Consider the following 114341-nt stretch of genomic DNA (forward strand, 5'->3'; position numbering starts at 1 on the left):
GACGCAGAACCGCTACATGCAGACCGAGCCCATGGCCGAACTCATGGCCACCGGCACCAAGCCAGAGACAATACGGATTTCCACCGCAGCCGCCTAAAACCGAGCCGCTTCAGTTACACCCGAACTTCCAACACGTTGACGGAGACGTCCCCGGGACACGACCATCGTCGGTTCTCTCGACGGCTGGACAAGAGGGACTCGTCTTGTCATGAAACGGGCGAAGCTGTATCGGATCGCGCTCCAGACGAAGCGCCCTTGCCGGTGTGGTCGGTGGGAGGGCGGCAGACGACGCTGAGCACATCGGGAGATTTCCCGTAATCGGGGGCGCGTCGGCAACAGCTTCGAAAACTGGCTGTGCGGTCTGTAGGAGGCGGCTTCTTGGCGGACAAATTTCTTGCCACGGCTGGTACTGGCTCGGCGAACCCGCGTCGCGTGTTATAGCACTGGAACCGTCTGTGGCTTCTTCGGTGGCCGATGACTTACCTAGTTGCGACGAAAAGGCAGGCCCTAGGGCCGGATTGTGACATTGGCTGATCCCAAGCTGCGACGGAGTGCTGTTCCTTCGAAGAGCCTGGGGCATTTGCTTCGCAACCCGAACGCCAGGTTCGTGACAGGATTTCTGCTCGCTGTCGTCCTGCCAGTCCTGGTGCGGTACGGCGGTGAGCCGGGAACCCCCGCCTTCGGGAGCGCTTGGAATACAATAGCCGGTACCGCCTTTGCGCTCGTTCTTGGCAACACGCTTCTGAGGGAAGTGACGCGGTTCCCCGGGATCAGGGCGGCCGGCTACGTCATGCCCTGCTTCGCCGCGACCTATGGCTTCGTGCTCGTCGCCTTCTTCATCTTCCGGCTCGACTACGCGCGGTCGCTTTTCGTCCTCAGCTTCGCGATCTGCATCGTCTGGTTCTTCGCGGGAATGGCATCTGCCAGGCAGACGGCGCGCCCGGCCTTTGCCGTGGTGCCGATCGGGGACGTTCGCCGCCTCCTCAGCCTTCCGGCTCGGGAAATCGTCGTGCTGGAGGAGCCGGCGCCTCCGCGGTCGCCCGTTGACGGGCTTGTCGCCGACTTCCGGGCCGACCTGCCGCCGGCGTGGGAGAGCTTCATCGCGGACTGGGTGCTGCAGGGGCGTCCGGCCTATCACGTCAAGCACGCAGCGGAGATGCTGACGGGCCGCGTTGAGATCGAGCACCTGTCCGAAAACAGCTTCGGGTCGCTGGATCCTGGTGGCGGCTATCGCAAGGTCAAAGCGGTGGTGGATGTTCTCGCCGCCGCAGCGCTCATGCCATTCTTTTTGGTCCTCGCGGCCGTGGTTGGTATCGCTATCCGGCTCGATTCGAAGGGGCCGGTCTTTTTCCGCCAGCAGCGCGTCGGCTATCGCGGCCGTGTCTTCACCGTCTTCAAGTTCCGCACGATGATCGACGGAAAGACGATGGCGGAGCAAGCTTCGCCGGACGGTGCCCGGACGGCGGCGATGACGACGAATGCTGATCCGAGGATCACCCGGCTCGGACGGCTTTTGCGCCGCTCGCGGATCGACGAGATCCCGCAGCTGCTCAATGTCCTGCGCGGGGAGATGAGCTGGATCGGCCCCCGGCCGGAGGCCCTGCCTCTGTCGCGATGGTACGAGGGCGAACTTCCCTTCTACCGCTATCGGCACGTCGTGCGACCGGGCATCACAGGCTGGGCGCAGGTGAATCAGGGACATGTGGTGGAGATGCACGATGTGCTCGGCAAGCTCCACTACGACTTCTACTATATCAAGTATTTTTCGCCCTGGCTCGACATGTTCATCTCGTTGCGTACGATCTGGATCATGATGCGGGGCAGAGGAGCGCGGTGAAGCCGTGCCGGGCACTCTCATGCCCGTCTGCCCGACGTGCACGCTGGCGTTTGTCCGGATCTGACGCAGCTGGACACCTCGAAGAACCCGGCTTTCCGGCCCGAGTAGGACGGATACTGCTGCCGTGCGCCGCCGAGGTGCCGGTCGAGGTGATTTTTGGAGCACCGAGGCTGCCGGGGCGTTCTCTCGAGGCAGATTCCGCCGTCAGGCGGGCGCACGTCGCCCCTGTTGCCAGACCAGGCGCGTGAGGTTGTAGGCAAGGTTCGCCATGCCGATCTTCATCTCGGCGCGCACGATGCCGATGGTGCGGACGAACCGCGCCATCGGGCCCTTCTGGCGGGCGAAGACATGCTCGATCGCCGAGCGGATCCGCGAGCGTCGGCCATTGGCCCGTGACGTCCTCTCGCTCATCGGTCGCCCGTTCGGCTTCCGGCGGTGGATGTCCGAGACGTAGCCGTTCTTCTCCAGCCATTCCTCGTTCTTCGCCGACCGATAAGCGTTCGACCGTCACGGGCCTGTCTCACCTGCCCAGACCTGGAGCCGGTGTTGGAGCGGTCGAGGACGTGCGAGAGCTGCGCTCCGTCATAGGCGGCGGCGTTCGTGACCATGAAGCCGCGGATGGCGGCTACAAGACGCTCGCCAAAAGGGGCAGGTGCGGCTTGCCTTCTGCTGGGCGCATGTCCGTCGCCGGTTCTCCCCGCCATCGCGGTTTCAGCACGCCCCGCTCGCGTGTCCTGCATCAGGCGATGACGCGCAGCGAGCTGCGCCGGCGCGTTGTCGAGGGCCTTGAGCCGCGAGGCGTGATCTGGACGCCGGGCGACCCTGAAAGCCCTGAGTGCTGGATGGTGTTCGCGCCGGAGCCGACGTGGCGCGGGCCGACGCCGATCGGGAGGGACTCCGAATGAACCCCTTCGTTTCAGCCCACGCCGTCTGTCGCTGGCTTGAGCGTGACCATGGACGCGATCCGCACCGAGATCCTGCCCGACCGGCTCCGGGCGGTCTTGCCGCCGGTCGGGGCGCTGAAAATCAAGCGGGATCGGCACGTCCTGGTCATCGAAAACGGAATCGTGGTGACGATCAACAACCGCGGCACCGAGCGGCCGGGCTTTAAGCGATCCGTCCCGCAGTTCGTCCCCGGAAGATGCCGGCGAACGCGCCGCATGCGGGAAGATTGGGCGGCGACCGAATGAGCGCCCTTACCACCCTCAGCCTCGGCGCTCGCACCCTCGAACTGTGCTTCGCCGGCAAGGACCCGCCGGAGATCGCCCGGATCCTGACGGCCGAGCACGGCAAGCACGGCCAGCCGATCACGCCCGACGAGGCGCGCGAGCTGTACCAGACCGAATTTCGCAATCGGAGGATCGCCCGATGACGAAGCCCGGAACGCAAACCGCCGCCCGGAGACGGAGCTCCCCGAGCGGCGGCGGCGAGGAAAGCGTGGAGGTCGGCATTCCCGAAGCGAATTCCTACGGCAACGGCCGGCCGGCATCAAGCAAGGCAGGAGGGCCCGAACGCACGCGCCTCGCGCTGCCGGAGCGGCGCATGCTGAACGCCCACCAGGCGGCGGAATATCTCGGCGTGTCCCTTTCTTGGTTCAAACGCCAGATGCCCGTCGCGCCGATCAAGCTCGGCGACATGATCCGGTGGGATCGTAAGGCTCTCGACCAGTGGGTTGACGGACAGACCAAGAGCACCGCCAATATGACCGGTGACGAATGGCTTGGAGTGATGGACTGATGAAGAATCGCGGCCCCAGCACCGTCACGGTCAAAGGCTCAAGCGGTACACCTCCAAGGGCGAGACATACTGCTATCGCCGGGCAACCGGCACGCGCCTGATGGCGCCGTTCGGATCGGCCGAGTTCTTCGAGGAGCTGCGCGTCGCCGAGGAGAAGGCGAAGGGGCGCCCGGCCGTCATGGACGGCACGCTCGGCGCGGCGATCGAGCTCTACAAGTCGCATCACCGTTGGACGCAGCTCGCCCCGCGCACGCGATCGGATTACGAGAAGATCCTCGCCTATCTCGAGCCGCTCGGTCGCATGCCGCTGGCGACGATCGACAGCGCCTTCATCGCGGGGCTGCGCGACAAGACCTATGCGAAGAAGAAGCGGACCTTCGCGAACCGGGTGATTGTGGTGCTCTCGGTCGTGCTCGCCGGCGCGGCCGAGCGCGGCAAGATCAAGCAGAACCCCGCCAAGGGCGTCCGGCTGATCCCCCGCATAAAGGGCGCGCCGAAGGTGAACCGCGCCTGGAAGCCGCACGAACGCGAAGCCGTTATGGCGGCGGCAACGCCTGAGCTGCGGCTGCCGATCGCGCTCGCCATGTTTGCCGGCCTGCGCGAGGGCGACGTGATGGTGCTGCCGCGCAATGCCGTTCAGGACGGCTGGCTGGTCGCGCGCACGAACAAGGCCGACGTCGAGGTCGCCTGGCCGCTGCACTCGGAGCTGGCGCGGATCATCGACGAGACGACGGAAGTCTTCCGCCAAAGGCGCGAGGCGCGAGCCAAGAAGGGCGAGCCGGCGCCGGAGCCGATGACGCTGTGCGTCACGTCCCGCGGCACGCCATGGACGGCGAACGGCTTCCGCGCCTCGTTCTTCAAGATGATCGGCAAGCTGAAGGACGAGGGGAAGGTCGGCTCCGGCCTGACCTTCCACGGACTGCGGCACACCGTCGGCGCGCTCCTGAAAGAGGACGGGGCGAGCGACGAGGACATCGCGATCGCGCTGGGCCAGAAGACGGTGACGATGGCGCGGCACTACTCGGCCGAGGCGAACAAGCGCACGCGGATGACGGCCGCGACGCTCAAGTTCGACCCGCTGAAGCGGAGCAAGCCGGGACCATAATTGTCTAACTCGGCTGCTTCGCGTCGTCTCGCGACAACCAAGCGTCTGAAAGCCCTGCGGTATAAGGGGTTCGATGGTAGCGGAGGAGGGACTTGAACCCCCGACACGCGGATTATGATTCCGCTGCTCTAACCAACTGAGCTACTCCGCCCCGGCCCGCTCGTGGCGGGAAGGACGGGCGCGATATAGGACCGGGCGGTAAGGCCTGTCAATGCTTTCCGGCCGCTCGACGGTGGCGGTTCATCCGCCTCGTCCACAGCCGCGCGAAGGCCTCCGGCATGGCCGGTGGCGAGCGGCCGCTCGGTTCCCGTCGTTCCGCACGAAACGCGGGTACTGCCGGCCGCATCAGCGTCGGCCGAGGCTGCCGCCCGACCGGGCTGCAGGGCCTCGGCTCGCTTCGCGGGGATTCGGGGCGTCGGGGCAGAACGCTCGGCAGGGCGCGCTGTAGACGCCGTTTACCCTGCCGATCATCCCGAAGATTGGCCTCGCTTGTGGGAAACGGTGCGCTTGGCTAAAGCTCGGCGGTCATTTACGAAATATCAATCCGACGGAAGCGGCGCCGTCCCTGTCGAGTCGATCCATGCCACGCAGAGCCCTCGCTGTCGTCCTGTCCTGTCTGTTCGTGCTGGTGGCGATCGCCGCCGGCTATTGGGACATGCTGAGCAGCGAAAAGCTCCGGATCGCCCGGAACGACGCAGGCGGGGCCGACGTGACGCAGCTGTCGACCCCGACCGACGGTCCGGCGCGACCGGCCGGCACGGGCGCATCGGGGCAGGGCGCTGACGCCGGCGCGGTGGCTTCCGGCAAGGGGAATCGCGCCGGTCAGGAGTCCGGCCACGCCGCCGCGACCGGGGCGGGCGAGGGCGCCGCGGTGCCGGGCGTCGCCGCCCCGCAAGGCGGTGCGGCCGCGGATGCGGGCACGGCGGAAACGAAGGCCGGGTCTGCCGACGGGACGCCGACTGTGGGGGCTCCGTCGGGGCAGGCGGCGGCTTCTTCCGGGACGGATGCTGCCGGCAAGCCGGGGGCAGTCGCGGCTTCCGGCGGGAAGGCCTCGGAGGCACCTCGAAACTCTGCCGCCTCGGCTGACGCATCCAGGACAGACACCGGGGCTTCGGAAGGCGCGGGCGCGCGCGGGCGGGAAACGGCGCGGGCCGTCGACGCCCTGCCGCCGACGCCGGCGCCTCGCTCGGTCGCGTCCGACGGACAGGCCGAGCCTTCGACTCAGCAGACGAATGCAGGAAATCCCGCCGTACCCGCCACCGGAGCGGCGCCCGCGGTCGCGGATCTGCCGCGTGCGGCGTCCGAAGAGCCGTCGGTTTCGAAGCCCAAAGACGTCGCGGCCCTTCCGGCTGCCCCGGACCGGCACGACCGCGGGGCGGCCTCCGCAGGGGCGTCGTCGCTGCCTGCGACGGAACGGACGGACGGCGGCGCAGCCGGAAAGACCGCGGCCGCCGCGGCAGGCCCTGCCTCGGCTTCGCTGCCGGCTGCCGCCGGCCCGAACGCCGCCGACAAGCCGCACTTCGATCTCTTGCGGGTAGAGCCGGATGGCTCCACCGTCATCGCCGGCCGCTCGGCGCCGGGCGCCTCGGTGATGCTGCGCGACGGCGCCGGGGGCGAGACGCTGGGCAGCGATCGGGCGAATGCCGACGGCGATTTCGCCATTGTGCTGGACCAGCCGCTGAAGCCAGGCGATCACGAGATCCGGATCCACTCCGACGATCACGGCAAGACCGCTGTCTCCGACGAAGCCGCGATCGTGAGCGTGCCGAAGGCGGGTGATCCGGGCGACCTCCTGGCGATGATCGACCGCCCGAACGCGGCGCCGACGCTGGTCGAAGTGCCGAAGGCGCGCGAGACCGGCGCGGCGTCCGGCGCGAGCGCCAAGACGGCTGCGCAGGCGCTCGACCTGCCGACGACCAAGTCTCCCGCGGCGCAGACGACGACGGCCGAGGTGCCGGCAGCATCGGGCCCTGCCAGGTCTTCATCGGCACCGGCAACGGCCGGCGATGGAACGGTGATGCTGCCCCGCGACGCCTCCGGTGCCGCTTCGGCCGGAAAGCCGGCGACGGAGGCCACCGTGCCGCTGCTGCGGGTCGAGGCGGTGGAGATCGACGCCGGCCGCGTCTATGTCGCCGGCGCCGCCGACCCCGGCTCGACCGTGCGCGTCTATGTCGACAACGCCTTCCTCGCCGCCAGCAAGGCCAGTGCCGACAAGCGCTTCCTCGTGTCCTCGGACGACCGGATGACGGTCGGCGACCATCTCGTGCGCGCCGACCAGATGAAGCCGGACGGTGGCGTTGCCGCGCGCGTCGAGGTGCCGTTTCATCGGCCGGAGGGTGCCGAGGTGGCCGCGATCGCGCCGCCGTCGAAGCCCGCCGGGGGACGGACGTTGGCCGCACCCGGCCCCGCCACTGCTTCCGAAGAGCCGGGTACCGGCGGCGGCGCCGCGTCCCCGCCGCGAGCAGCGGACGAGGCCTCGGGCGCGCGCGATCGGGTGGTGAAAGGATCGCCGCCGTCGATCCGCCCCGGTGCTGAGCAGCCTCCGCGCGCCGACGCTCGGCCGGGAGCCGAGACATCATCGCCGTCCGCCGCGCCGACCGGGGCCGCGGGCCCGGCACAGCCAGCCGGTGCGGTGCAGGCCGAGAGAGGGACGGATGGTCAAGCGGCGACGGGCGTTGCGGCGTCTCCTGCGGTTTCCTCGCAGCGGGCGTCTGCCGGTGCGGCCGGGCAGGAGCAGCGGAATGCTCAGCCGTCGACCGTCGCTGTCGCCGATCCCTCGGCCGCCGGCCCCGCGGCAACGCAGGACCCTGCCGCCGCTGCGGCCCCTTCCGGCGCCAACGGCGCCGGTGCGGAGGAGGGCGTGCCAACCCGGATGCAGGCGCCGCTGGCGACCGCAAAAGGGCGGGTGATCATCCGCAAGGGCGACACGCTGTGGCGGATCTCCCGCGATACGTATGGCGATGGCCGCCGCTACACGGTGATCTACCTTGCCAATGGCGACCAGATCCGCAACCCGGATCTGATCTATCCGGGCCAGGTGTTCCGCATGCCGGACGACCAGCCGGCAGGTTCGGCGGCCTCCGGTGACGGCAGGCCGACGGCCGCAGACTGACGGCAGACCCGCCGCATGGACAGGCGGCGACCGAGCACCTCGATGAGGCGAGGCCGCGACAGCGCGGCCTTCGTCGTTTAAACGACGGACGAACGAGACGATGGAGACGGTGCCCCGAGAGCGGCGCCGCCTCGAGGGAAGGAAGAGCTTGGCCAAATCCAAGACCAGTCGTGTCTCGGGCGACAGCGGTGCGACGCTGTCGACCCTGGCGAATCTCTGGCCCTATATGTGGCCGTCCGATCGGCCGGACCTTCGATGGCGCGTGACCTACGCGACCGTGTTCCTGGTGTTGGCGAAGCTGCTCACCGTCGGCGTCCCGTACTTCTACAAGTGGGCGACGAACGCGCTGACGGGCGAAGGCAATGCGACGAGCTGGCTGCCGCTGATCCTCACCGGCGCGATCACGCTGGTGATCGCCTACAACTTCGCCCGCGTCGTCTCGGTCGGTCTCAACCAGCTGCGCGACGCGCTGTTCGCAAGCGTTGGCCAGCATGCGGTGCGCAAGCTGGCCTACCGCACCTTCACCCATATGCACCGCCTGTCGCTGCGCTTCCATCTGGAGCGGCGCACCGGCGGGCTGTCGCGCATCATCGAGCGCGGCGTGAAGGGCATCGAGGCGATCGTCCGCTTCACGCTGCTCAACACGCTGCCGACGATCCTCGAATTCGCGCTGGTGGCGGTGATCTTCGGCGTCACCTATGGGCTTCTCTATCTCCTGGTGATCGCCGCCACGGTCTGGCTCTACGGCTGGTTCACCATCAAGGCGAGCGACTGGCGCATCGGCATCCGCCGCGAGATGAACTCCTCCGACACCGACGCCAACACCAAGGCGATCGACTCGCTGCTGAACTTCGAGACCGTGAAATACTTCGGTAACGAGTCGATGGAGGCCGAGCGCTTCGATCGCTCGATGGCACGATACGAGGTCGCCGCGACCAAGATCTGGACCTCGCTCGGCTGGCTGAACTTCGGCCAGGGCGTGATCTTCGGCGCCGGCATGGCGATCACCATGGTGATGTCGGCGCTCGAAGTGCGCGCCGGCACGCAGACGCTCGGCGACTTCGTCTTCATCAACGCCATGCTGATGCAGCTTTCCGTGCCGCTGAACTTCATCGGCTTCGTCTATCGCGAGATCCGCCAGGGCCTCACCGACATCGAGGAGATGTTCTCGCTGCTCGATGTGGAGGCGGAGGTGAAGGACCGGCCGGGCGCGCCGGCGCTGATCGTCACCGACGGCGCGATCCGCTTCGAGGACGTGCGCTTCGGCTATGATGCGAACCGGCAGATCCTCAAGGGCGTCTCCTTCGAGGTGCCGCCGGGCAAGTCGGTGGCGATCGTCGGCCCGTCCGGCGCCGGCAAGTCGACCATCTCGCGCCTGCTATTCCGCTTCTACGACGTGCAGGGCGGCCGCATTCTGATCGACGACCAGGACATCTCCGGCGTGCGGCAGGAATCGGTGCGCGCGGCCATCGGCATCGTCCCGCAGGACACTGTCCTGTTCAACGACACCATCGCCTACAACATCCGCTACGGCCGCCCCGACGCCAGCGACGCGGAGGTGGAGCGGGCGGCCGAACTCGCCCAGATCGCCGGCTTTATCCGCGACCTGCCGGACGGCTTCTCCGCCATGGTCGGCGAGCGCGGGCTGAAGCTGTCCGGCGGCGAGAAGCAGCGCGTCGCGATCGCCCGCACCATCCTCAAGGCGCCGCCGATCCTCGTCCTCGACGAGGCGACCTCGGCGCTCGACACCCATACCGAGCAGGACATCCAGTCGGCACTCGACCTCGTCTCGCGCGAGCGCACGACGCTGACCATCGCGCACCGGCTGTCGACCATCATCAGCGCCGACGAGATCCTGGTCCTGAAGGCCGGCGAGATCGTCGAGCGCGGCTCGCATCGCGAGCTGCTCGAGGCGAACGGCCTCTATGCCGAGATGTGGGCGATGCAGCGCGAGGCGACCGAGGCGGAGGAGGCGCTGCGCCGCGCCCGGGAGGCCGACGAGATGGGCGTCATCGAGCGGCGGCGACCGCAGGAGGCCTGAGTTCGGCCTCCCGCCCGCCTCTCGCCACAAGTTGCGCAGACAGAGGCGGGGCCGCGGCCGGGGCGGCCTTTCGCCCTGCCGCATTGCCTGTCACAGTCGGCGTAACGACATAGGGCTCCGGCCGCTTTGGCGAGTGGACCAGAGACAGCAGTTCGAGGAAACCGACCAAAGTGCATATCTTCGCCTCCATCCGGAACGTCCTGGCGCCCGTGCACCGCGCCGGTTACCCCTTCATCGCCGCCTTCTTCGTCATCGCGGTCGTGCTCGGCTTCTTCTGGCAGCCGCTGTTCTGGATCGGCCTCATCCTGACCGCATGGTGCGCCTATTTCTTCCGCGACCCGGAGCGGGTGACGCCGGTGGCCGATCATCTCGTGGTCAGTCCCGCGGACGGGCGGGTGTCGCTCGTCGGCCATGTCGTGCCGCCGCCGGAATTGGAGCTCGGAACCGATCCGATGCTGCGGATTTCGGTCTTCATGACCGTCTTCGACTGCCACATCAATCGCGCCCCGATGCGCGGCCGCATCGCCCGGATCGTCTACCGCGAGGGCGAGTTCAAGAACGCCGAACTCGACAAGGCGAGCGAGGTCAACGAGCGCAATGCCCTCGTCATCGACGGGCCGCAGGGCGAGATCGGCGTGGTGCAGATCGCCGGCCTCGTCGCGCGCCGGATCATCTGCTGGAACCGGGCGGAAGACCGGGTCGAGGCGGGCGAGCGTTTCGGCCTGATCCGCTTCGGCTCGCGGCTCGATGTCTACCTGCCGGATGGGGCGCGCCCGCGCGTCGCCGAGGGTCAGACGGCGATCGCCGGCGAGACGGTCATCGCCGAGTTCGGCGACCATCTCGCCACCTGGCCTTCGAGGCGCGACTGATGGGCCTCGAATCGCCGTTTCCGCCGTTCGAGCCGGAGGGGTCGGACACGCCCCATCAGCGGCGCATCCCGTTCCGGCGGATCGTCCCCAACCTCATCACCATCCTGGCGATCTGCGCCGGCATGACCGGCGTCCGCCTCGCCTTCGAGGGACGCTTCGAACTCGCCGTGATGATGGTGCTGGGGGCAGCCGTCCTCGACGGCATAGACGGGCGTGTCGCCCGGATGCTCAAGGGCCAGAGCCGCTTCGGCGCGGAGATGGACTCCCTCGCCGACATCGTCAATTTCGGCATCGCGCCGGGGCTCGTCCTCTACGCCTATTCGCTGCACGAGGCGGGCTCCTTCGGCTGGATCGCCGCGCTGCTCTACGCGACCGGCTGCGCGCTGCGCCTTGCGCGGTTCAACACCATGCTGGACGATCCGAACCGGCCGAAATGGCATACCGCCTTCTTCGTCGGCGTCCCCGCGCCGGCCGGCGCGGCGCTCGCCCTGTTTCCGACCTATCTCAGTTTTTCGGGCCTCGACGTGGGCCTGCCGGAGATCACCGCGGGGGTCACCAGCGTCTACCTCGTGCTGGTCGGACTGCTGATGGCGAGCCGGCTGCCGACCTGGTCCGGCAAGGGGATCGGCATCCGCGTGCCGCGCGACACGGCGATCCCGATCATCATGGCGCTGGTGCTCTATGTCGCGGTGCTGCTCAGCTTCTTCTGGGTGACGCTGACCTTCACCATGATCGCCTACCTCGTCTCGATCGTCTTTTCGGTGCGGGCCTTCCGGCGCCGGGCCGCGCGGGATCGAGTGAGCGAGTCGCCCCAGACCCTCTGAGGCCGCTTGCGGCGACTCGGCGCGGCCGTCAGGATGGCGGCGGATCCTCACCGGAAGCGGAAGCGATGGCCAAGCAGTATGCCGAGATCGACGATGCCCGTCGCGCCTTCATCGCCCGGCAGCACATCTTCTTCACCGCCTCGGCGGCCGCCGGGACACGCATCAACCTCTCGCCCCGGCCGACGACCCATTTCCACATCCTTGGCCCGAACGCCGTCGCCTATTGCGACCTCACCGGCAGCGGCAGCGAGACCGCGGCGCACCTTCTGGCCGACGGCCGGCTGACCATCATGTTCTGCGCCTTCGAGGGCGCGCCCTCGATCCTGAGGCTCTACGGCCGCGGGCGGTCGGCCGTCCTTGGCACGCGCGAATTCGACGACTTCATCCGTCAGCACTACGGCGCGGCGGCGCCGACCGGCGCGCGGCAGATCGTCTTTCTCGACATCGACCTCGTCCAGACCTCCTGCGGCTTCGGCGTGCCGCTGTTCGAGCATGTCGGCGAGCGCGATACGCTGGACCGCTGGGCGGCGTCGAAGGGGGAGGAGGGGCTCGCTGACTACCGACGCGAGAAGAACGCCCTCAGCATGGACGGGCTGCCGACCGGCATCCCCGGCTGACGCGGCCGGCACTCAGGCTCAGGCCGGGTCGCGGTAGTCCAGGAAGCGGTTCTGCCGCACGTCGAAGAGCTTGCCCGTCTCGGTGACGTCGGAAAAGGCGAGTGGCACGATCTTCGCCGCGACCTCGCGGGCGGTCGGCAGCGTCTTCGGATCCTCGCCCGGCATGGCCAGCTTGCGCATCGCGGTCCGCGTGGCGCCGGGGTTCACCGAGTTCACCCGCAGCGGCGTGTTCATCGTCTCGTTGGCCCAAGAGCGCACCAGCGCCTCGCAGGCGGCCTTGGTCGCGGCGTAGAGGCCCCAATAGGCCTTGGCCGAATGGGCGGCGCCCGACGACATGACGATGCCGCGGCCGGCCTCGGATTTGCGCAGCAGCGGGTCGACCGAGCGGATCAGCCGCCAGGTGGCGTTGACGTTGACTTCCATCGTCAGCGCGAAGGTCTTCGCCTCGATATGGCCGATCGGCGATAGGACGCCGAGCATGCCGGCATTGGCGACGAAGACGTCGAGCCGGCCCCAGCGCTCGTGGATCGCGCCGCCCAGCCGGTCGATGCCGCTGCCGTCGGTGAGGTCGAGCGGGACGAGCGTCGCCGAGCCGCCGGCCGACTTGATCTCGTCGTCGAGCTCTTCCAGGCCGCCGACGGTGCGGGCGAGGGCGATGACATGTGCGCCTTCGGCCGCCAGCTGCTTGGCGATCTGATAGCCGATGCCGCGCGACGCGCCCGTCACCAGGGCGATCTTGTCCTTCAGGCGCTGCGTCATCCGTCCCACCCAACCCGTTGGAGATGCAATTCGATCCGCGGCTTTCCGCTCAGCCGGCGCCGCCGAGCAGCGACAGCTGCCGGACGTTGTCGGCGCCTGCGCCTTCCTGGTCGGTCAGCGAGGTCGGATAGTCGCCGGTGAAGCAGGCATCGCAGAACTGCGGCATCATCTTGTTGCGCGAGGGCTCGTCGACGGCGCGGTAGAGCCCGTCGATCGACAGGAACGCGAGCGAATTCACCTGGATGAAGTCGGCCATCTCCTCGACCGTCATTCGGGACGCGAGCAGCTTGGCTTTCTCCGGCGTGTCGACGCCGTAGAAACAGCTCGCCCGGGTCGGGGGCGAGGCGATGCGCATGTGCACTTCGGCGGCGCCGGCCTCGCGCACCATCTGCACGATCTTCTGGCTGGTGGTGCCGCGCACGATCGAATCGTCGACGAGGACGACACGCTTGCCTTCCAGCGCCTTGCGATTGGCGTTGTGCTTCAGCTTCACGCCCATGTGGCGGATCGCGTCGGTCGGCTGGATGAAGGTGCGCCCGACATAGTGGTTGCGGATGATGCCGAGCTCGAAGGGAAGCCGGGCCTCCTGCGCATACCCGATCGCCGCCGGCACGCCGGAATCGGGCACCGGCACGACGATGTCGGCCTCGGTATGGCTCTCGCGGGCGAGCTCCATGCCGATCTTCTTGCGGATGTCGTAGACGTTGCGGCCCTCGACGGTGGAGTCCGGCCGGGCGAAATAGACATATTCGAAGATGCAGAAACGCGGACGCCGGGCCTGGAACGGGAAGATCGATTCGATCCCGTCCGCCGTCACGATCACCATCTCCCCCGGCTCGATGTCGCGCACGAAGTCGGCACCGATGATGTCGAGCGCGCAGGTCTCCGAGGCGAGGATCGGCGAGCCCTCGAGCTCGCCGAGCACCAGCGGCCGGATGCCGAGCGGGTCGCGCACGCCGATCATCGACGTCGCGGAGAGGCCGACCAGCGAGAAGGCGCCTTCCAGCCGCGACAGAGCGTCGACCACCTTGTCGACGAACAGCCGTGCGGCGCTGGTCGCGACGAGATGCAGGATCGTCTCGGTGTCTGAGGTCGAGGAGAAGATCGAGCCGCGGCGCTGCAGCTCGCGCTGGACGGTCAAGGCATTGGTGATGTTGCCGTTGTGCGCGACGGCGAAGCCGCCGGCGGACAGTTCGGCGAAGAACGGCTGGACGTTTCTCAGGCCGCCGCCGCCGGTCGTGGCGTAGCGCGTGTGGCCGATCGCCGACCCGCCGGGCAGGCGCTCCAGCACCGCCTGGCGGGTGAAGGTGTCGCCGATCAGGCCGGCATGGCGCTCGACGTGGAACTGCGTGCCGTCATAGGAGACGATGCCCGCCGCCTCCTGGCCGCGGTGCTGCAGCGCATGCAGGCCGAGCGTGACGAGGGCCGCCGCGTCGGTGCGATTGAAAATGCCGAAAACGCCGCATTCCTCATGCAGCGTATCGTCGTCGCCGAAAGGCGTCTCATCCATGATCGTGTCCGCCGTCACGCGGCCCTGAATTGTCAGAAGTGCAGCTCATATAGGCGATAACAGGCAATTTCGCGAGCCGCTTTCGGATCCGCGAAGCCTGCCGCACGCCGTCAGTTGGCCGGGGCCGGAGCGGCCGTGCCGTTGCCCGACTTGATCGCGTCCTCGACCGTTCCCGGCTCGGCGGTCCCCGGTTCGTCCGAGGGCGGCGCGGCCGTCGCGTCGGCCGGCGTGCCGTCCGGGTTGGTGCCGTTCTTCAGACTGTCGACCTTGTCGAGGATCAGGCGTTCCGGATTTTCCGGCAGGGCGGCGACGAGCTTCTGCCCGAGGTCGTCGAGGAACGGCTTCGAACGCGCATTGGCGATCCAGGTCGGCTGGTTCTGCGGGGCGAGCCAGTTGAAGAACAGCATGGCGACGACGACGAGGAGCAGGCCCCGGACGGCGCCGAAGATGAAGCCGAGCACACGGTCGAGCGCGCCGATCCGGCTGTCGATGATGAAGTCCGCGATCCGCAGCGTGATGAAGGAGACGATGATCAGCGTCACCAGGAAGACCACGGCGGCGGCCGCCACCATCGCCACCGTATGGGACGAGATGTACTGCGCGGCATAGGGCGTCAGCGGCTTGTAGAAGAAGTAGGCCGCCGCCGCCGCCACCAGCCAGGAGACCACCGACAGCACCTCGCGGGAGAAGCCGCGCACCATGGCCAGCAGCGCCGACACCAGCATGATGGCGAAGAGGATCGCGTCGAGAAGGGTAACGGTCATTCAGATCGGTTCCGTGATCGTGCAGTCTGCCCGGCGGCGCGCCTCGGCGCGCATTCGGTCCGGACAACGCCATAGCGTCTTGCCGGCCAATTATCACTAACAGATTCGGCGAAAATCAAGCATCGCCATGGTTCTGCGCACCAGCGGCCACGTTTGCCACCAAATCCGGCAGGGCTTCCACCTCGCCGACGCCCATCTCGCGCGAGCGCGGCAGGTCGGCGCTGGCCGCCGGCAGCACGGCTTGGCGGAAGCCGAGCTTCTCGGCTTCCTTCAGCCGCTGCGCGGCGTGCGCAACCGGCCGGACCGCCCCGGACAGGCTGACCTCGCCGAAATAGACGCAGTCCGGCGGCAGCGCCGCGCCGGAGAGCGAGGAAACCAGCGCGGCGGCAACGGCAAGATCCGCCGCCGGCTCGGAGATGCGGAAGCCGCCGGCGACATTGAGATAGACGTCGTGCTGGCCGAGCCTGACGCCGCAATGGGCGTCGAGCACGGCGAGCACCATGGCGAGCCGCGGCTGGTCCCAGCCGACGACCGCGCGGCGCGGCGTGCCGAGCGCCGATGGCGCCACCAGCGCCTGGATCTCGACCAGCACCGGCCGCGTGCCCTCCATGCCGGCGAAGACCGCGGCGCCGGGCGCCTTTGCGTTGCGCTCGCCGAGGAACAGCTCGGACGGATTCTGCACTTCGCGCAGGCCGATGTCGCTCATCTCGAAGACGCCGATCTCGTCGGTCGGGCCGAAGCGGTTCTTCACCGTCCGCAGGATGCGGAAATGGTGGCCGCCTTCGCCCTCGAAATAGAGGACGGCGTCGACCATGTGCTCGACGACCCGCGGCCCGGCGATCTGTCCGTCCTTGGTGACATGGCCGACGAGGATGACGGCCGAGCCGCTCGACTTGGCGTATTTCACCAGCGCCTGCACGCCGGCCCGCACCTGCGTCACCGTGCCCGGCGCCGATTCGGCGAGGTCCGACCACAGCGTCTGGATCGAGTCGATGATCAGAAGGTCCGGCCGCTTGTCCTCGGCGAGCGTCGCCAGGATGTCTTCCACGTTCGTCTCGGCCATCAGCAGGACGCCTGTATCGGCAGCCTGCAGCCGCTGGGCGCGCAGGCGCACCTGCGCCACCGCCTCCTCGCCGGAGACGTAGACGACCGACGAGCCGCGCCGCGAGAGAGCGGCGGCGGTCTGCATCAGGAGGGTGGACTTGCCGATGCCGGGATCGCCGCCGATGAGGATCGCCGAGCCGCGCACGATGCCGCCGCCCGTGGCGCGGTCCAGCTCGGCGATGCCGGAGACGATGCGCGGGGCCTCCTCGATCTCGCCGGAGAGGGGGAGGAGGGCGGACGGCCGCCCCTTGCGCCGCGATCCCCGCGCCGGCCCGCCGCCGATGCCGCCGGAGGCGTTCTCCTCGACGATGGTGTTCCACTCGCCGCAGGCGTCGCACTTGCCCTGCCAGCGCGTATAGACCGCCCCGCAGTTCTGGCAGATGAAGGTGAGCTTGGGTTTAGCCATGATTATGTGTTGAATATCAAAATCATTGCGAGAGGGACGATAAACCCGAAAACCGATACTACTTGATCAAATTTTTCTCTTGTTACATACAGGGATCCAAATAATTCGTGCCGTGAAATCGCACCAAGTACAAAGTAAGAGAATATCATCAAAAATATTATAGCATATGTTATAATCCTAGAATCGAAACCGAACATTTCCACACTTGGTAAAAATAACATCAATAAAAAGCATGATAGCAACGATGGAATTGAAACTATAAAGGCCTCAACAAGGTTTTCTATTGATTTCAGACCAAAAACAGCACAAATAAAAGATATTAATAGAGCAGAAAATTCCGGCCATCCTCCAATTTTTTCTGAATGAAAATAAACAAGGACAACAGCAAGGGGGAAAATACAAACACTTGCCGCCAATGAATTCGGAAGGTATTTTTTTCTTGCCATAAACAGCAATTCCTCTTGTTCGCCACAGGTGCAACGCAGAAGATGCCTCCCCGGCGATCGGTTTGGCGCACCAGCGTGTATAACCCGCACCATAGGCCGCGGGGATGAAAGTAAGATGGGATTAGCGGATGGCGGCCGGGGCCGGAAGGGCGAAGACAGAGCCTTTGTCGGCCCGATCGTTATCGGCGGTCGTCGCCGTCGAGAGCGAGCCACTGCCGCAACGCCGCGTTCATCCGGGTCTGCCAGCCCCTGCCCGATTCCCGCAAAGCCAAAGCGACGTCCTGGTCAAGCCGCACCGTGACGCGCTGCTTCGGACGCTCGAGGGGCGGACGCCCCGGCCCGCGTGTCAGCGTTCCCTTCGCCGGTTCGATGACGACGCCATTCTCGGCGACTTCAGCGCGGGCAAACTGCTCTTCGGCCCATTCCGGAGCATCATCGGGATCGATCCATGCGGGCGATGGCTTCGCGGGATTCACGCTCATGACAATACCTCATGGATATGAACGTGCCGGGCCTCGCCTCGCGACGTCCAGACGATCAAGACGACGCGTGCCCCAAGGAAGCCGTAGGTCTGGAAGCGGACCTCGCCATAATCGGCACGGTCATCCGTTAGCGTCGCCGTTCGACCACCAAACACCTTCGCAGCGTCGAGAAAATCAAGTCCGCGCTCGGTGCGCGTCTTCTCCCGCTTCGCTGGATCGAAAGTGATCTTCACCAACGCATCGACCCGACGGCTGCTGTTTAGACAATTAGTGCCACGACAAAAATAGCGATGTCACGCTGCGATGTCGATGGACATCATCACCACAGTCGCTCCACCCGTCTCCCCAGCCCGGTCAGCAACTCATAAGCGATCGTCCCTGCCGCATCGGCGACGTCGTCGAGCGCGACGTTCGGGCCGAAGAACTCCGCCCGCATCCCCGGCCGGACAGCGTCCTGCGGCACGTCGGTGACGTCGAGCAGCGTCATATCCATGGATATGCGGCCGAGCACCGGGACGCGCTGCCCGGCGAGGAAGGCTTCGGCGCCCGGCCGCTCGGCGCGCAGCGGCACGCCGGCGCCGGAGGCGGCGCGCGGATAGCCGTCGGCATAGCCGAGGCCGACCGTGGCGATGCGCGTGTCGCGGGAAAGCCGCGCCGCCGCGCCGTAGCCCGCGGCCTCGCCGGCTCGGGCGGTGCGGACCTGCAGGACGGCGGCGGTCAGCGTTGCGACGGGGCGGACCGTGCCGGTCGAGGCGGGGCCGCAGCTCCCGCCGTAGAGCGCGATGCCGGGCCGCGTGAGGTCGAAGGCGTAATCGGGACCGAGGAAGCAGCCGGCGGAATTCGCAATCGAGCGCGGGACCCCCGGAAACAGCGCCGCGATCTCTTGGAATCTTGCGAGCTGGTCCGCACTCTGGCCGCTCTCCTCGTCGCCGGAGGCGAGGTGACTCATCACCAGGCAGAGGTCGAGGGCGCCGGACCGCGCGAGGTTTGCGGCGGCCTCGGCGTCCGCCCGGTCGAGACCGAGCCTATTCATGCCGGTCTCGACCTGCAGAGCCGCGGGTGCGCGGCGGCCGGCCTGTTGCAAACCCGCGCGCCAGACGGCCAGGTCGTCCGGCGTCGAGAGGATCGGGATCAGCCGGTGCGACAGATGCAGCTGGACGGCGCCGGGCTCGAGCCCCTGCAGAACGAAGATTCGCGCCTGGTCATCCAAGGCCGGGGCGGGGAGAACCCCGGCGTGTCGGGTGGCCGGCATTCCCCGCGCCATCCCTCCTTGCTCGCCGCCGGTCCCGAGACCCGCCGCGTCCAGCGCCTCCCGCAGCGCCGCGCCTTCCGCGGCCCAGGCGACGAAGAAGTCGCGGCAGCCGGCCTCGTGCAGCGCGACCGACACCTCCGCCGTGCCGAGCCCGTAGCCGTTCGCCTTGACCGCCGCGCCGGTGCGCGCGGCCGGATCGCGGGCCGCGAGCATCCGCCAATTGGCCTGCAGCGCCGCGCGGTCGATCTCGACCCGCGGCAGGCGGTCTCGGGCAGCGGGAGCGGGGAAGGCGGGCGCCATCGGGCCGCCTACTCGAAGCGCTCGGGCAGATAGGCCTCTTCGGCGAGGTCGGTGAAGCGGGTGTATTCGGCCTGGAAGGCGAGGGGGATGGTCGCGGTCGGTCCGTGGCGCTGCTTGGCGATGATCACCTCGGCCTTGCCGCGCGCCTCATTCAGCGCCTGCTCCCATTTCAGGTGCTCGTCCGTGCCCTGCTTCGGTTCGCGGTTGGCGAGGTAGTACTCGTCGCGATAGACGAACATGACCACGTCGGCGTCCTGCTCGATCGAGCCGGATTCGCGCAAGTCCGAGAGCTGCGGCCGTTTGTCGTCACGCGCCTCGACCTGGCGCGAAAGCTGCGACAGGGCGATGATCGGCACCTGCAACTCCTTCGCCAGCGCCTTGAGGCCCGTGGTGATCTCGGTGATCTCCTGCACGCGGTTCTGCGCCGAGGCCTTGGACGAGCCCTGCATCAGCTGGACGTAGTCGATCACCATCACGTCGAGGCCCCGCTGGCGCTTCAGCCGCCGTGCGCGCGCGGCGAGCTGGGCGATCGAGATGCCGCCGGTCTGGTCGATGTAGAGCGGCAGGCGCTGCATCATTTCGGAACAGGCGATCAGCTTGGTCAGTTCCTGATCGTTGATCTGGCCGCGGCGGATCTTCGAGGAGGAGATCTCGGTCTGCTCGGAGATGATGCGGGTCGCCAGCTGCTCGGCCGACATTTCGAGCGAGAAGAAGCCGACGACGCCGCCGTTCTTGGCCTTGAAGGAGCCGTCGGCCTGCTCGGCCGGCTCGTAGGCCGCCGCGATGTTGAAGGCGATGTTGGTGGCGAGCGAGGTCTTGCCCATGGCCGGGCGCCCCGCGAGGATGATGAGGTCGGAGGGCTGCAGCCCGCCCATCTTGCGGTCCATCGCCATGATACCGGTCGAGACGCCGGACAGTCCGCCGTCGCGATCCTTCGCCGCCGTCGCCATCTGCACCGCGAGGGTCACGGCGTCCGTGAAGGACTGGAAGCCGCCGTCGTAGCGGCCGGTCTCGGCGAGTTCGAACAGCCGCCGCTCGGCGTCCTCGATCTGGAGCTTCGGCTCCATGTCGAGCGGCGCGTCGAAGGCGACGTTGACCATGTCCTCGCCGATGCGGATGAGGTTCCGCCGCAGCGCCAGGTCGTAGACCGCGCGCCCGTAGTCGAGCGTGTTGATGATCGTCGTCGCTTCCGCCGCCAGCCGCGCAAGATATTGCGCGACGGTCAGCTCGCCCACCTTGTCGTTTGCCGGCAGGAAGGTCTTGGCGGTGACCGGATTGGCGATCTTGCCCATCCGGATCATCTCGCTCGTCTTGGCGAAGATCTCCCGGTGCAGCGGCTCGAAGAAGTGGTCCGGCTTCAGGAAGTCGTGCACGACGTAATAGGCGTCGTTGTTCACGAGGATCGCGCCGAGAAGCGCCTGCTCGGCCTCGATGTTCGCCGGGGCCTCGCGATAGAGTGCCTGCTCCTCCTCGTATTTGCGGGCCGCATCCGCCATGCCGCCGATCTCCATCCGCCGCGATTCAAGATCGCGACTGACTACACCAGGCGGACCGGCCGGCCTAGGACTTCCTCATCCCGATCGGGCCGGGTCACCTGCCGCGCCGTCCCCGCCTGTGGATCGCTGTGCGGCCTGTGGATAGCTATGGGGACCTTCGTCGCCCGCGCTTGCGCGCGGCGCCGCTGCCGGATCGCGGAACGAGCGACTCAGGCCGGCTTCTTCTCGCGCTTCACCCGCAGCACCAGGATCAGCGGCAGGACGGCGATCACCGCCCACATCAGGAGGTGGAACACCTCGTCGTAGGACAGCATCGCGGCCTGGCGCTGCATCTGCTGGTAGAGCGTCGCCAACGCGGCCTGCTTGTCGCCGTTCTCGGCCTGCGTCAGCGCGCCGACCGCGTGCGCATAGTTCGGATTGAGACCGCTCAGCGTTTCGGTCATGCGCGACTGGTGGAACTGCTCGCGGCGCGCCAGCAGCGTCTGGACGATCGAGATCCCGAAAGCGCCGCCGAGATTGCGGAAGAAGTTCAGCATCGCCGAGGCCTTGTCGGCTTCGCCGGGCTTCAGGCCGACATAGGCGACGGTCGAGATCGGGATGAACAGGAAGGGCAGGCCGACCGAGATGAAGAAGCGGCCCCAGGCGGCGTCGGCGAAGGTGCTCTGGACGCTGAAGCCGGAGAACAGCCAGAACGCATAGGCCTGCACGGCGAAGGCCGGGAGCAGGAGCATGCGGGTGTCGACCTTGCCGATCAGCTGGCCGGAGATCGGCATGCCGACGATGGCGATCGCCCCGCCATAGGTCAGCGCCAGCCCGGCATCGTAGGCAGTGTAGCCGTAGATCTGCTGCAGCATCTGCGGCACCAGCTGGATCGTCCCGAACACCAAGAGGCCGAGCACCAGCATCAACAGGACGGTGATCGCGAAGTTGCGGTTGGCGAGCAGCGGCAGCGGCACGATCGGGTCGTCGTGGTTGAGTTCCCAGACCGTCATGCCGCCGAGGCCCGCCACGGCGAGGATCGCCGTGACGATGATCAGGTTGCTCGAGAACCAGTCCTCGGTCTGGCCGCGGTCGAGCATGATCAGGAGGCCGGCGAGCCCGATCGCCGTCAGCAGGAAGCCGACCCAGTCGATCTTCAGGCCGCGCGCGCGCATCTGCCGCGTCTCCTCCACCATGCCCTTCGGCTCGCGCACGATGAAGATCGTCGCGAAGAACGCGCCGATGCCGACCGGCACGTTGATCAGGAAGATCCAGTGCCAGGAGATGACGTCGGTGATGTAGCCGCCGATCGTCGGACCGATGATCGGTGCGACCACCACCACCATGCCGAAGGCAGCGAAGGCGGGGCCGCGCTTTTCCGGTGGAAAGCTGTCGGCGATCATCGACTGCTCGACCGGCGCGAGGCCGCCGCCGCCCATGCCCTGGAAGACGCGGGCGATGATCAGGAAGCCGAGGCTCGGCGCGAAGGCGCACATCATCGAGGAGAGGGTGAACAGCGCGACCGAGATCAGGAAGTAGCGCTTGCGCCCGAGCGCCTTCGAGAGGAAGCCGGTGATCGGGATGATGATGGCGTTGGCGACGAGATAGCTGGTGACGAGCCAGGTGCCCTGGTCGGTGGAGACGCCGAGATTGCCGGAGATGTTGTCGAGCGCGACGTTGGCGATCGAGGTGTCGAGGATCTCCATGAAGGTGGCGATCGAGACCACCGCCGTCATCACCCAGGGACCGCCGACGCCGGCGGCCGACCGCGGAAGCTCCGCCGATTGTGCTTGCCGGGCCATGTCAGTCGATATGCACGGTCGGCACGACCGACATGCCGGGGCCGAGCGGATACTTGTCCGGCGAGGGGCTGTCGATCGAGATGCGCACGGGCACGCGCTGCACAACCTTCACGAAGTTGCCGGTGGCGTTCTGCGCCGGCAGCACTTGGAAGGCCTGACCGGCGCCGCGCTGGATCGAGCGGACCGTGCCGTGGAACTTCACGTCCGGCAAGGCGTCGACGGAAATGTCGACCGTCTGCCCGACCTTGATGTCGGAGAGCTGGGTCTCCTTGAAGTTCGCCGTCACGTAGAGGTCGCGCGGCACGATCGCCATCATCTGCGATCCCGGCGAGACATAGGAGCCGACATTGACGTTCTTCTGGACGACCTGTCCGGCGATGGACGCCTTGACGGTCAGATTGTCCACCGTCACCTGGGCCGCGTCGACATTCGCCTGTGCCGCCCCGACCTTCGCCTTGGCCGACTGGAGCGAGGCCTCGGCCGCCGTGACGCCGGCCTGGTCCGAGGCCACCGTCGTCTTGGCGGCCCGGGCCGAGGCCTCGTACTGGCGGGCCTGCGCTTCGGCATCGTCGAGCTGCTGCGTCGAGATCGCCGCATTGCCGGCCTTGTTCGCCAGTTCCTTGTAGCGCTCGGCCTGCTGGCGGGCGTTGTCGGCCTGGACCTGCGCCGCCTGATAGGCGCTCTGATCGTGCGCGACGGCCGCCTTCGCCTTCTGCAGCTGCGCCTGTGCCTCGCCGACCGAGGCCTGCGCCTCGGAGAGCTGCGCTTTCTGGACCGCGAGCTGCGCCATCGGACCGGCGGGGTCGATCTTCGCCAGGACGTCGCCCGGCTTCACCACGGCATTGTCGGCGACCGGCACGGCGACGAGCTGGCCGGAGACCTGCGGCGAGACGCGCACGATGTCGCCGTCGATGAAGGCGTCATCGGTCGATTCGTACTGGCTGGCGTAGAAGAAGTAGTAGTAGGCGGCGCCGGCCGCGACCACCAGGAACACGACCCCGAGAAAGAGGAACAGGTAGAGCCGCCGCTTGCGGCCGCGCTTGGCCTTGCCCTCGGCCGCCTCGTCCGCTCCCGGCTGGGCGCTGCCGGCGTCCTTTCCGGATCCCCGATCGTCCGCGCCGCTCCTGGCCTGCGGTGCCTGCGAAGGGGCGGGCGGGGTCCAATCCGCCGCCGACTCGCCGGGGGAGGCGGTGCGCTCGCCCTCCGTGTCGTCGTCGGGTACCTGTTCGTGCCGATCCATCGGTGAACTCGCTTGGCGCTGCAAAATCGTTGTCGATCGAAACCATCAATCCGTTGCGCGAGACCCAAGTTCCCGCGCTGCAGCACGCCGATCTTGAACGCACTGTTGCCGTCTACATGGCGCAGGCGCCCCGGCTGGGCGACTCCCGCGGCGGTTCGCCGCTGCGCCATGTTGCGGTGCGGCCGCGAGTCGGCCGGGGCCGCCTCGTTCCGCCGTTGCAAATCCATGAGGGCCGCCCGTGCACGGGCGGCGCTGATCGTATAGACAGCGCAGGCGGGCCTTCGCGCGCTCGATCCCGAGCGTTCCGCCCCGACGACCGGAAGGAGCCAGCATGATCGCCGACGGCAAGCGCCTCTATATCCTCAACGGTCCGAACCTGAACCTTCTCGGCAAGCGCCAGCCGGAGATCTACGGCCGCGAGACGCTCGCCGACGTCGAGGCCGCCTGCCGCGCGATCGCCGAGCCGGCGGGGCTTACGATCCGCTTCGAGCAGAGCAATGCCGAGCACCAGATCATCGACTGGATCCACGAGGCGCGCGAGGACGGCTGCGGCATCGTCATCAATCCCGGCGCCTTCACCCATACGTCGGTGGCGATCCTCGATGCGTTGAACGCCTTCGAGGCGCCGGTCTTCGAAGTGCACATCTCCAACGTCCACAAGCGCGAGAGCTTCCGCCACCATTCCTTCGTCTCGCTGCGGGCGGACGGCGTCATCGCGGGCTTCGGCACGCAGGGCTACGCTCTGGCAGTGGAGCGGATGCTGACGCTTCTGAAGGGCTGATGCGGAAGGAGTCTTTCGGGAGCCGGCTGCAGCTCGCCCGCCGGCTGCCCGTCAGTAGGCGCTCTGGGCCCTCAACAGGCTGATCGGCGTCATCAGGACGATGTAGATGTCGAGCAGCAGCGACCAGTTCTCGATATAATAGAGATCGTGCTCGAAGCGCTTCTTCAGCTTCTCCGGCTCGTCGATCTCGCCGCGCCAGCCATGGATCTGCGCCCAGCCGGTGATGCCGGGCTTGACCTTGTGGCGGCCGAAATAGCCGTCGACGATCTCGACGAAGGTCTCGTTTCGGCTGGACTTGGCGACGACGGCGTGCGGCCGCGGACCGACCAGCGAAAGCTCGCCGCGCAGGACGTTGACGAGCTGCGGGAGCTCGTCGATCGAGGACTTGCGGATGAACCGCCCGACCCGCGTCACCCGCTTGTCGTCCTTGGTGACGATCGTCTTGGCGTCGGGATCGCTCATGGCGTGGTGCAAGGAGCGGAACTTCCAGACGTCGACGATCTGGTTGTTGAAGCCGTGCCGCTTCTGCCGGAAGATGATCGGGCCCGGCGAATCCAGCTTGATCGCCAGCGCCGTCGCCAGGAACACCGGCGAGAGCACGACCAGCGCGGCCGCTGCGACGACGACGTCGAACACCCGCTTGACGATGCCGTCCCAGTCCGCGAGCGGGCGGTCGAAGACGTCGATCAGCGGCACCTGCCCGACGAAGGAGTAGGTGCGCGGGCGGAACTTCAGCTCCGCCGAATGCGCCGAGAGGCGGATGTCGAGCGGGAGCACCCAGAGGTGCTTCAAAAGTGACAGGAGCCGCTCCTCGGCCGACAGCGGCAGTGTGACGATCAGCATGTCGATGCGGGTCAGCCGGGCGAATTCGACCAGTTCCGGGATCGTGCCGAGCTTGGGATAGCCGGCGACGATCGGCGGCGAGCGGCGGTCGTCGCGGTCGTCGAAGATGCCGCAGATGCGGATGTCGTTGTCCGGCTGCATTTCCAGGCTGCGGATCAGCGCCTCGGCGTTGCCGCCGCCGCCGACGATCAGGGCGCGGCGCTCCATCCGGCCGTTGCGGGCCCAGCGCTTGATGTTGGCCCGCAGGAGAATGCGCCCGAGGCAGAGCGTGCCGGCGCCGCCGGCATACCAGCCGAACAGCCAGCCATGCCCGTCGACGCCGTCGCTCGACAGAGCGAACAGCGCGATCGCGACGAGACAGACGGCGAGGCCCCAGCCGGCGGCGACGCGCCACAACAGCGTCAGACGGCCCCGCAGGAAGGCGAGGTCGTAGCCGTGGGCGAAGGCGAGGGCCGTGACCCCGACCGCCGCGCCGGCGATGAGCAGGCCCGCATCCTCGACCAGACCGTCGTCGGCAGCGCCACTCAGGATGAGCCAGGAGAGCGCGCCGACGCCGACGAGCAGCAGGAATTCGAAGCCGCGCCACAGTCCGGAGAGCATGCGCGGCGTGATGAAGTCTTCCTTCAGCTGCTCGGCGGTGCGGCGTGCGAGGGCGGAGAGTTCGACCGGCTCGCTGGAGCCCCGGACCGGAGCCTGGAAGCGGCGGACGGCGTCGCGGGTGAAGGGCAGAGTGTCGTCGATATTCGCCATCTCAGCTGTCGCCCGCCCGTTCCGCAGCTCCTGCATGGCGGGCACGCGCCGGCCCGGCTCACGCAGGAGGGCACCTTCGTTCGGCGGACAATGGCTGAAACAGGCTAAGATTCGGTTGCGGGAAAGCCGACGACTCGATGCATTCGGGGCAGACTGCCGTCACAGCGCCGTCAAAAAAGGCCCGCGGCGACGCGGAGCGGGCGGACGAGGTGCGTCAGAACCAGCGCTCGCGGACATAGACCGTGTCGCCGGGCTGCAGCGGGTCGGAGGTCAGCACCCGGCCGGTGACGATCCGGCCGCCCACCTGGCGGGTGACGTCGACATTGTCCTGCTCGGCGCGGGGCGTGAAGCCGCCGGCGATCGCCACCGCCTTCTGCACGGTCATGCCCGGAACGTAGCTGTACTGGCCGCCGGTGTTGACCTCGCCCATGATGAAGAACGGCCGATACTGCTCGACTTCCACGGTCACGTTGGGATCGGTCAGGTAGCCGTCGCGCAGCCGCTCGGCGATCTCGGTTTCCAGCTGCTTTGCCGTCCGCCCGCGCGCCGGGACGGTGCCGACCAGCGGCATGGCGATGTAGCCGGCCTTGTCGACGGGATAGGTCTTGGACAGGCCGTCCTGTTCGAAGACGGTCACGCGCAGCACGTCGCCGCTGTCGAAGTGGTAGGGCTCGTTCAGGACGGCATGAAAGGCGGGCGGAACCGGCTGATAGGAGGCACAGCCGGCAAGCCCGGTCATGACCGCCACGAAAAGAGCCAGCGTCGCCTTGTGCATCGCCTTCATCCTGTCAGGATCGCCTGTCCCGGGTTCCGGGGATCGATGGCTCTTCTTGTAGTTTTATTAGGGTTAACCGACCGTAAAGACGGCCCCGCCGGCGGTCCGGCCACGCGGCTTAACCCCGCCGTTACTCCTCCTGGGGCATTGTGGACGGGAAGCTGTCGCATGAGGTGACGATGACCTGTTTTCGCAATGCCGCCCGAGCCTTCCGGCATCACGGCGGCCGTCGCTCGCTTCCCGACGCGGCGTCTCATGCAAAAGCGGCGAAGGAGTGCATGTGATGTTTGGAGAGGCACTTGCCGGGCTCGGCAACCGTCTGGGACGGCCGAAGGAGGCTGCGGCCGGGGAGATGGCCGACGCGGAACGGCTCGATGCGCCGGCACCGGCGCCGGCCGCCGAGCCGGATGCCGCCACCGGAGGCGACACCGCTGGCGCAGAGCAGATCGCGAGCGCCAACGAACTGGCGCTCGCCGTCCAGGCGAGCGTGGTGCGCCGGCTGGTCGTCCTGTCGGTGAACGCCGATCGCGACCAATATGGGAGCGTCGAACTTGCGCGCCGGATGGCCTCCGCGGGTCTGGCGACGGTGCTGATCGACCTGACGCCGGAAGACCGGATCGCAAGCAAGCTCGGCATCGACGGCGATTGCGACGGCTATGCGGAGCTTGCCGCCGGCCTCGCGACGCTCGCCGACGCGATCCATCGCGATCACTATACGCGCCTTCACGTCGTGCCCTCGCACGGCTACGAGCTCGGCGAGGCGAACGGCGCCGACATCGTCCAGCTGAAGACCTTTCTCGGCGCCTTCGCGGAAGCCTACGACTACACCGTCCTCGAAGTCGCGCTGCTCGACATCGAGCGCCTGCCGGAGATCCTCGACGAGGAGACGGCGCTGGTCGTCGCCGGCCACCCGCAGCTCGACGATCTCTCCGCCGACCTCGCCGCGGCGCTGCGCGCGCTCGGCCTCACCGACATCATCTACATGCCGAGCGCCCGGCGCGGCCGGCCGGAGGCCGCGGCCCGCTAGATCAGCCATCCTTGACAGGGTCGGTGACGTGGTCGAAGAGCGTCGGCAAATGCCGAGCGGCCGCCGGGTCTCTCCCTGTCTCTCCCGGTGAAGCCATTCCGGGACGCGGCGGGTGAGGGTGTCGGACGGCCGATCCGTCGTCCCACCCCGGCCGTCGCGCCGACCCTTCCCGTGTGCGGGAGGGGGCGAGGAAATGCCGAGCCATGCCCGATCTGCTTCTCGAACTTCGCTCCGAGGAAATCCCGGCCTCGCCGCGCTCCCGCAGCGCCGCAGGCGCGAGGAAGTGCACCGGAAAAGGCGGCATGCGGATGGAGAGCCACTGATGCCCGACCTTCTGCTGGAACTGCGCTCCGAGGAAATCCCGGCCCGCATGCAGCGAAAGGCTGCGGGCGAGCTGAAGGCGCGCGTCACCGGCGCGCTGGTCGAGGCGGGGCTGACTTATGAGGGCGCGCGCGAATACTGGACGCCGCGGCGCCTGACACTCGACGTGCGCGGGGTCGACAAGCGCTCCAAGGACGTGGTCGAGGAGCGGAAGGGCCCGCGCACCGACGCGCCGCAAAAGGCGATCGAGGGCTTTCTGCGCGGGGCGGGCTTGTCTTCCATCGACGAGGCGAGCGTCCAGTCCGATCCGAAGAAGGGCGACTTCTACGTGGCGACGATCCGCAAGGCCGGCCGCCCGGCCGAGGAGATCGTCGCCGAGGTGATGCCCGGCATCATCCGCGACTTCCCCTGGCCGAAGTCGATGCGCTGGGGCCCGGCCTCGGCGAAGCCTGGATCCCTGCGCTGGGTGCGCCCGCTGCAGTCGATCCTGTGCACCTTCGGTCCGGAGACCGAGGAGCCGGTGGTCGTGGACTTTTCCGTCGACGGCATCGTGGCCGGCAACACGACCGTCGGTCACCGTTTCCATGCGCCCGGCGAGATCCGCGTGCGCCGCTTCGACGACTATGCCGCGAGCCTCGAAAAGGCCTTCGTCGTGCTCGACGCCGAGCGCCGCAAGGACATGATCCGCCACGACGCGGAGAACCTCGCCTTCGCCCGGGGCCTCGAAGTGGTGCCGGACGAGGGGCTGCTGGAGGAAGTCTCCGGTCTCGTCGAATGGCCGGTCGCGCTGATGGGCAGCTTCGACGAGGCATTCCTGCAGATCCCGCCCGAGGTGATCCAGCTCACCATCAAGGCCAACCAGAAGTGCTTCGTGACACGGCCGCAGGGGCAGGGCGGCCCGGTCGAGTCGTCCGCACGGCAGGCCGGATCGAGCGGGAAGGCCACGCTCTCCAACGACTTCATCCTCGTCTCGAACATTGCGGCCAGGGACGGCGGCGTCGAGATCGCCCGCGGCAATGGCAAGGTCGTGCGCGCGCGGCTGTCGGATGCTTTGTATTTCTGGGAGACCGACCAGGCCGACCTGCCGGACCTTGCGGGCCTCGAGGCTTCCGCCGACAAGTTCGGACTCGACCTGTCGAAGCCGCTCGACCAGCGCATGGCGAAGCTCGACGCGCTGGGCGTCACCTTCCACGCCAAGCTCGGCACGCAAGGCGAGCGGGTGCAGCGCATCGCGGCGCTGGCGGCGGAAATTTCCGGCACGCTTTATCCGGACGGCGCGGCGCTCGGCCGCGAACAGGTCTCCTCGGAGGCGCTGACGGCGCTGGTGAAGCGCGCTGCGGTGCTCGCCAAGGCCGACCTCACCACCGAGGCGGTCGGCGAATTCCCCGAGCTGCAGGGGCTGATGGGCCGCTACTACGCCGCGCTGCAGGGCGAGCACCCGTCGGTGCAGGCGGCGATCGAGGAGCACTACAAGCCGCTCGGGCCAACCGATTCCGTACCGAGCGATCCGGTCGCGGTCTGCGTCGCGCTCGCCGACAAGCTCGACATGCTCGTCGGCTTCTGGGCGATCGACGAGAAGCCGACGGGGTCGAAGGACCCGTACGCGCTGCGGCGCGCGGCGCTCGGCGTGATCCGGCTGGTGCTGGAGAACGAGCTCGTCCTGCCGCTAAGGGCGATCGCTTTCCTTGGCTTCGGAATGACGTTCACTGGTCTTTATTTCTCGGCGAAAGCCAAAGATGTCAAAGCGATCGAGAAATTAGCTGATCAGGCTGTCCCGGAGAATTTTGTTACCCAATGGGTGGAGCAATTCGAGGGAAGCATCAAGGCTGTCTCTGCCTTTGATGATGGCGGAATCCTGCAATTCCAGCCAGCGCTGTTTACCGACCATTTCGCTTCGCTCCTCGTCTTCTTCCACGACCGTTTGAAGGTGCAGCTTCGCGATGCGGGCGCCCGGCACGATCTCGTCGACGCCGTCCTCTCCAGCGGGCAGGGCGCCGACGCTGCGATCTCCCCCCCTGCGGGGGAGATGGGCGGCAGCCCAGAGGGGGGCGCGAAGAGCGCGACTTCTGCGGCGACGCCAGCGGCCGGGGCGCCCCCCTCTGCCTTGGCAGGCATCTCCCCCACAGGGGGGGAGATCGCCCGAACAGGACCCGCCTCGCGCAACGATGACCTTCTCGACGTCACCCGCCGTGTCGAGGCGCTGGGGGCGTTCCTCGCGACCGAGGACGGAACCAACCTTCTCGCCGGCACGCGCCGCGCCGCGAACATCCTTGCCGCCGAGGAGAAGAAGGGCACGCGCGTCGCCGCGGCGGTCGACCTAGACCTCCTTGCCGAGCATGAGGAGAAGGGGCTCGCGGGCGCGATCGACCGGGCCGAACTCGAGCTCGACGAGGCGTTGAAGATCGAGAACTACGCCCATGCCATGCGTGCGCTCGCGGAACTCCGGGCGCCGGTCGACGCCTTCTTCGAGAAGGTGCTGGTCAACGCCGAGGACGAGGCGGTGCGGGCCAACCGCCTGGCGCTCCTCGCCCGCATCCGGTCCGCGACCGAGCGGGTGGCGGACTTCTCCAAGATCGCCGGGTGAGGCGGGGCCTCCTGCGGCCTTTAAGTCAGTCGTTCGTGTCCGATTGTGGCGAAGCGGCGATCGTTAGCCAGCAAGGCTCGCCGCAGTGGCGCCGGGGGCGCATGCGCCGCGGCGCGCGGGCACTCCACCGGGCTTCGCCGGATTAACCATCCCGCAAGTCTTCGCTGGGAAATCTGTGCAAATCGCCTAAATATCGAAGCATCCGTTAAGAGACGGGTAAGAACAGCCTCGATTGAAATAATTCGTGATCGCGCCGCCCGGAACCTGCCAGATTGTGAGGCGACAGTGCCACACAAGCCGCTTGGGGGTATGGAGCTTCGGCTCTGGGGACAGCCCGGCAAAGACTGAGACTGCGAGCGACTTCGAGGGGATACATCCGAATGACGAAGCCGAGCACCGCTGCCGCGGTTGCGCTGAATCTTGCCTGCGCCCTCATCCTGTCGATTACGCTGGCGCATGCCGATCCGGCGAAGGCGAACTGGGACGAGCCGTGGAAGGCGAGCGACAAGGCTCTCGTCGTCGATGCCTATGAATTCAACCCGATCGACTGGGCGGCGCTCACCTCCGACAAGCGAATTGCCGGCTTCATCAACAAGGCCTCCGACGGCCTGCCGCCGGACTGGAAGTGCAGCGGCGATTCCAGCAGCGAAGACTATAAGCTCTGCAAGAACCGCTGGTGGAAATACACGGTCACCAAGGAACTGTACCAGACCCGCCGGCAGATGGCGAAGATGAAGGGGCTGCTCTGGGGTGCCTATCACCTCGGCCGGCCCGGCAATCCGCGCGAACAGGCCGACCACTTCGTCGACTTCGCCGACCCGCAGCCGGACGACCTCCTGGCCCTCGACATCGAGGATCGCGGCGACGAGTGGATGAGCCTGTCGGACGCGGAGATCTTCGCCAACCAGGTGAAGATCCGCACCGGCCGCTATCCCGTCCTCTACACCAACGGCTCCACCGCCAAATACATCTCCGAGCACAAGGCGGACCTGCCGCTCCTGTCGCGCCTGCCGATCTGGTACGCCCGCTATCGCGACGACATCACCGACAAGTTCCCGACCGACACCTGGCCGACCTATGCGCTGTGGCAGTTCTCCTCGATGCACAACTGCACCGACCGCTCCTGCCCGTACCGGGTGAAGGGCGCCAAGAACGACATCGACGTCAACGTCTCGACCTACAACGTCGCTGACCTGCGCAAGGCCTGGCCCTTCGACAAGCTGATCGACGCGAAGCCGGACGAGACCGATCCGGCGGCCCTGGTCGCATCCGTCGCCGCCTCGACCAAGACCGACGTTGCAAAGGCGGCGACGGTCGAGGTCGCCAGGGCGGAGACCGCCGGCAAGCCGGCCGCGGCGAATGCGGCTGGCGAGCCGATGCTCGCGGCCTATGGTCCGGCCGAGCATCATCCGACGCTCGATCCCCTGAAGATGCTGACCGGCCTTGCCCGCGAAGAGCATGACGGGGCCGTCCCGTCCGCCGCTGAGGCGCAGGCGGGCCACGCGCTCCGGACAGCCGCCTCGGCCTCGCCGGCCAAGCCGGTGCCGTCGACCCTGTCGGGCGAGGCGGTCCGTTCGGTGCAGGCCCATGTCGGCGATCTCAGCCAGGCGATCTCGGTGGCAGCCCGTGACCTCGACCGCATGCTCGCCAACCGGACCGAAGCGGCGACACGCGCCAAGCGCGAGGCGGACCGCAAGGCCGAGCAGCGCTCGCGGATCCTGAAGGTGATCGCTGCCGCCGAGGCGGAGAAGGAAGCGAATGCCTTGCCGATGCCGGCGCGGGTGCTGTCGCAGCTCGGCACCCACACCTCCGAGCGCGGGCCGCGGGTGATCTCCGACGGCAACGACGACCAGTCGCAGTTCGCGGCTCTGGACCGGAACTCCCGCCGCATCGCCGGCGCCTTCGCCGCCACCCGCTGACGGCGACGAACCGGCTGGCGCGGTGATCGCTGCGCCGGCGCGGACCGCCTCCGCGGCGGCGGCCGCAGACCCCTCGAAGGGCGGCTCCGGCGCTCCCGCCGCCGTGACGGTGGTGGTGAAAGACCGATCGACGGGCTTTTCATCCGCCCCGGCTTCTGCGATCGGTCCTGCCGTGGAAACCGAGACCCTTTCCCTTGCCGATCCCGCCGCGGAAGCGCGGGCCCTCGCGTTGCTCGCCGCCGGGGAACTCGTCGCGCTGCCGACCGAGACCGTCTACGGCTTGGCCGCGGACGCCACGAACGGCGCGGCGGTGGCGAAGATCTTCGCCGCCAAGGGGCGGCCGAGCTTCAACCCGCTGATCTGCCACGTGCCGGGCCTTGCGATGGCGCGCGACCTGGCGCTGGTCGGCGCGGTCGCAGAGACGCTGGCGGGGGCGTTCTGGCCAGGCCCGCTGACGATCGTCATGCCGCTGAAGCCGGGTTCGGCGGTGCATCCGCTCTGCACTGCCGGTCTTCCCACCGTGGCGCTGCGCTGTCCGCGCGGCGTCGTCGCACGATTGGCCGAAGCACTGGGGCGCCCGATCGCCGCGCCGAGCGCCAATCCCTCCGGCCGGGTCAGCGCGACGACGGCCGACCATGTGCGTCAGGGCCTTGGCGGGCGGGTGCCGCTGATCCTCGACGGCGGCCCGTGCCCGGTGGGAGTCGAATCGACGATCGTCCTGCCGCAGGACGACCATCTCGTCCTGCTGCGCCCGGGCCGCATCGATCGCGCCGCGCTCACCGAGGCGACCGGCCTGCCCGTCAGAAGCCGCGGGGAGGGGGACGCAGTCACCGCGCCGGGGCAGCTCGCCTCGCACTATGCGCCGGCCGGCCGCGTGCGGCTCGACGCGGCCCGAATCGAGCCGGGGGAACACGTCATCGCCTTCGGTCCGCAGCCGTCGGCAGGGATCGAGCAGGCAGCCGCCGTCGTCAATCTCAGCCCCCGCGGCGACCTGATCGAGGCGGCGGCGAACCTCTTCGCGGCGCTCGCGGCATTCGATTCGCCGGACATCGCCCGCATTGCGGTGGCGCCGATTCCGCGCGAGGGGCTGGGCGAGGCGATCAATGACAGGTTGCAGCGCGCGGCGGCACCACGCACGGTGACGTTACGTTAATTTTTCCCTAACGGCCGCTCGACTGCGGGCAGGCAGTTCGTATACTCCAGCGCGATGAGCGAACATCCAGGCAAACCTCCGCTTGCGCCCGACCTGATCGAGCGCTTCGCCGCGATCGTCGGGCCCCGCAACGCGCTGACCGATCCGGGCCTCATCGAGGCCTATCTGCAGGAGCCGCGGGACCTGTTCCCCGGCCATGCGACGCTGGTGCTGCGACCGGGCAGCGTCGGAGAAGTGTCCGACATCCTGAAGCTCGCGAGCGAGACGCGCACGCCGATCGTGCCGCAGGGGGGCAATACCGGTCTCGTCGGCGGCCAGTCCACCCGCTCGCCGGGCGAGGTGCTCGTCAACCTTTCGCGCCTCGACCGGGTGCGCGACGTCGATCCGCTCGGGCGCACGATGACGCTGGAGGCCGGCGTCGTTCTGGAGAAGGCGCAGGCCGTGGCGGAGGAGGCGGGCCTGTTCTTCCCGCTGTCGCTGGGATCTCAGGGCTCCTGCCAGGTCGGCGGCAATCTCGCCTCCAATGCCGGCGGCACCGGCGTCCTCGCCTATGGCAACACGCGCGAACTCTGCCTCGGGATCGAGGCGGTGCTCGCCTCCGGCGAGGTCTTCCACGGCCTCAGGCGCCTGAAGAAGGACAACCGCGGCTACGACCTGCGCGACCTCCTCGTCGGCTCGGAGGGAACGCTCGGGATCATCACCGCCGCGGTGCTGAAGCTCTTCCCCAAGCCGGCCGGGCGCGAGGTCGCCTATGTCGGCCTCGGCTCGCCGCGCGCCGCGCTGGACCTGTTGAAGCGGGCGGAGCGCCAGGCGGGCGGGCAGCTCACGGCGTTCGAGCTGATGCCGCGCATCGGCATGGAGTTCACCATCCGCCATACGCAAGGCGCGCGCGACCCGCTGGACGCGCCGCATCGTTGGTACGTGCTGATCGAGATCTCCTCCAACCGCTCGGCCGCAGATGCCCGCGACACGCTGGAGGCGATCCTGGCCGAGGCGTTCGAGGCGGGCACGGTCGAGGACGCGGCGGTCGCCCAGTCGCTGACGGACGCGGCGACCTTCTGGAAGATGCGCGAGGAGATGAGCTGGGCGCAGAAGCCGGAAGGCGGCTCGATCAAGCACGACGTCGCCGTCCCGGTGGCGCGCGTCGCGGACTTTCTGGAAGCCGCCGACAGGGCGGTGCTGGAGGCGATGCCCGGCGCGCGGATCGTCGCCTTCGGGCATCTCGGCGACGGCAACATCCACTACAACATCTCGCAGCCGGTCGGCGCGGACAAGGCCGCCTTCCTCTCCCGCTGGAAGGAGATGAACCGCATCGTCCACGCCATCGTCGCCGAGATGGACGGGACGTTCTCCGCCGAGCACGGCATCGGCCTGTTGAAGCGGGACGAACTCGCCGAGACCAAGCAGGGCGTCGAGATCAAGCTGATGCGGGGCGTCAAGCGGCTGTTCGATCCTTACGACATCCTAAACCCCGGCAAGCTCGTTCAGATTTGATTCAAGTTTTGATTCCGATAACCTTCATTCGGGTCATGAACACTTAACTGACTTTCTTAGGCGGAGCGCAAGAGGACGATTGTAAGGTCTCTACATCAAAGGCCGGGACACATCGGCCGACAGGGACACGAAGCCGCAACGACGGCTCTCAGGAGAGGCAGAAGGCGTCAGCTTATGAGCATCGCTCCGAACACTGAAACGATCCGTCCGCTGTGGGCCAACGCGCCCATCCGCGTCGACCCCGCCGAGGCCGATCGCCGGCAGACGATCGAGATGATCGAGGCGGGCGAGTCGGTCACCTACTGGGTCGACCGCCGCGGCGCCGTCATCCGCCGGCGCCTCACCCAGAGCGGGCTGCCGATCTCGATCGCGCTGCCGGCCAACGCGTTCCGCGGCGTCGCCGCCCGGGCGATGGACGACGGCGAGGGCGAGGTCACGGTGACGCTCGAACTCTACCACGACGATCCGAACTGCACCGTGCCGCTGCTCGTCGCCAGCGACCTCTACGATGTCGCCGCCGACTGGCGCGGCTGGGCCGACCTCTTCGGCCTGCCGATGCTGATGGTCGAGTCGGACGGCTCGATCTGCACGCTCGAGGAGACGCTGGGTGGCGTCAAGGCCGCCATGCCGGCGCCGCGGCGCCAGGCGCCGAACCGCCAGCGTCGCCCGCGCTTCCTCGCCCGCCGCAAGCCGGGCGGCCTCGGCATGCGGATGATCGTGAGCGGCCAGGAGATCATCGCCCGCCACTGAGCAAGGCAGAACGTCATCCTCGGGTCCGTCGGCTGCCCGGCCGGCGGACCCTTCGCGTTCAAGAGGTGGCGTCACGCTTGCCCGGGATGTTCTGCGCCAGCCGTTTGCGCCTGCTGCGACACGCTTTGACGCGGTAGCGTGGCCCACAAACCGGCGGACGCCCGCCCGGGGCGGGGCCAGCGGCCACTCGCTAACCCTTTGGTCGGCTGCCGGTTTTTCTCGCATCTGCACGTCCTGTTAGCAGCTGCAAAAAATCGGCAGAAATGTCTTGTTTGCGAAGTGGGTCGTCGCTTTAGAGCAAGTCCAGAAAACGGCGATCTGCGAATTCTCCGCCAGCGTCATCGAAGGCGGTCACCATGCGTCGTTTCTCTCTCGCAAGCCTCCTCAAGGAAGCCGCTTCCGGCCATCAGGGCTGGGAGCGCCAGTGGCGCAACCCCGAGCCGAAGAAGGCCTACGACGTCATCATCGTCGGCGGCGGCGGCCATGGCCTCGCGACCGCCTACTATCTCGCCTCGGTCCACGGCGTCACCAATGTCGCGGTGATCGAGAAGGGCTGGATCGGCGGCGGCAACACCGGCCGCAACACGACGATCGTGCGCTCGAACTACCTCTTCGACGAATCGGCCGGGCTCTACGAGCACGCGATGAAGCTCTGGGAGGGCCTCTCCCAGGAACTGAACTACAACGTGATGTTCTCGCAGCGCGGCGTGCTGATGCTCGCGCACAATCATCACGACGTCATCTCCTTTAAGCGCCACGTCTACGCCAACCGGCTGAACGGCATCGACAACGAGTGGCTGACGCCGGAAGAGTGCAAGGAATTCTGCCCGCCGCTGACGCTTGACCCCTCGATCCGCTACCCCGTCTGGGGCGGTGCGTTGCAGCGGCGCGGCGGCACGGCGCGCCACGACGCCGTCGCCTGGGGCTATGCCCGCGGCGCCGACGCGCGCGGCGTCGACATCATCCAGAACTGCGAGGTGACGGGGCTGCGCCGCCATGCCGACGGCTCGGTCTGCGGCGTCGAGACGAGCCGCGGCTTCATCGGCGCGAACCGCGTCGGCGTCGTCGCGGCCGGCCACACCAGCGTCGTGATGGACCGCTTCGGCCTGCGCATGCCGCTCGAGAGCTTCCCGCTGCAGGCGCTGGTCTCCGAGCCGGTGAAGCCGGTCTTCCCCTGCGTCGTCATGTCGAATGCCGTCCACGCCTACATCTCGCAGTCGGACAAGGGCGAACTCGTCATCGGCGCCGGCACCGACCAGTACGTCTCCTATTCGCAGCAGGGCGGCATCCAGATCGTCAACCACACGCTGGACGCCATCTGCGAGCTCTTCCCGCAGTTCACCCGCATGCGCATGCTGCGCTCCTGGGGCGGCATCGTCGACGTGACGCCGGACCGCTCGCCGATCATCGGCAAGACGCCGATTCCCGGCCTCTTCGTCAATTGCGGCTGGGGCACCGGCGGCTTCAAGGCGACGCCCGGCTCCGGCCACGTCTTCGCCCATACGCTCGCGACCGGCGAGCCGCACGAGATCAACGCGCCGTTCAGCCTCGACCGGTTCCGGACCGGCAACCTGATCGACGAAGCCGCCGCCGCCGCGGTCGCACACTGACCTTCTTCGGAGTGTAAGACGATGCTCCTGATCCGCTGCCCCTATTGCGGGGACCGTCCCGAAGTCGAGTTCCACTGCGGCGGCGAGGCGCATATCGCGCGGCCGGGCGCGCCGGCCGAGATGGACGACAAGGCCTGGGCCGAGTTCCTCTACTACCGCACCAATCCGAAGGGCATCCAGGCCGAGCGCTGGCTGCACGGCCATGGCTGCGGCCGCTGGTTCAACGTCCGGCGCGACACGATCACGGACCGGATCGAGGCGACCTACGAGATGGGCACGCCCGCGCCTGAAGCCTCCAGCGAAACCACCAGCGTCTGAGCGAGCCGACGATGAGCCAGCAGCCTTTCCGCCTCGCCACCGGCGGCCGCATCGACCGCTCCAAGCCGCTGACGGTGACGTTCAACGGCAAGACGCTCCGCGGCTATCGCGGCGACACGATCGCCTCGATGCTGCTCGCCTCCGGCTCGCATCTCGCCGGCCGCTCGTTCAAGTACCACCGGCCGCGCGGCATCCTCTCCCACGGCTCCGACGAGCCGAGCGCTCTGCTCTCGGTCGACTGGCGCGCCGACCGCGGCCCCGGCTATCGCGACCCGAACAACCGCGCGCCGGTCGTCGAGGCGCGCGACGGGCTGGTGGCGACGACGCAGAACCACTGGCCGTCGCTGGAATTCGACGTCGGGCAGGTGAACGACCTCCTGTCGCCGGTCTTCGTCGCCGGTTTCTACTACAAGACCTTCATGTGGCCGCGGAAGTTCTGGGACCGCGTCTACGAGCCCTTCATCCGCCGCGCCGCCGGTCTCGGCGAGGCGCCAGAGGTCGCCGATGCGAACCGCTACGCCAACCGCCATGCCCATTGCGACGTGCTGGTCGCCGGCGCCGGCCCGGCGGGCCTCTCGGCGGCGCTCGCGGCGTCGGAAGACGGCACGAAGCGCGTCATCCTCGCCGACGAGGGCTTCGAACTCGGCGGCGCGCTCCTCAACGACGTGACGTCGACGATCGACGGCAAGCCGGCCATGGCCTGGGTCGCGGAGGCGGTGGCGACGCTCGATGCCCGCGAGAACGTTGTCGTCCTGCCGCGCACGACGGTCTTCGGCTACTACAACCACAACCACGTCGCCATGGTGGAGCGGGTCTCCGACCACCGCGACGACGCCTCGGACCAGCTCGCCCGCGAGCGGCTGTGGCAGGTGCGCGCCGGCCGCGTCGTGCTCGCGACCGGCAGCCACGAGCGCCTGCTGGTCTTCGCCAACAACGACCGGCCGGGCATCATGCTGGCCGAAAGCGTGCGCGCCTTCATCAATCGCTATGCGGTGACGCCCGGCAAGAAGATCGTCTTCGCCACCAACGGCGCCTCCGCCTACTCCGCCGCGCTCGACGCCAGGCGGGTCGGCATGGACGTCACGCTGGTTGACATCCGGCTGGAGGAGGACTGCGGTCCGGAACTCGCCGAGGTGCGGGGGCAGGGGATCCCGGTCTTCACCGGCCACACGGTCATCAAGGCGCTCGGCTCCGACCGCGTGGAGGGCCTCGTCGTCGCGCCGATCGGCCGCGACGGACGGATCGGCGCCAAGACGACGCTCGCCTGCGACTGCGTCGGCATGTCCGGCGGCTGGACGCCGGCGGTCCATCTCTTCTCGCAGTCGCGCGGCAAGCTGACCTTCGACGCCGGCCTCGACGCCTTCGTGCCCGGCCGCTCCGCCCAGGCCGAGAGCTCGGCCGGCGGCTGCCGCGGCGTCTACGACCTTGCCGCGGTCATCGCCGACGGGGCGAAGGCCGGCGGCGGCGAGGCGGCGGTCGATGCGACGGCCTCGCGCATCGGATTCCAGCCGGTCCGGGTGCTGCCGACGGACGCCGACCCGAAGAAGGTTCGCGCCTTCGTCGACTTCCAGAACGACGTCACCGCCAAGGACATCCGCCTCGCGGTGAAGGAAGGCTTCGAGTCGATCGAGCACGTCAAGCGCTACACCACGACCGGCATGGCGACCGACCAGGGCAAGACGTCGAACATGAACGCCCTCGGTCTCGTCGCGGGCCTGCTCGACCGCGAGATCCCGGCGGTCGGCACCACCACCTTCCGGCCGCCCTATACGCCGGTGACCTTCGGCGCGCTCGTCGGCCCGGCACGCGGCGAGCTGTTCGATCCGGTGCGCAAGGCGCCGATAGACGCCTGGGCCGAGGCGAACGGGGCGACGTTCGAACCGGTCGGCCAGTGGCGCCGCGCCTGGTACTTCCCGAAGGCGGGCGAGGACATGCACGCCGCCGTCGCACGGGAATGCAAGGCGGTGCGCCGCGACGTCGGCATCTTCGACGCCTCGACGCTCGGCAAGATCGAGGTCGTCGGCCCGGACGCCGCCGAGTTCATGAACCGCATCTACACCAACGCCTGGAGCAAGCTGAAGGTCGGCGGCTGCCGCTACGGCCTGATGCTCAGGGAAGACGGCTTCGTCTATGACGACGGCGTCGTCGCGCGCCTCGCCGAGGACCGCTTCCACGTCACCACCACGACCGGCGGCGCGCCTCGGGTCATGCGCCACATGGAGGACTACCTCCAGACCGAGTGGCCGGACCTCGACGTGTTTCTCACCTCGATCACCGAGCAGTATGCGGTGATCGCGCTGCAGGGGCCGAAGGCGCGCGAGGTTCTGGAGCCTTTCGTCTCCGACATCGACCTGTCGGAAGCGGCGTTCCCGCATATGAGCGTGCGCACCGGCTATGTCTGCGGCGTGCCGACGCGGCTGTTCCGGGTGTCGTTTACCGGCGAGCTCGGCTTCGAGATCAACGTCCCGGCGGACTACGGCGAGGCGGTCTGGAAGGCGCTGTACGAGCGCGGCCAGGCGTTCGGCATCACGCCCTACGGCACCGAGACGATGCACGTCCTGCGCGCCGAGATGGGCTTCATCATCGTCGGCCAGGAGACGGACGGAACGGCGACGCCGGACGATGTCGGCCTCTCCGGCCTCGTCTCGAAGGTCAAGCCGGACTTCGTCGGCAAGCGCTCGCTCGCCCGGCCGGACATGGTCGCGCCCGGCCGCAAGCAGCTGGTCGGCCTCCTGACCAAGAACCCGGACGAAGTGTTGGACGAGGGCGCGCAGGTGGTGGAGACGCCGGACCAGCCGGTGCCGATGGCGATGATCGGCCACGTCACCTCCAGCTACCGCTCGGCCAATTGCGGCCGCTCGATCGCCATGGCGATGGTCGCCAACGGCCGCGCCCGCATGGGCGAGATCCTCTACGTCACGACGCCGACGGGCTTCACCGAGGCGGTGGTCGCCTCGTCCGTCTTCCTGCAGCCGGAAGGAGCGAAAGCCGATGCTTGAGGTCAATCTCGCCCGCCGCACGACCGTCGTCGCGCCGAGGCCCGAGGCCGCCACGGGGCCAGTGACCATCGCGCCGCTGCCGCCGGAGGGGCGCCTGTCGTTCCGGGCCAAGGCGAAGGCGCTGGACGGCCGGTCCGAGGTCGCAGGCTTCCCCCTGTCCGGGGCGATCAACACGGTCGTCGAGGCTGACGGCAAAGTGGCGCTCCGCCTCGGCCCCGACGAATGGCTCCTGCGCTGCCCGGAAGGCGACTGCGAGGACCATGTCGAGGCGATCGGCGCGGCGATGGAGGGCAAGCCCTTCTCGCTGGTCGACGTGTCGCATCGCAACGTCGCCTTATCCGCCGAGGGCGCGGACGCCGCGCTGGTCCTCAATGCCGGCTGCCCGCTCGACCTGTCGGATGCGCGATTCCCCGTCGGCACCGCGACCCGCACGCTCATGGGCAAGGCGGAAGCCGTCATCGCCCGCATCGGACCGGCGAGCTGGCGCGTCGAATGCTGGCGCTCCTTCGGGCCTTACGTCCATGCCTTCCTGATCGACGCCACAAAGGATCTCGGCCGGGCCTGAGGGCCGGGTCCGGCAGCAGCATCCCTTAGCGAATTCACCCTCGGCGCGGCCGGCGCTCCTCGAACCCCATCCGGCCTTGTGAGGTGCATCATGATCGATCTCGTCTCGCAGCTGACCCACCGCAGGAAGGGCTATACGCTCGAAGCGCCGTTCTACACCGACCCCGAGATCTTCGCGGCGGACATGGAGGTGATCTTCGGCCGGCACTGGCTGTTCGTCGGCGTCGAGCCGGACGTGCCGGAGCCGGGCGACGTCATGGTCGTCGACATCGGCAAGACCTCGGTCGCGGTGGTGCGCGACGACGACGGCGAGGTCCGCGCCTTCCACAATGTCTGCCGGCATCGCGGCGCGCGCCTCGTCCACGAGGAGAAGACCACCGTCGGCAACCTCGTCTGCCGCTACCATTCCTGGGTCTATGACACGACCGGGCAGCTCATCCACGCCGAGCATATGGGCGAGGACTTCGACCGCTCCTGCCATGGCCTGAAGCCGGTGCACATCCGCTCGCTCGAGGGGCTGCTCTTCGTCTGCCTCGCAGAGAACCCGCCGAAGGACTTCGACGAGCTCGAGCGCGTCATGTCGCCCTATCTGAAGCCGCATAACCTGCGCGAGACCAAGGTCGCGTACCAGCACGACCTGATCGAGCCGGGCAACTGGAAGCTGACGATGGAGAACAATCGCGAGTGCTATCACTGCAGCGCGAACCATCCCGAGCTGACCATCCCGCTCTTCGCCTACGGCTTCGGCTTCTCGCCGGAGGAACTCGGCGAGGAGGAGCGCGAGCACGCGGCGCAATACGCCTGCATGCTGAAGGACAATCATGCGGGCTGGGAGGCCGCCGGTCTGCCGTCCCGCGAGGTCGACCGGCTGGACGACATGGTGACCGGCTTCCGCACCGAGCGCCTGCCGCTCGCCGGCGCCGGCGAGAGCCACACGCTCGACACCAAGCGGGCCTGCAAGAAGCTGATGGGCGATCTCACCAACGCCAAGGCCGGCGCGCTGCACTTCTGGACGCAGCCGAACTCGTGGCACCACTTCATGGGCGACCACGCCGTGGTCTTCTCGGTGCTGCCGCTCGACGCCGAGCATTCGCTGCTGCGCACCAAGTGGCTAGTCCACAAGGATGCGGTTGAGGGCGTCGACTACGACCTCGACAACCTCATCGGCGTCTGGATGGCGACCAACCAGCAGGACAGCGACCTCGTCGGCTACTGCCAGGACGGCGCCCGGATGGCCGGATACCAGCCCGGCCCGTACTCGCCGCACACCGAGATGCTCGTCGAGAAGTTCGTCAACTGGTATGTCGGCCGGATGCTGTCGCATCTCGCCGAGACGCGGGCCGTGGCCTGACGACGGGCGATCGAAGACGAAGGACGGCAGACATGGACTTCCCCGAACCCAATCCGACCACCGGCCCGGTGCCCACCGGCTATTTCCGCTGGGAGCCGGAGGAGGACGACGTCCTGATCTGCCGCGGCGTGCGCGAGGAGACGCACGACGTGAAGACCTTCATCTTCGCCCCGCGCTTCAAGCGGCAGTTCGAATTCGTCTCCGGCCAGTTCATGACCTTCGAGTTCGAGATCGACGGCGAGATCATCCACCGCTGCTACACGATCTCTTCGCCGCCCACCCGGCCGGACACGATCTCGATCACCGTGAAGCGCGTGCCGGGCGGGCCGGTCTCCAACTATCTGCACGACAGCTTCCAGCCGGGCATGATGCTGAGGGCGACCGTGCCGATGGGCGAGTTCTCCTGGTCCGGCATGCAGGCGCGCAAGTACCTGTTCCTGTCCGGCGGCTCCGGCATCACGCCGATGATGTCGATGACCCGCTCGTCCTATGACCTGGCGCTGATCTCCGACATCGCCTTCGTGCACGCCGCCCGCTCGCCGGCCGACATCATCTTCCGCGACGAGCTGGAATACATGGCGCGGCGCAACCGCTCGATCCGGCCGACCTTCCTGGTCGAGCACGACGCGCCGCACCATTTCTGGACCGGCTATCGCGGCCGCATCAACCGGCCGCTGCTCGAGGCCGTCTGCCCCGACTTCAAGGAACGCGTCGTCTTCGTCTGCGGCCCCAAGCCCTTCATGACGGGCGTGCGCGAGACGCTCCGCGAGGCGGGCTTCGACATGACGCTCTACCATCAGGAGAGCTTCGACTTCGGCGACTTCACCGACGAGACGCAGGAGCAGATTACCGAGGCGACCGAGGTGATCGACTCCGGCGTGAAGGTCTACCAGCTGGAGTTCACCAAGACCAAGCGCACGATCGAATGCCCCGAGGGCATGACGGTCCTCGAAGCCGCCCGCCGCGCCGGAATGCGCCTGCCGTCCTCCTGCTCCAAGGGCCTGTGCGGGACCTGCAAGTCGAAGGTCACCAGCGGCAAGGTCGAGATGAAGCACGGTGGCGGCATCCGCCAACGCGAGATCGACGCGGGGCTCGCGCTGCTGTGCTGCTCGCGGCCGTCGACGGATCTGGTGATCGAGCGGTGATCACGGCGCCTTGGCTGAGCGTGACGGCAGGGGACGCGCGCCCTTTCTTCTCCCCCGTGGGGAGAAGGTGGCCCGAAGGGCCGGATGAGTGGGAGGGGCGCGAAGATATTCGGGCTTGCTCCGTCTGGCGCTGGCCCCTCGATGCCGCGCAAGGCCCCCTCATCCCCTGCCGGGACTTCTCCCCATGGGGGAGAAGAGGTTCTGGGAGGCTGCGGGAGCCTGCCGATCGAACGCCGCTGCCGCCGAAACTCCCGCAGGCACGGGCGCACGCCGTGCCGATCGAACAGGAGCGCATTCCATCATGATCGCCAATGCCGACGCTCTCCTGAAGCCCCTGACGATCAAGGGCGTCACCTTCCGCAACCGGGTGATGTCGACGAGCCATGCGCCGGGCTACGGCAAGGACGGCAAGCCGCAGGAGCGCTACCAGCTCTATCACGAGGAGAAGGCCAAGGGCGGGATCGGGCTGACGATGTTCGGCGGCTCGTCCTCCGTCGCGCTCGACAGTCCGGCGGCGCCCTGGAACCAGATCTCCGTCGCCGACGACTCGGTGGTCCCGTTCTTCCGGGAGTTCTCGGATCGCATCCACAGGCACGGCGCGAAGCTGATGATCCAGCTGACCCATATGGGCCGGCGCACCAAGTGGGACACCGAGCACTGGTTCCCGGTGAAGTCGCCCTCAGTGACGCGCGAGCCGGCCTCGCGCTCGATGGCGAAGGCGCTGGAGCAGGAGGAGATCGACCGCATCGTCGCCGATTTCGCCGCAGCTGTCCGCCGCTGCAGGGACGGCGGGCTCGACGGCTGCGAGATCTCCGCCGCGCACGGCCATCTCGTCGACCAGTTCTGGTCGCCGCATTCCAACCACCGCACCGACAAATACGGCGGCAGCCTCGAAAACCGCATGCGTTTCGGGATCGAGGTGCTGACCGCCATGCGCGAGGCCGTCGGCGACGACTACCTCATCGGCATGCGCATGTCCGGCGACGAGATGCTGAAGGGCGGGCTCACCCACGAGGACTGCGTCGCGATCGCCTCCGAATACGCGTCCCGCGGCCTCGTCGACTTCCTCAACGTCATGGGTGGGCAGGCGCGCGACCACATCGCGCACGCGATCTCGCTGCCGAACATGTCCTTCCCCGTCGCGCCCTTCCTCTCGCTGCCTTCGGCGATCAAGCGTGAGGTGGACGTGCCGATCTTCCACGCCCAGCGCGTGACGGATCTCGCCACCGGCGCCCGCGCGGTGGCGGAAGGCCATGTCGACATGATCGCGATGACGCGGGCGCACATCGCCGACCCGCATCTCGTCAAGAAGCTCTCCGAGGGCCGGGCGGACGACATCCGCCAATGCGTGGGCGCCGGCTACTGCATCGACCGCATCTATGTCGGCGGCGACGCGCTCTGTATCCAGAACGCCGCGACGGGCCGCGAAGCGACCATGCCGCACGTCATCCCCAAGGCCGCGGCGAAGAAGACGGCGGTGGTCGTCGGCGGCGGCGTCGGCGGACTCGAGGCGGCGCGGGTGCTCGCGGAGCGCGGGCATCAGGTGACGCTGTTCGAGAAATCCGACAAGCTCGGCGGCCAGGTGCTGACGGCCGCCAAGGCCACCTGGCGCGAGGCGCTCTCCGGCATTCCGCGCTGGCTCGTCGGACAGGTGCAGAAGCTCGGCGTCGACATCCGGCTGAACACCGAAGCGAGCGAGGCCGCGATCGCGGCGCTCTCCCCCGACATCGTCATCATGGCGACCGGCGGCCTGCCGTCGAAGGGCGAGGCCAAGGGCGCCGAGCACGTCGTCACCACCTGGGACGTGCTCGAAGGCCGGATCGAGCCGGCCGGCACCGTGCTCCTCTACGACGAGATCGGCGGCCACAACGCCGCCTCGACGGCCGAACTCCTCGCCAAGCGCGGCTGCCTCGTCGAGGTCGCGACGCACGACCGGATGGTGGCCGAGGAGGTCGGCACGACGAACCAGCCGGTGCACCTGCGCGAGCTCTACAAGCTCGGCGTCGTCATGACCCCGAACATGGAGCTGATCGAGGTCTATCCGGAGGGCAACCGGATGATCGCCGCCCTGCGCAACACCATGACCGAGGCCGAGGAGGAGCGGGTGGTCGACACGGTGGTGGTCGACTACGGGACGCAGCCGGTCGACGCCCTGCACTTTTCGTTGAAGGACAGGGCGAAGAACAAGGGCCTCACCGATCTTGGCGCCATCGTGAAGGGCGAGCCGCAGCCCTGTGAGATCAACGGCGCGGCGCAGGAGCCCGGCTACACGCTCTACCGCATCGGCGACGCCGTCGCCGGCCGCAACATCCACGCCGCGATCTACGACGCGCTGCGGCTGTGCAAGGATTTGTAGGAGATGAGCGCGGCGCTTCCTGGAGCACCCCCCTCTGTCCTGCCGGACATCTCCCCCACAAGGGGGGAGATCGATCTCGTTCATCCGCAGAGCCGTTCCTCTGACGCTGCGCCTCTACTGCTGCATCGAAGGGAAGAGCCCGGCGACGAGACAGCTGATCTCCCCCCTTGTGGGGGAGATGGGCGGCAGCCCAGAGGGGGGTGCGGCTCGCAGAACCTTTCCCTGCCTGATCCCACGAACGGCAGCGGCCCATGACCGCCGCCGCTTTCCTGCCCTTCCTCGTCCTCGCCATGCTCGCCGTCGCCGCCGTGCAGATCGGGCGGCGGGTGCGGCTGTGGAACAACGGGCGCGGCGCGCCGGTCGACTGGGTCGCCGGGCTGAAGGCCCTGCCGTCGCGCTATCTCGTCGACGTCCACCATGTCGTCGACCGCGACAGGTCGGCCTCGCGCATGCACGTCCCGGTCGCCGCCGGCCTCGTCTCGGCCTGCGGCCTGTCGCTGCTGGCGCTGATTCCGGCGCTGGCGCATTCCCGCATCTTCATGGCGCTCGTCGCCATCGCCTTCGCCGTCATGCTCACCGGTGCCGTGCTCGTCGCCCGGCGGCGCTATCCCCGACCGATGCTGCGCCTGTCGATGGGCAAGTACCAGCGCCTGCCGGTCTATCTCGTGCTGTTTTCGGCCGGCGGCCTCCTCACGGCCGGGCTCTTCGCCATCGGCGACCCGTTGCCGAGCCTCGCCTTCCTCGTCCTGATCGCGACGGCCGCCGGTGGACTGATGCTGGCGACCGAGGTGGCGACGGGGCCGATGCGCCACGCGCTGGCAGGAGCGACGCACCTCGCCGCCCATCCGGGGCCGGCGCGCTTCGACAAGGACCAGCCGCGGGGCCGCTCGACCGCGCTCCTGCCGCTCGACCTCGACGCCGAGAAGCTCGGTGCAGAGACGCCGGCGGACTTTGCCTGGAACCGGCTCCTCTCCTTCGACGCCTGCATCCAGTGCGGCCGCTGCGAGGCAGCCTGTCCGGCCTTTGCCGCCGGGCAGCCGCTCAGCCCCAAGCACCTGATCTCGGACCTCGCGGCGGCGCAGGCGGGCGGTCATGGCGGCTTCTATGCCGGCATGCCCTATCCGAACGAGCGCCCGGTCGCGGGCGACTGCGGCGCGCATCGGCCGGTGATCGGCGCGGGCGCCATGGTGCATCCCGACACGCTCTGGTCCTGCACGACCTGCCGGGCCTGCGTCGAGGAATGCCCGATGATGATCGAGCATGTCGACGCGATCGTCGACCTGCGCCGCTACCAGACGCTGGAGAAGGGCGCGGTGCCGGCGAAGGCGGTCGAGCCGCTCGACAATTCCCGCGGCTGCGACGAGCCGAACGGCCGCGCGCTCGCCGCGCGGACCGATTTCGCCGCCGGTCTCGGCCTTCCGGTGCTGCGCGACGTCGGCGAGACGGACGTGCTGCTGTGGCTCGGGCAGGGCGCCTACGACATGCGCTATCAGCGCACGCTCCGCGCGCTGATCGGGCTCCTGCGCGAGGCCGGCGTAGACTTCGCCGTGCTCGGCGCGGAGGAGCGCGACTGCGGCGATCTCGCCCGCCGGCTCGGCGACGAAGCGACCTTTCAGCGCCTCGCCCGCGACAATGTCGCGGCGCTGTCGCAATATCGTTTCAACCGCATCCTCACCGCCGATCCGCACGCGCTGCACGTCATCCGCAACGAATATCCGGCCTTCGGCGGCACCTATGACGTCGTCCACCACACCGCGCTGCTGCAGGACCTCGTCGCCACCGGGCGCCTGCCGCTCGGGCGGCTCGACGGGGCGGCGGTGACCTATCACGACCCCTGCTATCTCGGCCGCTACAATGGCGAGTTCGACGCCCCGCGCGCGCTGCTCGACGCGATCGGCGTGGAGCGCCGCGAGATGGCGCGCTCCGGTCGGCGGGCGATGTGCTGCGGCGGCGGGGGCGGGGCGCCCAATGCCGACATTCCCGGCGATCGCCGCATCCCCGACCTGCGCATGGGCCAGGCGGCCGAGACCGGCGCGGGCACCGTCGCCGTCGCCTGCCCGCAGTGCACGGCGATGCTGGAGGGCGTCGTCGGCGAGCGGCCGCAGGTGCTCGACGTTGCCGAACTGCTGATGCAGGCGGTCGAGGCCGGACGGGTTGCGCCTGCGCGGTCCGCGGCGCCTGAGAGGATATCGGCATGACCCGGTCGCGCCGCGATCCCCGCACCGAGCGCCGCGCGCATGAGGTGCCGGCTGCCGGCCGCCCGCGCTTCGATCTTGCGACCGCGACGCCGCCGACCCGGCGCATGCGCCGCGACCCGCGCGGCGAGGTCGCGCGCATGCTCGTTCCCGGCACGGCCCGCCCGTGCATCGATCGCGGCCAGACCGCGGCGGCCGAGGGCGTCACGGCCTTCGCTGCCGCCGCTGCCGCGCCGAAGGCGCCGGAGATCCGGGTGGTCGAGGCGCCGGCGTTTCTGGTGTTCGCGGTCCTCGACGCGCCGGAGGGGCGGCTGTCGCGCTTCGACCGGCAGGTGCTCGGTGCGGCGCGGCTGCTGGCGGATGCCGGGGAGGGCGGCGGAGCGGTCGTGGCGCTGGCCTCCCGCGCTGTGGAAGGCCTTGGTGCGGCCGGTGCCGACCGTGTGCTGGACGCCGGCGACAGCGCCCGAGCCCCGGCGACCGGGGCCGATGACGGCGCAGCGTCCCGCACGGCGGCAGCCGCGAGCAATGACTTCGTTGCCACGGCGCCCGCGCGACCGGTCGATCCGGCCGCGCAGGCGGCGAATCTCGTGGCTCTCGTCCAGGCGCTGGCGCCGCGCCACATGCTGTTCCCCGAGACGCCAGACGGCGGCGACTTGGCGCGCCGTCTGGCGGTGACGCTCGGCGAGCCGATCCTCACCGACGTCGAACATCTCACCGCCCGCAGCGCCGCCCGTGCCGCGCGCGGCCGGCGGCGCGAGCAGGCCGGGGCGCCGCCGCGGCTGATGACGCTCGGCGAAGACCGCGCCGCCGACTATGCCGGGATCGCCTGCGAGGCGCGGGCGATGCCGGCGCCGCCGGAGGCCTCGCCAACCGCTGCCGCGCCATCCGATAGCGCCTTTCTCTCCGCCGAGATCATCCCCGGCGATCCCGCCACCATGTCGCTCGCCGAGACCGACTTCGTCGTCTCCGCCGGCAACGGCGTCACCGATTTCGAGGCCTTCCGCGCGCTCGCCGCAGCGCTGCAGGCGACGCCCGGGGCGAGCCGGGTGGTTTGCGACGCCGGGCTGATGCCGCGCGAGGCCCAGGTCGGCGCCTCCGGCACGGTGCTCTCCGCCGACTGCTATCTCGCTCTCGGCATCGCCGGCGCGCCGCAGCACCTGCAGGGCATTGCCGGCTGCGAGCACGTCGTCGCCGTCAACACCGACCTGCATGCCGCGATGGTCGAGCGGGCCGGCCTCGCCATCGTCCAGGATGCGCAGCTGGTCATGCCGGCGCTCCTGAAGCTCCTGAAGGAGCGCCAGTCGTGAAGACGGTCGCATGAGGATCGTGGTCCTCCTTTCCGCCGGCCGCTACCCTGTCAGCGACCGGCCGGCGCTGCCCCGGCTCGAGGCGCAGGCGATCGCGCTGGCGCAGTCGCTCGCCGGCGAGACATCCGGTCTCCATGCCGGGACCGACGAAGCCGGCATCGCCGACGCCTTCGGCCACGGCCTCGACGCCGTGGAGATGCTGGACATCGCCGCCGAGGCGGATCCGGTGCCGGCGCTCGCGGCGCATCTGAAGGCGCATCCGGCGGATCTGATCCTGGCGGGCCGCCGCGGGCAGGGCGGCGAGGACACCGGCCTCGTCCCTTACGCGCTGGCCGAAGCCCTCGGCCTGCCGATCCTTTGCGACGTCGCCGCGATCGCAGCGGCGGACGCGCCGGGTGCGATGCGCTTCGACCAGGCGCTGCCGAAGGGCGCCAAGCGCCGCGTGACCCTGCGCCTGCCGGCGCTGGTCACGGTGCACCCGCTGGCGCCGGCGCCATCCCCTTACGTCTTCGCCAGGGCGCGGCGCGGTGTGGTCCGGCATCTGCCCGGCGTGTCCGAGCCTGCGAAGGCCGCGCCTTTCGAGGAGAAGCCTTATCGCGAGCGGCCGAAGCTGATGCGCAAGGCGGGCGCGCAGGCGGGCGAAGCCGCCGAAAAGGTCCACCTCCATCCCGATCCGGACGAGGCTGCGCGGCTGATCCTCGACCACCTCAAGCGCATCGGCATCCGTCGGTACTCGTGAGGCGCAGCCCCCTTTCTCCCCTTGAGGGAGAGAAAGCCATTCCAAGGACTTGGGCCGAGCGCAGCGAGGTCCAAGCCCTGAGAATGGCAAGAGAGGGGTAAGGGACGGCCGATGCCGCGCGCTGCGTCTGCCGCTGACCACACCCCTCTCTTGCGATTTCTATCGTTCAGCCGCTTCGCGTCTAAGCCGATGAAATCGCTTTCACTCCCTCAAGGGGAGACAGGGGCGCTGTCTTGACCTGCCGGGATGGGCGCATCTGGCGGGCTCGCTCGAAGGGCCTGAGCCGTCTTCGGATGCTTGCGTCTCTCCGTCCGAGTCTTCAGAAAGCGCCAGAAGGTTTGGGACGGTCAGGCGGAGGGGCTCGCTCTTGGATGTCGCGTTGCAGGTCGCCGACCGGCTCGTCGCCCTCTGCCTGATCGTCACGATCCAGGGCGTCGCGATCGCCGCGGCCGCGGATGCTCTTGCCCGGCCGGGCGTCGCCCGGCATCCCCGCCGCAGCCTGAACCCGCTCTCCCATCTCGACGTCGTCGGCGGGCTCTGCTTCGTCGTCTTCGGCTATGGCTGGGGCCGGCCGGTTCCGCTGGATGACGCGAACGCGCGCGGCGGCCGGCTGGGCCGCGTCTCCGCGGCGCTGGCCGGGCTCGGCGCGGTCGTGCTTCTCGCCGTCGCCGCCGAACTCCTGCGACGCCTGCTGCTGTCATGGACCGGCGAGGGAGCGGCGATGCAGACAATCGCGCTCTGCGAGACGATCTCGACGCTGTCGCTCGCCTTCGTGCTGATCAACCTGATCCCGCTGCCGCCGCTGACCGGCGGCCATTTTCTGGCCGCTCTCGCCCCCGCGGCCGAGCCGCTGTCGAAGCGCTACCGGACGGTGCTGATGACGCTCATCGCCGCCTTCGTGATCAGCGGCATGGCCAGCCTTGTCTTCCTGCCGGTGTACCGTCCGCTCGCCCGCCGCCTGCTAGGGGTCTGAGCGGCACGCGGCGGCAGCGCCTATTCCTCCGGCTCGGTGGTGAACATCAGCGGATAGCCGCGGCGCTGGCCGGCCTCGGTCGCCCGGCTCGCCTTGGTCTCGGCGACGTCGCGCGGATAGACCGAGACGACGCAGGAGCCCTTGGTGTGCGCCGTGATCATCACCCGGTTCGCCTGGTCCTCCGACAGGCGGAACTCGCCCTTGAGGACCGTCACCACGAACTCGCGCGGCGTGAAGTCGTCGTTGACCAGGATGACCTTGAAGAGGCGCGGGCGCTCGACCTTCGGGATGACCTTGGTCTTGCGCTCGATCGTGGTGTCGTCCGCCATGGCGAATGCTCCCGGGAGCCGGCCGGCATTGATAATCGAAAGCGGTGTGGCCGATGGATCGATCCGGCCTCGGCGGCCGCGGACCGCTGGCCCGCGTGATCAACTAGTTCGACCCGCGCGGCTTGGCAAATCGGCCGCTCCTGCCCACATGGGAGCCGGATCGACGGGCCGCGTCGCCTTTGGGGGCCGGCCGTCGGATGAAAGGACTTTCAGGACATGAGCATGGAACAGCACGACCCGGCGCAGATGTATGCGACGACGATCGTCACCGTCCGCAAGAACGGCAAGGTGGTCATCGCCGGCGACGGCCAGGTCTCCCTCGGCAACACGGTGATCAAGGGCAACGCCCGCAAGGTCCGCCGGATCGGCAAGAAGGGCCAGGTGATCGCCGGCTTCGCCGGGGCCACGGCGGACGCCTTCACGCTCCTGGAGCGGCTCGAGGCCAAGCTGGAGCAGTATCCGGACCAGCTGATGCGCGCCTGCGTCGAGCTCGCCAAGGACTGGCGCACGGACCGCTATCTGCGCCGGCTGGAGGCGATGATGATCGTCGCCGACAAGACCGTCACCCTGACGCTCACCGGCAACGGCGACGTCCTGGAGCCGGAGGACGGCGTCATGGCGATCGGCTCCGGCGGCAACTATGCGCTGGCGGCGGCGCGAGCGCTCGCCGAGACCGACTACGACGCTGAGGAGATCGCCCGCCGGGCGATGAAGATCGCCGGCGAGATCTGCATCTACACCAATGGCAACGTCGTCGTCGAAAGCCTCGACGAGGCCGGCTGACGTCCCGCCGTTCCCGCTTCGGCAACAGCCGCAGCGGACACGGCGCCTCGCCTGCTCTCAGCCGCTCGCCGCCGAACGGGCGTGAGGGCCTGCGACGAGCGCCGTCGCGGACGCGGCGGGCATCGGGCGTCCGAGGAGATAGCCCTGGGCCGCGTCGCAGCCGAGGGCGACCAGCCGCGACAGCTGGTCCTCGCTCTCCACCCCCTCGGCGATCGTCGGGATCGCCATCTCCCGCGCCATCGCCGTTACGGCGCGCAGCACTGCCTGCGCGCCGGCGTCGCCGGGCGCGGTGTTGACGAAGCTGCGGTCGATCTTGATCCGGTCGAGCTCGAAGTTGCGCAGATGCGCGAGCGAGGAATAGCCGGTGCCGAAGTCGTCCATGGCGATGCGGATGCCGAGCGCCCTGAGGCCGGCGAGCGTCGCCGCGATCAGCAGGGCGTCTTCGACCATCGCCGTCTCCGTCAGCTCGACTTCCAGGCGGTTCGGGGTCAAATTGTAAGTCTCCAGGCAGGCCGTCACCTGGCGCAGCATGTCGGCAGAGCGCAGCTGCACCGGCGAGACGTTGACGGCGACGTGGATATGCGCCGGCCAGAGCGACAGCTGGCGGCACGCCTCGTCGAGAACCCAGGCTCCAATCTCGGATATCGCACCGGTTTCCTCGGCGAGAGGAATGAATTCGGCCGGCGGCACCAGGCCCCGGTCGGGATGATGCCAGCGGATCAGCGCCTCGAAGCCGTTCAGCACCTTGTCCGGAAGAGTGAACAACGGCTGATAGACGAGCTCGAACTCGCGCTGCTCAATGGCCCGATGCAGTTCCTGCTCCAGCACCCGGCGCCGGGCCGCGGCCTCGATCATGCCCTCGGCATATCGCACCACCCGCGCGCGGCCGCTCTCCTTGGCACGGTAGAGCGCAAGATCGGATTTCTGGATCAGGGCGTCGGCATCGTCACCGGCCGCGTTGCGGGCGATCCCGACGCTGCAGCCGATGACGATCTGGTGGCCGCCGATCTCGAACGGCGCGCGGAAGGCGGCGACGATCGCCTCACCAAGTGTCTCGCCATCGCTGGCCGTCAGGACGGCGATCTCGTCTCCGCCGAAGCGGAAGATCAGGTCGCCCGGTCCGCAGACCCGTCGCAGCCGGTCCGCCGCGGCGATCAGCAGCGCGTCGCCGATCGGATGGCCGAGCGTGTCGTTGACCGCCTTGAAGCGGTCGAGGTCGAGCATGAGGACGTCGCCGCAGGTCTCGTCCGACAGGCGCGCCTCGACCGTTTCCTTGAAGCGTCGCCGGTTCGGCAGGCCCGTCAGCGCGTCGTGGAAGGCCATATGGGTCATTTCGGCCCGGATCTCGCGCTCCGCGGTGACGTCGTCATAGGTGAGGATCGCGCCTCCCTCCGGGATCGGACGGCAGGAGATCGAGAGGACGCGCCCGTCGTCGAACGTGTGTTCGACCCGCGTGACGCTGTCGCGGGCCATCCAGAGGTCGTGATTGCGGATCGTGCGGGCGATCCGGTCGCCATCCCAGCCATTGGCCCGGCCGACGGCGGCAAGGAAGGCGTCGAGGCTCATTCCCTCCTGGAGATCGCCCGGCTCCAGATGCAGCATGTCGGCCGTCTGGCAGTTGAAGATGTCGATGCTGCGGGCGGCGGAGATTTTCACGATGCCGTTCGACATGTTGTGCAGGGCTGTCGCCATCATGGCGAGATGCGCGGCCTTCATTTCGGCTTCGTAGACCGCCCGCTCGTCCAGCTTCGCGCCGCCGATCGCGATCGAGAGCGCGGCGACGAAGAGCATGATCGCGGCGAAGGCGACGAAGACGGAGAGGGTAAAGGGATCGATCTCCCAGATGCTCTTCGTCGCGACAGGCGTCAGGGTCAGGCCCGCCATGGCGGTGAAGTGCAGCGTGCAGACGCCGGCGACGATCAAGGCGGCCATCGGAGCGCCGCGCCAGCGGTTCGGGCCGATATGGAGGGCGAGGGCGAAAGCGCCCATGCCGGCGGCGAAGGCCGACACCGTCAGCGGCACGCTGTAGCCCGTCAGGCAGCCCTGCAGGGCTGCCATGCCGGTGAAGTGCATCGCCCCGACGCCCGCGCCGGTCACCGCGCCGCATAGGATCTTCGCGAGCCGTCCGCGCAGGAGCGTGGCAGCCGCCAGCGGTCCGCCGACGAGCAGGATGCCGATGGCGAGCGAGGCGAGCGTGATGCTGAGGTCGTACCCGAACGTCACGTCCGGCCGGAAGCCCAGCATGGCCACGAAATGCGTCGTCCATACCCCCACGCCCGAAACCAGGGCGATCATCGCCATCCAGAAGTAACGCCTGGACGTCTGCAGGCCGTCCGCCCGCCGCATCAAGTACAGGACGGTCCCGGCCATCAGGACGCAGATGAAGAGCGCGGTGAGGACGAGGCCGATCGAGTGATTGGCGATCAAAGATATCATGTAAGCCTTGCACGACAGCGCGGGACGGACCCATCGGATCCGGCTTCGATGCCGCTAAGGTAGGCTGTCGATCGTTAAGATCGGCTTCCGGTTCGAACGGATGCTTCGGTCAGACTGTCGCAGCCGCGGATGTCGCCACGATCTCAATAGTGCGGCGGCTTCGTCGCTTCGGGTTTCGGCAGGGCGATCTCCTCGACGACGCCCAGCCGCTCCGTCAGCGCCTGGATGATGCGCTGCATGCGCTGAATCGTGTCGAAGGCGCGGGCGAGCTCCCCCGACAGGTCCTCGATCTCCTTCGCCTGGTGCGCGACCATCACCTCCAGGTCCTCGATACGGCTGCCATCCGGCTCCGGCGTCTCGCTCATCGGTGCGATCTCCTGAGGCTCTTTGCTGCTTAGGGTGCGACAGGGCGCGGTCGGCGGACGGAGGCGCAAGGCGCACCGTCCTGCGCGGCCGCGGTGCATGAGAGGGCATGTCGCGGGCAGTTGCAACGCCCTGAGGGTTTGCCTCTGGCATTCCCGATCCGCCCTGACTACTCTCCGGCCGACGCAACCCGGACCGAGCAAGAGATGGCGGCACCCGCGATCGAACTGATCGACATCGACAAGAGCTTCGGCGCGGTCCGGGCGAACAGGAACATCAACCTCACGGTCGAACAGGGCACGATTCACGGCATCGTCGGCGAGAACGGCGCCGGCAAGTCGACCCTGATGTCGATCATCTACGGCTTCTACCAGGCCGACAGCGGCGAGATCCGGGTCGGCGGCAAGCCGGTGGACATCACCGACTCCAACGCCGCGATCGCCGCCGGCATCGGGATGGTGCACCAGCACTTCATGCTCGTCCACAACTTTACCGTGGTCGAAAACGTCATGCTGGGGGCGGAGGGATCGCCGCTGCTCGCGCGGAGCATCGCCCGGGTGCGCGCCGAGCTGAAGCGGCTGGAGCGCGACCATGCGCTGGACGTCGACCCGGACGCGATCATCGAGGACCTGCCGGTCGGCGCGCAGCAGCGGGTGGAGATCCTGAAGGCGCTCTATCGCGGCGCCGACATCCTGATCCTCGACGAGCCGACCGGCGTCCTCACCCCGGCCGAGGCCGACCACCTCTTCGCCGTCCTCAGGCAGCTGCGCGACGAGGGCAAGACGATCATCCTCATCACCCACAAGCTGCGCGAGATCATGGCGATCACCGACCGGGTCTCCGTCATGCGCCAGGGCGAGATGGTGGCGACGCGCAAGACCGCCGAAACCAGTGTGGGAGAGCTCGCCGAGCTGATGGTCGGCCGACGGGTTCTCCTCACGGTCGACAAGGGCGACGCCGCGCCCGCCGACGTCAGGCTGCGGGTCGAGGGGCTGACGGTGAAGGACGGCCGCGGCGTCACCATGGTCGACGACGTGTCCTTCCAGGTAAAGGCCGGCGAGATCGTCGGCATTGCCGGCGTCGCGGGCAACGGCCAGACCGAGCTGCTCGAGGCGCTGTCCGGCATCCGAAGGGCCGAACGCGGCCGTGTGACCCTGCTCGGGCGCGAGATCGACCCGGCGAGCGAGGCCGATCCGGCCGAGATCCGCCGCATCGGTTGCGCCCATGTGCCGGAGGATCGCCACCATATGGGCCTCGTCCTGCCCTTCGAGGAGAATGAGAACGCCATCCTCGGCTATCAGGACGATCCGCGCTTCCGGAAGGGGTTGCTGCTCGACCGGAACGCCATGCGCCGCGACGCGAAGGAGAAGATCGCCGCCTACGACATCCGGCCAAGCGACTGCCGGCTGAAGACGGCGAACTTTTCCGGCGGCAACCAGCAGAAGATCGTGCTCGCCCGCGAGATGGAGCGCGACCCGGACGTGCTTCTGATTGGCCAGCCGACCCGCGGCGTCGACGTCGGCGCGATCGAGTTCATCCACAGGCGGATCATCGAGATGCGCGACGCCGGCAAGGCGATCCTGCTCGTCTCGGTCGAACTCGACGAGATCCGCGCGCTGTCCGACCGCATCCTCGTGATGTTCGCCGGCCGCATCGTCGGCGAGCGCGGCCCCGAGGCGAGCGAGGGCGAACTCGGCCTCTTGATGGCGGGCGTCGAGGAGAGGGAAGCCGCGGAGTGAAGGACGCACGCATCTGCCTCGTCACGCTGGCGGTCGACGATCTCGAACGGGCCGCGACCTTCTATGACGCGCTTGGCTGGACACGCACCAAGGCCGGCAACGAGTCGGTGGTGTTCATGCAGGGCGAACGCATGGTCCTCTCGCTGTTCGGCCGCAAGGACCTCGCCGCCGATGTCGGCATGGCGGTGGACGGCGCGGCGCCCTATCCGAACATCGCGCTCGCGATCAACATGCCGAGCGAGAAGGATGTCGACCGGCTCTTCGAGAAGGCCGTGGCCGCCGGCGCGGCGTCCGTGAAGCAGCCGGAACCGGCCTTCTGGGGCGGCTATTCCGGCTATTTTTCCGATCCCGACGGGCATCTCTGGGAGCTTGCCTACAACCCGTTCTTCAAGCTGTCGAAGCGCGGACACGTCGATCTTCTGAAGAGCGGAGAGTAGCGCCTTCATGAGCCGTCCCTATGCGAAGCTGCCGCCTCTCATCGATTATGGTCTCATCCCGCTGATCAACCTCGTCGTCGCCTTCGCCGTCGCCGGACTGGTGGTGCTGGCGGTGGGCGAGAGCCCATGGCGCGCGGCGGTGCTGATGCTGCGCGGCGCCTTCGGCTATGGCGAGGGCGTCGGCTTCACGCTCTACTACGCCACCAACTTCATCTTCACCGGCCTCGCGGTCGCGGTCGCCTTCCACGGCGGCCTGTTCAACATCGGCGGCGAAGGGCAGGCCTATGTCGGCGGGCTCGGCGTCGCGGCGGTGTCGCTGTCGCTCGGCGCGATCCTGCCCTGGTGGCTGAACCTGCCGCTGGCGGTGGTCCTCTCCTTCGCGGCGGGCGCGCTCTGGGCCCTCATCCCGGCCTATCTGCAGGCCAAGCGCGGCAGCCACATCGTCATCACGACGATCATGTTCAACTTCATCGGCGCGGCGCTGATGGTCTACCTCCTCGTCAACGTGCTGAAGCCGGTCGGCGACATGGCCCCGGAGACCGCCACCTTCGTCGCCGGCGGCCAGCTGCCGAAGCTGAAGGGGCTGTTCTCGCTGTTCGGCGCCGATCTCGGCGGTGCACCGCTCAACGTCTCGATCTTCGTCGCGCTGATCGCCGCCGTCGCCGTCTGGGTGCTGATCTGGCGCACCAGGCTCGGCTACGAGATCCGCACGCTCGGCTTCTCGCCGCGCGCCGCGCGCTATGCCGGCATGTCCGAGACGCGGCTGATCGTCGTCACCATGATGATCTCCGGCGGGCTCGCCGGCATGATGGCGCTGAACCCGGTGATGGGCGACCAGTACCGCGTCGTCATCGACTTTCCCGGCGGCGCCGGCTTCGTCGGCATCGCCGTCGCGCTGATGGGCCGGGGCCATCCGGCCGGCATCATTCCGGCGGCGCTTCTCTTCGGCGTGCTCTATCAGGGCGGGGCGGAACTCGCCTTCGACATGCCATCGATCTCGCGCGACATGATCGTCATCATCCAGGGCCTCGTCATCCTCTTTGCCGGCGCGCTGGAGAACATGGTCCGCCCGGGAGTCGGCGCGGCCTATCAGTGGGTGCGGTTCCGCACCGAGGAGCCGGCGGGCGCCGACGTCGAGGAGGCGCGCTGATGGACTATCGCACCGTCCTCGACATCGTCGATTCGACCATCCGCCTGTCGACGCCGCTGCTCTTCGCCGCGCTGGCCGGGCTCTATTCCGAGCGCTCGGGCATCTTCGACATCTCGCTCGAGGGCAAGATGCTGATCGCCGCCTTCGCCTCGGCCTCCGTCGCGGCGGTGACCGGCTCGGCCTTCCTCGGCCTGCTCGCGGGCATCGTCGCCGCGACGCTCTTCTCGCTGGTCCACGGCCTCGCCTCGATCACCTATCGCGGCAATCAGATCGTCTCGGGTGTCGCGCTGAACTTCATCGCGGCGGGACTGACGATCATCCTCGGCCAGAACTGGTTCGGCCAGGGCGGGCGCACGCCGACGCTCTTCGGCGCCGGGCGCTTCACCGACATCCATCTGCCGGGCGAGGCGGCGCTCGCGAACGTTCCGGTGATCGGGCCGATCTACGCGCAGGTGATCTCCGGCCAGACGCTGCTCGTCTATGTCGCCTTCCTGATGGTGCCGCTGACCTGGTGGGTGCTGTTTCGCACGCGGTTCGGCCTGCGCCTTCGGGCCGTCGGCGAGAACCCGGCGGCGGTCGATACGGCCGGCATCTCGGTCGCCTTCCTGCGCTACCGCGCGGTGATCATCTGCGGCATTCTGACGGGCTTTGCCGGCACCTATCTCGCGGTCGGCCAGGCGGCCGGCTTCACCCGCGACATGACGGCGGGCAAGGGCTACATCGCGCTGGCAGCGCTGATCTTCGCCAACTGGAAGCCGGTGCCGGTGATGTTCGCCTGCCTCCTGTTCGGCTTCCTCGACGCTATCTCGATCCGGGTCCAGGGCGTCGAACTCCCCGTGGTCGGCCAGATCTCGGTTCAGTTCGTCCAGGCGCTGCCGTATATTCTGACCGTCGTGCTCCTCGCCGGCTTCGTTGGCAAGGCGAGCCCGCCGCGCGCGGGCGGCGTGCCCTATGTGAAGGAAAGGTAGCGTTCTCCCCGATGCTGCATTCGAGCGACTGACCATGGCGGACGATCTCTTCGCCAAGGCGAAATCGGCCATGCGCAAGGCCCATGCGCCCTATTCGAAATTCCCCGTGGGCGCGGCGCTGCGCACCACCGACGGGCGGATCTTTGCCGGCTGCAATGTCGAGGCCGTGAGCTTTCCCGAGGGCTGGTGCGCCGAGACGACGGCGATCGCCCACATGGTGATGGACGGCGGCGGCAAGATCGCCGAGATCGCCGTCGTCGCCGAGAAGCTGCCGCTCTGCAGCCCTTGCGGCGGCTGTCGCCAGCGCATCGCCGAATTCGCCTCGCCGCAGACGCGCGTCCATCTCTGCGACGTCGAGGGCGGCGTGAAGGAGACGGTCTCGATGGGCGAGCTCCTGCCGCGCGCGTTCGACACGGAATTGCTCGGTTGAGCCCCTCCGCCGACTATCTGCGGTTCCGGCTCGGCACCCGCCGGCCGGTCGTCGCGATGGTGCTGGGATCCGGTCTCGGCGCCCTGGTCGAGGGCTTGAGCGAGGCCGTCCGCATCCCTTTCGCCGAGGTGCCGGGCTTTCCGGAGAGCGGCGTGTCCGGCCATGCCGGACAGGTGGTCGCCGGCCGGCTCGGCGGGCGCGAGGTGCTGCTCCTCTCCGGCCGGGTCCACTACTACGAGAAGGGCAATGCCGCGGTGATGCGGCCGGTGATCGAGGCGCTGAAGGATATCGGCATCGGCACGCTGTTCCTCACCAATTCCGCCGGCTCGGTGCGCGCCGACATGCCGGCGGGCTCGGTGATGGTGATCGACGACCACATCGCCTTCTCCGGCGCGAACCCGCTGATCGGCGAGGCATCCGACGCCCGCTTCGTCGGCATGACGGCGGCCTACGATCCCGGGCTGCGGGCGCGGCTGGAGGCGGCGGCCGAGGCGCTCGGCGAGCCGGTCTTCTCCGGCGTCTACATGTGGTTCTCCGGGCCGTCCTTCGAGACGCCGGCGGAGATCCGCATGGCGAAGACGCTCGGCGCGGACGCGGTCGGCATGTCGACCGTGCCGGAGACGATCCTCGCGCGCTTCTTCGGGCTGAAGGTCGTCGCGGCGTCGGTGATCACCAATCTCGGCGCCGGCATGACCGGAGCCGAACTCTCCCACGAGGAGACGAAGACGATGGCGCCGACGGGCGGCGCGCGCCTCGCGAAGATCGTCGAAAAGATGCTGGAGGAGGGCGGTTTCGATGGATGAGATGGCACGCCGCAGCCGGGCGCGCGACCTGATCGGCCGGCTCGATCTCACCAACCTCAACGACGACTGCACGAAGGACGACATCGCGGCGCTCTGCCTGCGGGCGGTGACGCCGGCCGGCCCGGCGGCGGCGATCTGCATCTGGCCCCGCTTCGTCGCCTATGCTCGCCAGCACCTAGTGCCGGGCATCCGGATCGCGACCGTCGTCAACTTCCCGGCCGGCGGCGACGACGTCGACGCGACGGTGATGGAGGCGAAGCAGGCGGTCGCGGACGGTGCCGACGAGATCGACATGGTGATCGCCTACAGCCGCGTCGCGGAGGATCCAGGCTTCGTCGAGGCGCAGGTGCGCACGGTCAAGGCGGCCTGCGGGGCGGCGACGCTGAAGACCATCCTCGAGACCGGCAAGCTGTTCGACGAGGCGGCGATCCGCGCCGCCTGCCGCGCCGCGCTCGCCGGCGGCAGCGACTTCCTCAAGACCTCGACGGGCAAGGTCGAGGTCAATGCGACGCCGGCCTCGGCGCGCATCCTCCTGGAGGAGATCGCCAAGGCCGGCTCCACCGTCGGCTTCAAGCCGGCCGGCGGCATCAAGACCTTCGAGGACGCCGACGGCTACATGACGCTGGCGGAATCGATCTGCGGGAAGGACTATGCAACGCCGGAGCGCTTCCGGCTGGGTGCTTCGGGTGTGCTGGGCGACCTCCTCGCGGTCTTCGAGGGGCGGGAGAGGGCGGGCGGGAAGGCGGGGTATTGATGGCCGTCCGTCTCACGTCGGCGGTCTTCGCGCCCCCCTCTGCCCTGCCGGGCATCTCCCCCGCGAGGGGGGAGATCGGCAGCTTCGCCGATCGCGGACAAACTCTCGGCGTTTCTGCGATCGGCACGGCCAGCGATGGGACTACGACGTCCGCGCCATTTCGATCTCCCCCCTGGTGGGGGAGATGGGCGGCAGCCCAGAGGGGGGCGCGCCGCCGCCACCGTCACAAGATGCGGCCGCGGGGCGTCGCGCGATGATCCTCCCGCAGGAACTCATCCGGCAAAAGCGCGACGGCGGAGCGCTCGACCCCGACGCCATAAAGGCATTCGTCGCCGGCTTCGACAATGAGCGCGTGACCGACGCGCAGGTCGCGGCCTTCGCCATGGCGGTGTTCTTCCGCGGCATGGAGCCGGCCGAGACCGTCGCGCTGACCGAGGCGATGCGCGATTCCGGCGAGGTGCTCGACTGGTCCGGCCTCGACCGGCCGGTGGTCGACAAGCACTCGACCGGCGGCATCGGCGACAACGTCTCGCTGATGCTCGCCCCGATCGTCGCCGCCTGCGGCGCGGCCGTGCCGATGATCTCCGGCCGCGGCCTCGGCCATACCGGCGGCACGCTGGACAAGCTGGAATCGATCCCCGGCTACGACGTCCGGCCGGACAACGACATCGTCCGCCGCACCGTGCAGGAGGTCGGCTGCGCGATCATCGGCCAGACCGGGCGCCTCGCGCCGGCCGACAAGCGCTTCTATGCGATCCGCGACGTCACCGCGACGGTGGAGTCGATCCCGCTGATCACCGCCTCGATCCTGTCGAAGAAGCTCGCCGCCGGGCTCGGCGGCCTCGTCCTCGACGTCAAGACCGGCTCCGGCGCCTTCATGACGAAGGAGGGGGACGCGCGGGCGCTGGCGGAGAGCCTCGTCGCCGTCGCCAACGGTGCCGGGCTGAAGACGACCGCGCTGTTGACGCGGATGGACGAGGCTCTGGCTTCGGCCGCGGGTAATGCCGTCGAGGTTCGCAATGCCGTCCGCTTCCTCACCGGCGCGCATCGCGACGCCGCGGTGGAGGAGGTGACGCTGGCGCTCGCGGCGGAGATGCTGGTGCTGGCCGGGCTCGCGGCAGATGCGGTGGCTGCGCGCGCCGCCGCGGCGCGGGCGCTGGGCGACGGCAGCTCGGCGGAGACGTTCGGCCGCATGGTGTCGGCGCTCGGCGGACCCGGCGACTTCGTCGAGCGGATGGACGACCACCTGCCGAAGGCGCCGATCGTCGGGGCCGTCACGGCCGAAGCAGCCGGCAGCGTCGCCGCCGTCGATGCGCGCGCGCTCGGCCTGGCGGTCGTCGAACTCGGCGGCGGCCGCACGCGGCCGCAGGACGGCATCGATCATGCCGTCGGGCTGAGCGACCTTGCGCGCATCGGCACGCGGCTCGAACGGGGCGATCCGCTCGGTGTCGTCCATGCCCGCAGCGAGGACGGTTTCGCCCGCGCCGCCGCGATCCTGCGATCCGCCTATCGGCTTGCCGAGGAGCCGATCCCGGCGCCGGCTTCGGCTGTCGTCGCTCGGTTCGGCTGATCCGGCCGACTTCGTCGCTGATCCGGCCGAATCAGCGGAAGCGGGCACCGCCGATTTCCTGCGCGCGCGCCCGCGGTCAGCTCTTCTGCGAAGCCTGACCCTGGGCGCTGCGCTTCTTCGCGCCGTCGTCAGTCCTCCGGCGTCGCGAGCTGCTTGCGGATCGCCAGCAGTTCCTGCCGCCGCTCCTCCGTCGTCACGGGATAGCTCATGTCGAGGCTTTCGAGCGTGTCGAGGATGATCTGCGAGATGATCAGCCGGGCGTTCTTCTTGTCGTCGGCCGGCACCACGTACCAGGGCGCGCGGGCCGTGCTGGTGGCGCCGAGGCAGGCCGCGTAGGCGTGCATGTAGCTGTCCCAGTAGCGCCGTTCCTCGATGTCCGACAAGCTGAACTTCCAGTTCTTCTGCGGCTCGTCGATGCGCGCGAGGAAGCGCTTGCGCTGCTCCTCCTTGGACAGGTGCAGGAAGAACTTCACGATCCGCGTGCCGTTGGCGCTGAGGTGCCGTTCGAGGTCGGTGATCGAGCGGTAGCGATCGGTCCAGACCGCGTCGTTGTCCGGCCCGTCGTTCGACAGGCCCTCGCTGGCGAGGATCTCGGGGTGGACCCGGACGATCAGCACCTCCTCGTAATAGGAGCGGTTGAAGATGCCGATCTTGCCGCGTTCCGGCAGGTTCTGCGTCGTGCGCCAGAGGAAGTCGTGCTCCAGTTCCGTCACGCTCGGATGCTTGAAGCTGAACACCTGGCAGCCCTGCGGGTTGACGCCGGACATCACGTGCTTGATGGCGCCGTCCTTGCCGGCAGCGTCCATCGCCTGGAAGATCAGCAGCACGGCGTGGCGGTTCGACGAGTAGAGCAGCTGCTGCAGGTCGGAGAGCCGCGCGACGTGATCGTCGAGCATCGCGTGATAGTCGTGCTTGGACTTGTAGACCGGGGCGACCTCGGTCGACCAGCGGCCGAGATCGACGGTCGCGCCTTCGGGAACGCGGAACTTCTCCGTCTTGATCGTCATGTCTCTCCCTTTCACGCGGTGCCGACGGCGGCCCCCGCCTGACGCCGGGTCTCAGGTGGCGTGCGGTCGCAGCCCATTCCGCGGCGGCGCCGCCCGCCGAGGATGCGGACTGGTACGCGAGGTACGGGCGGGCCGTCATGTGTTCGCGACGAAGAAGGCGTAGACGACGCCGGGCGTTCCGGGAAGGGCATCATGTCTGGCGGGAAGGCGAGGCGCGCCTGCGCCGCGGCGGGTACCGGCGGAGCCTGATGCGCGACGGCCGCTGCGGGGCCGGGCGCTTGACCCTCGTCAATGCGCCGCGTGGCAGGTCTTGCGAAAAGAGGCCGAACGATCGCTGGCGGGCCAAGCAAAATCCGTCGGTTGCGGGGCGTGACACGGCTTTGATCGCTCCCAGCATTCGTCCCCGAACGGCAACGGCAAGGAAGCGCCGACGATGAACGAGATCTCCCCTGTCGCGCCGTCTTCCGCGACGCCCTCCGACGACGAACTGGCGCTGATCGACCGCTACTGGCGCGCCGCCAACTACCTCTCGGTCGGCCAGATCTACCTCCTCGACAACCCGCTGCTGCGCGAACCGTTGAAGCCCGGGCACGTGAAGCCGCGGCTGCTCGGCCACTGGGGCACGACACCGGGTCTGAACTTCGTCTATGCCCACCTGAACCGCGTCATCAAAGCCCGCGACGCCTCGGTGATCTACATCTGCGGCCCCGGCCACGGCGGTCCCGGCATGGTCGCGAACACTTGGCTGGAAGGGACCTACAGCGAGGTCTATCCGGACATCTCCGCGGATGCCGAGGGCATGCGGAAGCTGTTCCGGCAATTCTCCTTTCCCGGCGGGATTCCCAGCCACGCGGCGCCGGAGACGCCGGGGTCGATCCATGAGGGCGGGGAACTCGGCTATTCGCTGGTCCACGCCTATGGAGCCGCCTTCGACAATCCGGACCTCGTCGTCGCCTGTGTCGTCGGCGACGGTGAGGCGGAGACCGGCGCGCTCGCGGCCTCCTGGCACTCCAACAAGTTCCTGAACCCGGCGCGCGACGGGGCCGTCCTGCCGATCCTGCATCTCAACGGCTACAAGATCGCCAATCCGACCGTGCTCGCAAGGATTTCCGACGAAGAGCTGAGAGATCTCTTCATCGGCTACGGCTATGAGCCCATCCTGGTCGAGGGCGAGGACCCGCTGCCGATGCACCGCAAGATGGCCGCGGCGCTCGACCAGGCCTTCGACCGGATCGCGGCGATCCAAGAGGAGCACCGCGCCGGCCGCGCGAAGGACCGGCCGCGCTGGCCGATGATCATCCTGAGGAGCCCGAAGGGCTGGACCGGCCCGAAGGAGGTCGACGGCAAGAAGGTCGAGGGCTTCTGGCGGGCCCATCAGGTGCCGGTCGCCAATGCCCGCGGCGACGACGGGCATCGCGCCATCCTCGAAGACTGGATGAAGAGCTACGAGCCGGCGACTTTGTTCGACGACACCGGCCGCCTCCGGCCCGAGCTTTCCGCGCTGGCGCCGCGGGGCGAGCGGCGGATGGGCGCCAATCCGCATGCCAATGGCGGCGTTCTGCGCCGGGAGCTGAAGCAGCCGGGACTCGGCGACCACGCCGTCGACGTGCCGGAGCCCGGAAAGGCGATCGCCGAGGCGACGCGGGCGCTCGGGCGCTATCTCGAAGACGTCTTCCGGCTCAACGCCGAGGCGAAGAACTTCCGCCTGGTCGGCCCGGACGAGACGGCGTCGAACCGGCTCGACGCGGTCTTCGGCGCCACCGACCGCGTCTGGATGAACGAGATCGAGCCCTACGACGTCTCGCTGTCGCAGGACGGCCGGGTGATGGAGGTGCTGAGCGAGCATCTGTGCCAGGGCTGGCTGGAGGGCTATCTCCTCACCGGCCGGCACGGCCTGTTCTCCTGCTACGAAGCCTTCATCCACATCATCGACTCGATGTTCAACCAGCATGCCAAGTGGCTGAAGGTCACGCGCGAGCTGGAATGGCGCGCGCCGGTATCCTCGCTGAACTACCTCCTGACCTCGCATGTCTGGCGGCAGGACCACAACGGCTTCAGCCATCAGGATCCGGGCTTCGTCGACCATGTCGCCAACAAGAAGGCGGACGTCGTGCGGATCTACTTCCCGCCCGACGCGAACGCGTTGCTCGTCGTCGCGGACCACTGCCTTTCGACCTACGACCGGATCAACGTCATCGTCGCCGGCAAGCAGCCCTCGCCGCAATGGCTGACGATGGAGGAGGCGAAGGCGCATTGCGCGGCCGGCGCCGGCATCTGGGACTGGGCGGGAACGGCCGGCGAGGGCGAGGAGCCGGACGTCGTCCTCGCCTGCGCCGGCGACGTGCCGACGCTGGAGGCCGTCGCCGCCGCGGGCCTGTTGCGCGAGCTGCTGCCCGAGCTGAAGGTAAGGCTCGTCAACGTCGTCGACCTGATGGCGCTGCAGGCACCGGAGCAGCATCCGCACGGGCTCGCCGACGACCGCTTCGACGCGCTGTTCACCACGGACAAGCCGGTGATCTTCGCCTATCACGGCTATCCCATGCTGATTCACCGGCTGACCTACAAGCGCACCAACCACCGCAACATCCATGTGCGCGGCTATCAGGAGGAGGGCACCACGACGACGCCCTTCGACATGGTGGTGCTGAACGAACTCGACCGCTTCCACCTGGCCCTCGAGGCGATCGACCGTCTGCCGGACATGGGGAAGGCCGGCGAGGCGGCGGTGGCCCATCTTCGCCGGCGTCTCGCCGAGCATCGGACCTATATCTGCGAGCACGGCGAGGACCTGCCGGAGATCCGGGACTGGAGCTGGCCCTATGGTTCGGCCGCCAGGGCCGGGGACTGAGCGGCCGTCCGATCGGGCACCGGCAGCGGGGATGAGGCTTCGATGAGTTCAGCGGTTCTTGCGCTCAACGCCGGCTCGTCCAGCATCAAGTTCGCGCTGTTCGAACCGTCTGAAGCGGACGAGTTCAGCGCCATCGTCCGCGGCACGATCGACGACACGGGGCCGAACCCCTCGCTCGCGATCACCGGCGAGGACGAGCCTCGCCGTCTCGAAGCGGGCACCGGCAGCCGGCGGCTGGAGCAGCTCTTCGGCGCGCTGTTCGAGGCGATCGACGCGCGCCTGGACGGACGAAACCTCGATGCCATCGGCCACCGGATCGTCCATGGCGGCCCAGACTTCAGCGCGCCCGTCCGCATCGACGACGGCGTGATGGAGGCGCTGGAGAGGCTGACGCCGCTCGCCCCCCTGCATCAGCCGCGCTGCCTGGAGCCGATCCACGAGATGCGGCGGCTGCGGCCGGAGCTTGCGCAGGTCGCCTGCTTCGACACCGCCTTCCACCACCATCTGGCACCGCCCGTCAGCCGCTACGCCATCCCCCGGCGCTTCGAGCGCGAAGGGGTGCGCAAATACGGCTTCCACGGCCTGTCCTACGAGTTCGTCGCGGGCCGCATTTCCAGAATCGATCCGGAGCTTTCGGCGGGCCGGGTCGTCGTCGCCCATCTCGGCAACGGCGCGAGCCTCTGCGCCATGCGGAACGGGCGGAGCGTCGACACGACCATGGGCTTTTCCGCGCTCGAAGGGCTGGTGATGGGGACGCGTCCCGGCGCGATCGATCCCGGCGTGCTCCTCTATCTCCAGCGCGTGCACGGCATGGACGCCGCCGCGCTGGAGGACATGCTCTACCACCGCTCGGGGTTGCTCGGCGTCTCCGAAATCTCCGGCGATGTCCGCAGGCTCGCCGAGAGCGACGACCCGCGCGCGGCGGAGGCGCTGGAGCTCTTCGCCTTTCGGGCCGCCCGGGAGGTTGCGGCGATGGCGCACAGCCTCGAAGGGCTCGACGGCCTCGTCTTCACCGGCGGCATCGGCGAGCATTCGCCGCAGATCCGGGCGGCGATCTGCGCTCGCCTCGCCTGGCTCGGCGTCGATCTCGATCCGGATGCCAATGCCGCGGGCGCCAAACGCATCGGCGCGCCGGGCAGTCAGGCGGCTGTGCTGGTGATCCCGACCGACGAGGAAGCAGTCATCGCGCGCCACACGCTCCGCATCCCGAAGCCGATGTCGGCATAGCCGCCCACGCTTGACGCGGATCAAGGCAGCAAACCGGCTCATGGCGTTGGATATCCTCGACCAGCTGCGATGGGGAGGCTTCGACGATGACAGACACAGCGTGCGGGCGGGAAGGGCGCGGCTTCTGCCTGAGTCTCAGCATGGCGCCCGACGAGGTCTTCGGGCTGGAACCCGCTTCGCGCCCGGGCGGGGGGACAGACGCGGTCGCGGCACTCGAGCGACATCTTGCAGCACAGGAGGCGCTGTCGTCCAAACTGGGCCTCTTTGCGGATCGCCTGCCCGACGCCTTCGACGGGCCGGAGTGCCTGTATCTGGCGCGCAGCATTTATCCCGCGCTGCAAAAGGCACATGCCTTCGAGGAGGCGGAACTCTTCCCGCTCCTGCGGCGCAACAGCGCCGAGCGCGCCGATCTGTCGCTGACGCTCGACCGGCTGACCTTCGAGCATTTCGAGGACGAGACCTTCGCCGAAGAACTCGTCGACACCCTGGTCGACCATGTCTGCGGCCGGATGCCGACACGCTTCGCCATGCTCCGGACGATGCTCCGGAGCTTCTGCGAGGGGATCTCCCGCCATCTCGCCTTCGAACGCGCCCATCTCGTCCCGATGCTGCGCCAACTGGAGAATGCCGGTCATGCCTGATGCGAGCGCCGTCCTCGCCCGCTATGGTGCCGAGGTTCCCCGCTACACCAGCTATCCCACATCGCCGCATTTCTCGGCCGAGGACGGCCGGCAGCTGATGCCGGAACTGATCGCCGGGTTGCAGCCGGGCGAACTCGTCTCGGTTTACATCCACATTCCGTTCTGCGACCGGCTTTGCTGGTTCTGCGGCTGCCACACCAAACAGACGCAGCGCTACGAGCCGGTGGAGGCCTATGTCGGTTCGCTGGTCGCGGAGATCGCGGCCTTCCGCGAGCGGGCAGGGTTCTCGCCGACGCTCGCTGCGCTGCATCTCGGCGGCGGGTCCCCCAGCCTGTTGCGGTCGGCCGAATTCGTGCGGCTGGCGAAGGCGCTGCGCGGCGCCTTCGAGTTTGCCTGGGATGCCGAGGTCAGCGTCGAGATCGATCCCTCGGACGTCACCGCGGACACTCTGGAGGGTCTGAAGGCGATCGGCCTGACGCGCGCCTCGATCGGCGTCCAGGACTTCGACCCGGCGGTCCAGACCGCGATCAACCGGCCGCAGAGCTTCGAGCTGACCCGGAGCGTCATCGCCGATCTGCGGGAGAAGACCGGCTGCCGGATCAACATCGATGCGCTCTACGGCCTGCCGCTGCAGACGAGCGAGCGGCTGGAGGCGACGATCGCCAAGGTCATCTCGCTTCGCCCCGATCGTGTCGCCTTGTTCGGCTACGCGCACGTGCCCTGGATGAAGAAGCACCAGAGGCTGATCTGCGAGGCGGATCTGCCGGGGCGGAGCGCGCGGCTCGTCGACGCCGCCTATGCCGCCGAGATGCTGGTCGAGCACGGCTACGAGCGGATCGGCATCGATCATTTCGCCCGTCCCGGCGATGCGCTGGCGCAGGCCGCCCGTTCGGGCCGGCTGCACAGGAACTTCCAGGGCTATACGACCGACACCTGCGAGACGCTGATCGGCTTCGGCGCCTCGGCGATCAGCCGCTTCCACGGCGGCTATATCCAGAACGTCGTCGCGACCCAGAGCTATCAGGACATGGTGGGACGGGGCGAACTGCCGGCGATGCGCGGCTACCGCCTCAGCCGCGACGACGTGATCCGCGGCTGGATCATCGAGCGGCTGATGTGCGACTTCCGGATCGGCTTCGACGAGCTGACGCAGCGCTTCGGGGCCGCCGCCGCCGCACCCTACGTGCGAGAGGCGCTGCGGATCGTCTCGGACGACCGCGACCGCCTCGTGCGCGCCGAGGAGCACGCCTTCGTCATCCGGCCGCAGGCGCGGGCCTTCGCCCGGATCGTCGCCTCCTGGTTCGACGCCTACCGCGACAGCGGCGCAGCCCGCTACTCGAACGCCGTCTGACGGCGGATTGGCTCGCCGCCGCAGGCTTTTCCCGCAGCTTTGATCCCGGTCAAGGCAGGTGGCTTCGGCTTGCTTAGCATCGGGATATCCCAAGAAGGAGATTCCCACCCATGACCCAGATGATGAAAGCCGCCGTCGTCCACGCCTTCGGCGAGCCGCTGGTGATCGAGGACGTGCCGGTGCCGGTGCCGGGTCCCGGCGAGGTGCTGGTCAAGGTTGCCGCCTGCGGCGTCTGCCACACCGATCTGCACGCCGCCGAGGGCGACTGGCCGGTGAAGCCGACGCCGCCTTTCATCCCCGGCCACGAGGTGGTGGGCACGGTCGCGGCGCTCGGTCCGGGCGTGACGGAGTTCGCGGTCGGCGATCCGGTCGGCGTGCCCTGGCTGCACGATGCCTGCCGGGACTGCGAATATTGCGACACCGGCTGGGAGACGCTCTGCGAGCACCAGCACAACACCGGCTACAGCGTGAACGGCGGCTTCGCCGAATATGTGATCGCGTCCGCACCCTTCGCGGCGCGCCTGCCGGAAGGCGTCGACTATGCGGCGATCGCGCCGATCCTGTGCGCCGGTGTCACTACCTACAAGGGGCTGAAGGAGACCGAGGCGAAGCCCGGCCAGTGGGTGGCGATCTCCGGCATCGGCGGCCTCGGCCATGTCGCGGTCCAGTACGCCAAGGCGATGGGGCTGAACGTCGTCGCCCTCGACGTCTCGCCGGACAAGCTGGACCTCGCAAGGGAGGCGGGCGCGGACGTCGCGATCGACGCGCACGCGCCGGACGCGGTCGAGACGGTGCTGAAGGCGACCGGCGGCGGTGCGCATGGCTGCCTGGTGACGGCCGTGTCGGTTCCCGCCTTCGCGCAGGTCCTCAAGATGGTCCGCCGCCGCGGCACGGTCAGCCTCGTCGGCCTGCCGCCGGGCGAGTTCCCGACGCCGATCTTCGATGTCGTCCTGAAGCGCATCACGGTGCGCGGCTCGATCGTCGGCACCCGCCACGACCTCGACGAGGCCATCGCCTTCGCCGCCGAGGGCAAGGTGAAAAGCCAGGTCAAGACGGCGCCGCTCGCCGACATCAACAAGATCTTCGCCGATCTGAAGGCGGGCCATATCGACGGCCGCATGGTCCTCGACATCGATCTCGCCGGCATCGGCCGGGTCGCCAAGGCGACGGCCAAGGCGGCCTGACGGGCCGCTGAGGCAGAGACCGGGGGCGGTGCTGCGGGCGCCGCCTCCGGAGCGGATCAGACCTCGCTCGATAGACGTCCGCTTCCGAGACCCGACCGGATACGGGCAGACGCGGACGGCATGGCCGTCCGCCGCCATCATGTCTCGCCGCAGGACCGCGAGGTCCGATCCGCGCGTGCCGTCAGGCCGCCGTCTGGCGGCGCGGCAGCTTCCAGTTCGGCCGCACGAAATGGCAGGTGTAGCCGTGCGGGATCCGTTCCAGATAGTCCTGATGCTCGGGCTCGGCCTCCCAGAAGGCGCCGGCTTCGGCGACCTCGGTGACGACCTTGCCCGGCCAGAGCCCGGAGGCATCGACGTCCGCGATCGTCTCCTCGGCGACGCGCTTCTGCTCCTCGCTCGTATAGAAGATCGCCGAGCGATAGCTCATGCCGCGGTCGTTGCCCTGGCGGTTCGGCGTCGTGGGGTCGTGGATCTGGAAGAAGAATTCCAGGAGATCGCGGAAGCTCGTGGCTTCGGGATCGAAGATGATCTCGATCGCCTCGGCATGGGTGCCGTGGTTGCGGTAGGTCGCGTTCTCGACGTCGCCGCCGGAATAGCCGACGCGGGTCGAGACGACGCCCGGCATGCGCCGGATCAGCTGCTGCATGCCCCAGAAGCAGCCGCCGGCAAGGATGGCGCGTTCGGTCTTTGTGGTCATGTCGGGCCTCCTATCTCGAAGAAGCCCTTATGTGTCGTTCCCGGCCGCCAGATTCAACGTGCCGAGGCGGCCTCACTTGGCCGGCTTGGCGACGCCCTGCTGCGCCTGTGCGTTTTCCTTCGACCAGTCCGCCACGATCGCGTCGACGAGGGACGGCATCTCCGGCGGCGGCTTGATGCCCTCATGGGCGCGCACCTTGTCGAGATCGATCGTGCCGCGATAGGCGACGGCATTGCCGGGCGCGACGGCCGCGCTCTTCTCGTTCCAGCCGAAGTCGTCGGCGCGGCCTTCGATATGGCCCGTCCCGGCGCCGTTCAGGACGAGCTTGTCGCGTGGCGAGGGCTCCAGCGCGAAGCTGCGGACATGGCCGCCACCGAGCAGCGTATCGCCGCCGTCGAGCTTCGGGTCGTCGAGCGAGACGGGCGGCGTCGAGACCGCGTTGGCCGCATTGGTGATCGGCGGAAGCTGCATGTTCGGCAGTTCGTTGGAGGAGAGCCGGATTCCCGCGGCGCCGCTGGTATCGCCGAGCACGCGGTCGATCGCCTTCTGCGCGAAGAAGGCGAGCTTCTCGCTGCCGGCGTCGGTCATGGTGATGCCGTCGGAATTGCGAAGCTGCACCGTCTGACCGTTGACGCCGGGGCCGCTGTAGACGAACTGCCCGTCCGCATCGACGAAGCCGTCCCAGACGTCGACGAACTCGCCGGACACGCGCGTCGCCGCCTTGCGGTAGAGATCGTTGAAGAAGATCATGTCTTCGCTCATCCGATCGTATTTGAACGACGGCATGCCGACCCAGACGAGCGGCACCTTCTTCTTTTCGGCGATGTCGGCGATGGCGTTCACCCGCCGCTCGTACTCGGCGTTCCAGGCATCGGAGCGCAGCGTCAGGCTCTGCGACCCGACATTCATGATCTGCCGATCGTTCGAGCCGAGCATCACGACGAGAACGTCGGGCTTTTCCCTGTCGATGATCGGGCCGAGCTTCTTCGGCCAGTCGAAATGGTCGTCCCGGACGAGGCCCGAAGAGCCGTCGATGTCCGAGGTCACGTCGACCATCTTGTTGTCCGAATAGACGTCGTCGAGCCCTTTGGCGAGCGAGCCGGCCATGAAGTCGCCGACGACCAAGACGGTCTTGGCGGCGATATCCTTGGCGGCGGGGGAGGCATCGCCCGAGCCATCGGACGCCGAGGCGGTGGGAGCCTTCGCGCTGTCGCGCGAGCTGGAAGACCGGGTGGAACGCGTGGACCGCCGGGGCGGGCGCGGCGGGGCGGTGCGAATGACCCGCCGCTGCACCCGAGGCGGCTGCACCGGCTGCGTGCCGCCACCGAAGAGCATTTCGAGGATGGACCGCGGCCGCTGCTGCGCGGCCGCGGGATCGGGGGCGGAAAGAGCGACCACGAGGATCGCCGCCAACGCGACCGCGAGGACCTGCAGCCCGGATCGCAGCGGCTCAATCCATCCGCGTCTGGTTCTGCTTCCCGTCATCCGCCACGTCGTTCCCGGATCTCGTCACTTCTTGCGCAGGAAGTTCAGGAGCGCCTTCGACGCGTTGCCGTCCTGCGCCAGACCTGCCTGTCCCTGCAACGCCATGATCGCCGCCTTCGATCCCGAGCCGATCTTACCATCGATCTTGCCGTCATAAAGGCCCTGGCTGGCGAGGTGCTGCTGCAGTTCGTAGCGCTCCGCCATGGTCAGCGGCGTGTAGCCGCGCGGCCAGTCGACATAGAGCCCGCCATAGCCGCCGATGCGGTCGCCGAGAAGCCCGACGGCCAGGGCGTATTTGTCGGCGTTGTTGTAGTTTTTGATGACGAAGAAGTTCTTGGTCATCAGGAAGGCGGGGCCCTTGTCCCCGGCCGGCCGGATCAGGTTCGCCCGGTCGGACGGGCAGGGGAAGGGCTTGCCGTTCGGGCGGCGGAAGCCGAGGGCGGCCCACTGGGCGATGGTGCGGTTGTCGCGCTCGAGCTTGCCCTTGTAGCGATCCGGCACGAGGACCTCGTAGCCCCAGGTCTTGCCGGTCTCCCAACCGTTCCGATGCAGGAGGTTCGCGGCCGTCGCCAGCGCGTCGGGCACGGACTCCCAGATGTTGGCGTGGCCATCGCCGTCCATGTCGACCTTGTAGGTGAGGTAGCTCGTCGGGATGAACTGGGTGTGGCCCATGGCGCCGGCCCAGGAGCTGATCAGCTCGTTCGTCTTGATGTCGCCCTCCTGGGCGATCTTCAGGGCCGCGATCAGCTGCTGGCGCGCGAAGCCGGCGCGCGACTTGTCGAGATAGGCGAGCGTCGCCAGCGAGCGCGGCAGGCTCTTCATCACGTCGCTGCGCTGCAGCGTCTGTCCGTAATTGGTCTCCATCGACCAGATGGCGAGAAGGATGTCGCGGTCGACCCCGAAGCGCTTCTCGATCCGGTCGAGCCAGGCGCCGTAGCGCTGACGCATCGCCTGACCCTTGGCGACCTGCTCCTCGTTGACGCGGTTGTCGAGATAGTCCCAGATCGTGTCGCGGAATTCCGGCTGGTACTGCGCCTTCTGGATCACGTCCGGATCCGGCTCGGTGATGCCGGAGAAGGCGGCGCGATAGACGCTACGGCTGATGCCGGCCTTGGCCGCCACGTCCTCGAAGCTCTGGATCCACCGGACGAAGCCGGCGTCTGCCCTTGCCGGTGCGGCGCCTGCGACCGCAAGCCAGATTGCGAGACAGGCCAGGCCGAACCAGTTCGGCCGCTTTCCGCGCATTCGTTGCATCATATCATCCCTCATGGGCTTCGTGTTGCAATGCCAAGTGCGGAAGATTACCCCCGGGTCGTTAAGACTTCCTTCAGCATGTGCCTCCCATGGCCATCAGGTGCCTCTCTGGCCATGACCCGTCTTCTCGCTATTTCGCGGCGAAAACGCGGCATCGACCCCGCTTCCGACGAGGCGGAGCTTCTCCATCCGGCTTCTGCTGGCCCAGCAAGGAAAAATGAACGATGAAAAAAGTCAGAAAAGCCGTCTTCCCCGTCGCCGGCCTCGGGACCCGCTTCCTGCCGGCCACCAAGGCGATCCCGAAGGAGATGCTGACGGTCGTCGACCGGCCGGTGATCCAGTACGTGGTCGACGAGGCACGCGAGGCCGGGATCGAGCACCTGATCTTCGTGACCGGCCGCAACAAGGGCGTCATCGAGGACTATTTCGACATCCAGGTCGAATTGTCGGACACGCTTGCCGAGCGCGGCAAGACGGCCGAGCTGGCGCTGCTGGAAGAGCTGCAGCCGACCCCCGGCACGGCGAGCTTCACCCGTCAGCAGGCGCCGCTCGGGCTCGGCCACGCGGTCTGGTGCGCCAGAGACCTCGTCGGCAACGAGCCCTTCGCGCTGCTCCTGCCGGACATGATCATGCAGGCCGAGCGCGGCTGCCTCGCCGAGATGGTCAAGCTCTACGAGAGCGCCGGCGGCAACGTCATCTCGGTCGAGACCTGCGATCCGAACGAGACCCACAAATACGGCATCGTCGGCAAGGGCGAGGACATCGCCAACGGCTTCAAGGTCACCGGCATGGTGGAGAAGCCGCAGCCGAAGGACGCGCCGTCGAACTTCTACATCTCGGGCCGCTACATCCTGCAGCCGGAGATCTTCGACATCCTGTCGACGCAGGAGAAGGGCGCCGGCAACGAGATCCAGCTGACCGACGGCATGTTCAAGCTCATGCAGAACCAGGACTTCGCCGCCTATCCCTTCCATGGCCGCACCTTCGACTGCGGTTCCAAGGAAGGCTTCATCGAGGCCAACGTCGCCTTCGCCCTCTGGCGGCCGGACATCCGCGAGAAGGTCATCGGCAACATGGAGCGGCTGATGAAGACGGTCGAGCCGGCCGGCCAGGACTGAGCCGAGGGGCTCCCCAGTCGGGGGTACCATCGGAGCGAGCGGCCGGGGCTTGGTGCCCTCCGCTCGTTTGACCTCGCCGGTCCTCGCGCAGAAGGGCGGCCTCGCATCCGCAAGCGGCGGTCTTGGCCGGTCAGCGCTGCAGCTTCACCCCGAGGCTCACGGTGTCGACGTGATAGCTCGCGTCCTTCACCTGCGAGAAATCCTGGCTGTGGCTGTAGAGCCCGGTCAGCGCCATGCTCCGGTTGAACCAGTAGGTGAAGCCGGCCTCGCCGGTCAGCAGCGTCTCGTCGTTGGCGGGAAGCGTCGAGTTCTTGTACTGCGCCCGCAGGACCGCGGTGAGGTTGGTGCGTTCGCCCGCCTGCTGGCGGATGCCGACGGCGCCTTGGTAGGACGTCGTCGTCGAAGCGCCAGTCGGCTCCGGCTCGAAGGTCGTGCGCGCCGACAGGGTGACGTCGGTGCCGCGCTGCGCCGACCAGACGAGGTTCGCATCGACTGTCGGCGCGCTCGTCCGCTCGGCCGCCGGATCGTCCGGGCGCTTCCAGGCGTAACCCGCCGCGATCTCGCCGCGGATCTTCTCCGTGACGTCGATCGAGACGCCGGCGCGCAGGGCCGGGATCCACGCATTGCGGTTCAGCGTCCCGGTGGCGCTCGGATAGTCGGTATCGAACAGCCGGCGGCCGATGCTGGCCTCGATGAACGGCTTCAGCGCCGGCGACAGGTCGTAGCTGGTTCTGAGCGCGGTGGTGAGGGTCGTATAGTTGTCGTTCACGGTCCCGCCGCCCGGAAGGTCCGTGTAGCTTTCGCGCGCGGCGGTCGCGGTACCGGTCAGCGTGATCGGCGTGAAGTCGTGGGAGAGTTCCGCCGACACCGAGCCGTCGACGACCCCGGCCTTCTGGGTGGTGGTGTAGGAATCGGAAATGTCGCTGGCATTCTCGCGCTTGTACTCGACGGCGCCGCGCAGCGTCGCGACCGTGTCGTGCGACAGATCGAGCCGCAGCCGGCCGTCCAGCGCGGCGTCGGGATCGCTTCTGGTTTCGCCGGCGAAGTTGCGGCGATAGGTCAGCGTCGAGTTTATCTCGGCCTCGTTCATCGACCAGTCCGAGAGGAGGCGCGTCGAGACGGTGGTCTCGGTGAAGGCGCCGCCCTTGCCGCCGGCCGTGGCGTCGATGTTCGAGGAGAGGCCGAGCGTCTGGATCAGCTGGGGATAGAGGATGAAGGTGCCGGCACGGATGCCGACGGCCGCGAAGGGATCCTGCGCCTTGCGCTTCGGCCGGAGGATCCGGTCGATCGCCTCCGTGGGGCGGTTGGTGCGCAGCAGGCTGTCCGCCGGCAGGGTCTCGTCGGCGACACCGGCAGTCAGCGTCGGATTGGGCTGCACCGGCAGGCCGTTCGCCCGCGCCTTCTTGGTGGCGGCGGTGGCTTTGGCGTCGAGGGCCGGTTTGGTGGGACTGCCGACCGCGCCGGGCTGCTTCACGGCGACGGCCGGCTTGGCGGCGGTGTTGGCGGGACCGGCGGCCGAGGCGTTGAAGTCCTGCGTCGCAAGCGTCGGCGCGGCGCTGTCGTTGCTCGGTCCGGAAAACAGGTTGAAGGAGGGAGGCTTCGGAGGCGTGGCGGACGCGTCGTCGATCGGCGCAGGATCCCGGGCCTGCGCCGGCGTGGCCGCCCCGCCGCCCGCCGTGTCGGCGCCGGCCGCATCGGGGGCCTTCCCAGCCGATGGTGCCTGCAGCCGGACATCCGAGCCGCCGGCTCCGCCGCGCTGCAAGGCCAGCGTCGTCGGGTCGGCAAGGTCTTCGGCAGTGCGCAGCGGCGGCATCGACACCTCCTGCGCCCCAGCGCCACCCGGCACGAGAAAGGCCGCCCAGAGCGCGGCGAGGGCGACACCGCAAAGACGCTCGCGAGACGGCAGACTCATCGGGATCCGGCTTCCATTCCCTCGGCTGGACGGAGCGGCTGTTGCCGTTCCGTCACGATTCGTCCGGGACGATAAGCAGGCGGTGTTGTGCGAAACTGTTTGCGACGGTCTAGCCATGTTTCGGCCCGACATGCGAAGTACTGCACCCTGAAAAGGTGAGGCGGCAGCCCTCTCGCGCCGCCTCCGGGATGACGAGCGGACAGCGAAAGAATTCCATGCAGACAGCCGAGCGTCTGAACGATGCGGCGAACGAGGGATCTCGCTCCGCCGTGCGCACCGTCGAGACCGAGATCGAGGGACTGAAGGCGCTCGCGGTCTCGTTGAAGACCGACATGGCGGCGGCGTTCGAGCGCGCGCTGGATCTGATCTCCGGCGTGACGGGCCGGATCATCGTCACCGGCGTCGGCAAGAGCGGCCATATCGGGTGCAAGATCGCCGCCACCTTCGCCTCGACCGGCACGCCGGCCTTCTTCGTGCATCCCTCGGAAGCGAACCACGGCGATCTCGGCATGATCGGCCGCGATGACGCCATCCTCGCGATCTCATGGTCGGGCGAGACGACCGAGCTCCAGGGCATCGTCGCCTATTCCCGGCGCTTCAAGATCCCGCTGATCGCGATCACCTCGCGGCCCGAATCGACGCTGGGGCGAGAGGCGGACGAGACGATCGTGCTGCCGCGCGCCACGGAGGCTTGCCCGCTCGGCCTCGCGCCGACCACCTCGACGACGCTGCAGCTCGCGACCGGCGACGCGCTCGCGGTGGCGCTTCTGGAGCGGCGCGGCTTCACCTCCGGCGACTTTCACGTCTTTCATCCCGGCGGACAGCTCGGCGCGAGCCTCAAGCATGTCGCCGACATCATGCATACGGGCGAGTCGCTGCCGCTGGTGAAAGCGGGAACGGCGATGTCCGAGGCGATCATCGTGATGTCGCGCAAAGGCTTCGGCTGCGTCGGCGTGGTCGATCCGGAAGGGCGCCTACGCGGCATCGTGACCGACGGCGACCTGCGCCGCCATCTCGATTCTCAGCTTCTGGCGCGACGCGTCGACGACGTGATGACCAAGGACCCGAAGACGATCCGGCCCGATACGCTCGCCGTCGCCGCCCTCGAGATCATCAACAGCTCGAACATCACCGCGCTGATGGTGGTTCGCGAAGCCCGTCCGGTCGGCATCGTCCACCTGCACGACCTCCTGCGCATCGGCGTCGCCTGACGTCGTTGGAGAGGGACAGCTTGTGCCTCGAGCTTGATAGGCTTTGAAGGTCAGGCGAGGAGCGCGTCCCTGCGTGGATATGGCCGCGCCGCCGACGTGTGGCGGAGTCGGCGGGGAAGTGCACCGATCCTCCGCGCCGGCTATTAGATAATCGCCCTCTCCAAGGCGCTGTTGCGCGGCCGTCACAGACGCAAGTTCTCCCCCTGTGGCAGAGGTATCAGCGCCTGTCCGCGACACCGTTCAAGTCCTGCGGTCGCGAGGAGAGCCTGCCATGTTCATCCGGCTCTTGCCTGTCGTCGCCACGCTCGCCGTGCTCGGGGGGTGCGCGATTCGTCCCCTGCCGCGGGACGTGACCGAGTACGACACCTTCGACATCGTGCGGAAGGTGCGTTGCGACATGCGGCGAGCGATCCTGTTGGAGCGCCGGCCAGCCTGGTATGGTTCACACGGGTCGAACACGCTCGACCGGCTTTTCGTGGGATACGAGTTTACCTTCGACATCCGGGAAGACAACGATCTGCAGGCTGGCCTGACGGTGCTGCAACCATTCTCGCGTGGCCCTCTGAAGTTGGGACTTTCGGCGCAGGAAAGGCTGCGACGGCGCAATGCTCGCAACTTCCGCATGATCGATAGCGGCATCACGCTGGCTCGGCTGTCGCCGGACTACTGCAGCCTCGACAGCCATTCGCGCAAATGGATGTATCCGATCACGGGGTCGATCGGACTCTCCGAATCCGTCAGGACCTATCTCGAATTGACAGCCGCCAGCCGGCTTCTCGGTTCCTCCGAAAGGCCGGAGATGCCGACCTTCGCCGACAAGATCGAGTTCACGACGGAGCTGAAAGCATCGGCCAATCCTTCGATCGAACTCGATACGGTCGGAAGCGGGACCCAGATCGGGAGCGGCACCATCGGCCTTGGTGGCAGTCGCAAGGACATCCACCGGCTCGTCCTCGTCCTGACGACCCTGCCCGAAGGCAAAAAGGACGGGAGCGACGCTCAGAAAATGGCGGAGAAGCAGATCATCGACGAGCTGAAGCGCCAGCAGGACCGAAGCCTGAGTGCCAATCTGTCCGATGTCGTGAACGGGTCGTAGGACGATCCCGGCGTCCGCACGGCAGATGTTTCACCCAGGCTCGGCCGTCGCGCGGGGCCCGGTTGGCGACACGGAGCAGGGCTGCGATACCGGATCGTGTTGCCGCTCTGCCTACCGGCCGACGTCGTCCGGGAGAGGCGCCTGACCGCCTGTCCGCACTGGAAGCGGGCCCGGAAACGCCGCATGCGCGCGCGCCGCGAGCTCCTTCTCATGCCGCCGGAAGAAGATCAGGCCGGCCGCTGCGAAAACGACGCCGACCGCGAGAAGCCCGTAGCCCACCGGCCCGGCGATCCTGTCGATGGCTTCCCCGAAGACATAGGCGCCGCCGCCGAACAGCGCCGCCCAAGTCCCGCCGCCGAGGGCGTTCATCAGCAGGAACTTCGGCCAGGCCATGCGGTTGGCGCCGGCGAGAAGCGCCGCGAAGGCCCTAAGGAAGGCGATGAACCGGCCGAAGAAGACGATCTTCCCGCCATGCCGCAGGAACAGATACTGGCCGATCTTCAGCCGCGCCTCGTCGAGCCGGATGAAGCGGCCGTAGCGCGCCAGCAGCTTGAAGCCGATGGTCCGCCCGATGAGGTAGCCGAGGTTGTCGCCGAGGATGGCCGCCAGGGCTGCCACGCCGATGACGGACGCAATGCCGAGCTTGTGGGTCGTCCCGGCATAGAGGGCCGCGGAGATCAGCGCCGTCTCGCCAGGCAGCGGCAGGCCCATGCTCTCCAGCATGACCAGCGCGAAGACCAGCCAGAGGCCATAGGTCTGCACCAGATCCTGGATCGGCCCGGAGGTCAGAACGTGCAGGGCGGCCTCCTACAGAATCCCGGTGACGAAGCGGTCGGGCCGCGTTCCCTCGCGGTATGCCTCCCGGACGAACAGGGCGGCGATAATACCCGTCGCCATCCCGCCGAGGACATCACTGGCATAATGGGTGCCGACATAGACGCGCGAGAACGCCACAAGCACCGCGGCCGCAAGAAAGGCTCCGCCGCGGCGGGGCATGCCGTGCGACAGGAAGGCCGCGGCGATGGCGAAGGTGGCGGTGGCGTGGTCCGAGGGGAACGAGAAGTCGCCGCTCCGCGCGACGAGGAGGTGGGTGACGCCGGCATCGTAGGGCCGCGTGCGGGAGATGAACAGGAGGATGAACTGGTTGAGACCCAGGCCCAGCAGAAACGACAGGCCGGAAGCCACGAGGACATGGCGCGTATGGCGCTGGTCTTCCCGAACCCACCACTGGCACGCGACCAGGAGCACCAGCAGCGGAACGCCGACGGTCGATGCCCCGATCATCAAGCCGTCCACCGCTGGGCTCACCCCTGCCAGGCTGTTGACCCAGTGGGTCGCTGCGGCATCCAGTCGATACATCATTGCGGAGTCTCGTCCTCGTTCCCCGGCGGGCTGCGATCGGCGTTCTCGACATGGGCGTCGAAGACCCGCTTCGCGTAGCCGTCCAGCGCCTGCTCGCAGGCCCGCAGACTCTCCGCCGCCTCTTCGGCCAGCGTGCCGCCGTAGAAGTCGAGCTTGCGGATCTTCTCGATCCAGCCCTGCAGTTTCGTCAGATCCGCATCTTCCTCTTCGAGTTCGGCATAGCTGAATTTCTCGATGGCGAACTCCTTGGCGATCTCCGCCTGGAACGCTTCGCACTTGCCGATGAACTCGCGGTACTGGTCGTCGCGATCCGCCTTGAACCGGGCCACGACCTTGTCTTCCTGCGCCTTGTCGAGCGCGACCGTCTCCAGAATCACGCCTTCGCCGCCGGCCTGCGAGATGTCCCTCTCGATCATTTTCAGCCGCCGGACGTGATCGTCGGTCTTTGGAAGGACGCAGACGCCGTTCTGCAGGTAGACCGCGCCGAGCCCCTTCAGGCGACGCCAGATGGCGATGCGCTGGGCGGCGGGGTCGGGCGGCACCTTGTAGGTCAGAAGCAGCCAGTGGATCGTTTCCATCGTGTCCGAATAGGTGAAACGATCGTTACATGTCAAACCCGCGGATGAGTGTCGTAGTGGGGCGCCGCAGTCTTTCCCGGTCGTCGGCGCTGCCGTGGCTCTGCCCGCTGCGGCGATCAGCGGCGAAGGCTGCTTCTACCGCAGGGACTTCACGCCGGGCACCGCGATGCTGTCGAATGCGTGTCGTGTTCCGGCGAAATCCGCGGGACGGTATAGGGGCGGCCGTGAGCCGGTGACCGCGACATCGCCGGACGATCGGAAGGCGGACAGTCCGGCGGAAGTCGAACTCGCCGGCCGCATGGCGAAGATCTTGTATCGGGCCGGCGAAGGGTCCAGACAGGCCGGGCTTCCCGCCGACGGTGGGAGAGCTGCGGATTGCGCGGCCGGCCGCCGCCGGCCCGCATCGAGCGCCGCCACCCGATCGACCGCCGGCGACCGACCGGCGGACCACATCTTCACCGCAGGTCCGATGCCCACCAGAGCCCTCGACATCCTCAAGACCGTCTATGGCTACGATGCGTTCCGGGGCCCGCAGGCTCGGATCGTCGAGCATGTGATCGCGGGCAACAACGCCTTCGTCCTGATGCCGACGGGGGGCGGCAAGTCGCTCTGCTATCAGATCCCCGCGATCGCCCGGCCCGGCATGGGGCTGATCGTCTCGCCGCTCCTGGCGCTGATGGCGGACCAGGTGGCGGCCCTGCGCCAGGTCGGGGTGCGGGCGGCGGCGCTGAATTCCGATCTGCCGCCGGAGGAGCGGCGCGCGCTGTGGAGCGCCATCGGCTCCGGCGAACTGGACCTTCTCTACGTCGCGCCGGAGACGCTGCTGCGCGAGGGGGTCCTGGAGCGGCTCGGCCGTGCGCAGCTGTCGCTGATCGCGATCGACGAGGCGCATTGTCTTTCCCAATGGGGCCACGATTTCCGCCCCTCCTACCGCCAGCTCGACGTTCTGGCGGAGGCGTTTCCGCAGACGCCGCGAATGGCGCTGACGGCGACGGCGGACGAGCCGACGCGGGCCGAGATTCTCGCGCATCTCAGGATCGCCGAGAACGACGCCTTCATCGCCGGCTTCGACCGTCCCAACATCCGCTACGCCATTGCGGAGAAGGACAATCCGCGGGCGCAGCTGAAGGAGTTTCTGAGGCGCCACGAAGGCGAAAGCGGCATCGTCTACTGCCTGTCGAAGCGCAAGACCGACGAGACCGCGGCCTGGCTCCGGTCCGAAGGCTACGAGGCGCTCGCCTATCACGCCGGCATGGACAAGGCGGCGCGGGAGGCCAACCAGCTGCGCTTCCAGCACGGCGAGGCGGTGATCATGGTCGCGACCATCGCCTTCGGCATGGGCATCGACAAGCCGGACGTGCGCTTGGTCGCGCATCTCGACCTGCCGAGCAGCATGGAGGCCTACTACCAGGAGACCGGCCGCGCCGGCCGCGACGGCCTGCCATCCGAGGCGCTGATGCTCTACGGTCCGGAGGATGTGGCGCTGCGCGCCCGCTTCATCGACGAATCGGATGCCCCTGACCAGCGAAAGCGCACCGAGCGCGGCAAGCTGGATGCGCTGCTCGGCCTCGCCGAGACGGCGGGCTGCCGCCGGCAGGCCCTGCTCTCCTATTTCGGCGACCACTGCGAGCCCTGCGGCAATTGCGACACCTGCGCCGAGCCGCCGCAGCTCTTCGACGGGACGATCGCCGCTCAGAAGGCGCTGTCCTGCATCTACCGCACCGGCGAGCGCTTCGGGCAGGCCTATATCGTCGACGTGCTGCTCGGCGCCACCAACGAGCGCATCGCCGGGTTCGGCCACGACAAGATCTCGACCTTCGGCATCGGGACCGAACACGACAGCCGGCTCTGGCGGGCGATTCTGCGCCAGCTGATCGCGCTGCGCCTTGTCGAGGTCGATCTCGCCGGTCATGGCGGCCTGTCGATCGCGCCGGCGGGGCGCGACTTCCTGCGCGACAAGCCGACGCTGATGCTGCGCGTGCCGCCCGTCCGCCGGGCGCGGCGCGGCAAGGTCTCCGCCAGCGCGGCGCAGTCCGCCGTGCCCGAGGCCGACCGGGAACTGTTCCAGATGCTGCGCCAGAAGCGCCTGGAGATCGCGCGCCTGCAGAACGTGCCGCCCTACGTCATCTTCCACGACAAGACGCTGATCGAACTCGCGGCGGCACGCCCCGCTTCGCGCGCCGAGATGGCGAACGTGCCGGGCGTCGGCGAAGCCAAGCTCGACCGCTACGGGCCCGCCTTCCTGTCGGTGATCGCCGAGAACGCTTGATCGCGTGAGGCGACCGCGGGGCGAGGGCGCCGCCCCGTCGCCCGTCTTTTTTGCGCGCGCTTCCGCCTTTCCGAGCTGGCGAGCGCTCGGTCTTCCAAACTCCGGGTGATCCCGCCGAAGGCGACCGTGCCGGACCGGTCCAGTCCCGCAGAGCATCGTCGGCGGCGCCGTGACCTGTCCAAACCGCACGCGGAGGACCAACAGCGGGGCCGCAGCGCCGCTGGATCAGATCCGGCGCATTCGCTTCCTCCTTGAGGCCATGAGGCCATCTGCGGCAGCCGCCTGGCAGAACGCCGACTTCCGCTTCGCGAACCGTTTGCAGGCAAGCATGCGCATTTCGTTTGTGACACGGCGCGCCTGCTTCTAGAACGGGCGTGCCGCAATGGCGCGCAGACAACGTCAGGGGGATGACGATGACGGCGACCTGGAGCCGGGAAATCACGATGGAGCCGGAGCGAACGGCGTTCCGCTTTGTTGATGTTCAGAACGACGCCGCGCAGTCCGAGCGGGGCCCCGTCCGCGCGCCGGCGAGTCCCTCGGTCGCCGACCGGAGCTGTTACCTTGCTCGGCCGCGGCGAATCGCGCTTTCGAACGGGCGGCAGCTGCAGGAGGCCTGCCGGAACAAGAAGATCGAGGTGCTCCACGCCGCGACCGAACATCCGATCGTCGACGGGCGCGGCCGCAGGCTCGAAGACAGGATCTCCGGCATCGACGCGCCGAAGATCCGTCGGGGCGGGAAGTCCGCGGGCGCGGTCCGGCTGGCAGCGGAGCGGATCGTCGGTCCCGGCCGTTGCCGGCTGCGCCCTATGGGCGAGCCGGCGCGCGTATCTCAGGGAGGCAAGTGATGCCGGTGCGCCAGCGCGACCTCGGCCGGGTCCTCGTCATCGGCGCCGCCGGCTTCCTCGGCGCCGCCGTCGCCAAGCATCTGCGGGCTCGCGGCGTGCAGATCGTCGCGGCCGACATCGCCAAGCGATGCGACGGACTGGGAGAGATGGCGTGCTGCGACGTCAGCGAATTCTCGCAGGTGGAAGCGCTGGTGGGTGAGGGGCATTTCGCCACTATCCTGCATTGCGGCGGCATTTCCGGCCCGATGGTGCGCACCGACGACCCGCTGGCGATCTGGCGGATCAACGCGCTCGGCAGCGCGAACGTGCTGGAGGCGGCCCGGCGGGCCGGCGTCGCCCGCCCCGTCCTGTGTTCCGCCATCGACGTCTATGGCAGCCGGCACGGCGGCGTCGCTGACGAGACCATGGCGCCGGATCCCGACACGGTCTACGCGGCCAGCAAGGTCGCTGCGGAAGAGGCGGTCCTCGGCTATCGGCGCGAGCACGGGCTGGATGCGATCGCGCTCCGCTTGGCGTGGATCTACGGCCCCGGCCGGCGCACGCCGACCGAGCTGGAGACGCTGCTGCGAAACGCCATCGCCGGGCGGCGGACGGTGCTGACCGGGCATCCGAAGGACCCGAGCCACTATCTCTTCATCGACGATGCGGTCCAGGGGCTGGTCCGCGCCGCTGCGGCGGCCGAGACGCGCTCGGCGATCTTCAACCTGACCTCCGGCAAGACGGCGTCGCTCGCCCGGGCGGTGGAGATCGTGCGCGCCGTCCTGCCCGAGCTGGACGTCGGCTTCGCCCAGACGGAGTGGACGCCGAAGGGCCCGTGCGGCTTCTCGCAGGCGCTCGCCGAAGCCGAACTCGGCTTCGAGCGGCAGGTCCAGTTTCCCGAGGGCGTCCGACGCTACGTCGAGGCGCTGCGCAGCCCGGCGGAGACCGCGTGAGCGGACGTGACCCGCGACATTCCCGGCCTTGCCCTTTTTGCCGCCGCCTTGTGGTGCCATAGGCCCAGGGCGACCGGCCGGGCGGCAGCGCCCGCCGGCCAGAAGCCGTTTGATCGCGGATGGGAGAGACCGTAGAGTTCCGGCATGAGCGACATCATCGTTTCGGCGAAGCCCTCGCGCTTTGCCATCCTCGCCAATCCGACCCGCTTTCTGGAGCTGTCGGGGAAGGTGCAGCCTTGGCTCTACGGCTCGGCGATCCTCGCGATCGGCGTCGGCCTCGGCCTCGGCTTCGCGGCACCGCCGGACTACCAGCAGGGGCTGACGGTGGAGATCATGTTCATCCACGTGCCCTTCGCCTGGCTGTGCATGATGATCTGGACGGTGATGAGCGTCTCGGCGCTCGGCACGCTGGTCTGGCGGCATCCGCTGGCAGACGTCGCGGTCAAGGCGGCCGCGCCGATCGGCGCGGTCTTCACCGCGCTGGCGCTGATCACCGGCTCGATCTGGGGTCGGCCGATGTGGGGCACCTGGTGGGTCTGGGATGCCCGGCTGACCTCGGTCTTCGTCCTATTCCTGATGTATCTCGGCCTGATCGCGCTGACCCGCGCGCTGGATGATCCCGGCAAGAGCGCCAAGGCTGCGGCGATCCTCGTCCTCGTCGGCTTCGTCAACATCCCGATCATCAAGTTCTCGGTCGACTGGTGGAACACGCTGCACCAGGGCGCCTCGGTGATCCGCATGGACGGCCCGTCCATGCCGGCTGTGTTCCTGACGCCGCTGCTGACCTCTGCGCTTGGCTTCACCCTGTTGTTCTTCGCCTTGCATTTGACGGCGATGCGCACGGAGATCCTGCGTCGACGGGTCGCGGCCCTGTCGAAGCTCGCGGCACGCCGGGCCGGAGACTGAGGAGCGCGCCATGCAGCATCACGACTATTTCGGCTTCATCGCCTCGGCCTATGGCCTCTCCGCCCTCGGCATCATCGGCCTCTGCCTGTGGATATTCCTCGACGGGCGGATGCAGCGGCGCGCGCTGAAGACGCTGGAGGCGCAGGGGATCCGGCGCCGCTCGGCGCGGGAGCGCCAGCCTGCGGCCGCCGCGGCAAGACCTTCGGAGACGGGCCGATGAGCGAGAAGACGCTTCCGGGCGAGACGCCGGCTCCCGCTTCGCCGGACGCAGAGAGGACGCCGGCACGCCGGCGCAACTGGCTTGTCCTCCTGCCGGTCGTCTTCTTCGGCGGCCTCGCCGCGGTGTTCCTGACGCAGCTGGTCGCCGGCGGCGATCCGAGCGAGGTGCCCTCGGTGCTGATCGGCAAGACGGCGCCGCAGACCAAGCTGCCGCCGCTTTCCGGCGTCGACGGTCCGGACGGCAAGCCGATGCCGGGGCTCGACCTCACCGGCTTCGGCGACGGCCGGCCGGTGCTCGTCAACGTCTTCGCCTCCTGGTGCGCGCCCTGCCGCGAGGAGCAGCCGCTGTTGATGCAGCTGGCGCAGGACAAGCGCTTCCGCCTCGTCGGTTTGAACTACAAAGACAAGCCGGAGAACGCCCGCAAGTTCTTGGCGACGCTCGGCAACCCCTACGACGCAATCGGCGTCGACGAGAAGGGGCAGGCGACGATCGACTGGGGCGTCTACGGCGTTCCGGAGACCTTCCTTGTCTCCCCCGACGGCGAGATCCTCTACAAGCAGACCGGTCCCTTCACCCCCGACGCGATCGAACACGGCCTGATGCCGGCGCTGGCGAAGGCCCTGAAGCGCGAGCCGAAGGCCGGGGGCGGGCCGGTGAGTTGAGCGACCTGCGGGTCGCGGTCGTCCAGCGGAGCACGTCGCCATGTCTCGACTGAAGTCATTCGATCTGACCGAGCACTTCGACCGCTTCGTCGAGGAGAAGGCGAAGGACGGCCGGTTCGGAAGCGAGAGCCGCGTCGTTCAGGAAGGCCTGCGTCTTCTCGAAGAGCGGGAGCGCCGGCTGCAGGCCTTCGGGGCCGCCGTCGACGAGGGAGAAGCGAGCGGCGACTTTCGCGAGCTCGATTGGGACGCCATGTTCGACGAGATCGAGGCGGAGGAACGGTTCCATCAGCGTGGCCGGACCTGAGGAGCGGTGGCGAAGCGGCCGCTCTATTCCGCGAGGGCCGAAGGCGACCTGCGTCGGATCTTCCGCGACAGCCTGCGCCTGTTCGGACCGGAACAGGCCCGTCGCTACGCTGGCCGGCTCCGGAACGGGTGCGAGCAGATCGCCGATGGCCGTTTGCGTGGGCAGGCGTTCGATGCCGATCGTGCCGGCTATCTGCGCAAGCTCGTCGGCGCTCATTACATCGTCTTCCGGTTCGGCGAGGACGGCCGCATGTATGTCGTCCGCATCCTCCATTCCCGGATGAACCTGCCGGACCATCTATGACGCCATGCCTGACCCGTCCTTCTCCCTCCGCACCCCCGACGACGACAGCCTCCCGCGCAAGGTCTGCGACACCTGCGGCTTCGTCGCCTACGAAAACCCGAAGATCGTCGTCGGCTCCGTCGTGCGACACCAGGGCGGCGTCCTGCTCTGCCGCCGGGCGATCGAACCGCGCGCCGGCTTCTGGACGATCCCGGCCGGTTATCTCGAACTGAACGAGACGCCGGAAGAGGGCGCCCGGCGGGAGGCGCGCGAGGAGGCGAACGCGGTTCTCGCCATCGACCGGCTGCTGGCGGTCTATTCGGTGCCGCGCATCAGCCAGGTGCAGCTGATCTACCGGGCGACGCTCGCCGAGCCGACGTTCTCCGCCGGGCCGGAGAGCCTCGATGTTTCGGTCTTTGGCTGGGACGAGATTCCGTGGGACGACCTCGCCTTCCCCTCGGTGCACTGGGCGCTGAACCACGAGCGCCAGGCGGCGGGCGGTGCGGCGCCGGTGCCCTTCGCGAATCCCGAAGGCGCCACCGGAAACATGATGCCGGACGGTCGACGGCTTTCGCCACGGGAGATGTGAGGATGGTGCCGGAGGCGGTGAAGGATCAGTTCGAGCAGCAGGCGCAAAGCTGCGAGCGGCTCGGCTCGCCCTTCACCGTGCGACTCTGCCGGCTGCTGCCGCAGGTCCTGACCGGGGAGACCGAGACCGGCCGCGCCGTCGCCGGCTGGACGCATGGGCCGGACGCCGCGCTTCCCCTGCGCCTCTGCGGCGCGCTGCATCGTCTGGTCCTTGCCGAGGCGGATGCGGATCTCGCTGCCGCCTATCCGCCGGAACCGGCCGCAGATGCCGAACTCGCCGCGGCGGTTCGGGCGGCGATCGCGGCGCATGACAGGTCGATCGCCGCGATGCTGGATTCGCCGCCGCAGACCAACGAGGTGGCGCGGGCGGCCGGCCTGCTGCCGGGCTTCCTCACGGTCGCGCGCGAGGCGCGCCTGCCGCTGGAGCTCTGCGAGATCGGCTCGAGCAGCGGCCTGCTCCTCGGCTTCGACCGGTTCTTCTACGACTATGGCGCGGCGAGCTGGGGCGATGCGGCTTCGGCGGTGCGGCTGCAGCCGGAGATGCACGGCGACGTGCCGGATCTCTCCGGCGAGCTCACCGTCGCGGCTCGCCGTGGCTGCGACCGCAGCCCGATCCGCCTCGCCGACCCGGAGGCGCGCCTGCGGCTGCGCGGCTATGTCTGGGCCGACCAGCCGCAGCGCCTTGCGCGCCTCGACGCCGCGACCGAGGTGTCGCGAGCGCTGGACGTCTCCGTGGAGCAGGCGGACGGGACCGACTTCATCCAGACTGCACTGGAGCGGCGCCGCGACGGCACGACCCTCTGCGTCTTCCACTCGATCGTCTGGCAGTACCTGCCGAACGAAACGCAACGCACGATCACCGACATGATGGAGCGGGCGGGCCGGGAGGCGACGGCGGACCGGCCGCTTGCCTGGCTGCGGATGGAGCCGGACGGCCGCGAACCGGGCGCGGCGCTCCTGCTGCAGCTCTGGCCGGGCGACGGAGCGCTGCGCCACCTCGGCCGCATCGACTATCACGGCCGCTGGCTCGACTGGCGGGGGTGAGGCCGCTCCCCCTGTCAAGACAGTTGCGTCACGGCGATCTCCGGTGGCGGTTTTTCGCGATCCTTCGCCGGCGCAAAGCAGCGGAAGACCCGGCTCAGCCCTCGTCCGGGAACATCGCGGCCATGACGTCCTGCATCGGCAGGATCAGCTTCATCGGGCTGATCTTCGTCGGCTGAAAGCCGAGCTTGCGATAGAACGCGGCCGCCTCTTCGTCGATCGCATCGACAACCAGGGCCCGGAACGCGACCGCCTGGGCGGCAGAGGCCGCGGTGCGCAGGGCATGGGCAAGAAGCGCCTTGCCGATACCGCGGCCCTGCAAGTCGCGATGGACAGCGAACCGCGCTAGAAGCGCGATCGGAATTTCGCCAGGCGCACCGTGCGCCGACACCGTCTTCGGGGCGTCCTTGCGGAGGATCATGCCGGCGCAGAGAGCGTAATAAGCCGTGACCTTCATGTCCTTCGTGCGGACGACGAAGGTCCGCGTGTAGTTCGCCGCCTGGTTATGCAGCGCCATATCGGTCAGCCACGTGTCGAGACTCGGTTTCCCGCAGGAAAAGTCCCGAAAGTCGTGGCCGTCCGTCAACGGCTCCGGCGCGAAGAGTCCTAGCGATCGGAAGTCGCCCATTCGCTTCCATCCCGAAGGAGCTTGGCAAGCTCGGGATGAATCTGAGCCGGCCGGGAGATCGTATCGGAGATGGAGTCGAACAGGTCGGCGTCGAGATGCATGAAGCGCTGGTCCATCAGCGTCTTCTGAGCGCTCGTTGTCGCGGCCTCGATGACGAAGGCCGACAGGCTCTTCCCACAGCTCTGCGCGGCGCGCTTGATGAGTTCCAGCTCATCCGCCGCGATGCGCGCGGTGAAGTTCTCCTGCTTCTTGGTGAGCGCCATGACGCAACTCCATCAGGTCGCGATACCGGAGGACCGATCGACAGAAAACCTGCCGATGTCTAGCATGACGCCGGCGTAATGACAATGTGGGAACAAATGCGCTTGAGCGAAAGAGGCATCGCGTACCACGAAACCGGCAGGGCCTGACTGCGTCGGCCATTCTCCCCCGTCCGCCATATACGGACGCGTGCTGGCCGCAGAGAGGACGCGGCCTGACTTCCTGCAGCGACAGAAGGCGTCGGCGCGCCTACTTCTTCGTCGGTTCCTTCTTGCCGCCGAGCGGTTCCAGGGCGTGGCGCTTGATGAGCGGGAACTGCGTCAGCATGAACACGATGGTGATCGGCATCGTCGCCCAGACCTTGAAGGCCACCCAGAAGTCGGTCGAGAAGTTGCGCCAGACGACCTCGTTGATCACCGCCAGGAAGACGAAGAACAGGCCCCAGCGGAAGGTCAGCTTGCGCCAGCCCTCGTCGTCCAGCTTGAACGCCTGGTCGAAGACGTAGCCGAGCAGCGACTTGCCGAAGCAGAGACCGCCGAGCAGGACGGCGGCGAACAGCGCGTTGACGATGGTCGGCTTCATCTTGATGAAGGTCTCGTCGTGCAGCCAGAGCGTCAGCGTGCCGAAGACAATGACGACGGCGCCGGAGACCAGCGGCATCAGCGGCAGGGTGCGCGTGATCGCCCAGGAGACGGCGAGCGAGATCACCATCGCCGCCATGAACAGCGCGGTCGCGACGAATAGCGGCCCGCCGAACGCCTTCAGGACCGGAAAGGCCGACGCCAGGGCCTCGCCGCGCGAATTGGCGAAGAAGAAGACCACCAGCGGCCCGAGTTCCAAGACGAACTTCAGGAGCGGGTTGACCTCCTTGCGCGTCGGGGCGTTCGGTTCGTCTTCGATGATGTGATCGGTCATGGACACCTCTTTGCGGGCCCGTATGGGAGGCGTTGGCGGCAAATGCGAGGCATCGGCCGCCGCCCGTCGAACTTCGCCGGGCTCGTCAGCCGGCAACCCCGGCGATCGCGCCGGCAAAGTCCTTCGCCTTGAAGGGCTCGAGGTCGTCGATCCCCTCGCCGACGCCGACGAAGTAGACCGGCAGCTTGTGCTTTCCGGCGATGGCGACGAGGATGCCGCCTCTGGCGGTCCCGTCGAGCTTGGTCATCACGAGGCCGTTGACGCCCGCGACATTGCGGAAGATCTCGACCTGGGAGAGGGCGTTCTGCCCCGTCGTCGCGTCCAGCGTCTGCAGCACGGTGTGCGGCGCATCCGGCTCGCGCTTCTGCAGGACGCGGATGATCTTCTCGAGTTCCGCCATCAGCTCGGTCTTGTTCTGCAGCCGGCCGGCCGTGTCGATGATCAGGACGTCCGAGCCGTTCTCCAGCGCCCGGTCGTAGGCCTCGTAGGCGAGCCCGGCCGCATCGGCGCCGATCTGCTTGGCGACGACCTCCGAGCCGGTGCGCTCGCCCCAGATCTTCAGCTGCTCGACCGCGGCGGCGCGGAAGGTGTCGCCGGCGCACAGCGTCACGGTGAGGCCGGCGCGGGTGAGCTTGGCCGCGAGCTTGCCGATGGTCGTGGTCTTGCCGGTACCGTTGACGCCGACGACCAGGATGACGTGCGGCCGCTTCTCGAGGTCCAGCTCCAGCGGCAGGGCGACGGGCTGGAGCGTCTTCTCGATCTCCTCGGCGAGGATCGAGCGCACCTCGGCACCGCTGATCTCCTTGCCGAAGCGGCCCTCGGCCAGCCGATCGCAAATGCGGATCGCCGTCTCGACGCCGAGATCGGCCTGGATCAGCACGTCCTCGAAATCCTGCAGCGTGTCCTCGTCGAGGCGGCGCTTGGTGAAGAGCGCGGTGATCGAGCCGGAGAGCTGGTTGGACGAGCGCGAGAGACCCTCGCGCAGGCGCTGGAGCCATGGCACGCGCGCCGGCTGAACGGCCTCGGCCGCAAGCTCCGGAGTCTGGGCCGGCTTCTCGCGCAGGCGGAAGCCGGCATCGCCGCCGAGGGGCGGGCGCGCCGTGGCTGCTGAAGCGGCGGGAGCGGAATCGCTGGAGGTCTCGGCTGCGGCAGCCGGTGCCTCCGTCTCGTCCGGGAACATCGGCTCGCGCCGGTTCCCGGGTGCGGGCGCTTCGTCTTCCTCGTCCGGCAGCAGATCCGCATCGAGCCAGGAGAAGTCGGCGTCCTCGTCTTCGTCCTCCGCTTCTGCGGGCTCGACGCCGAGATGATCGTCCTCCGACGCCGGCTCCACCACGGGAGCCGCCGCCTCGGCCGCGGGGGAGGGCTCATGGGTCTCGCTCTCGACCGGCTCCAGCGGCGCGTCCAGGAAGGAGAAGTCGCCGTCGTCGGCGCCGGGTTCTTCGGCCTCTATGGGCGCCGCTTCAGGCGGGTTATCGGCAGTGCGCTCCGGCGCGAACAGCGGCTCCGACGGCTCCTCCGCGGCAGCGGCCGCGTCGGCGGCTTCCGCCGCTTCGAGCAGTTCCAGCGGCTCTGCGCTGGAGACTGGCTCTGCGGCGGCGTCTGGTCGCTCGGACGCTCCGTCGCTGCGTGGCGCCGGCTCGTCGGTCTGCTCGAGCGGCGCATCGCCGCCGTCCTCCTCGGCCCGGACGCGCGCCTCCTCGTCGAGCAGCGCAGTTTCCGCGGCCTGCGGCCCCAGCTCCGGCTCCGCCGCCTCGGGCTGTCCGGCCTGGATCTCCGACGGGCGCGGCGCCTCTGCGGGTTCCGGCGCACGCTGGTCCTCGGTGTCGGAGCCGAAGGAAAAGATCCGCCGGAAGAAGCCTTTTTTCTCAGCCATGTCGCTCGTCGAATTCCTGGTTCAGAGGGCGGGCGCCGGCTCGGCCGGTGCATCCGCGCCCGCATCGGCGCGTCCGGCGAGCGATCCTTCCTCGACCCCGACGATTGTAGCGGCCACGATCGTGTCGGGGAGGCCCCGGTCGATGCGGCACAGGGTGAAGTCCTCGCAGCGGCCGATCCCGTCGCGCTCGACGAGGACGCTCTGCCGCGTGCCGATGCGACGCGTGAGATGCCCGGCATGGGCGACCTCGCCGGCAGCCCGCAGCCTTGCGGCCCGCGTCTTGATCACCGCCTTGGGCAACTGCGGCATGCGCGCTGCCGGCGTTCCCTCGCGCGGCGAGAAGGGGAAGACGTGGAGGAAGGTCAGCCCGCACTCGTCCACCAGCTTCAGCGAGTTCTCGAACATCGCCTCGCTCTCGGTCGGGAAGCCCGCGATGATGTCGGCGCCGAAGACGATGTCGGGCCGGCGGCTTCGCATCTCGGCGCAGAAGCCGATGGCGTCGTCGCGGCTGTGCCGACGCTTCATCCGCTTCAGGATCATGTCGTCGCCGGCCTGCAGCGACAGGTGCAGGTGCGGCATCAGCCGGCGCTCGGAGCCGATCGCATCCACGAGGGCCGCGTCCGCTTCGACGCTGTCGATCGAGGAGAGGCGCAGGCGCGGCAGATCCGGCACGTGCTTCAGGATCGCCTGGACGAGGTCACCGAGCCGCGATCGGCCGGGCAGGTCGGCGCCCCAGCTGGTCATGTCGACGCCGGAGAGCACCACTTCGTTGTAGCCGGCATCGACCAGCCGCTTCACCTGGTCGACCGCCGCGCCCATCGGCACCGAGCGTGAATTGCCGCGCCCATAGGGGATGATGCAGAAGGTGCAGCGATGGTCGCAGCCGTTCTGGATCTGCACGATCGCGCGCGCCCGCCCCTCGATCGCGTCGACCATGTGGCCGGCGGTCTCGGTGACGCTCATGATGTCGTTGACGCGCACCTTCTCCTCGGCGGAGACGCCGAAGTCGGGGAGGGCGCGATAGGCCTCGGACGTCAGTTTCTCGTCATTGCCGATCACCGCGTCGACCTCGGCCATCTCGGCGAAGCGCGCGGGTTCGGTCTGCGCCGCGCAGCCGGTGACGACGATCCGGGCGGCGGGGTTGTCGCGGCGGGCGCGGCGGATCTGCTGGCGCGCCTGGCGCACCGCCTCGGCGGTGACCGCGCAGGTGTTGAAGACGATGGCCTGACGATCGCCCGCGCCGAGGCCCGCGCTCTCCGCCTCGCGCTTCATGATCTCCGCCTCGTAGGTGTTGAGGCGGCAGCCGAAGGTGACGATCTCGATGCCCATCAGACGGCTTCCGCGGTCGTCTCTTCGTCGCGGATGAAGGCGCCGGTCTCCGGATCAAGCCGGCCGGACCATTCCCATTCCGCCGGGCCGGTCATCTCGACGTGGTCGTCGTCGCGCCAGTCGATCAGGAGGTCGCCGCCCGGCACGGTCACGGTGACGCGGCGGCCGGTGCGGCGGGTGCGCGCGGCCGAGACGGCGGCCGCGCAGGCGGCCGAACCGCAGGCGCGGGTCAGCCCGGCGCCGCGCTCCCAGGTGCGGATGGTCAGGTGATCGGGCCCGGCGACCTTGGCGATCGAGATGTTGGCGCGATCGGGGAAGAGCGGATGGTTCTCCAGCACCGGCCCGAAGCGGTCGAGCTGATAGGACCAGACGTCCTCCTTCACCCAGAAGACCGCATGCGGATTGCCCATCGAGACGACCGAGGGCGAATGCAGCACCGGCGCGTCGATCGGGCCGATCTGCAGCTCGATCGCGCGCGTGTCGCGGAACTCCTCGGCGAGCGGGATCTCGTTCCAGGCAAAACGCGGCCTGCCCATGTCGACGGAGATCAGCCCGTCCTCGCGTTCCGAAGCGTTGAGGATCCCGGCGCGTGTCTCGAACACGAAAGCGCGCCGGCCGGTCTCGGCCGCGAGCGCCTGGACGACGCAGCGCGTGCCGTTGCCGCAGGCGCCGGCCTCGGAGCCGTCGCGGTTGATGATGCGGACGAAGGCGTCGGTGCCTTCGAGGCGGGCGTCGTGGATCGCCATGATCTGGTCGAAGCGCGTCGCCGCGTCCCCGGCGAGCGCTCGCGCGGCGGCGGCCGAGATGCGGGCCGTCGTGCCACGCAGGTCGGCGACGATGATCTCGTTGCCGAGCCCGTTCATCCGCGCGAAGGGGATGGACGGCCCGGCTTCCTGTTCGGCAAGGGCGCTCATGCCCGCTATATGGCCGATCGTCGCTCCGATTGAAAGGACCGCAGCCCCGGCCGGGCCTCGCCGCCCGCCTCAGCGTCTCGCAGCGGGAGGCGGAACGCCACACGCCCCATCGCCGCCGGGATCACCGTATGGCGATGACGGGCGCCGCTGCCTTCCAGCCGCCGTCCTGCGCGCGCACGCTGATCTGGTAGCGGCCGTTGGCCGGCAGATCGGCCGGAAGCTTGATCGCCAACTGCAGGGTGCCGTCCGGCGTCGTGCGCGCCTGGTCCAGGGCCGAATAGGCCGAACCCGGCAGCCCGCCGCCGATCACCACCGGCGTGTCCTTCGGCAGGCCGGTCGCCGACAGCGTGACCGTCTCGCCGGGCGCGGCGCTGTTCGGTGTGAGGGAGACGTCGGCAGTGTTGTCGCTGCCGAGACCGACGGCCTGGCCGAGGCTGCGCACATGCTGGTTGAGCTGCGGGTTGCGATCGAGGAAATTGCCGACCGACGACTCGATCTTCGAGCCGACCGATTTGGCAGCGCCCGCGATGTTCTTGCCGGCCTCGGAGGCCATCGAACCCAGCTGGTCGACCGGTCCGACCAAGCTGAGCGTCTCGCCCACCCGAAGGTCCGCCGAGCTGTCGACGCCCGGATTGGCGCGCAGGATCAGGCCCTCCGACACGTCGCAGCGGCCGGCGATCGCGCTGATCGTATCGTGCGGCTGGACCTCGACCTGCTTGCCGCAAGGCTGGGCCGGGGCCGCCTGGGCCAGCGCGGCGGCCGGCAGCAGCGTGGCAGCCGCAAGAGTGAGGGCGAAGGTCCGCATCGTGGTCTCCCGGGGAATGTCAGCAAGGATAGCCGAGGAATTCGCCGACGCCCGGGAGGTTCCGCCGCTCGTGCCGGCCGTGGAGCTTTCGCCTTGCCGGCAGATGATCCGACACCCGGCACGAAGCGGGCTCCAAGATGCCGGAGGAGCGGCGCGATAGGCGATCGCGCGGACGTCGCTCCGCCGCGTATGATGCAGCGGCCACGGCAGGTGCGGTGCCAAAAACGACAGCGCGGCCCGAAGGCCGCGCTGTTCCCGCCTTTCGGCTCGTCCTTGGGGCGTTGAGACGAGCGAAGGAAGGTGCTTCTTCACCGCGCTGTCGCATCCGGCAAAGACAGCCCGATTAAACATTCAGTGAGGCAAATCGCCAGCCCCCAAATGGGGGCATTCGCAGCGGCGGCCGGCGATTGCGCAGAGACGGTCGCCGCCGGGCGCAAAGGCTGAGGGAGCGGACGCGCCGACCCCCGCCGCGCCATCGCCGCGGCCCTGACGCTCAGGCGCGGGCGATCGCGGCGATGCGGGTGGCGATCTCGACCTGGCGTCGCACGCCCAGCTTCTCGCAGATCCGCTTCAGCCGGCTGCGCAGCGTCTGCTCGCTGAGGCCGGACTGGTCGGCGAACTCCCGGATCGTCAGGCCGCGGAAGATCGCGAGGGCGAGGGCGCTTTCGGCCTGGGTCAGGCCGGTGGCGAGCCGGATGGTCGCGATCGAGGGAAGCCTTGCGGCGTCGGGATCGGCGATCCTGAGGACGCCGCAGTTCGGGCCGCCGCGTTCTCCCGCCGGGGCTGCGAAGAAGCGAACGAGGAGCGGACTGCGCTCGAGGCCGCGCGGCACGGCGACCGGCTCCGGCAGGGCGAGGCCGCGCCCCGCGAGGAACAGGACAGCCTGTCCCATCGCCCGGACCAGCGCCCCTGCGGCGACGGGGTCGCGGGCCGCCAGCACCCCGCCGCGCAGGACCAGGGCGTCGCCGCGGTCGATCAGCGCTGCCGCGCGCGGGTTGACGTGGCAGACGCGGCCGGCATCGTCGAACAGCACCAGCGCCTCGTCGAGGCTGTCCAGCACGGCGAGCGTCCCGTCCGAAGACAAGACGCTCGGCACGATCATCTGCCGCAGCTGCGCGACCCGGACGACGTGACCCGCCACGACCGCCAGCGCCCGCCGTTCCTCGGGCGCAAACGCACCGTGGCGCGCGCTGCGATGGGCGACCGGAGCGATGATCGCCTCGGCGCTGCGGTTGACCGCCATCAGCGTGTTCCAGCATTCCGGGTGCGCGCGGTAGAACTCCTGGTGGACGGGGCAGGTCTTCACCTCGTCCTCGCTCATCAGGTCGTAGGTCTCGATCAGCCCGCTCGGCCGGGCCAGGGCGCGGGGCACGCGCACGTCCTTGTCGGCATAGTTCGTGACGTAGTCGATCGCGCCTTCGGGGTGGAAGGGGAAGGTCTCGTGGTGGATCGAGCCGTCGCGGCCGAGGATCAGGATGTTGAACCGCTCCGCCCCGACGGCCTCGGCGCAGCGGCCGAGCGCGTCGTTCCAGTCGGTTTCGCCGTCGAGCGTGCGATACAGGCGGTCGATGGCCTGTGTCAGGGACGACTGTCGATCGAGCATTGCGGTCTCCCGGCCTCGCCAACATGCTCTTGGACGCGGAAAGAGTGTCGCAAGCAGATCCCTTTACGTCAACGTGAAGCTGCGGCGGATCCGGCGCACCCGCCGGCCGGTCGTCCCCGTCGGCGATAGTTGTCCCGCAAGCGGGAGAATCCGTTGGCGTTTCGGCCTTTGCGGGTGGCATGCCGCTGCCCTCTGTGGCAGAGAACGCGCGCGCGCCGAACGATCGTGCCAAGCGAGCCTGCCCCGACATGTCATCCGTCAAGCCCATGGACGCCGCAGCCGGCGACGAGACCGGCGCCGCCGACAGCCTGTCGCAACGCAGTATGGACTTTCTGCGCCAGCGCCTGCGATCCAGCGAACTGTGGTTCATCGCGCTGGCGACCCTGATCGGCGTCGCGGCCGGCACGATGACGGTGGTCCTGCAGGACGCCGCGCACGGCATCCAGGCGCTGCTCTACGGCCTGTCGGTGGCCGACCGGCTGTCGACGCGGCTCGCGCTGGAGCCGATCCAGCTCCTGGTGCTGCCGGCGGGCGGCATCGCGCTCGCGCTGTTCACCTACATCGTCAAGGCGCGCCAGCGCGCGCTGGTCGACTCGGTCGAGGCGAACGCGCTGCATGGCGGCCAGATGTCGATGAAGGACAGCCTGGTGATCTCGGGCCAGACGCTGATCTCCAACGGCTTCGGCGCCTCGGTCGGGCTGGAGGCCGCCTATGCGCAGATGGGATCGGGCTTTGCCTCGGTCGCCGGCCGCTGGCTGAACGTGCGCCGGCCGGACCTGCGCACCCTCGTCGGTGCCGGCGCGGGGGCGGGCATCGCCGCCGCCTTCGGCACGCCGCTCGCCGGCGCCTTCTACGCCTTCGAGATCGTCATGGGCGCCTATACGCCCTCGTCGATCGCGCCGGTCGCGGCGGCCTGCGTCGCCGCCGTGCTGACCTCGCGCGGCCTCGGCCACGAGCCCTATCTCATCGCGTCCGGCGGCTCCGGCCCGATCGATATCGCGCACTACCTCCTCTATGTCGGCCTCGCGGCGCTGTGCTCCGGGCTCGGCATCGTCCTGATGCGGACGATCTCGGTGGTCGAGACGGTCAACAAGCGGCTGAAGCTGCCGGCCTGGGGGAAGCCGGCGATCGGCGGCGCGCTGCTGATGCCGCTCGCCTTCATCACCCCGCAGGTGCTCTCCTCCGGCCACGCCGCGCTCTATCTCGACATTTCCGGCGGCGCGCCGACGAAATTCGTCATCATCGTCATCCTCGCCAAATGCGCGGCCTCGATCGTCTCGCTCGGCTTCGGCTTTCGCGGCGGGCTGTTCTTCGCCTCGCTCTTCGTCGGCTCGCTGTTCGGCCAGCTCTATGCCGACACCTTGTTCTTCGCCTTCGGCCATGTCGTGGTCGAGACGCCGCATGCCGCGCTCGTCGGCATGGCGGGCCTTGCCGTCGCGATCATCGGCGGACCGCTGACCATGGCGATGCTGGTGCTGGAATCCACCCAGAACCTCGGCCTCACCGGCGTCGTCGTCGTCGCATCGCTGGTCGCGAGCACGCTGGTGCGGGTGTTCTTCGGCTACTCCTTCTCGACCTGGCGGCTGCATCTGCGCGGCGAGACGATCCGCTCGGCGCGCGACGTCGGCTGGGTGCGCACGCTGACCGCGGGGCGGATGATGCGGCGCGAGACGCGGGCGACGCCGGCGCGGCTGACGGTCGCCGAGTTCCGCCGCCGCTTCCCGCTGGGATCGGCGACGCGCGTCGTCCTCACCGACGATCTCGACCACTATGCCGGCATCGTCGTGACCGCCTCGGCCTATGCCGACAGCCTCGACGCCGCGGCCCCGATTTCCGACGTCGCCGTCCTCACCGATACCTGGCTGCGGCCGGAGATGGACATCGTCAAGGTGATGGCGGTGTTCGACGCGGCGGCCGCCGACGAACTCGCCGTTGTCGCGGCGGACGAGAAGGTGCTGGGGCTGCTGTCGGAGACCTTCGTGCGCAAAAGATACGCGGAAGAGATCGAGAAGAACCAGCGCGACCTCTTCGGCGAGCGCCAGGGGGCGTGACGAGGCCGGGCGGAGCTCGCTCGCTCGGGCGAGGTCCCGACAATCCGGCGCGCTCGCCCTCGCGCCGCGCGGACGTGACGCCCACCGATCCCCGTCCTTTTAGGGGCCTTTCCACGCTGCAGGAAGAAGCCGGCGTCTTGCGCCGGTGCCGAGCGCCGCGAAGCTACCGAACGTCCTCTCGGACGGTGCCGAAACCATCGCATCGCTGCGCTCTTACCGTCATCCCGCACCCGCGCATCCCCGCCGCGGCTTGAGGCTGTCCGGGCGATGGGCTAAGCCGCCGCAACGACATCGGTCATTTGAGACTTTCCGCGTCCGGGCGCCTTGGCGTCCGCGGCGCCGGCAGACGTGAAGAGAACGCCATGGCTGCGAAAAAGCCGACACGGGTCAAGGCGCGGGTGCCGCGCGGCTTCGTCGATCGCGACGCGGAGACGCTGCGCGCGCAGGACGACATGCTGGCCACCATCCGCCGGGTCTACGAGACCTACGGCTTCGAGCCGGTGGAGACGCCGGTGTTCGAATACACCGACGCGCTCGGCAAGTTCCTGCCCGACAGCGATCGGCCGAACGAGGGCGTCTTCTCGATCGAGGACGACGACGAGCAGTGGATGTCGCTCCGCTACGACCTCACCGCGCCGCTCGCCCGCTATGTCGCGGAAAACTACGAGAGCCTGCCGAAGCCCTATCGCAGCTATCGCGCGGGCTACGTCTTCCGTAACGAGAAGCCGGGGCCGGGGCGCTTCCGCCAGTTCATGCAGTTCGACGCCGACATCGTCGGCGCGCCGAACGTCTCGGCCGATGCCGAGATGGCGATGATGATGGCCGACACCATGGAGGCGCTCGGCATTCCGCGCGGCCAGTACGTCATCCGGGTGAACAACCGGAAGGTGCTCGACGGCGTCCTGGAGGCGATCGGTCTCGGCGGCGAGGAGAATGCCGGGCGCCGGCTGACGGTGCTGCGGGCGATCGACAAGCTGGACAAGTTCGGCGTCGAAGGCGTGCGGCTCTTGCTTGGCGAGGGGCGCAAGGACGAGAGCGGAGATTTTACGCCGGGGGCGGGACTGAACGCGGATGACGCACAGTATGTGATTGACTATCTTTCGGTCGGTCAGCTGGACCAACCCGAGGGAACAGTCGTTACATCGAAAAATACTAATCGAGTCAACGAAACGCATATCGCAGGCATGCACGAGCTTTTGCAGATGCGAATGCTATGGCAGGCGGCAGGATACGACGGGAGCCGTATTCGTATTGATCAATCCGTCGTCCGCGGCCTCGAATACTACACCGGCCCGGTCTTCGAGGCCGAACTCCTGTTCGACGTCACCAACGAGAAGGGCGAGGTCGTGCGCTTCGGCTCGGTCGGGGGCGGCGGGCGCTATGACGGGCTGGTGTCGCGCTTCATGAGCCAGCCGGTGCCGGCGACGGGCTTCTCCATCGGCGTCTCGCGCCTGATGACTGCGCTGAAGAATCTCGGCCGGCTGGAGACGAGCCAGCGCACCGGCCCGGTGGTCGTCACCGTCATGGACCGCGACCGCATGGCCGACTACCAGGCGATGGCGACGAAGCTGCGCAACGCGCTCAACGCCGACCCGTCCGCGCCTCCCGTTCCGGTCGAGGTGTTCCAGGGCAATCCCAAGCAGTTCGGCAAGCAGCTGCAATATGCCGACCGCCGCGGCGCCCCCGTGGTGGTGATCCAGGGCGGCGACGAGAAGGCGGCCGGCAAGGTGCAGGTCAAGGACCTGGCGCTCGGCAAGGAACTCTCCGCCGAAATCACCGACAATGCCGAATGGCGCGAGGCGCGCGCCGGGCAGGAACTGGTCGACGAGGCGGATCTCGTCGAGGCGGCGAAGCGCATCCTCGCCCGCCAGCGCGGCGCGGCTTCCGGCGCGGCCGGAGCCTGAGCGCGATGGGTCGGGCGGAGCCCTTCGAGGCAGAACTCGGCGCGCTGTTTTCCCAGCGCGGCTGCGAGCCCGTCGCGCCGCCGCTGATCCTGCCGGCCGAGCCCTATCTCGACACCGCCGGGGAGGCGCTGCGCCGGCGCATCTTCCTGACGCGGGGCGAGGGCGGCGAGAACCTGTGCCTGCGCCCCGACTTCACCATCCCGGTCTGCGTCGAGCACATCGCCCAGCGCGCCAAGCTGCCGAAGCGCTATGCCTATCGGGGCCTGGTCTTCCGCCAGCGCGCCGGCGGGCCGGCGGAGTTCGTCCAGGCCGGCATTGAGGATCTTGGCGAGGAGAACCGCGCCACGGCCGATGCCCGCGCGCTCGCCGACGCGCTCGCCTGCCTGAAGGCCTGCGGCGTGGAGACGGCCTCGCTCGACGTCGTCCTCGGCGACCAGGGCCTGTTCGAAGCCTTCCTGCGCGCGCTCGGCCTGCCGGAAGGCTGGCAGCGCCGGCTGATCCGCACCTTCGGCCATGACGAGCAGCTGCAGGCGGCGCTTGCGGCGCTGGCGAAGGGCGGCGGCGACGCGCTCTCCGGCCTTTCGCCCGACCTCCTCGACCTTGCCCGCGACCGCGAGGAGGGCGCGCTGATCCGGCTGATCGCGCACCGCATGGAGGAGGCGGGCCTGCCGCCGCATTCCGGCCGCTCGCCGGGCGAAGTGGCGAGCCGGCTGATCGAGAAGGTCGCGGTCGCCGAAGCCCGGCTCGGCGAGGGGGCGATGGAGCTCCTCAACGCCTTCCTGTCGATCGACTGCCCGCTGGACGAGGCCGGCGACCGGCTGGCGGAACTCGCGGCGTCGGCGAAGCTGGAGCTCGGCCGGGCGCTGACGATCTTCGAAACGCGCAACCTCGCGCTGCAGGCTGCGGGCGTCGACCTCGCCGCCGTGCGCTACCTCGCCGCCTTCGGCCGGCCGATCGACTACTACACCGGCCTCGTCTTCGAGGTTCGCGCTCCCGGCAGCGCCGATCCGTTCGCCGGCGGCGGGCGCTACGACCGCCTGCTCACGATCCTTGGAGCCGAGGGGCCGATCCCGGCCGTCGGCTTTGCGCTCTGGATGGACCGCATCGCGGCGGCGGCGCGGGGAGGGGTGGCATGATGGCCGGCGTCTTCGCGCAGGCTTTCTCTTTGCTTCGGCGGTTGGCCGTGACAGCAAACTCACCGGTTCGCCCTTCGCGCCCCCCTCTGGGCTGCCGCCCATCTCCCCCGCAAGGGGGGAGATCAGCAGCGTCGCTGTCAGAGCGTCCTCGGCGACTCTTGATGCAGAGCGGCCCCTGCGAGCCTTCCCGAAGCGGCTGCTCGCGCGAGATCGATCTCCCCCCATGCGGGGGAGATGCCCGGCAGGGCAGAGGGGGGCGCGCAGGGCGCCGGCGCTTCCAACTCTCGAGGCAGGCCCGATGACCGTCACGCTCGCCATTCCCTCCAAGGGCCGGCTGAAGGAGAAGGCCGTGGAGCGGCTCGGCGCCGCCGGCATCGCGGTCGAATCTGCCGAGAACGCCCGCAGCTACCGCACGTCGGTCACCGGTGCGCCGGGGCTGGAGGTGCTGCTCCTGTCGGCGTCGGAGATCGCCCGGGAACTGCGCGACGGAGCGATCGACTTCGGCATCACCGGCGAGGACCTGATCCGCGAGGAGGTCCCGCAGCCGGACAAGGCGGTCTCGGTCGTCGCGCGTCTCGGCTTCGGCCATGCCGACGTGGTGGTCGCGGTGCCGGAGGCCTGGGTCGACGTCGAGACGATGGACGACCTCGGCGACGTCGCCGGCTCCTTCCGCGCCCGCCACGGCCGGCGCCTGCGGATCGCGACGAAGTACTGGCGGCTGACCCAAGGGTTCTTCAGCCGCACCCACGGCATCCAGAGCTACCGCATTGTCGAGAGCCTCGGCGCCACCGAAGGCGCCCCGGCGGCGGGCTCGGCGGACATCATCGTCGACATCACCTCGACCGGCTCGACGCTCACCGCCAACCACCTGAAGGTGCTGTCCGACGGCGTGATCCTGAAGTCGCAGGCCTGCCTCGTGCGCTCGCAGACGCGGGCGCGGGACGAGGCCGACGCCGCGCTGGCGGACGAGCTGGCGGCGCGGTTCGACTGATCCCGCTCGACTCCGGACCGGCAAGTCGGCATCTTTCCGCGATCTTTGGTTGCGGAAGGGTTCGGCCGGCACAGACGGCCCGCCTGGTTGTTCGGAGACGCCGATGTTCCGATTCACCTGCGCCTGTTGCGGCGAAGTCCAGGACGGCGTGCCGAGCTTTGCGGCGGCCGCACCGCTCCATTACGAGAGCCTGACCGAGGATGAGCAACGGGAGCGCGGGCGGCTCAGCGGCGAGGTCTGCATCATCGACGACCGTCTGTTCTTCGTGCGGGCGCTCTTGCGGATCCCGGTGATCGGATCGGAGGATCCGTTCGTCTGGAACATCTGGGCCTCGCTGAGTGCCCAGAGCTTCGAAGAATACGCGGCGCATTACGACGATCCCGCCCGGACCGACTTCGGGCCGTATTTCTGCTGGCTTTCGGCGGCGCTCCCGACCTATCCGAGCCTCGATGAGCTCCGCTCCTCGCTCCATCTGCAACCGATCGGACAGAGGCCGCTGATCGAACTCGCGCCCTCCGATCATCCCCTGTCGCTGGAGCAGCGTCAGGGGATCAGCGCGCAGCGCCTCGGCGAGATCTTTGCCGCCTGCGTTCATGGCGCGGGCGGATAGGGGTCGGCACCCGCCGTAGGGCGGTGCGGCACCGACGCCCGTCAACGTCTCTTACGCATACCGGCTTTCGCGCTTCGGCTTGTCCAGCGCCAGGCCGGTCGCGCCCGAGCCGGCGAGGACGAGGAAGCCGCCGGCCATGGCGAGGTTCTTCATGAAGGCGATCTGGTCGCCGGTGTGGGCGAGGAGGGCGGTCGCCACGCAGAACAGCGCGAAGACGATGCCGACGGCGCGCATCTGCCAGCCGAGGACGATGGCGATGCCGCCGAGAAGCTCGAAGGCGCCGACGAGGTAGGCGACAACCAGCGGGGCGGGGAAGCCCATCTGGCCGAAATAGGCTGCGGTGCCGGCCGCCCCGGCGATCTTGCCATAGCCGGAGACGAGGAAGATGACCGCGAGCAGAATGCGGCCGAGAAGGTTCAGGCTGGCGTTCATGTGAGGCATCCCTTCCAGATCCGGCAGCTCTTCGGCCACCGGGCGTTGACGATGCTTCAAGCTAATCCGGCCGTGTCTGCCACGCATCCCGGTCTGTGGCCGACAAATCGTCAACGATTCGCGACACAATATTGAAAAGGGGGGTGACGGTGCCGTGCAGGGACACTGCGCCAACCGGCTGTTCTTTTACGCGGCGCGGGACGCGGCGCTGAGCGGGGGCCATGCGCCGGCCTCTCGCCCTCAGCTCCGCCGGCTTCGGCCTTTGCCGCAGCGATCTCGGAAGGACGCGTCGTCCCGCTCCAGAACTGGAGGGATCTTCCCTCGATCAAGATTGTATACGAACGCGCGATCAAGGCTGGCTTTTGTATGCCGCGCGCGGTATTGCAGCGGTCTAGAACACAGGTCCAGCGCAACTCGCGGGTTCAGGGCGCCATCGATGACGACAGCGGGCATTTCCAGGCCGTCGCGGGCGGTCCGCAGCGAAGCCATTGCCGGCGCGCTGGAGGAGGAGATCGTCTCCGGCGCGCTGCCGGCCGGCTGCAAGCTCGACGAGACCGCCGTCGCGGAGCGCTTCGGCGTATCCCGCACGCCGGTCCGCGAGGCCTTCCTGACGCTCGCTTCGCGTTCGCTGGTCGAGCGCATGCCCTATCGCGGCGTCGTCGTGTGCGACCTTTCGGTCGAGCGCATCGACCAGATGTTCGAGGCGATGGGCGAGATCGAGGGCCTGTGCGGGCGGCTCGCGGCAGGCCGCATGACGACCGCCGAACGCGCGCGGCTGCAGGATCAGCACCGAAGCATGGAGATGCTGGCGGGTGAGGGGGCGTTCGCCGCCTATGACGAGGCGAACACCGTCTTCCACGACCTCGTCTACGCCGGCACCCACAATGGCGATCTGGTCGAGATCGCCAAGGCGATGCGGCTGAAGCTCGCGCCGTTCCGCCGCTCGCAGCTGCAGAGCCATGAGCGAACGGCGGAATCGACGCGCGAGCACGCGGCCATCGTCGAGGCGATCCTGGAGCATGACGGGGTCGGCGCGGAACGGCATCTGCGCCGCCATCTCCTCAGCTCGGCGAAGACCTTCATCGCGGCCTATTCCGTCCGCGGCGGCCGGGCCGGGGGCGGGACCGCACGAGCATGACGCCGGTCGGCCGGCGATAGCAGTCATCGTGGCGCGGCGGCCTTCTCCCGCGCCGACAGAAAGAGGGACGTCGAGAATGCGTCTTCCGAAGATCGATCCGTTCGTGTTCGGCCTCGCCGCCGCGGTGGCTCTGGCGGCCCTGTGGCCGGAGCCCGGCCGCAGCGGCGGCTTCCTGCACTGGAACTGGGTGACGACCTACGGCGTCTGCGCGGTGTTCTTCCTCTACGGCCTGACGCTGGCGCCGGAGCGCATGCGCCAGGGGCTGACGCGCTGGCAGGCGCATGTCACCGTGGCGCTGACGACCTTCGGCGTCTTTCCGCTGCTGGTTCTCGCCGGCGAGGCGCTGGCGCCGGACCTTCTGCCGCGCGCGGCCGAGATCGGCTTCTTCTACGTTGCGGCGCTGCCGTCGACGGTGTCCTCCTCGGTGGCCATGGTGTCGCTGGCGCGCGGCGACGTGCCGGTGGCGATCTTCAACGCGACCCTCTCCAGCCTCATCGGCGTCTTCATCACGCCGCTGCTGATGACCTGGTATCTCCAGGCCGGCGGCTCGCACGTGCCGCTGCTCCCGACGATCCTGAAGGTCGTGCTGCTCGTCCTTCTGCCGATCGTCCTCGGCCAGGTCGCGCGGATCTGGCTGGCCGGCTGGGCGAAGCGCCAGGCGAAGCTGATCAAGCTCGCCGACCGCGCGGTGATCCTGGCGATCGTCTACGGCGCCTTCTGCGATTCGGTTTCCGAAGGCGTCTGGCAGCGCAACGACCCGATCGTGGTCGCCGAGATCGCGGTCGGCGCCATCGTCCTGTTCTGGCTGGTCTTCGGCGTGACGACGCTGGCGGGGCGCCTGCTGAAGATGTCGCCGGAGGAGCGGATCGCCGTGCAGTTCTGCGGCTCCAAGAAGTCGCTCGCAGCCGGCGTGCCGCTGGCGCCGGTGATCTTCGCCGGCCGGCCGGACATCGGCGTGATCATCCTGCCGATCATGCTGTTCCATTTCCTGCAGCTTCTGACCGTCAGCTTCATCGCGACGCATTACGCGCGCCGCGACACGCCGGCCGCCGCCGAGCCCGCCTCGGCCAAGCCCTGATCGGCGAGGCCGCCGAGAGCCTGCGGAGCGAGCCGGCGCACTTGGGAGGGAAGAGGAAGGAAATGGTGGGCAGTGACGGGCTCGAACCGCCGACATCCTCGGTGTAAACGAGGCGCTCTACCAACTGAGCTAACCGCCCCCGGCTGATTTCCTAAGGGTTTCCGTCCGCCGGAGCAAGCCGGGGCGCAAAGGCGCCGGGGCATCGGCCGTTGCTCTTCCTGGAAGCCGTGCCGGACGAGGCGAACGAACTGGCCGCCATCCCGGAGCTTGCAGCCCGGCTTGGCGAGGAGGGCGGGCTGGAAGGCCCGCTCGCCGCCTCGCCATCAGTGGCACGATTGCCGACGCAACCGTTCGACGGGTGCCGGCTGTTATCTTGCCGGAAAGGCCGGCCGGCGACGCCATGTAGCAAGGCCGAGGCGGCTATTCTGGAGGCACCGGAGGCGGGTTCCGGGAACGCTGTCGAGACGACAAGAGCCATGGCTGCATCGAGCAGCGCAGCGTCAGCCAAGTGGCCGGTGTCGATTGGCTGATCGGAGGGCGCGCCTGAAGTCGAGGATCTTTTTTGTCAGCGTGGTGCGGATCACCGGCGAGATCCTGTGGGCTCGGGATGGCGGCGCGCGAGGATGCGCGCATTCTCCCACCGGATGCGAGCAGGCGGCGTGCCAAACTCGGTCGGCCGCCGTGCCCATCTGTCGCCTCTTGCCGCATGGCGGCAGGACCGCACGCAGCAGTTCGGCAGTCCGCAAAGCAGGACGGGACTTGCGTCCCTGCCGATCTCGGCTGCAAGAGGAGGTCGAAGAGAACGATCGGCGATTTCGGGAAGGGCAGGGTCATGGCGCTCAAGGACATTCTGGCGGAGCGGCCGGTGCGGCGCAGCGGCATCGCGGCGGCCGTGATGGCCCTGAAGGCGAAATTCGGCGAGCGGGTCGTCACCGGCGAGGACGTACGCCGCGCGCATGCGCATTCCACCACCTACATCCCCAACCAGATGCCGGATGCGGTGTTCTTCGCCGAGAGCGAGGCGGAGGTGCAGGCCCTCGTCCTGATCTGCGGCGAACACGACACGCCGATCGTGCCCTTCGGCACGGGGTCTTCGCTCGAGGGACACATCAATGCGCCGCAGGGCGGCATCTCGCTCGACCTGTCGCGCATGGACAAGGTACTCGCGGTCCATGCCGAGGATCTCGACTGTACCGTCGAGCCGGGGATCACCCGCGAGGCGCTGAACGCCCATTTGCGCGACACCGGCCTGTTCTTTCCGATCGATCCCGGCGCCAACGCCTCGCTCGGCGGCATGGCCTCGACGCGCGCGTCCGGCACCAACGCCGTGCGCTACGGCACGATGCGCGACAACGTCATCGGCGTGACGGCCGTGATGGCCGACGGCAAGATCATCCGCACCGCCCGGCGCGCGAAGAAGACCTCGGCCGGCTACGACCTCACCCGGCTCCTCGTCGGCTCCGAGGGCACGCTCGGCATCATCACCAAGCTGAACCTCAAGCTCTACGGCATTCCCGAGAAGATCCTCTCCGGCGTCGTCTCCTTTCCGAGCGTGCGCGACGCCTGCGACACGGTGATCCAGACGATCCAGACCGGCATTCCGGTCGCGCGCATCGAGCTCCTCGACGCGCAGTCGATGGAAGCCGCCAACGCCTATGCCGGCCTCACCCTCGAAGCGCGCCCGTCGCTGTTCCTGGAGTTTCACGGCTCGCCGGCGGGCGTCGCCGAACAGGCCGAGATGTTCGCGATGATTGCCGGCGAGCACGGCGGCAGCGAGCTGAAGGCCGCCGAGAAGACCGAGGAGCGGGCGAAGCTCTGGAAGGCGCGCCACGACATGTACTGGGCCTCGATGACGCTGCGCCCCGGCGCGCGGGCGATCGCGACCGACGTCTGCGTGCCGGTCTCGCGCCTGGCCGACTGCATCGGCGAGACGCAGGCGGACATCGCGGCGAGCGGCCTCCTCGGCCCGATCATCGGCCATGTCGGCGACGGTAACTTCCACGTCACGCTGCTTCTCGACGAGACGAATTCCGCCGAGATCGACGCGGCCGAGGCCTTCATGGCGCGGCTCGCCGAACGGGCGGTCGAGATGGACGGCACCTGCACCGGCGAGCACGGCGTCGGCCAGGGCAAGCGCGGCTACCTCCGGCGCGAGCTCGGCGATGCCGTCGACGTGATGCAGACGATCAAGCTGGCGCTCGACCCCGGCAATATCCTCAATCCCGGCAAGATCTTTACGCTTCCTTGACGTCTTCGTGCTCGACATTCCCCGGCCATTCTGGCCTATCGTCGCGGGCGAGGGGCGTTCGCCGGTCGCTTGCGGCCGGCCATGGTGGCGGTGCAGCATGATGCGCATGCGGCCGGTCGCTCCGATCGTGAACCGGCCTCGAAGAGGGAGCTGAATTCTGGTCAGGGCCTTCGTCATCGTCGGCGGCCTCCTCGTGCTGGCTCTGCTCGGGGCGCTGGTCGCCCCGTATTTCATCGACTGGACGGCCTATCGCGCGGATTTCGAGCGCGAGGCTTCGGCGATCCTCGGCCGCAAGGTGGTGGTGAAGGGCGACGCTTCGGCGCGGCTCCTGCCGTTCCCGTCGGTGACCTTCACCGATGTCGAGGTCGGCGGCGAGGCCGGCCAGCCGCTGATGACGGTCGACCGCTTCCGCATGGACGCCGAACTCGCGCCGTATCTTTCGGGCGAAATCTTCATCTATTCGATGACGCTCGACCACCCGAAGATCCGCATCCCGGTCGGAAAGGACGGCGCGGTGCGCTTCGTCGTCGACCAGCCGCATATCCCGACCGGCGCGAAGGTCGTGCTCGACCATGTCGGCATCGAGAACGGAACGGTGCTGATCGAGGATGCTGCGGCCGGACGGACGCAAGCGCTGACAGATGTCGACGCGACCCTCTCTGCCGCCTCGCTGGCCGGCCCGGTTGACGGCAGCGGCAGTTTCTCCGTCGATGGCGACAGCGTCGACTTCACTGTCGGCCTCGGCGTGGAGCAGGAGGACGGTTCGCTGCCGGTGCGGGTGGAAGCGTCGAACCGGACGCTGTCGACCAAGCTGATCCTCGACGGCTCGGCGACGATGACGGACAAGGTGCCGCGATTCAAGGGATCCGTCGGCATCCAGCGGCCGGTTCCCGACCTTGTGGCGCTGACCGGCGGCGCCGAAAAGAAGGATAGCGGCAGTCCGTTCGACGCGCTGAACGGCCGGCTCGTGCCGCGCGGTCCGGCGGACGGTCAGGCTGAGAAGCCGCCGCTCCCGCCGCTGAGGGCCTCCGGCGCCATCGACCTGACGCCACAGGCCGCCGACGTCACCGACCTCAGGGTCGAGGCGGGGGGCGGGCCGCAGCCCTACGTACTCAACGGCACCGGCCATCTCGATCTCGGCCGCGCCCCGTCCTTCAAGCTGATGCTGAAGGGCGAGCAGGTGAACGTCGACGCGATCGCCAAGGCCGATCAGAAGGCGGCCGGCGGCGCGGCGCAGAAGCTGCCCGGCAGCGCGCTGGGCCTGTCGGACCGCGTCGAGGCGATGCGCAAGGTGCTGGCGCAGATTCCCCGCCCGACGATCGACGGGACGGTCGAGATCAATCTGCCGGTGGTCACCGCCGGCGACACGACGATCCGCAACGTCGCTTTCGCGGCCAGTCCGACCGGCAGCGGCTGGGCGCTCTCCCGCTTCGACGCCGAACTGCCCGGCCGCACGAAGGTCGAGGCGAGCGGCACGGTCGGGCTCGACGACGGCTTCAGCTTTGAAGGCGATCTCCTCGTCGCCTCGCAGCAGCCGTCGGGCTTTTCCGACTGGCTGACCGGCGACGTCGATCCCGCCATCCGAAGCCTCGACCGCGCGGGCTTCTCCGCCAAGACGGTGCTGACCGCCAAGCGCCAGGTGTTCAACGATCTGGAACTCGACATCGGCGGCGACACGCTGACCGGCCGGCTGGAACGCGCCGAGACCGGCGCGCATACCGAAATCTCCGCCAGGCTGCAGGGCGGGGCGGTCGACCTCGAGGCGTTCTTCGCCCTCACCAAGGTCCTGACCGGGCAGGCGGATTCGCTGGCCAATGCCGACCGCTTCGACGTCGCGCTGAAGGCAGGGCCGGTCAAGCTCGGCGATGCCGCAGCCGACAAGATCGACGCCAATGTCCTTTACGACGGCGACATGCTGGCGATCGCCAATCTCGATGTCGAGGGCATTGCCGGCGCGAGCGTGACGGCATCTGGCCAGCTGTCCAATCTCAAGGGCGACACCAAGGGCAAGCTCGATATCGCGCTGAAATCGGGCGATCCGCAGCGCTTCTTCTCTTTCCTCGAAAGCCGGCAGCCGGGCATCCCGCTGGTGGACGCTCTCGCCGGCCGCGCGGCCCGGCTCGCGCCGCTGGCGCTGCGCGGCGAGGTCGAGGCCGTGCCGGGCGCGAAAGGCAAGAAGCCGACGCTACTCGTCCGCTTCAAGGGAACGGCGAACGGCACGAACATCCAGCTCTCCTCGGCGGTGGAGAACGGGCTCTATGCCCGGACGGAAAGCGGACGCTTCGGCCTCGATCTGCGGCTGGCGAACGGCCATCCGGCCGTCCTGCTGGGACAGCTCGGAATACCCGCCGTCGATCTCGATGCGCCGGGGCCGCTGACCGGCGAACTGTCGGTCTCGGCCAAGGAGACCGGGCCGGCGGTCGTCAGCGCCTCGCTGCGCGCGCCCGGCAGCGAGCTCAGTGCCGACGGCGTCCTGGATGTGGCGCCGGACGGGATCAACCGGGCGGACCTGTCGCTCTACATGCGCAGCGACGACGCCGGGCCCTGGCTTCGCACCACCGCCGTCGACCTCGGCCAGTCCTTCGACGCGGTGCCGCTCGATCTGTCCGGGGGCGTCGTCTACGACTCCGGCGCCTGGACGCTGCGGGACGTGTCGGGGACGATCGACGGCGACGCGGTCTCGGCCGATCTGACGCGGCAAGCCGGCGGCCCGTTCAAGGGCACCGCGCATGTCGGAACGCTATCGCTGCCCTGGCTCGCGAACCTCGTCTACGGCCAACCGCTCGAAACCGCGACGGCGGGCACCGTCTGGCCGAAGGCGCCGTTCCGCTCGAGCCTCCTGCCGCACGCCGGCTTCGACGTCGCCGTCTCCGCGGACCGGTTCGACACCGGCGCGGCCGTGCTCTCCGGCTTTTCGGCCGACCTCGCGGCGACGCAGTCGCAGCTCTCGCTGGAAAAGGCGAAGGCCAGGCTCTACGGCGGCGACGTCTCCGGCCGCATCGCCCTTCGCAACGCCGGCGGAATCGGCGGGCTGACGCTGCAGGCGACGTCCGGCGGCTTCGACCTCGCCGCGCTCTGGCCCGGCCTTGCGGCGAAGGCGGCCGGCTCGACCGTGTCCGGCACGGTGCGGCTCGACGGCAGCGGCCAGTCCTATCGCGGCCTCGTTTCCGCCCTGACCGGGGCCGGCAGCGTCACGGTCGCCGGCGCGGCGGTTCCCGGCGTGCCGCCGGCGCTGCTGCCGCCGCTGCTGGCGGCGGCGGACGCCAAGGGCTTCAGGCCGCAGGGCGATACCAAGACGACCCTCGCAGCCCTCTCCAAGGGCAAGGCCTTTCCGGTCCCGTCGGCGAAGACCGACTTCTCGGTGACGGCGGGGGTCGCGCATTTCGCCCCGGTGACGGTGACGAAGGGCCCGGAAGCGCTGACGCTTTCCGGCAGCGTCGATCTCGCGGCGCTGACGCTCGATGCCGACATGCGCCTTTCGATCGCGCCGGGCCTCGACCGCGTGCAAGGAGCCGAACCGTCGATCGCCTATCAGCTGTCCGGCTCGCTCTTCGATCCGGCGCTCGCCGTCGATGCGACGGCGCTGACGAACTACCTGTCGGTGCGGGCGCTGGAACAGGAGCAAGCCCGCGTCGAGGCGATGCAGGAAAGCCTGCAGGAGAAGCTGAGGCTGCGCCGGGAGGCGCGGTTCTATCGCTGGCGGCTCGCCGAAGCCGAGCGGAAGGAGCAGGCGCGCCGGGCGGCCGAGGAGGAAGCCCAGCGGCTCCAGGCCCAGCAGGCGGCCGAGGCCGCGGCGGCCCGGAAGGCGGCGCAGGACAGGGCGAAGGCGCAGGCCGCGCAGGACCAGGCCAAGCCGGAGGCCGCCCCGAGCCCCGGAGCGGCTGCGAAGACGTCGGCAAGTTCCGGCGACAAGAGTGGCGGAGCGGCGACGAAGGGGCCGGCCGGCGGGCTCGACTTCAACGGAGCGGTGCCCGGCGCCTCCGGCCCGGGCGGCGGCGAGGCGGGGT

98 protein-coding genes, 2 tRNA genes and 2 pseudogenes (2 of these 102 only partly in view) are annotated in these 114341 nt (G+C 68.6%); 66 read left to right on the forward strand and 36 right to left on the reverse strand.

Annotation, left to right across the window (positions count from 1 at the left end):
* Together AB5S17_RS01565 and AB5S17_RS01570 are read left to right on the forward strand one after the other, a co-directional pair.
* A pseudogene (locus AB5S17_RS01565) lies at positions 1-97 on the forward strand (transposase) (its annotated part extends 176 nt beyond the left edge of the window); the annotation flags it as partial.
* 510 nt (positions 98-607) lie between these two features.
* Positions 608-1837 carry a sugar transferase gene (locus tag AB5S17_RS01570; RefSeq protein ID WP_369235431.1) on the forward strand — a complete coding sequence of 410 codons (1230 nt, stop codon included), beginning with the start codon at positions 608-610 and terminating at the stop codon, positions 1835-1837.
* Positions 1838-2041: 204 nt separating this feature from the next.
* Here the strand turns inward: AB5S17_RS01570 and AB5S17_RS01575 are convergent, their stop codons facing one another.
* The gene (locus tag AB5S17_RS01575) at positions 2042-2305 is read right to left on the reverse strand and encodes a hypothetical protein (protein WP_369236106.1); all 264 of its coding nucleotides are present in this window, start codon (positions 2303-2305) and stop codon (positions 2042-2044) included.
* A 485-nt stretch (positions 2306-2790) separates the two neighbouring features.
* Between AB5S17_RS01575 and AB5S17_RS01580 the strand changes: the two genes are divergently transcribed.
* The 4 genes from AB5S17_RS01580 (at position 2791) to AB5S17_RS01595 (ending at position 4679) form a co-directional block, all read left to right on the forward strand.
* Entirely contained in the window at positions 2791-3027 is a 237-nt protein-coding gene (locus AB5S17_RS01580) for a hypothetical protein (RefSeq protein ID WP_369235433.1), read from the forward strand.
* Positions 3024-3209, forward strand: a complete 186-nt coding sequence (locus AB5S17_RS01585; protein WP_369235435.1) for a hypothetical protein — start codon at positions 3024-3026, stop codon at positions 3207-3209. The genes AB5S17_RS01580 and AB5S17_RS01585 overlap by 4 nt, the downstream gene beginning before the upstream one ends.
* Complete coding sequence (locus AB5S17_RS01590) at positions 3206-3574, forward strand: helix-turn-helix transcriptional regulator (RefSeq protein ID WP_369235437.1); 369 nt, start codon at positions 3206-3208, stop codon at positions 3572-3574. The genes AB5S17_RS01585 and AB5S17_RS01590 overlap by 4 nt, the downstream gene beginning before the upstream one ends.
* 100 nt (positions 3575-3674) lie before the next feature.
* The gene (locus AB5S17_RS01595) at positions 3675-4679 is read left to right on the forward strand and encodes a tyrosine-type recombinase/integrase (protein ID WP_369235439.1); all 1005 of its coding nucleotides are present in this window, start codon (positions 3675-3677) and stop codon (positions 4677-4679) included.
* 74 nt (positions 4680-4753) lie between these two features.
* Here the strand turns inward: AB5S17_RS01595 and AB5S17_RS01600 are convergent.
* Positions 4754-4830: transfer RNA gene (locus AB5S17_RS01600), tRNA-Met, on the reverse strand.
* Between the two features lie 1377 nt (positions 4831-6207).
* Here AB5S17_RS01600 and AB5S17_RS01605 point away from each other — a divergent pair.
* From AB5S17_RS01605 to AB5S17_RS01625, 5 genes and pseudogenes are all read left to right on the forward strand, one after another.
* On the forward strand, positions 6208-7791 hold the full coding sequence (locus AB5S17_RS01605; protein WP_369235441.1) for a LysM peptidoglycan-binding domain-containing protein: 1584 nt from the start codon (positions 6208-6210) through the stop codon (positions 7789-7791).
* Between the two features lie 226 nt (positions 7792-8017).
* Complete coding sequence (locus AB5S17_RS01610; protein WP_369236108.1) at positions 8018-9832, forward strand: ABC transporter ATP-binding protein/permease; 1815 nt, start codon at positions 8018-8020, stop codon at positions 9830-9832.
* Between the two features lie 167 nt (positions 9833-9999).
* Positions 10000-10701, forward strand: a pseudogene (locus tag AB5S17_RS01615) (phosphatidylserine decarboxylase); the annotation flags it as partial.
* Positions 10701-11525, forward strand: coding sequence for a phosphatidylcholine/phosphatidylserine synthase (locus AB5S17_RS01620; RefSeq protein ID WP_369235443.1), 825 nt, complete (start codon positions 10701-10703; stop codon positions 11523-11525). The pseudogene AB5S17_RS01615 and the gene AB5S17_RS01620, both read left to right, overlap by 1 nt.
* A gap of 65 nt (positions 11526-11590) precedes the next feature.
* The gene (locus AB5S17_RS01625) at positions 11591-12142 is read left to right on the forward strand and encodes a pyridoxamine 5'-phosphate oxidase family protein (RefSeq protein ID WP_369235445.1); all 552 of its coding nucleotides are present in this window, start codon (positions 11591-11593) and stop codon (positions 12140-12142) included.
* A gap of 18 nt (positions 12143-12160) precedes the next feature.
* Here the strand turns inward: AB5S17_RS01625 and AB5S17_RS01630 are convergent, their stop codons facing one another.
* From AB5S17_RS01630 to AB5S17_RS01680, 11 genes are all read right to left on the reverse strand, one after another.
* Complete coding sequence (locus AB5S17_RS01630) at positions 12161-12901, reverse strand: SDR family NAD(P)-dependent oxidoreductase (RefSeq protein WP_369235447.1); 741 nt, start codon at positions 12899-12901, stop codon at positions 12161-12163.
* Between the two features lie 49 nt (positions 12902-12950).
* Complete coding sequence (gene purF / locus AB5S17_RS01635) at positions 12951-14411, reverse strand: amidophosphoribosyltransferase (protein ID WP_369235449.1); 1461 nt, start codon at positions 14409-14411, stop codon at positions 12951-12953.
* A gap of 110 nt (positions 14412-14521) precedes the next feature.
* Positions 14522-15175 carry a CvpA family protein gene (locus AB5S17_RS01640; RefSeq protein WP_369235451.1) on the reverse strand — a complete coding sequence of 218 codons (654 nt, stop codon included), beginning with the start codon at positions 15173-15175 and terminating at the stop codon, positions 14522-14524.
* Positions 15176-15290: 115 nt separating this feature from the next.
* Positions 15291-16685 (reverse strand): DNA repair protein RadA, encoded by a 1395-nt coding sequence (radA, locus tag AB5S17_RS01645; protein ID WP_369235453.1) that lies wholly within the window; start codon positions 16683-16685, stop codon positions 15291-15293.
* A gap of 2 nt (positions 16686-16687) precedes the next feature.
* Positions 16688-17131, reverse strand: a complete 444-nt coding sequence (locus tag AB5S17_RS01650) for a hypothetical protein (protein ID WP_369235455.1) — start codon at positions 17129-17131, stop codon at positions 16688-16690.
* Positions 17132-17310: 179 nt separating this feature from the next.
* Positions 17311-17613: a BrnA antitoxin family protein gene (locus AB5S17_RS01655; protein ID WP_369235457.1), complete on the reverse strand. Its 303-nt coding sequence runs from the start codon at positions 17611-17613 to the stop codon at positions 17311-17313.
* Positions 17610-17846: a BrnT family toxin gene (locus tag AB5S17_RS01660; RefSeq protein WP_369235459.1), complete on the reverse strand. Its 237-nt coding sequence runs from the start codon at positions 17844-17846 to the stop codon at positions 17610-17612. The genes AB5S17_RS01655 and AB5S17_RS01660 overlap by 4 nt, the downstream gene beginning before the upstream one ends.
* Positions 17847-17932: 86 nt before the next feature.
* Positions 17933-19165: an alanine racemase gene (gene alr / locus AB5S17_RS01665; RefSeq protein WP_369235461.1), complete on the reverse strand. Its 1233-nt coding sequence runs from the start codon at positions 19163-19165 to the stop codon at positions 17933-17935.
* 8 nt (positions 19166-19173) lie between these two features.
* The gene (locus tag AB5S17_RS01670) at positions 19174-20661 is read right to left on the reverse strand and encodes a replicative DNA helicase (protein ID WP_369235463.1); all 1488 of its coding nucleotides are present in this window, start codon (positions 20659-20661) and stop codon (positions 19174-19176) included.
* Positions 20662-20870: 209 nt separating this feature from the next.
* A complete protein-coding gene (locus AB5S17_RS01675) occupies positions 20871-22442 on the reverse strand; it encodes a DHA2 family efflux MFS transporter permease subunit (RefSeq protein ID WP_369235465.1) in 1572 nt (523 codons plus the stop codon).
* A gap of 1 nt (position 22443) precedes the next feature.
* Positions 22444-23682 (reverse strand): efflux RND transporter periplasmic adaptor subunit, encoded by a 1239-nt coding sequence (locus AB5S17_RS01680; RefSeq protein ID WP_369235467.1) that lies wholly within the window; start codon positions 23680-23682, stop codon positions 22444-22446.
* A 331-nt stretch (positions 23683-24013) separates the two neighbouring features.
* On the opposite strand from AB5S17_RS01680, the gene aroQ reads away from it, so the two are divergent.
* Positions 24014-24463: a type II 3-dehydroquinate dehydratase gene (aroQ, locus tag AB5S17_RS01685; RefSeq protein WP_369235469.1), complete on the forward strand. Its 450-nt coding sequence runs from the start codon at positions 24014-24016 to the stop codon at positions 24461-24463.
* A 51-nt stretch (positions 24464-24514) separates the two neighbouring features.
* On the opposite strand, the gene AB5S17_RS01690 is transcribed toward aroQ, so the two are convergent.
* A complete protein-coding gene (locus AB5S17_RS01690) occupies positions 24515-26056 on the reverse strand; it encodes an undecaprenyl-phosphate glucose phosphotransferase (RefSeq protein WP_369235471.1) in 1542 nt (513 codons plus the stop codon).
* A 214-nt stretch (positions 26057-26270) separates the two neighbouring features.
* The gene (locus tag AB5S17_RS01695) at positions 26271-26840 is read right to left on the reverse strand and encodes a polysaccharide biosynthesis/export family protein (protein WP_369235473.1); all 570 of its coding nucleotides are present in this window, start codon (positions 26838-26840) and stop codon (positions 26271-26273) included.
* Between the two features lie 274 nt (positions 26841-27114).
* On the opposite strand from AB5S17_RS01695, the gene AB5S17_RS01700 reads away from it, so the two are divergent.
* From AB5S17_RS01700 to AB5S17_RS01780, 17 genes are all read left to right on the forward strand, one after another.
* Positions 27115-27858, forward strand: a complete 744-nt coding sequence (locus AB5S17_RS01700; RefSeq protein WP_369235475.1) for a hypothetical protein — start codon at positions 27115-27117, stop codon at positions 27856-27858.
* A gap of 322 nt (positions 27859-28180) precedes the next feature.
* A complete protein-coding gene (glyS, locus tag AB5S17_RS01705) occupies positions 28181-30763 on the forward strand; it encodes a glycine--tRNA ligase subunit beta (RefSeq protein ID WP_369235477.1) in 2583 nt (860 codons plus the stop codon).
* Between the two features lie 380 nt (positions 30764-31143).
* Positions 31144-32682: a glycoside hydrolase family 25 protein gene (locus AB5S17_RS01710; protein WP_369235480.1), complete on the forward strand. Its 1539-nt coding sequence runs from the start codon at positions 31144-31146 to the stop codon at positions 32680-32682.
* A 172-nt stretch (positions 32683-32854) separates the two neighbouring features.
* A complete protein-coding gene (locus AB5S17_RS01715; protein WP_369235482.1) occupies positions 32855-33835 on the forward strand; it encodes an L-threonylcarbamoyladenylate synthase in 981 nt (326 codons plus the stop codon).
* Positions 33836-33889: 54 nt separating this feature from the next.
* Positions 33890-35329 carry an FAD-binding oxidoreductase gene (locus AB5S17_RS01720; RefSeq protein WP_369235484.1) on the forward strand — a complete coding sequence of 480 codons (1440 nt, stop codon included), beginning with the start codon at positions 33890-33892 and terminating at the stop codon, positions 35327-35329.
* A 174-nt stretch (positions 35330-35503) separates the two neighbouring features.
* Positions 35504-36079 (forward strand): DUF6101 family protein, encoded by a 576-nt coding sequence (locus tag AB5S17_RS01725; RefSeq protein WP_369235486.1) that lies wholly within the window; start codon positions 35504-35506, stop codon positions 36077-36079.
* 356 nt (positions 36080-36435) lie between these two features.
* A complete protein-coding gene (locus AB5S17_RS01730; RefSeq protein WP_369235488.1) occupies positions 36436-37689 on the forward strand; it encodes a sarcosine oxidase subunit beta family protein in 1254 nt (417 codons plus the stop codon).
* A gap of 21 nt (positions 37690-37710) precedes the next feature.
* Complete coding sequence (locus AB5S17_RS01735; RefSeq protein ID WP_369235490.1) at positions 37711-38007, forward strand: sarcosine oxidase subunit delta; 297 nt, start codon at positions 37711-37713, stop codon at positions 38005-38007.
* Positions 38008-38018: 11 nt separating this feature from the next.
* Positions 38019-41006, forward strand: a complete 2988-nt coding sequence (locus AB5S17_RS01740) for a sarcosine oxidase subunit alpha family protein (RefSeq protein WP_369235492.1) — start codon at positions 38019-38021, stop codon at positions 41004-41006.
* Positions 40999-41571: a sarcosine oxidase subunit gamma gene (locus AB5S17_RS01745; RefSeq protein WP_369235494.1), complete on the forward strand. Its 573-nt coding sequence runs from the start codon at positions 40999-41001 to the stop codon at positions 41569-41571. Before AB5S17_RS01740 ends, AB5S17_RS01745 begins: the two co-directional genes overlap by 8 nt.
* Positions 41572-41661: 90 nt before the next feature.
* Positions 41662-42921, forward strand: a complete 1260-nt coding sequence (locus AB5S17_RS01750) for an SRPBCC family protein (RefSeq protein WP_369235496.1) — start codon at positions 41662-41664, stop codon at positions 42919-42921.
* A gap of 32 nt (positions 42922-42953) precedes the next feature.
* On the forward strand, positions 42954-44066 hold the full coding sequence (locus AB5S17_RS01755) for a 2Fe-2S iron-sulfur cluster-binding protein (protein ID WP_369235498.1): 1113 nt from the start codon (positions 42954-42956) through the stop codon (positions 44064-44066).
* 301 nt (positions 44067-44367) lie between these two features.
* Positions 44368-46422, forward strand: a complete 2055-nt coding sequence (locus AB5S17_RS01760; RefSeq protein WP_369235500.1) for an FAD-dependent oxidoreductase — start codon at positions 44368-44370, stop codon at positions 46420-46422.
* A 251-nt stretch (positions 46423-46673) separates the two neighbouring features.
* Entirely contained in the window at positions 46674-48620 is a 1947-nt protein-coding gene (locus AB5S17_RS01765) for a DUF3483 domain-containing protein (RefSeq protein ID WP_369235502.1), read from the forward strand.
* The gene (locus AB5S17_RS01770) at positions 48617-49924 is read left to right on the forward strand and encodes an electron transfer flavoprotein subunit alpha/FixB family protein (RefSeq protein ID WP_369235504.1); all 1308 of its coding nucleotides are present in this window, start codon (positions 48617-48619) and stop codon (positions 49922-49924) included. Before AB5S17_RS01765 ends, AB5S17_RS01770 begins: the two co-directional genes overlap by 4 nt.
* Before the next feature lie 10 nt (positions 49925-49934).
* Positions 49935-50663 carry an electron transfer flavoprotein subunit beta gene (locus AB5S17_RS01775; protein WP_369235506.1) on the forward strand — a complete coding sequence of 243 codons (729 nt, stop codon included), beginning with the start codon at positions 49935-49937 and terminating at the stop codon, positions 50661-50663.
* A gap of 367 nt (positions 50664-51030) precedes the next feature.
* Positions 51031-51636, forward strand: coding sequence for a site-2 protease family protein (locus AB5S17_RS01780; protein WP_369235508.1), 606 nt, complete (start codon positions 51031-51033; stop codon positions 51634-51636).
* 20 nt (positions 51637-51656) lie between these two features.
* Here AB5S17_RS01780 and clpS read toward each other — a convergent pair whose 3' ends face one another.
* On the reverse strand, positions 51657-51965 hold the full coding sequence (clpS, locus tag AB5S17_RS01785; RefSeq protein ID WP_369235510.1) for an ATP-dependent Clp protease adapter ClpS: 309 nt from the start codon (positions 51963-51965) through the stop codon (positions 51657-51659).
* Between the two features lie 222 nt (positions 51966-52187).
* On the opposite strand from clpS, the gene hslV reads away from it, so the two are divergent.
* A complete protein-coding gene (hslV, locus tag AB5S17_RS01790) occupies positions 52188-52748 on the forward strand; it encodes an ATP-dependent protease subunit HslV (protein ID WP_369236110.1) in 561 nt (186 codons plus the stop codon).
* Positions 52749-52805: 57 nt separating this feature from the next.
* On the opposite strand, the gene AB5S17_RS01795 is transcribed toward hslV, so the two are convergent.
* Positions 52806-55184 carry an EAL domain-containing protein gene (locus tag AB5S17_RS01795; protein WP_369235512.1) on the reverse strand — a complete coding sequence of 793 codons (2379 nt, stop codon included), beginning with the start codon at positions 55182-55184 and terminating at the stop codon, positions 52806-52808.
* Between the two features lie 143 nt (positions 55185-55327).
* The gene (locus AB5S17_RS01800) at positions 55328-55549 is read right to left on the reverse strand and encodes a SlyX family protein (protein ID WP_369235514.1); all 222 of its coding nucleotides are present in this window, start codon (positions 55547-55549) and stop codon (positions 55328-55330) included.
* Between the two features lie 204 nt (positions 55550-55753).
* On the opposite strand from AB5S17_RS01800, the gene AB5S17_RS01805 reads away from it, so the two are divergent.
* The 8 genes from AB5S17_RS01805 (at position 55754) to deoA (ending at position 63398) form a co-directional block, all read left to right on the forward strand.
* A complete protein-coding gene (locus tag AB5S17_RS01805) occupies positions 55754-57286 on the forward strand; it encodes an ABC transporter ATP-binding protein (RefSeq protein ID WP_369235516.1) in 1533 nt (510 codons plus the stop codon).
* Positions 57283-57723, forward strand: coding sequence for a VOC family protein (locus AB5S17_RS01810; RefSeq protein ID WP_369235518.1), 441 nt, complete (start codon positions 57283-57285; stop codon positions 57721-57723). Before AB5S17_RS01805 ends, AB5S17_RS01810 begins: the two co-directional genes overlap by 4 nt.
* Before the next feature lie 7 nt (positions 57724-57730).
* Entirely contained in the window at positions 57731-58873 is a 1143-nt protein-coding gene (locus AB5S17_RS01815; RefSeq protein WP_369235520.1) for an ABC transporter permease, read from the forward strand.
* Positions 58873-59841 (forward strand): ABC transporter permease, encoded by a 969-nt coding sequence (locus tag AB5S17_RS01820; RefSeq protein ID WP_369235522.1) that lies wholly within the window; start codon positions 58873-58875, stop codon positions 59839-59841. The genes AB5S17_RS01815 and AB5S17_RS01820 overlap by 1 nt, the downstream gene beginning before the upstream one ends.
* A 34-nt stretch (positions 59842-59875) precedes the next feature.
* A complete protein-coding gene (locus tag AB5S17_RS01825; RefSeq protein WP_369235524.1) occupies positions 59876-60271 on the forward strand; it encodes a cytidine deaminase in 396 nt (131 codons plus the stop codon).
* Complete coding sequence (locus tag AB5S17_RS01830) at positions 60268-61074, forward strand: purine-nucleoside phosphorylase (protein ID WP_369235526.1); 807 nt, start codon at positions 60268-60270, stop codon at positions 61072-61074. The genes AB5S17_RS01825 and AB5S17_RS01830 overlap by 4 nt, the downstream gene beginning before the upstream one ends.
* A complete protein-coding gene (deoC, locus tag AB5S17_RS01835; protein WP_369235528.1) occupies positions 61067-61828 on the forward strand; it encodes a deoxyribose-phosphate aldolase in 762 nt (253 codons plus the stop codon). The genes AB5S17_RS01830 and deoC overlap by 8 nt, the downstream gene beginning before the upstream one ends.
* 253 nt (positions 61829-62081) lie before the next feature.
* Positions 62082-63398, forward strand: a complete 1317-nt coding sequence (gene deoA / locus AB5S17_RS01840) for a thymidine phosphorylase (protein WP_369235530.1) — start codon at positions 62082-62084, stop codon at positions 63396-63398.
* A 128-nt stretch (positions 63399-63526) separates the two neighbouring features.
* Here deoA and AB5S17_RS01845 read toward each other — a convergent pair whose 3' ends face one another.
* Complete coding sequence (locus AB5S17_RS01845; RefSeq protein ID WP_369235532.1) at positions 63527-64405, reverse strand: ADP-polyphosphate phosphotransferase; 879 nt, start codon at positions 64403-64405, stop codon at positions 63527-63529.
* A gap of 433 nt (positions 64406-64838) precedes the next feature.
* Between AB5S17_RS01845 and AB5S17_RS01850 the strand changes: the two genes are divergently transcribed.
* The 5 genes from AB5S17_RS01850 to adhP all read left to right on the forward strand — a co-directional run bounded on the left by AB5S17_RS01850 (position 64839) and on the right by adhP (position 71656).
* Positions 64839-67253: a phosphoketolase gene (locus tag AB5S17_RS01850; RefSeq protein WP_369235534.1), complete on the forward strand. Its 2415-nt coding sequence runs from the start codon at positions 64839-64841 to the stop codon at positions 67251-67253.
* Between the two features lie 42 nt (positions 67254-67295).
* The gene (locus tag AB5S17_RS01855) at positions 67296-68480 is read left to right on the forward strand and encodes an acetate/propionate family kinase (RefSeq protein WP_369235536.1); all 1185 of its coding nucleotides are present in this window, start codon (positions 67296-67298) and stop codon (positions 68478-68480) included.
* Between the two features lie 86 nt (positions 68481-68566).
* The gene (locus AB5S17_RS01860; protein ID WP_369235538.1) at positions 68567-69121 is read left to right on the forward strand and encodes a hemerythrin domain-containing protein; all 555 of its coding nucleotides are present in this window, start codon (positions 68567-68569) and stop codon (positions 69119-69121) included.
* Positions 69114-70472, forward strand: a complete 1359-nt coding sequence (hemN, locus tag AB5S17_RS01865; protein ID WP_369235540.1) for an oxygen-independent coproporphyrinogen III oxidase — start codon at positions 69114-69116, stop codon at positions 70470-70472. Before AB5S17_RS01860 ends, hemN begins: the two co-directional genes overlap by 8 nt.
* Before the next feature lie 110 nt (positions 70473-70582).
* Entirely contained in the window at positions 70583-71656 is a 1074-nt protein-coding gene (gene adhP / locus AB5S17_RS01870) for an alcohol dehydrogenase AdhP (RefSeq protein WP_369235542.1), read from the forward strand.
* A 181-nt stretch (positions 71657-71837) separates the two neighbouring features.
* Here the strand turns inward: adhP and msrA are convergent, their stop codons facing one another.
* The 3 genes from msrA to AB5S17_RS01885 all read right to left on the reverse strand — a co-directional run bounded on the left by msrA (position 71838) and on the right by AB5S17_RS01885 (position 75083).
* Complete coding sequence (msrA, locus tag AB5S17_RS01875) at positions 71838-72353, reverse strand: peptide-methionine (S)-S-oxide reductase MsrA (RefSeq protein WP_369235544.1); 516 nt, start codon at positions 72351-72353, stop codon at positions 71838-71840.
* Positions 72354-72425: 72 nt separating this feature from the next.
* A complete protein-coding gene (locus AB5S17_RS01880; RefSeq protein WP_369235546.1) occupies positions 72426-73838 on the reverse strand; it encodes an SGNH family hydrolase in 1413 nt (470 codons plus the stop codon).
* A 24-nt stretch (positions 73839-73862) separates the two neighbouring features.
* Positions 73863-75083, reverse strand: coding sequence for a lytic murein transglycosylase (locus AB5S17_RS01885; RefSeq protein ID WP_369235548.1), 1221 nt, complete (start codon positions 75081-75083; stop codon positions 73863-73865).
* Between the two features lie 233 nt (positions 75084-75316).
* Between AB5S17_RS01885 and galU the strand changes: the two genes are divergently transcribed.
* Positions 75317-76210, forward strand: a complete 894-nt coding sequence (gene galU, locus AB5S17_RS01890) for a UTP--glucose-1-phosphate uridylyltransferase GalU (RefSeq protein WP_369235550.1) — start codon at positions 75317-75319, stop codon at positions 76208-76210.
* Positions 76211-76340: 130 nt separating this feature from the next.
* Here the strand turns inward: galU and AB5S17_RS01895 are convergent, their stop codons facing one another.
* Entirely contained in the window at positions 76341-78122 is a 1782-nt protein-coding gene (locus AB5S17_RS01895; protein ID WP_369235552.1) for an outer membrane beta-barrel protein, read from the reverse strand.
* Between the two features lie 215 nt (positions 78123-78337).
* Here AB5S17_RS01895 and AB5S17_RS01900 point away from each other — a divergent pair, with 215 nt between their 5' ends.
* Positions 78338-79333 carry an SIS domain-containing protein gene (locus AB5S17_RS01900; RefSeq protein WP_369235554.1) on the forward strand — a complete coding sequence of 332 codons (996 nt, stop codon included), beginning with the start codon at positions 78338-78340 and terminating at the stop codon, positions 79331-79333.
* Between the two features lie 271 nt (positions 79334-79604).
* Complete coding sequence (locus AB5S17_RS01905; protein WP_369235556.1) at positions 79605-80429, forward strand: hypothetical protein; 825 nt, start codon at positions 79605-79607, stop codon at positions 80427-80429.
* A 111-nt stretch (positions 80430-80540) separates the two neighbouring features.
* Here AB5S17_RS01905 and AB5S17_RS01910 read toward each other — a convergent pair whose 3' ends face one another.
* The 3 genes from AB5S17_RS01910 to AB5S17_RS01920 form a co-directional block, all read right to left on the reverse strand.
* On the reverse strand, positions 80541-81152 hold the full coding sequence (locus AB5S17_RS01910) for a DedA family protein (RefSeq protein ID WP_369236112.1): 612 nt from the start codon (positions 81150-81152) through the stop codon (positions 80541-80543).
* Between the two features lie 84 nt (positions 81153-81236).
* Positions 81237-81788: a phosphatase PAP2 family protein gene (locus AB5S17_RS01915; protein WP_369236114.1), complete on the reverse strand. Its 552-nt coding sequence runs from the start codon at positions 81786-81788 to the stop codon at positions 81237-81239.
* Positions 81788-82369 (reverse strand): Chromate resistance protein ChrB, encoded by a 582-nt coding sequence (locus tag AB5S17_RS01920; RefSeq protein ID WP_369235558.1) that lies wholly within the window; start codon positions 82367-82369, stop codon positions 81788-81790. Before AB5S17_RS01920 ends, AB5S17_RS01915 begins: the two co-directional genes overlap by 1 nt.
* A 469-nt stretch (positions 82370-82838) precedes the next feature.
* Here AB5S17_RS01920 and recQ point away from each other — a divergent pair, with 469 nt between their 5' ends.
* From recQ to AB5S17_RS01970, 10 genes are all read left to right on the forward strand, one after another.
* Complete coding sequence (gene recQ, locus AB5S17_RS01925; RefSeq protein WP_369235560.1) at positions 82839-84638, forward strand: DNA helicase RecQ; 1800 nt, start codon at positions 82839-82841, stop codon at positions 84636-84638.
* Between the two features lie 413 nt (positions 84639-85051).
* Entirely contained in the window at positions 85052-85483 is a 432-nt protein-coding gene (locus tag AB5S17_RS01930) for a hypothetical protein (RefSeq protein ID WP_369235562.1), read from the forward strand.
* Positions 85483-86415 carry an NAD-dependent epimerase/dehydratase family protein gene (locus AB5S17_RS01935; protein ID WP_369235564.1) on the forward strand — a complete coding sequence of 311 codons (933 nt, stop codon included), beginning with the start codon at positions 85483-85485 and terminating at the stop codon, positions 86413-86415. Before AB5S17_RS01930 ends, AB5S17_RS01935 begins: the two co-directional genes overlap by 1 nt.
* 144 nt (positions 86416-86559) lie before the next feature.
* On the forward strand, positions 86560-87321 hold the full coding sequence (locus AB5S17_RS01940; protein ID WP_369235566.1) for a heme ABC transporter permease: 762 nt from the start codon (positions 86560-86562) through the stop codon (positions 87319-87321).
* A 10-nt stretch (positions 87322-87331) separates the two neighbouring features.
* Positions 87332-87541, forward strand: a complete 210-nt coding sequence (gene ccmD, locus AB5S17_RS01945) for a heme exporter protein CcmD (RefSeq protein WP_369235568.1) — start codon at positions 87332-87334, stop codon at positions 87539-87541.
* Entirely contained in the window at positions 87538-88203 is a 666-nt protein-coding gene (locus AB5S17_RS01950) for a DsbE family thiol:disulfide interchange protein (protein WP_369235570.1), read from the forward strand. The genes ccmD and AB5S17_RS01950 overlap by 4 nt, the downstream gene beginning before the upstream one ends.
* Before the next feature lie 40 nt (positions 88204-88243).
* Positions 88244-88507, forward strand: coding sequence for a type II toxin-antitoxin system ParD family antitoxin (locus AB5S17_RS01955; RefSeq protein ID WP_369235572.1), 264 nt, complete (start codon positions 88244-88246; stop codon positions 88505-88507).
* A 6-nt stretch (positions 88508-88513) separates the two neighbouring features.
* Positions 88514-88810 carry a type II toxin-antitoxin system RelE/ParE family toxin gene (locus AB5S17_RS01960; RefSeq protein WP_369235574.1) on the forward strand — a complete coding sequence of 99 codons (297 nt, stop codon included), beginning with the start codon at positions 88514-88516 and terminating at the stop codon, positions 88808-88810.
* Positions 88811-88814: 4 nt separating this feature from the next.
* Positions 88815-89378, forward strand: a complete 564-nt coding sequence (locus AB5S17_RS01965; RefSeq protein WP_369235576.1) for an NUDIX domain-containing protein — start codon at positions 88815-88817, stop codon at positions 89376-89378.
* Between the two features lie 2 nt (positions 89379-89380).
* Complete coding sequence (locus AB5S17_RS01970) at positions 89381-90421, forward strand: DUF2332 domain-containing protein (protein ID WP_369235578.1); 1041 nt, start codon at positions 89381-89383, stop codon at positions 90419-90421.
* 94 nt (positions 90422-90515) lie between these two features.
* Here the strand turns inward: AB5S17_RS01970 and AB5S17_RS01975 are convergent, their stop codons facing one another.
* The 8 genes from AB5S17_RS01975 to AB5S17_RS02010 all read right to left on the reverse strand — a co-directional run bounded on the left by AB5S17_RS01975 (position 90516) and on the right by AB5S17_RS02010 (position 98746).
* Entirely contained in the window at positions 90516-91046 is a 531-nt protein-coding gene (locus tag AB5S17_RS01975; protein WP_369235580.1) for a GNAT family N-acetyltransferase, read from the reverse strand.
* Positions 91025-91309: a DUF1778 domain-containing protein gene (locus AB5S17_RS01980; protein ID WP_369235582.1), complete on the reverse strand. Its 285-nt coding sequence runs from the start codon at positions 91307-91309 to the stop codon at positions 91025-91027. Before AB5S17_RS01980 ends, AB5S17_RS01975 begins: the two co-directional genes overlap by 22 nt.
* Positions 91310-91556: 247 nt before the next feature.
* Positions 91557-92222 carry a septation protein A gene (locus AB5S17_RS01985; RefSeq protein WP_369235584.1) on the reverse strand — a complete coding sequence of 222 codons (666 nt, stop codon included), beginning with the start codon at positions 92220-92222 and terminating at the stop codon, positions 91557-91559.
* A gap of 85 nt (positions 92223-92307) precedes the next feature.
* Positions 92308-94095, reverse strand: coding sequence for a signal recognition particle-docking protein FtsY (gene ftsY, locus AB5S17_RS01990; protein ID WP_369235586.1), 1788 nt, complete (start codon positions 94093-94095; stop codon positions 92308-92310).
* A gap of 21 nt (positions 94096-94116) precedes the next feature.
* Positions 94117-95424: a tRNA (N(6)-L-threonylcarbamoyladenosine(37)-C(2))-methylthiotransferase MtaB gene (mtaB, locus tag AB5S17_RS01995; protein WP_369235588.1), complete on the reverse strand. Its 1308-nt coding sequence runs from the start codon at positions 95422-95424 to the stop codon at positions 94117-94119.
* Complete coding sequence (dapF, locus tag AB5S17_RS02000; protein ID WP_369235590.1) at positions 95424-96338, reverse strand: diaminopimelate epimerase; 915 nt, start codon at positions 96336-96338, stop codon at positions 95424-95426. The genes mtaB and dapF overlap by 1 nt, the downstream gene beginning before the upstream one ends.
* A 121-nt stretch (positions 96339-96459) precedes the next feature.
* Positions 96460-97143, reverse strand: coding sequence for a LysM domain-containing protein (locus AB5S17_RS02005; RefSeq protein WP_369235592.1), 684 nt, complete (start codon positions 97141-97143; stop codon positions 96460-96462).
* Positions 97144-97636: 493 nt separating this feature from the next.
* The gene (locus AB5S17_RS02010; protein WP_369235594.1) at positions 97637-98746 is read right to left on the reverse strand and encodes a helix-turn-helix transcriptional regulator; all 1110 of its coding nucleotides are present in this window, start codon (positions 98744-98746) and stop codon (positions 97637-97639) included.
* A gap of 248 nt (positions 98747-98994) precedes the next feature.
* On the opposite strand from AB5S17_RS02010, the gene AB5S17_RS02015 reads away from it, so the two are divergent.
* The 5 genes from AB5S17_RS02015 to AB5S17_RS02035 all read left to right on the forward strand — a co-directional run bounded on the left by AB5S17_RS02015 (position 98995) and on the right by AB5S17_RS02035 (position 105438).
* Entirely contained in the window at positions 98995-100797 is a 1803-nt protein-coding gene (locus AB5S17_RS02015; RefSeq protein ID WP_369235596.1) for a chloride channel protein, read from the forward strand.
* A gap of 362 nt (positions 100798-101159) precedes the next feature.
* Positions 101160-102701 (forward strand): histidine--tRNA ligase, encoded by a 1542-nt coding sequence (gene hisS, locus AB5S17_RS02020; protein WP_369235598.1) that lies wholly within the window; start codon positions 101160-101162, stop codon positions 102699-102701.
* Between the two features lie 5 nt (positions 102702-102706).
* Complete coding sequence (locus AB5S17_RS02025) at positions 102707-103837, forward strand: ATP phosphoribosyltransferase regulatory subunit (protein ID WP_369235600.1); 1131 nt, start codon at positions 102707-102709, stop codon at positions 103835-103837.
* A gap of 298 nt (positions 103838-104135) precedes the next feature.
* Positions 104136-104828, forward strand: a complete 693-nt coding sequence (gene hisG / locus AB5S17_RS02030) for an ATP phosphoribosyltransferase (protein WP_369235603.1) — start codon at positions 104136-104138, stop codon at positions 104826-104828.
* A gap of 103 nt (positions 104829-104931) precedes the next feature.
* Positions 104932-105438 carry a DUF2199 domain-containing protein gene (locus AB5S17_RS02035; protein WP_369235605.1) on the forward strand — a complete coding sequence of 169 codons (507 nt, stop codon included), beginning with the start codon at positions 104932-104934 and terminating at the stop codon, positions 105436-105438.
* Between the two features lie 51 nt (positions 105439-105489).
* Here AB5S17_RS02035 and AB5S17_RS02040 read toward each other — a convergent pair whose 3' ends face one another.
* Complete coding sequence (locus AB5S17_RS02040; RefSeq protein WP_369235607.1) at positions 105490-105870, reverse strand: DoxX family protein; 381 nt, start codon at positions 105868-105870, stop codon at positions 105490-105492.
* A 436-nt stretch (positions 105871-106306) separates the two neighbouring features.
* Between AB5S17_RS02040 and AB5S17_RS02045 the strand changes: the two genes are divergently transcribed.
* The gene (locus AB5S17_RS02045; RefSeq protein ID WP_369235609.1) at positions 106307-107008 is read left to right on the forward strand and encodes a GntR family transcriptional regulator; all 702 of its coding nucleotides are present in this window, start codon (positions 106307-106309) and stop codon (positions 107006-107008) included.
* Positions 107009-107084: 76 nt separating this feature from the next.
* A complete protein-coding gene (locus AB5S17_RS02050; RefSeq protein ID WP_369235611.1) occupies positions 107085-108086 on the forward strand; it encodes a bile acid:sodium symporter family protein in 1002 nt (333 codons plus the stop codon).
* Positions 108087-108149: 63 nt separating this feature from the next.
* On the opposite strand, the gene AB5S17_RS02055 is transcribed toward AB5S17_RS02050, so the two are convergent.
* Positions 108150-108225 (reverse strand) — tRNA-Val (locus tag AB5S17_RS02055).
* 70 nt (positions 108226-108295) lie between these two features.
* Here AB5S17_RS02055 and AB5S17_RS02060 point away from each other — a divergent pair.
* The 3 genes from AB5S17_RS02060 to AB5S17_RS02070 form a co-directional block, all read left to right on the forward strand.
* Positions 108296-108616 carry a hypothetical protein gene (locus AB5S17_RS02060; protein WP_369235613.1) on the forward strand — a complete coding sequence of 107 codons (321 nt, stop codon included), beginning with the start codon at positions 108296-108298 and terminating at the stop codon, positions 108614-108616.
* A gap of 302 nt (positions 108617-108918) precedes the next feature.
* Positions 108919-110334 (forward strand): FAD-binding oxidoreductase, encoded by a 1416-nt coding sequence (locus AB5S17_RS02065; protein WP_369235615.1) that lies wholly within the window; start codon positions 108919-108921, stop codon positions 110332-110334.
* Between the two features lie 175 nt (positions 110335-110509).
* A protein-coding gene (locus AB5S17_RS02070) for an AsmA family protein (RefSeq protein WP_369236116.1) crosses the window boundary here: on the forward strand, positions 110510-114341 show its 5' portion. The gene runs 41 nt beyond the window's last position; only the first 3832 of its 3873 coding nucleotides appear in the window; the start codon lies at positions 110510-110512; the stop codon falls past the right edge of the window.

Source organism: Jiella sp. M17.18 (assembly GCF_041027365.1).
Lineage (GTDB): Bacteria > Pseudomonadota > Alphaproteobacteria > Rhizobiales > Rhizobiaceae > VKMB-3413.

Coding starts and splice junctions, on each gene's coding strand:
- AB5S17_RS01580 (WP_369235433.1), top strand. CDS start 2,791: ATGGACGCGATCCGCACCGAGATCCTGCCCGACCGGCTCCGGGCGGTC.
- AB5S17_RS01585 (WP_369235435.1), top strand. CDS start 3,024: ATGAGCGCCCTTACCACCCTCAGCCTCGGCGCTCGCACCCTCGAACTG.
- AB5S17_RS01590 (WP_369235437.1), top strand. CDS start 3,206: ATGACGAAGCCCGGAACGCAAACCGCCGCCCGGAGACGGAGCTCCCCG.
- AB5S17_RS01595 (WP_369235439.1), top strand. CDS start 3,675: ATGGCGCCGTTCGGATCGGCCGAGTTCTTCGAGGAGCTGCGCGTCGCC.
- AB5S17_RS01610 (WP_369236108.1), top strand. CDS start 8,018: ATGTGGCCGTCCGATCGGCCGGACCTTCGATGGCGCGTGACCTACGCG.
- AB5S17_RS01620 (WP_369235443.1), top strand. CDS start 10,701: ATGGGCCTCGAATCGCCGTTTCCGCCGTTCGAGCCGGAGGGGTCGGAC.
- AB5S17_RS01625 (WP_369235445.1), top strand. CDS start 11,591: ATGGCCAAGCAGTATGCCGAGATCGACGATGCCCGTCGCGCCTTCATC.
- AB5S17_RS01630 (WP_369235447.1), bottom strand. CDS start 12,901: ATGACGCAGCGCCTGAAGGACAAGATCGCCCTGGTGACGGGCGCGTCG.
- purF (WP_369235449.1), bottom strand. CDS start 14,411: ATGGATGAGACGCCTTTCGGCGACGACGATACGCTGCATGAGGAATGC.
- AB5S17_RS01640 (WP_369235451.1), bottom strand. CDS start 15,175: ATGACCGTTACCCTTCTCGACGCGATCCTCTTCGCCATCATGCTGGTG.
- radA (WP_369235453.1), bottom strand. CDS start 16,685: ATGGCTAAACCCAAGCTCACCTTCATCTGCCAGAACTGCGGGGCGGTC.
- AB5S17_RS01650 (WP_369235455.1), bottom strand. CDS start 17,131: ATGGCAAGAAAAAAATACCTTCCGAATTCATTGGCGGCAAGTGTTTGT.
- AB5S17_RS01655 (WP_369235457.1), bottom strand. CDS start 17,613: ATGAGCGTGAATCCCGCGAAGCCATCGCCCGCATGGATCGATCCCGAT.
- alr (WP_369235461.1), bottom strand. CDS start 19,165: ATGGCGCCCGCCTTCCCCGCTCCCGCTGCCCGAGACCGCCTGCCGCGG.
- AB5S17_RS01670 (WP_369235463.1), bottom strand. CDS start 20,661: ATGGCGGATGCGGCCCGCAAATACGAGGAGGAGCAGGCACTCTATCGC.
- AB5S17_RS01675 (WP_369235465.1), bottom strand. CDS start 22,442: ATGGCCCGGCAAGCACAATCGGCGGAGCTTCCGCGGTCGGCCGCCGGC.
- AB5S17_RS01680 (WP_369235467.1), bottom strand. CDS start 23,682: ATGGATCGGCACGAACAGGTACCCGACGACGACACGGAGGGCGAGCGC.
- aroQ (WP_369235469.1), top strand. CDS start 24,014: ATGATCGCCGACGGCAAGCGCCTCTATATCCTCAACGGTCCGAACCTG.
- AB5S17_RS01690 (WP_369235471.1), bottom strand. CDS start 26,056: ATGGCGAATATCGACGACACTCTGCCCTTCACCCGCGACGCCGTCCGC.
- AB5S17_RS01695 (WP_369235473.1), bottom strand. CDS start 26,840: ATGAAGGCGATGCACAAGGCGACGCTGGCTCTTTTCGTGGCGGTCATG.
- AB5S17_RS01700 (WP_369235475.1), top strand. CDS start 27,115: ATGTTTGGAGAGGCACTTGCCGGGCTCGGCAACCGTCTGGGACGGCCG.
- glyS (WP_369235477.1), top strand. CDS start 28,181: ATGCCCGACCTTCTGCTGGAACTGCGCTCCGAGGAAATCCCGGCCCGC.
- AB5S17_RS01710 (WP_369235480.1), top strand. CDS start 31,144: ATGACGAAGCCGAGCACCGCTGCCGCGGTTGCGCTGAATCTTGCCTGC.
- AB5S17_RS01720 (WP_369235484.1), top strand. CDS start 33,890: ATGAGCGAACATCCAGGCAAACCTCCGCTTGCGCCCGACCTGATCGAG.
- AB5S17_RS01725 (WP_369235486.1), top strand. CDS start 35,504: ATGAGCATCGCTCCGAACACTGAAACGATCCGTCCGCTGTGGGCCAAC.
- AB5S17_RS01730 (WP_369235488.1), top strand. CDS start 36,436: ATGCGTCGTTTCTCTCTCGCAAGCCTCCTCAAGGAAGCCGCTTCCGGC.
- AB5S17_RS01735 (WP_369235490.1), top strand. CDS start 37,711: ATGCTCCTGATCCGCTGCCCCTATTGCGGGGACCGTCCCGAAGTCGAG.
- AB5S17_RS01740 (WP_369235492.1), top strand. CDS start 38,019: ATGAGCCAGCAGCCTTTCCGCCTCGCCACCGGCGGCCGCATCGACCGC.
- AB5S17_RS01745 (WP_369235494.1), top strand. CDS start 40,999: ATGCTTGAGGTCAATCTCGCCCGCCGCACGACCGTCGTCGCGCCGAGG.
- AB5S17_RS01750 (WP_369235496.1), top strand. CDS start 41,662: ATGATCGATCTCGTCTCGCAGCTGACCCACCGCAGGAAGGGCTATACG.
- AB5S17_RS01755 (WP_369235498.1), top strand. CDS start 42,954: ATGGACTTCCCCGAACCCAATCCGACCACCGGCCCGGTGCCCACCGGC.
- AB5S17_RS01760 (WP_369235500.1), top strand. CDS start 44,368: ATGATCGCCAATGCCGACGCTCTCCTGAAGCCCCTGACGATCAAGGGC.
- AB5S17_RS01765 (WP_369235502.1), top strand. CDS start 46,674: ATGACCGCCGCCGCTTTCCTGCCCTTCCTCGTCCTCGCCATGCTCGCC.
- AB5S17_RS01770 (WP_369235504.1), top strand. CDS start 48,617: ATGACCCGGTCGCGCCGCGATCCCCGCACCGAGCGCCGCGCGCATGAG.
- AB5S17_RS01775 (WP_369235506.1), top strand. CDS start 49,935: ATGAGGATCGTGGTCCTCCTTTCCGCCGGCCGCTACCCTGTCAGCGAC.
- clpS (WP_369235510.1), bottom strand. CDS start 51,965: ATGGCGGACGACACCACGATCGAGCGCAAGACCAAGGTCATCCCGAAG.
- hslV (WP_369236110.1), top strand. CDS start 52,188: ATGGAACAGCACGACCCGGCGCAGATGTATGCGACGACGATCGTCACC.
- AB5S17_RS01795 (WP_369235512.1), bottom strand. CDS start 55,184: ATGATATCTTTGATCGCCAATCACTCGATCGGCCTCGTCCTCACCGCG.
- AB5S17_RS01800 (WP_369235514.1), bottom strand. CDS start 55,549: ATGAGCGAGACGCCGGAGCCGGATGGCAGCCGTATCGAGGACCTGGAG.
- AB5S17_RS01805 (WP_369235516.1), top strand. CDS start 55,754: ATGGCGGCACCCGCGATCGAACTGATCGACATCGACAAGAGCTTCGGC.
- AB5S17_RS01815 (WP_369235520.1), top strand. CDS start 57,731: ATGAGCCGTCCCTATGCGAAGCTGCCGCCTCTCATCGATTATGGTCTC.
- AB5S17_RS01820 (WP_369235522.1), top strand. CDS start 58,873: ATGGACTATCGCACCGTCCTCGACATCGTCGATTCGACCATCCGCCTG.
- AB5S17_RS01825 (WP_369235524.1), top strand. CDS start 59,876: ATGGCGGACGATCTCTTCGCCAAGGCGAAATCGGCCATGCGCAAGGCC.
- deoC (WP_369235528.1), top strand. CDS start 61,067: ATGGATGAGATGGCACGCCGCAGCCGGGCGCGCGACCTGATCGGCCGG.
- deoA (WP_369235530.1), top strand. CDS start 62,082: ATGATCCTCCCGCAGGAACTCATCCGGCAAAAGCGCGACGGCGGAGCG.
- AB5S17_RS01845 (WP_369235532.1), bottom strand. CDS start 64,405: ATGACGATCAAGACGGAGAAGTTCCGCGTTCCCGAAGGCGCGACCGTC.
- AB5S17_RS01850 (WP_369235534.1), top strand. CDS start 64,839: ATGAACGAGATCTCCCCTGTCGCGCCGTCTTCCGCGACGCCCTCCGAC.
- AB5S17_RS01855 (WP_369235536.1), top strand. CDS start 67,296: ATGAGTTCAGCGGTTCTTGCGCTCAACGCCGGCTCGTCCAGCATCAAG.
- AB5S17_RS01860 (WP_369235538.1), top strand. CDS start 68,567: ATGACAGACACAGCGTGCGGGCGGGAAGGGCGCGGCTTCTGCCTGAGT.
- hemN (WP_369235540.1), top strand. CDS start 69,114: ATGCCTGATGCGAGCGCCGTCCTCGCCCGCTATGGTGCCGAGGTTCCC.
- adhP (WP_369235542.1), top strand. CDS start 70,583: ATGACCCAGATGATGAAAGCCGCCGTCGTCCACGCCTTCGGCGAGCCG.
- msrA (WP_369235544.1), bottom strand. CDS start 72,353: ATGACCACAAAGACCGAACGCGCCATCCTTGCCGGCGGCTGCTTCTGG.
- AB5S17_RS01880 (WP_369235546.1), bottom strand. CDS start 73,838: ATGACGGGAAGCAGAACCAGACGCGGATGGATTGAGCCGCTGCGATCC.
- AB5S17_RS01885 (WP_369235548.1), bottom strand. CDS start 75,083: ATGCGCGGAAAGCGGCCGAACTGGTTCGGCCTGGCCTGTCTCGCAATC.
- galU (WP_369235550.1), top strand. CDS start 75,317: ATGAAAAAAGTCAGAAAAGCCGTCTTCCCCGTCGCCGGCCTCGGGACC.
- AB5S17_RS01895 (WP_369235552.1), bottom strand. CDS start 78,122: ATGAGTCTGCCGTCTCGCGAGCGTCTTTGCGGTGTCGCCCTCGCCGCG.
- AB5S17_RS01900 (WP_369235554.1), top strand. CDS start 78,338: ATGCAGACAGCCGAGCGTCTGAACGATGCGGCGAACGAGGGATCTCGC.
- AB5S17_RS01905 (WP_369235556.1), top strand. CDS start 79,605: ATGTTCATCCGGCTCTTGCCTGTCGTCGCCACGCTCGCCGTGCTCGGG.
- AB5S17_RS01910 (WP_369236112.1), bottom strand. CDS start 81,152: ATGCTGGAGAGCATGGGCCTGCCGCTGCCTGGCGAGACGGCGCTGATC.
- AB5S17_RS01915 (WP_369236114.1), bottom strand. CDS start 81,788: ATGTATCGACTGGATGCCGCAGCGACCCACTGGGTCAACAGCCTGGCA.
- AB5S17_RS01920 (WP_369235558.1), bottom strand. CDS start 82,369: ATGGAAACGATCCACTGGCTGCTTCTGACCTACAAGGTGCCGCCCGAC.
- recQ (WP_369235560.1), top strand. CDS start 82,839: ATGCCCACCAGAGCCCTCGACATCCTCAAGACCGTCTATGGCTACGAT.
- AB5S17_RS01930 (WP_369235562.1), top strand. CDS start 85,052: ATGACGGCGACCTGGAGCCGGGAAATCACGATGGAGCCGGAGCGAACG.
- AB5S17_RS01935 (WP_369235564.1), top strand. CDS start 85,483: ATGCCGGTGCGCCAGCGCGACCTCGGCCGGGTCCTCGTCATCGGCGCC.
- AB5S17_RS01940 (WP_369235566.1), top strand. CDS start 86,560: ATGAGCGACATCATCGTTTCGGCGAAGCCCTCGCGCTTTGCCATCCTC.
- ccmD (WP_369235568.1), top strand. CDS start 87,332: ATGCAGCATCACGACTATTTCGGCTTCATCGCCTCGGCCTATGGCCTC.
- AB5S17_RS01950 (WP_369235570.1), top strand. CDS start 87,538: ATGAGCGAGAAGACGCTTCCGGGCGAGACGCCGGCTCCCGCTTCGCCG.
- AB5S17_RS01955 (WP_369235572.1), top strand. CDS start 88,244: ATGTCTCGACTGAAGTCATTCGATCTGACCGAGCACTTCGACCGCTTC.
- AB5S17_RS01965 (WP_369235576.1), top strand. CDS start 88,815: ATGCCTGACCCGTCCTTCTCCCTCCGCACCCCCGACGACGACAGCCTC.
- AB5S17_RS01970 (WP_369235578.1), top strand. CDS start 89,381: ATGGTGCCGGAGGCGGTGAAGGATCAGTTCGAGCAGCAGGCGCAAAGC.
- AB5S17_RS01975 (WP_369235580.1), bottom strand. CDS start 91,046: ATGGGCGACTTCCGATCGCTAGGACTCTTCGCGCCGGAGCCGTTGACG.
- AB5S17_RS01980 (WP_369235582.1), bottom strand. CDS start 91,309: ATGGCGCTCACCAAGAAGCAGGAGAACTTCACCGCGCGCATCGCGGCG.
- AB5S17_RS01985 (WP_369235584.1), bottom strand. CDS start 92,222: ATGACCGATCACATCATCGAAGACGAACCGAACGCCCCGACGCGCAAG.
- ftsY (WP_369235586.1), bottom strand. CDS start 94,095: ATGGCTGAGAAAAAAGGCTTCTTCCGGCGGATCTTTTCCTTCGGCTCC.
- mtaB (WP_369235588.1), bottom strand. CDS start 95,424: ATGGGCATCGAGATCGTCACCTTCGGCTGCCGCCTCAACACCTACGAG.
- dapF (WP_369235590.1), bottom strand. CDS start 96,338: ATGAGCGCCCTTGCCGAACAGGAAGCCGGGCCGTCCATCCCCTTCGCG.
- AB5S17_RS02005 (WP_369235592.1), bottom strand. CDS start 97,143: ATGCGGACCTTCGCCCTCACTCTTGCGGCTGCCACGCTGCTGCCGGCC.
- AB5S17_RS02010 (WP_369235594.1), bottom strand. CDS start 98,746: ATGCTCGATCGACAGTCGTCCCTGACACAGGCCATCGACCGCCTGTAT.
- AB5S17_RS02015 (WP_369235596.1), top strand. CDS start 98,995: ATGTCATCCGTCAAGCCCATGGACGCCGCAGCCGGCGACGAGACCGGC.
- hisS (WP_369235598.1), top strand. CDS start 101,160: ATGGCTGCGAAAAAGCCGACACGGGTCAAGGCGCGGGTGCCGCGCGGC.
- AB5S17_RS02025 (WP_369235600.1), top strand. CDS start 102,707: ATGGGTCGGGCGGAGCCCTTCGAGGCAGAACTCGGCGCGCTGTTTTCC.
- hisG (WP_369235603.1), top strand. CDS start 104,136: ATGACCGTCACGCTCGCCATTCCCTCCAAGGGCCGGCTGAAGGAGAAG.
- AB5S17_RS02035 (WP_369235605.1), top strand. CDS start 104,932: ATGTTCCGATTCACCTGCGCCTGTTGCGGCGAAGTCCAGGACGGCGTG.
- AB5S17_RS02040 (WP_369235607.1), bottom strand. CDS start 105,870: ATGAACGCCAGCCTGAACCTTCTCGGCCGCATTCTGCTCGCGGTCATC.
- AB5S17_RS02045 (WP_369235609.1), top strand. CDS start 106,307: ATGACGACAGCGGGCATTTCCAGGCCGTCGCGGGCGGTCCGCAGCGAA.
- AB5S17_RS02050 (WP_369235611.1), top strand. CDS start 107,085: ATGCGTCTTCCGAAGATCGATCCGTTCGTGTTCGGCCTCGCCGCCGCG.
- AB5S17_RS02065 (WP_369235615.1), top strand. CDS start 108,919: ATGGCGCTCAAGGACATTCTGGCGGAGCGGCCGGTGCGGCGCAGCGGC.